The organism is Pelomonas sp. Root1217 (assembly GCF_001425705.1).
Lineage (GTDB): Bacteria > Pseudomonadota > Gammaproteobacteria > Burkholderiales > Burkholderiaceae_C > Pelomonas.
In genome coordinates, this window is record NZ_LMDC01000028.1 from 938,604 (window position 1) to 1,052,071 (window position 113,468).

At 67.1% G+C, this 113,468-nt stretch carries 101 protein-coding genes, 2 tRNA genes and 1 riboswitch (2 of these 104 cut by a window edge); of the genes, 56 read left to right on the top strand and 47 right to left on the bottom strand.

Features of this window, described 5'->3' with window-relative positions; all coding sequences use genetic code 11:
• Positions 1-564: the 5' end (the start) of a LapD/MoxY N-terminal periplasmic domain-containing protein gene (locus tag ASC95_RS24360; protein WP_082568059.1), read on the bottom strand. The gene continues 1,356 nt to the left of window position 1, outside the view; only the first 564 of its 1,920 coding nucleotides appear in the window; the start codon lies at positions 562-564; its stop codon lies beyond the left edge, outside the window.
• Positions 565-577: 13 nt separating this feature from the next.
• Positions 578-1,252, bottom strand: a complete 675-nt coding sequence (locus ASC95_RS24365) for a transglutaminase-like cysteine peptidase (RefSeq protein WP_235538039.1) — start codon at positions 1,250-1,252, stop codon at positions 578-580.
• A 73-nt stretch (positions 1,253-1,325) separates the two neighbouring features.
• Between ASC95_RS24365 and ASC95_RS24370 the strand changes: the two genes are divergently transcribed.
• The gene (locus ASC95_RS24370; protein ID WP_057300236.1) at positions 1,326-2,222 is read left to right on the top strand and encodes an HDOD domain-containing protein; all 897 of its coding nucleotides are present in this window, start codon (positions 1,326-1,328) and stop codon (positions 2,220-2,222) included.
• Positions 2,212-2,784: a hypothetical protein gene (locus tag ASC95_RS24375; RefSeq protein WP_157256483.1), complete on the top strand. Its 573-nt coding sequence runs from the start codon at positions 2,212-2,214 to the stop codon at positions 2,782-2,784. The genes ASC95_RS24370 and ASC95_RS24375 overlap by 11 nt, the downstream gene beginning before the upstream one ends.
• Positions 2,785-2,964: 180 nt before the next feature.
• On the opposite strand, the gene ASC95_RS24380 is transcribed toward ASC95_RS24375, so the two are convergent.
• On the bottom strand, positions 2,965-3,843 hold the full coding sequence (locus tag ASC95_RS24380; RefSeq protein WP_057300238.1) for a LysR family transcriptional regulator: 879 nt from the start codon (positions 3,841-3,843) through the stop codon (positions 2,965-2,967).
• Positions 3,844-3,982: 139 nt separating this feature from the next.
• Between ASC95_RS24380 and ASC95_RS24385 the strand changes: the two genes are divergently transcribed.
• Positions 3,983-4,624: an FMN-binding negative transcriptional regulator gene (locus tag ASC95_RS24385; protein WP_057300239.1), complete on the top strand. Its 642-nt coding sequence runs from the start codon at positions 3,983-3,985 to the stop codon at positions 4,622-4,624.
• On the opposite strand, the gene ASC95_RS24390 is transcribed toward ASC95_RS24385, so the two are convergent.
• The 4 genes from ASC95_RS24390 to aceE are packed head-to-tail and all read right to left on the bottom strand — an operon-like array spanning position 4,621 to position 11,699.
• Positions 4,621-5,487, bottom strand: a complete 867-nt coding sequence (locus ASC95_RS24390) for a hypothetical protein (protein WP_057300240.1) — start codon at positions 5,485-5,487, stop codon at positions 4,621-4,623. The two genes, ASC95_RS24385 and ASC95_RS24390, sit on opposite strands and share 4 nt — an antisense overlap.
• A gap of 6 nt (positions 5,488-5,493) precedes the next feature.
• Complete coding sequence (gene lpdA, locus ASC95_RS24395) at positions 5,494-7,287, bottom strand: dihydrolipoyl dehydrogenase (RefSeq protein ID WP_057300241.1); 1,794 nt, start codon at positions 7,285-7,287, stop codon at positions 5,494-5,496.
• Positions 7,288-7,303: 16 nt separating this feature from the next.
• A complete protein-coding gene (aceF, locus tag ASC95_RS24400; protein WP_057300242.1) occupies positions 7,304-8,974 on the bottom strand; it encodes a dihydrolipoyllysine-residue acetyltransferase in 1,671 nt (556 codons plus the stop codon).
• Positions 8,975-8,990: 16 nt separating this feature from the next.
• Positions 8,991-11,699 carry a pyruvate dehydrogenase (acetyl-transferring), homodimeric type gene (aceE, locus tag ASC95_RS24405; RefSeq protein WP_057300243.1) on the bottom strand — a complete coding sequence of 903 codons (2,709 nt, stop codon included), beginning with the start codon at positions 11,697-11,699 and terminating at the stop codon, positions 8,991-8,993.
• A gap of 183 nt (positions 11,700-11,882) precedes the next feature.
• On the opposite strand from aceE, the gene ASC95_RS24410 reads away from it, so the two are divergent.
• The 5 genes from ASC95_RS24410 (at position 11,883) to ASC95_RS24430 (ending at position 18,702) form a co-directional block, all read left to right on the top strand.
• Positions 11,883-14,474 carry a PAS domain S-box protein gene (locus ASC95_RS24410; protein WP_057300244.1) on the top strand — a complete coding sequence of 864 codons (2,592 nt, stop codon included), beginning with the start codon at positions 11,883-11,885 and terminating at the stop codon, positions 14,472-14,474.
• Complete coding sequence (locus ASC95_RS24415) at positions 14,471-15,094, top strand: response regulator transcription factor (RefSeq protein WP_056195018.1); 624 nt, start codon at positions 14,471-14,473, stop codon at positions 15,092-15,094. Before ASC95_RS24410 ends, ASC95_RS24415 begins: the two co-directional genes overlap by 4 nt.
• Positions 15,095-15,250: 156 nt before the next feature.
• Positions 15,251-16,108 (top strand): bifunctional methylenetetrahydrofolate dehydrogenase/methenyltetrahydrofolate cyclohydrolase FolD, encoded by an 858-nt coding sequence (gene folD / locus ASC95_RS24420; protein ID WP_057300245.1) that lies wholly within the window; start codon positions 15,251-15,253, stop codon positions 16,106-16,108.
• A gap of 1 nt (position 16,109) precedes the next feature.
• A complete protein-coding gene (locus ASC95_RS24425) occupies positions 16,110-18,176 on the top strand; it encodes a M3 family metallopeptidase (protein WP_057300246.1) in 2,067 nt (688 codons plus the stop codon).
• A gap of 10 nt (positions 18,177-18,186) precedes the next feature.
• Positions 18,187-18,702: a DUF1697 domain-containing protein gene (locus ASC95_RS24430; protein WP_057300247.1), complete on the top strand. Its 516-nt coding sequence runs from the start codon at positions 18,187-18,189 to the stop codon at positions 18,700-18,702.
• On the opposite strand, the gene ASC95_RS24435 is transcribed toward ASC95_RS24430, so the two are convergent.
• The 11 genes from ASC95_RS24435 to ASC95_RS24480 form a co-directional block, all read right to left on the bottom strand.
• Positions 18,699-19,814 carry a patatin-like phospholipase family protein gene (locus ASC95_RS24435; RefSeq protein ID WP_057300248.1) on the bottom strand — a complete coding sequence of 372 codons (1,116 nt, stop codon included), beginning with the start codon at positions 19,812-19,814 and terminating at the stop codon, positions 18,699-18,701. The two genes, ASC95_RS24430 and ASC95_RS24435, sit on opposite strands and share 4 nt — an antisense overlap.
• Positions 19,814-20,440 carry a glutathione S-transferase gene (locus tag ASC95_RS24440; protein ID WP_057300249.1) on the bottom strand — a complete coding sequence of 209 codons (627 nt, stop codon included), beginning with the start codon at positions 20,438-20,440 and terminating at the stop codon, positions 19,814-19,816. Before ASC95_RS24440 ends, ASC95_RS24435 begins: the two co-directional genes overlap by 1 nt.
• Positions 20,437-20,877, bottom strand: a complete 441-nt coding sequence (locus ASC95_RS24445; protein WP_057300250.1) for a hypothetical protein — start codon at positions 20,875-20,877, stop codon at positions 20,437-20,439. The genes ASC95_RS24440 and ASC95_RS24445 overlap by 4 nt, the downstream gene beginning before the upstream one ends.
• Before the next feature lie 140 nt (positions 20,878-21,017).
• Positions 21,018-21,545 carry a hypothetical protein gene (locus ASC95_RS24450; RefSeq protein ID WP_235538040.1) on the bottom strand — a complete coding sequence of 176 codons (528 nt, stop codon included), beginning with the start codon at positions 21,543-21,545 and terminating at the stop codon, positions 21,018-21,020.
• Positions 21,545-21,967 (bottom strand): VOC family protein, encoded by a 423-nt coding sequence (locus ASC95_RS24455; protein ID WP_057300252.1) that lies wholly within the window; start codon positions 21,965-21,967, stop codon positions 21,545-21,547. The genes ASC95_RS24450 and ASC95_RS24455 overlap by 1 nt, the downstream gene beginning before the upstream one ends.
• A 32-nt stretch (positions 21,968-21,999) precedes the next feature.
• Positions 22,000-24,804, bottom strand: coding sequence for a pitrilysin family protein (locus ASC95_RS24460; RefSeq protein WP_162250843.1), 2,805 nt, complete (start codon positions 24,802-24,804; stop codon positions 22,000-22,002).
• Positions 24,805-24,951: 147 nt separating this feature from the next.
• On the bottom strand, positions 24,952-25,107 hold the full coding sequence (locus ASC95_RS30930) for a hypothetical protein (protein ID WP_157256485.1): 156 nt from the start codon (positions 25,105-25,107) through the stop codon (positions 24,952-24,954).
• Between the two features lie 43 nt (positions 25,108-25,150).
• Positions 25,151-27,919: an XrtA/PEP-CTERM system TPR-repeat protein PrsT gene (prsT, locus tag ASC95_RS24465; RefSeq protein ID WP_057300254.1), complete on the bottom strand. Its 2,769-nt coding sequence runs from the start codon at positions 27,917-27,919 to the stop codon at positions 25,151-25,153.
• A gap of 135 nt (positions 27,920-28,054) precedes the next feature.
• Entirely contained in the window at positions 28,055-29,074 is a 1,020-nt protein-coding gene (locus ASC95_RS24470) for a PEP-CTERM sorting domain-containing protein (RefSeq protein ID WP_082568061.1), read from the bottom strand.
• 406 nt (positions 29,075-29,480) lie between these two features.
• Positions 29,481-31,043, bottom strand: a complete 1,563-nt coding sequence (locus ASC95_RS24475) for an ATP-binding protein (RefSeq protein ID WP_057300256.1) — start codon at positions 31,041-31,043, stop codon at positions 29,481-29,483.
• Complete coding sequence (locus ASC95_RS24480; RefSeq protein ID WP_057300257.1) at positions 31,021-32,523, bottom strand: ATPase domain-containing protein; 1,503 nt, start codon at positions 32,521-32,523, stop codon at positions 31,021-31,023. The genes ASC95_RS24475 and ASC95_RS24480 overlap by 23 nt, the downstream gene beginning before the upstream one ends.
• Before the next feature lie 452 nt (positions 32,524-32,975).
• On the opposite strand from ASC95_RS24480, the gene ASC95_RS24485 reads away from it, so the two are divergent.
• From ASC95_RS24485 to ASC95_RS24495, 3 genes are read left to right on the top strand one after another with little or no spacing between them, the layout of a single operon-like run.
• A complete protein-coding gene (locus ASC95_RS24485) occupies positions 32,976-33,221 on the top strand; it encodes a hypothetical protein (protein WP_057300501.1) in 246 nt (81 codons plus the stop codon).
• 25 nt (positions 33,222-33,246) lie between these two features.
• The gene (locus tag ASC95_RS24490) at positions 33,247-34,026 is read left to right on the top strand and encodes a serine protease (protein ID WP_057300258.1); all 780 of its coding nucleotides are present in this window, start codon (positions 33,247-33,249) and stop codon (positions 34,024-34,026) included.
• A complete protein-coding gene (locus ASC95_RS24495) occupies positions 34,023-34,736 on the top strand; it encodes a GGDEF domain-containing protein (RefSeq protein WP_057300259.1) in 714 nt (237 codons plus the stop codon). Before ASC95_RS24490 ends, ASC95_RS24495 begins: the two co-directional genes overlap by 4 nt.
• 11 nt (positions 34,737-34,747) lie before the next feature.
• Here ASC95_RS24495 and ASC95_RS24500 read toward each other — a convergent pair whose 3' ends face one another.
• Positions 34,748-35,680 (bottom strand): HAMP domain-containing sensor histidine kinase, encoded by a 933-nt coding sequence (locus tag ASC95_RS24500; RefSeq protein ID WP_057300260.1) that lies wholly within the window; start codon positions 35,678-35,680, stop codon positions 34,748-34,750.
• 25 nt (positions 35,681-35,705) lie between these two features.
• Here ASC95_RS24500 and ASC95_RS30935 point away from each other — a divergent pair, with 25 nt between their 5' ends.
• Positions 35,706-36,053 (top strand): hypothetical protein, encoded by a 348-nt coding sequence (locus ASC95_RS30935; protein WP_157256487.1) that lies wholly within the window; start codon positions 35,706-35,708, stop codon positions 36,051-36,053.
• Positions 36,054-36,193: 140 nt separating this feature from the next.
• Here the strand turns inward: ASC95_RS30935 and ASC95_RS24510 are convergent, their stop codons facing one another.
• From ASC95_RS24510 to ASC95_RS24525, 4 genes are all read right to left on the bottom strand, one after another.
• On the bottom strand, positions 36,194-36,691 hold the full coding sequence (locus tag ASC95_RS24510; protein ID WP_057300262.1) for a hypothetical protein: 498 nt from the start codon (positions 36,689-36,691) through the stop codon (positions 36,194-36,196).
• 74 nt (positions 36,692-36,765) lie between these two features.
• The gene (locus ASC95_RS24515; protein WP_057300263.1) at positions 36,766-39,729 is read right to left on the bottom strand and encodes an EAL domain-containing protein; all 2,964 of its coding nucleotides are present in this window, start codon (positions 39,727-39,729) and stop codon (positions 36,766-36,768) included.
• Complete coding sequence (locus tag ASC95_RS24520; RefSeq protein ID WP_057300264.1) at positions 39,726-40,313, bottom strand: FecR domain-containing protein; 588 nt, start codon at positions 40,311-40,313, stop codon at positions 39,726-39,728. The genes ASC95_RS24515 and ASC95_RS24520 overlap by 4 nt, the downstream gene beginning before the upstream one ends.
• Before the next feature lie 115 nt (positions 40,314-40,428).
• Complete coding sequence (locus ASC95_RS24525; RefSeq protein WP_162250845.1) at positions 40,429-43,437, bottom strand: CHAT domain-containing protein; 3,009 nt, start codon at positions 43,435-43,437, stop codon at positions 40,429-40,431.
• A 277-nt stretch (positions 43,438-43,714) separates the two neighbouring features.
• Here ASC95_RS24525 and ASC95_RS24530 point away from each other — a divergent pair, with 277 nt between their 5' ends.
• On the top strand, positions 43,715-45,700 hold the full coding sequence (locus ASC95_RS24530) for a GGDEF domain-containing protein (protein WP_162250846.1): 1,986 nt from the start codon (positions 43,715-43,717) through the stop codon (positions 45,698-45,700).
• A gap of 27 nt (positions 45,701-45,727) precedes the next feature.
• On the opposite strand, the gene ASC95_RS24535 is transcribed toward ASC95_RS24530, so the two are convergent.
• Genes ASC95_RS24535 through ASC95_RS24565 form a run of 7 tightly spaced genes read right to left on the bottom strand, consistent with a single transcriptional unit; the run spans position 45,728 to position 52,580 of the window.
• Positions 45,728-46,912, bottom strand: a complete 1,185-nt coding sequence (locus ASC95_RS24535) for an MFS transporter (RefSeq protein ID WP_057300267.1) — start codon at positions 46,910-46,912, stop codon at positions 45,728-45,730.
• Positions 46,909-48,288 (bottom strand): DNA recombination protein RmuC, encoded by a 1,380-nt coding sequence (locus ASC95_RS24540; protein ID WP_057300268.1) that lies wholly within the window; start codon positions 48,286-48,288, stop codon positions 46,909-46,911. Before ASC95_RS24540 ends, ASC95_RS24535 begins: the two co-directional genes overlap by 4 nt.
• Positions 48,289-48,324: 36 nt before the next feature.
• Positions 48,325-49,116: a hypothetical protein gene (locus ASC95_RS24545; RefSeq protein WP_057300269.1), complete on the bottom strand. Its 792-nt coding sequence runs from the start codon at positions 49,114-49,116 to the stop codon at positions 48,325-48,327.
• The gene (locus ASC95_RS24550; protein ID WP_057300270.1) at positions 49,113-50,090 is read right to left on the bottom strand and encodes a D-glycerate dehydrogenase; all 978 of its coding nucleotides are present in this window, start codon (positions 50,088-50,090) and stop codon (positions 49,113-49,115) included. Before ASC95_RS24550 ends, ASC95_RS24545 begins: the two co-directional genes overlap by 4 nt.
• On the bottom strand, positions 50,087-51,430 hold the full coding sequence (locus ASC95_RS24555; protein ID WP_057300271.1) for a sodium:proton antiporter: 1,344 nt from the start codon (positions 51,428-51,430) through the stop codon (positions 50,087-50,089). Before ASC95_RS24555 ends, ASC95_RS24550 begins: the two co-directional genes overlap by 4 nt.
• Positions 51,430-52,143 (bottom strand): nitroreductase, encoded by a 714-nt coding sequence (locus ASC95_RS24560; protein WP_057300272.1) that lies wholly within the window; start codon positions 52,141-52,143, stop codon positions 51,430-51,432. The genes ASC95_RS24555 and ASC95_RS24560 overlap by 1 nt, the downstream gene beginning before the upstream one ends.
• A complete protein-coding gene (locus ASC95_RS24565) occupies positions 52,140-52,580 on the bottom strand; it encodes a thioesterase family protein (protein ID WP_057300273.1) in 441 nt (146 codons plus the stop codon). The genes ASC95_RS24560 and ASC95_RS24565 overlap by 4 nt, the downstream gene beginning before the upstream one ends.
• A 137-nt stretch (positions 52,581-52,717) precedes the next feature.
• Here ASC95_RS24565 and ASC95_RS24570 point away from each other — a divergent pair, with 137 nt between their 5' ends.
• Complete coding sequence (locus tag ASC95_RS24570) at positions 52,718-53,179, top strand: cache domain-containing protein (protein ID WP_057300274.1); 462 nt, start codon at positions 52,718-52,720, stop codon at positions 53,177-53,179.
• Between the two features lie 74 nt (positions 53,180-53,253).
• Positions 53,254-54,789 (top strand): methyl-accepting chemotaxis protein, encoded by a 1,536-nt coding sequence (locus tag ASC95_RS24575; RefSeq protein ID WP_057300275.1) that lies wholly within the window; start codon positions 53,254-53,256, stop codon positions 54,787-54,789.
• Between the two features lie 4 nt (positions 54,790-54,793).
• Here the strand turns inward: ASC95_RS24575 and ASC95_RS24580 are convergent, their stop codons facing one another.
• A complete protein-coding gene (locus ASC95_RS24580) occupies positions 54,794-55,714 on the bottom strand; it encodes a histone deacetylase (protein WP_057300276.1) in 921 nt (306 codons plus the stop codon).
• A 170-nt stretch (positions 55,715-55,884) separates the two neighbouring features.
• On the opposite strand from ASC95_RS24580, the gene ASC95_RS24585 reads away from it, so the two are divergent.
• A complete protein-coding gene (locus ASC95_RS24585; RefSeq protein ID WP_057300277.1) occupies positions 55,885-56,439 on the top strand; it encodes a phasin family protein in 555 nt (184 codons plus the stop codon).
• Between the two features lie 59 nt (positions 56,440-56,498).
• Here the strand turns inward: ASC95_RS24585 and ASC95_RS24590 are convergent, their stop codons facing one another.
• Positions 56,499-57,134 carry a TetR/AcrR family transcriptional regulator gene (locus ASC95_RS24590; RefSeq protein WP_057300278.1) on the bottom strand — a complete coding sequence of 212 codons (636 nt, stop codon included), beginning with the start codon at positions 57,132-57,134 and terminating at the stop codon, positions 56,499-56,501.
• 122 nt (positions 57,135-57,256) lie between these two features.
• Here ASC95_RS24590 and ASC95_RS24595 point away from each other — a divergent pair, with 122 nt between their 5' ends.
• The 8 genes from ASC95_RS24595 to ASC95_RS24630 are packed head-to-tail and all read left to right on the top strand — an operon-like array spanning position 57,257 to position 64,216.
• Complete coding sequence (locus ASC95_RS24595; RefSeq protein ID WP_057300279.1) at positions 57,257-58,576, top strand: NAD(P)/FAD-dependent oxidoreductase; 1,320 nt, start codon at positions 57,257-57,259, stop codon at positions 58,574-58,576.
• Positions 58,573-59,349, top strand: a complete 777-nt coding sequence (locus tag ASC95_RS24600; RefSeq protein WP_082568066.1) for a DUF1365 domain-containing protein — start codon at positions 58,573-58,575, stop codon at positions 59,347-59,349. Before ASC95_RS24595 ends, ASC95_RS24600 begins: the two co-directional genes overlap by 4 nt.
• A 2-nt stretch (positions 59,350-59,351) precedes the next feature.
• Entirely contained in the window at positions 59,352-60,608 is a 1,257-nt protein-coding gene (locus tag ASC95_RS24605) for a cyclopropane-fatty-acyl-phospholipid synthase family protein (protein ID WP_057300280.1), read from the top strand.
• A gap of 56 nt (positions 60,609-60,664) precedes the next feature.
• On the top strand, positions 60,665-61,162 hold the full coding sequence (locus ASC95_RS24610; RefSeq protein WP_235538053.1) for a chalcone isomerase family protein: 498 nt from the start codon (positions 60,665-60,667) through the stop codon (positions 61,160-61,162).
• A gap of 11 nt (positions 61,163-61,173) precedes the next feature.
• Positions 61,174-62,451: an MFS transporter gene (locus ASC95_RS24615; RefSeq protein ID WP_057300282.1), complete on the top strand. Its 1,278-nt coding sequence runs from the start codon at positions 61,174-61,176 to the stop codon at positions 62,449-62,451.
• Complete coding sequence (locus tag ASC95_RS24620) at positions 62,448-62,984, top strand: DUF3833 domain-containing protein (protein WP_057300283.1); 537 nt, start codon at positions 62,448-62,450, stop codon at positions 62,982-62,984. The genes ASC95_RS24615 and ASC95_RS24620 overlap by 4 nt, the downstream gene beginning before the upstream one ends.
• 3 nt (positions 62,985-62,987) lie before the next feature.
• A complete protein-coding gene (locus tag ASC95_RS24625) occupies positions 62,988-63,764 on the top strand; it encodes an SDR family oxidoreductase (protein ID WP_057300284.1) in 777 nt (258 codons plus the stop codon).
• Positions 63,764-64,216 (top strand): nuclear transport factor 2 family protein, encoded by a 453-nt coding sequence (locus ASC95_RS24630; protein WP_369820638.1) that lies wholly within the window; start codon positions 63,764-63,766, stop codon positions 64,214-64,216. Before ASC95_RS24625 ends, ASC95_RS24630 begins: the two co-directional genes overlap by 1 nt.
• A gap of 16 nt (positions 64,217-64,232) precedes the next feature.
• On the opposite strand, the gene ASC95_RS24635 is transcribed toward ASC95_RS24630, so the two are convergent.
• Together ASC95_RS24635 and ASC95_RS24640 are read right to left on the bottom strand one after the other, a co-directional pair.
• Positions 64,233-65,114: an NAD(P)/FAD-dependent oxidoreductase gene (locus tag ASC95_RS24635; protein WP_057300285.1), complete on the bottom strand. Its 882-nt coding sequence runs from the start codon at positions 65,112-65,114 to the stop codon at positions 64,233-64,235.
• On the bottom strand, positions 65,104-65,565 hold the full coding sequence (locus ASC95_RS24640; protein ID WP_057300286.1) for an Rrf2 family transcriptional regulator: 462 nt from the start codon (positions 65,563-65,565) through the stop codon (positions 65,104-65,106). The genes ASC95_RS24635 and ASC95_RS24640 overlap by 11 nt, the downstream gene beginning before the upstream one ends.
• Positions 65,566-65,763: 198 nt before the next feature.
• Here ASC95_RS24640 and ASC95_RS24645 point away from each other — a divergent pair, with 198 nt between their 5' ends.
• The 6 genes from ASC95_RS24645 to ASC95_RS24670 all read left to right on the top strand — a co-directional run bounded on the left by ASC95_RS24645 (position 65,764) and on the right by ASC95_RS24670 (position 72,597).
• A complete protein-coding gene (locus tag ASC95_RS24645) occupies positions 65,764-66,492 on the top strand; it encodes a LiaI-LiaF-like domain-containing protein (protein ID WP_057300287.1) in 729 nt (242 codons plus the stop codon).
• 1 nt (position 66,493) lies between these two features.
• Positions 66,494-67,558 carry a sensor histidine kinase gene (locus ASC95_RS24650; protein WP_057300288.1) on the top strand — a complete coding sequence of 355 codons (1,065 nt, stop codon included), beginning with the start codon at positions 66,494-66,496 and terminating at the stop codon, positions 67,556-67,558.
• Positions 67,555-68,295: a LytTR family DNA-binding domain-containing protein gene (locus ASC95_RS24655; RefSeq protein ID WP_235538041.1), complete on the top strand. Its 741-nt coding sequence runs from the start codon at positions 67,555-67,557 to the stop codon at positions 68,293-68,295. Before ASC95_RS24650 ends, ASC95_RS24655 begins: the two co-directional genes overlap by 4 nt.
• Before the next feature lie 107 nt (positions 68,296-68,402).
• Positions 68,403-68,909, top strand: a complete 507-nt coding sequence (locus tag ASC95_RS24660; protein ID WP_235538042.1) for a gluconokinase — start codon at positions 68,403-68,405, stop codon at positions 68,907-68,909.
• Positions 68,906-70,261 carry an MFS transporter gene (locus ASC95_RS24665; protein ID WP_057300289.1) on the top strand — a complete coding sequence of 452 codons (1,356 nt, stop codon included), beginning with the start codon at positions 68,906-68,908 and terminating at the stop codon, positions 70,259-70,261. The genes ASC95_RS24660 and ASC95_RS24665 overlap by 4 nt, the downstream gene beginning before the upstream one ends.
• Before the next feature lie 5 nt (positions 70,262-70,266).
• On the top strand, positions 70,267-72,597 hold the full coding sequence (locus tag ASC95_RS24670; protein ID WP_057300506.1) for a GH36-type glycosyl hydrolase domain-containing protein: 2,331 nt from the start codon (positions 70,267-70,269) through the stop codon (positions 72,595-72,597).
• On the opposite strand, the gene ASC95_RS24675 is transcribed toward ASC95_RS24670, so the two are convergent.
• Positions 72,589-73,629: a LacI family DNA-binding transcriptional regulator gene (locus tag ASC95_RS24675; protein WP_057300290.1), complete on the bottom strand. Its 1,041-nt coding sequence runs from the start codon at positions 73,627-73,629 to the stop codon at positions 72,589-72,591. The genes ASC95_RS24670 and ASC95_RS24675 overlap by 9 nt on opposite strands.
• A 246-nt stretch (positions 73,630-73,875) precedes the next feature.
• Between ASC95_RS24675 and ASC95_RS24680 the strand changes: the two genes are divergently transcribed.
• Genes ASC95_RS24680 through ASC95_RS24690 form a run of 3 tightly spaced genes read left to right on the top strand, consistent with a single transcriptional unit; the run spans position 73,876 to position 78,617 of the window.
• The gene (locus ASC95_RS24680; protein WP_057300291.1) at positions 73,876-76,830 is read left to right on the top strand and encodes a TonB-dependent siderophore receptor; all 2,955 of its coding nucleotides are present in this window, start codon (positions 73,876-73,878) and stop codon (positions 76,828-76,830) included.
• Between the two features lie 51 nt (positions 76,831-76,881).
• On the top strand, positions 76,882-77,793 hold the full coding sequence (locus tag ASC95_RS24685) for a YihY/virulence factor BrkB family protein (protein WP_057300292.1): 912 nt from the start codon (positions 76,882-76,884) through the stop codon (positions 77,791-77,793).
• A complete protein-coding gene (locus ASC95_RS24690) occupies positions 77,790-78,617 on the top strand; it encodes an alpha/beta hydrolase (RefSeq protein ID WP_057300293.1) in 828 nt (275 codons plus the stop codon). Before ASC95_RS24685 ends, ASC95_RS24690 begins: the two co-directional genes overlap by 4 nt.
• Here ASC95_RS24690 and ASC95_RS24695 read toward each other — a convergent pair.
• The 3 genes from ASC95_RS24695 to ASC95_RS24705 all read right to left on the bottom strand — a co-directional run bounded on the left by ASC95_RS24695 (position 78,595) and on the right by ASC95_RS24705 (position 80,799).
• Positions 78,595-79,230: an LON peptidase substrate-binding domain-containing protein gene (locus tag ASC95_RS24695; RefSeq protein WP_057300294.1), complete on the bottom strand. Its 636-nt coding sequence runs from the start codon at positions 79,228-79,230 to the stop codon at positions 78,595-78,597. The two genes, ASC95_RS24690 and ASC95_RS24695, sit on opposite strands and share 23 nt — an antisense overlap.
• A gap of 159 nt (positions 79,231-79,389) precedes the next feature.
• A complete protein-coding gene (locus ASC95_RS24700) occupies positions 79,390-80,319 on the bottom strand; it encodes a patatin-like phospholipase family protein (protein ID WP_057300295.1) in 930 nt (309 codons plus the stop codon).
• Between the two features lie 54 nt (positions 80,320-80,373).
• Positions 80,374-80,799, bottom strand: coding sequence for an Lrp/AsnC family transcriptional regulator (locus tag ASC95_RS24705; protein WP_057300296.1), 426 nt, complete (start codon positions 80,797-80,799; stop codon positions 80,374-80,376).
• 124 nt (positions 80,800-80,923) lie between these two features.
• Between ASC95_RS24705 and ASC95_RS24710 the strand changes: the two genes are divergently transcribed.
• Entirely contained in the window at positions 80,924-81,961 is a 1,038-nt protein-coding gene (locus tag ASC95_RS24710) for an ornithine cyclodeaminase (RefSeq protein WP_057300297.1), read from the top strand.
• A gap of 15 nt (positions 81,962-81,976) precedes the next feature.
• Here ASC95_RS24710 and ASC95_RS24715 read toward each other — a convergent pair whose 3' ends face one another.
• From ASC95_RS24715 to ASC95_RS24735, 5 genes are all read right to left on the bottom strand, one after another.
• Positions 81,977-83,467: a hypothetical protein gene (locus tag ASC95_RS24715; protein ID WP_057300298.1), complete on the bottom strand. Its 1,491-nt coding sequence runs from the start codon at positions 83,465-83,467 to the stop codon at positions 81,977-81,979.
• Positions 83,464-83,886: a biopolymer transporter ExbD gene (locus ASC95_RS24720; protein ID WP_057300299.1), complete on the bottom strand. Its 423-nt coding sequence runs from the start codon at positions 83,884-83,886 to the stop codon at positions 83,464-83,466. Before ASC95_RS24720 ends, ASC95_RS24715 begins: the two co-directional genes overlap by 4 nt.
• The gene (locus ASC95_RS24725; RefSeq protein WP_162250847.1) at positions 83,876-84,592 is read right to left on the bottom strand and encodes a MotA/TolQ/ExbB proton channel family protein; all 717 of its coding nucleotides are present in this window, start codon (positions 84,590-84,592) and stop codon (positions 83,876-83,878) included. Before ASC95_RS24725 ends, ASC95_RS24720 begins: the two co-directional genes overlap by 11 nt.
• Positions 84,593-84,655: 63 nt before the next feature.
• Entirely contained in the window at positions 84,656-85,675 is a 1,020-nt protein-coding gene (locus ASC95_RS24730; protein ID WP_157256489.1) for a hypothetical protein, read from the bottom strand.
• An 82-nt stretch (positions 85,676-85,757) separates the two neighbouring features.
• On the bottom strand, positions 85,758-88,682 hold the full coding sequence (locus tag ASC95_RS24735) for a pitrilysin family protein (protein ID WP_162250848.1): 2,925 nt from the start codon (positions 88,680-88,682) through the stop codon (positions 85,758-85,760).
• 243 nt (positions 88,683-88,925) lie between these two features.
• Between ASC95_RS24735 and ASC95_RS24740 the strand changes: the two genes are divergently transcribed.
• On the top strand, positions 88,926-89,849 hold the full coding sequence (locus ASC95_RS24740) for a DUF4399 domain-containing protein (RefSeq protein ID WP_057300303.1): 924 nt from the start codon (positions 88,926-88,928) through the stop codon (positions 89,847-89,849).
• Here the strand turns inward: ASC95_RS24740 and ASC95_RS24745 are convergent.
• Positions 89,837-92,770: an HD domain-containing phosphohydrolase gene (locus tag ASC95_RS24745; RefSeq protein ID WP_057300304.1), complete on the bottom strand. Its 2,934-nt coding sequence runs from the start codon at positions 92,768-92,770 to the stop codon at positions 89,837-89,839. The genes ASC95_RS24740 and ASC95_RS24745 overlap by 13 nt on opposite strands.
• A gap of 210 nt (positions 92,771-92,980) precedes the next feature.
• On the opposite strand from ASC95_RS24745, the gene ASC95_RS24750 reads away from it, so the two are divergent.
• The 12 genes from ASC95_RS24750 (at position 92,981) to ASC95_RS24805 (ending at position 103,758) form a co-directional block, all read left to right on the top strand.
• Positions 92,981-93,556, top strand: a complete 576-nt coding sequence (locus tag ASC95_RS24750; RefSeq protein ID WP_057300305.1) for an outer membrane beta-barrel protein — start codon at positions 92,981-92,983, stop codon at positions 93,554-93,556.
• Positions 93,557-93,786: 230 nt separating this feature from the next.
• The gene (locus ASC95_RS24755) at positions 93,787-94,344 is read left to right on the top strand and encodes an outer membrane beta-barrel protein (RefSeq protein WP_057300306.1); all 558 of its coding nucleotides are present in this window, start codon (positions 93,787-93,789) and stop codon (positions 94,342-94,344) included.
• A 70-nt stretch (positions 94,345-94,414) separates the two neighbouring features.
• Positions 94,415-95,338, top strand: a complete 924-nt coding sequence (ybiB, locus tag ASC95_RS24760; RefSeq protein WP_057300307.1) for a DNA-binding protein YbiB — start codon at positions 94,415-94,417, stop codon at positions 95,336-95,338.
• Positions 95,339-95,452: 114 nt separating this feature from the next.
• Positions 95,453-96,220, top strand: coding sequence for a sulfite exporter TauE/SafE family protein (locus tag ASC95_RS24765; protein ID WP_057300507.1), 768 nt, complete (start codon positions 95,453-95,455; stop codon positions 96,218-96,220).
• Between the two features lie 2 nt (positions 96,221-96,222).
• A complete protein-coding gene (locus ASC95_RS24770; protein ID WP_057300308.1) occupies positions 96,223-97,938 on the top strand; it encodes a nitrite/sulfite reductase in 1,716 nt (571 codons plus the stop codon).
• Positions 97,939-97,943: 5 nt separating this feature from the next.
• A complete protein-coding gene (locus ASC95_RS24775) occupies positions 97,944-98,438 on the top strand; it encodes a DUF934 domain-containing protein (RefSeq protein ID WP_057300508.1) in 495 nt (164 codons plus the stop codon).
• Positions 98,435-99,193: a phosphoadenylyl-sulfate reductase gene (locus ASC95_RS24780; protein WP_235538043.1), complete on the top strand. Its 759-nt coding sequence runs from the start codon at positions 98,435-98,437 to the stop codon at positions 99,191-99,193. Before ASC95_RS24775 ends, ASC95_RS24780 begins: the two co-directional genes overlap by 4 nt.
• Before the next feature lie 88 nt (positions 99,194-99,281).
• Complete coding sequence (gene cysD / locus ASC95_RS24785; protein ID WP_057300309.1) at positions 99,282-100,247, top strand: sulfate adenylyltransferase subunit CysD; 966 nt, start codon at positions 99,282-99,284, stop codon at positions 100,245-100,247.
• The gene (locus tag ASC95_RS24790; protein WP_057300310.1) at positions 100,247-101,536 is read left to right on the top strand and encodes a sulfate adenylyltransferase subunit 1; all 1,290 of its coding nucleotides are present in this window, start codon (positions 100,247-100,249) and stop codon (positions 101,534-101,536) included. Before cysD ends, ASC95_RS24790 begins: the two co-directional genes overlap by 1 nt.
• A gap of 2 nt (positions 101,537-101,538) precedes the next feature.
• Positions 101,539-102,324, top strand: coding sequence for a uroporphyrinogen-III C-methyltransferase (gene cobA / locus ASC95_RS24795; protein WP_082568071.1), 786 nt, complete (start codon positions 101,539-101,541; stop codon positions 102,322-102,324).
• Positions 102,321-102,644: a ferredoxin FdxA gene (gene fdxA, locus ASC95_RS24800; protein WP_057300311.1), complete on the top strand. Its 324-nt coding sequence runs from the start codon at positions 102,321-102,323 to the stop codon at positions 102,642-102,644. The genes cobA and fdxA overlap by 4 nt, the downstream gene beginning before the upstream one ends.
• Positions 102,645-102,669: 25 nt before the next feature.
• The gene (locus tag ASC95_RS24805) at positions 102,670-103,758 is read left to right on the top strand and encodes an NAD(P)/FAD-dependent oxidoreductase (protein ID WP_057300312.1); all 1,089 of its coding nucleotides are present in this window, start codon (positions 102,670-102,672) and stop codon (positions 103,756-103,758) included.
• 24 nt (positions 103,759-103,782) lie between these two features.
• On the opposite strand, the gene ASC95_RS24810 is transcribed toward ASC95_RS24805, so the two are convergent.
• Positions 103,783-104,175 (bottom strand): DUF2845 domain-containing protein, encoded by a 393-nt coding sequence (locus ASC95_RS24810; protein ID WP_057300313.1) that lies wholly within the window; start codon positions 104,173-104,175, stop codon positions 103,783-103,785.
• 293 nt (positions 104,176-104,468) lie between these two features.
• Here ASC95_RS24810 and ASC95_RS24815 point away from each other — a divergent pair, with 293 nt between their 5' ends.
• From ASC95_RS24815 to ASC95_RS30185, 8 genes are all read left to right on the top strand, one after another.
• Entirely contained in the window at positions 104,469-104,900 is a 432-nt protein-coding gene (locus ASC95_RS24815; protein ID WP_057300314.1) for a YciI family protein, read from the top strand.
• A 155-nt stretch (positions 104,901-105,055) separates the two neighbouring features.
• A riboswitch (TPP riboswitch) is annotated at positions 105,056-105,161 on the top strand.
• A 66-nt stretch (positions 105,162-105,227) separates the two neighbouring features.
• On the top strand, positions 105,228-107,366 hold the full coding sequence (locus tag ASC95_RS24820; protein ID WP_057300315.1) for a TonB-dependent siderophore receptor: 2,139 nt from the start codon (positions 105,228-105,230) through the stop codon (positions 107,364-107,366).
• Between the two features lie 36 nt (positions 107,367-107,402).
• A tRNA-Asn gene (locus ASC95_RS24825) sits at positions 107,403-107,478 on the top strand.
• An 86-nt stretch (positions 107,479-107,564) separates the two neighbouring features.
• A tRNA-Asn gene (locus tag ASC95_RS24830) sits at positions 107,565-107,640 on the top strand.
• Positions 107,641-107,759: 119 nt separating this feature from the next.
• On the top strand, positions 107,760-108,515 hold the full coding sequence (locus ASC95_RS24835; protein WP_157256491.1) for a hypothetical protein: 756 nt from the start codon (positions 107,760-107,762) through the stop codon (positions 108,513-108,515).
• A 287-nt stretch (positions 108,516-108,802) separates the two neighbouring features.
• Positions 108,803-109,471: a hypothetical protein gene (locus ASC95_RS24840; RefSeq protein ID WP_057300317.1), complete on the top strand. Its 669-nt coding sequence runs from the start codon at positions 108,803-108,805 to the stop codon at positions 109,469-109,471.
• A gap of 232 nt (positions 109,472-109,703) precedes the next feature.
• Positions 109,704-111,377, top strand: coding sequence for an AAA family ATPase (locus ASC95_RS30180; protein WP_082568072.1), 1,674 nt, complete (start codon positions 109,704-109,706; stop codon positions 111,375-111,377).
• Positions 111,378-111,397: 20 nt separating this feature from the next.
• Positions 111,398-112,273: a DNA adenine methylase gene (locus ASC95_RS30185; RefSeq protein ID WP_082568073.1), complete on the top strand. Its 876-nt coding sequence runs from the start codon at positions 111,398-111,400 to the stop codon at positions 112,271-112,273.
• A gap of 70 nt (positions 112,274-112,343) precedes the next feature.
• Here ASC95_RS30185 and ASC95_RS24850 read toward each other — a convergent pair whose 3' ends face one another.
• Positions 112,344-112,640, bottom strand: coding sequence for a helix-turn-helix domain-containing protein (locus ASC95_RS24850; protein ID WP_255355280.1), 297 nt, complete (start codon positions 112,638-112,640; stop codon positions 112,344-112,346).
• 163 nt (positions 112,641-112,803) lie between these two features.
• Here ASC95_RS24850 and ASC95_RS24855 point away from each other — a divergent pair, with 163 nt between their 5' ends.
• A complete protein-coding gene (locus ASC95_RS24855; protein WP_056194822.1) occupies positions 112,804-113,145 on the top strand; it encodes a zinc ribbon domain-containing protein YjdM in 342 nt (113 codons plus the stop codon).
• Positions 113,146-113,226: 81 nt separating this feature from the next.
• Here ASC95_RS24855 and ASC95_RS24860 read toward each other — a convergent pair whose 3' ends face one another.
• On the bottom strand, positions 113,227-113,468 hold the final stretch of the coding sequence (locus tag ASC95_RS24860; protein ID WP_082568074.1) for a PEP-CTERM sorting domain-containing protein. Its footprint extends 787 nt past the window's final position; the window shows 242 of its 1,029 coding nt (coding positions 788-1,029); its start codon lies beyond the right edge, outside the window; the stop codon is at positions 113,227-113,229.

The window sequence follows — 113,468 nt, forward strand, 5'->3', positions numbered from 1 at the left end:
GGCCAGCACACCCTCGGCCTGGGCGACGGCGGCGTCCAGCGGTCGGCGGATGCGCCTGAGCCCCGCCCAGGCCAGCACCGCGGCAGCGATGCCGACGATGAGCAGCCAGGCCAGCAGGCGGCGGGAGGTGAGCCACAGCACGTCATGGGCGTAGCTCGAATGGCTCTTCAATTCGACCGAGCCGATCGCATTCCAGCCATTGGACAGCTGGGCCACGCCGGGTGCGGCCTGGATCGGCAGCAGGGCACGGAACCAGGCCGGCGCCTGGCCCGGCCGCGGTGCCTCGGAACGCTCGAACAGGGTCTCGCCATTGGCGCCACGCCAGCGCACGAACTCGTAGGCGCCGGTGTCGAACTGGGCCGACACCAGCAGCTTGATGAGCTCGCGGTCGCCCTGCTGCTGCGACAGGGCCAGGGCCAGCGCCTGGGCGTTGTCCGCATTCTTCAGCTGGAGCTGCGTGCGCATCAGCTCGCGCGCGGAAACGGCGGACAGGCCCACCGCGCCCACCAGCGCGGCCAGCACCACGCCCAGCACCAGCCAGGCGATCTGCCGCATCAACGACATGTCTCACTCCCGTTCACAAGAATCCCTCCGCCCTCGCCTTGGCCACCAGTTCGCGCCACAGCGACAACCGCGCCAGCGGGTCGCCCGCGGTCACCTGGCCCACGCCCTGCCAAAGGCCTTCGGTGTTGAAGCTGAACACCGGGGTCAGGTCGCTGCGCTGCGACGCGGGCAGCACCTCGGGGCGCAGGTTGTCCAGGATCAGCGGCTCGGCGCCCGGTTGGGCATAGTAGGCCAGCACCATGTGTGCCAGCGACTGGCCCTGCAGCCGCGCCCGCACATAGACCATCCTCAGCTTGGCCGTCGGCACGCCGGTGGCGACCAGGCCGAAGTATTTGGCAATGGCGTAGTCCTCGCAGTCGCCGGCGCGCTTTTCCAGGCTTTCCAGCGGCGAAGCCCAATAGTCCGGCAGGTTCCAGGTGACGCTGTCGTCCCTGAAAGCCAGGCGGTGGTTGAAGAAATCGTTGATGTCCTTGAGCCGCTGCGGCTCCTCGCTCACGCCACTGCGCTCGATCTGCTGCACCAGGGCCTGGGCCTGCTCGACGACGCGAGGGCCGCGGGCGGTGGCAGCCTCCAGCACGCGCGCTGCGTCATACGCCGCGAAGGCCAGCACCGGCCCCATCACCAGCAAGGCCAGCCACCACCGGTGCAGGTGGAGGGCGAAAGCGACGCGAGGCGGGGAAGTGGGCAAGATTGACGGCGGGCTGCAGGTGAATTCACTGTACCCGGGCGGCAGCCGCCCGAAGGGCCTCTAAGATTTTTGAATGCAGAACACGGCACCTTCCCACGCCAACCGGCCTCGCTCGCAGCAGATCCGCGATGACCTCGACCAATCGCGCCGCCGCGGCCCGCTGCAGCAGATCCAGATCCCGCCCTGCCCCGAGTTGCTGGCCCAACTGCAGCAGGCCATCAACCAGCCAGAGCCCGACCTGAATCTCGTTTCCCGCATCGCTTCCAGCGATGTGGCCATGGCTGCCACGTTGCTGCGCATCGCCAACGGCCCGCTGTTCAAGCCGGTGGGCCTACCCTGCAGCACCGTCGGCCAGGCCATGACGCGCATCGGCCTGCGCGAGAGCGTGGCCGTCATGACCGGCTTCCTGGCCCAGCACGCCGTCCCCGTCAACTCGCCGCAGCTGGCGCGCTTCTGGGAGCGCAGCACCATGCGCGCCATCGCGATGGCCACCATCGCCCAGCAGTTGCCGGGCCTGTCGCCTGACCTGGCGCACAGCTTCGGCCTCTTCTTGCACGTCGGCATGCCGGTGCTGATGCAGAGCGTGCGCGGCTATGCAGCCACCATGGTGGAGGCCGGCGCACGCATCGACCGGCCCTATATCGCTACCGAGAACGCCAACCACAAGACCGACCACGCCGTCGTCGGCGCCCTGGTCGTGCGGGTGTGGAACCTGCCGGCGCCGCTGATGGCGGCCATTCGTCTGCACCATGACTTCGCGGCCCTGGGCCATGACGGGATCGAGCCGGAGATCCACACGCTGATCGCCGCCGGGCTCATCGCCGAGCACCTGATGCGCCGCCATGAGGGCCTGCCGGAAGATGCCGACTGGGCCGCCCACCATGCCGCCGCGATGGATTGGCTGCATATCGGTTGGGACGAGCTGGCCCAGTGGGAAGAAGCCGTCACCGCACAGTTCGATGCGGCTTAGGTTCCCACGCCTGCGTGTCCTCGTGCTGGTCGCCATGGTGGTGGCGGCATTGGCCATCGTCGGCTGGTGGGCGTTCGGCCCGTCCGGCGTCGCCGTCGAGTTGACCAAACGCAGCTGGCGCATGGAGATCATCGTCGAGCGGCTGCGTTCCGAGTCGGGCTCGGACTGGTGCGACGAGCTGCCCGAGGGTGCCTTCGACATCAGCCGCCGCACCATCGCCGACCCGACCGGCAAGCGCGCCGAGCCGAGCGAGCATTGCCGCTACAACGTCCTGGCCTGGCGCCGCAGCTGGATCGTCAAGAACGAAGGCGGCCCCGAGGACCGCCCTGACTGGCCGCGCCCGCCGCTGCGCGTGGCCCCACCCGGCCAGCCCGGCAGCGAGCGCCTGAGCAAGCGCGAAGCCTATTTCGAGATCGAGCTGCGCGACCGCGAGGACCATGCCTGGGTCTGCCGCGTCGACCCCGAGCACTGGAAACAGCTTCGCGTGGGCATGCGCTTTCGCATGCCGGTGGACCGCTTCGGCACGGCGAACTGCCCGGCGATGTATCCGTCCAACATCTAGCCGGCCTTGGCCGCCTCGCAGGCGGCCTTGAGCCCGCCGTAGTTGGCAAAGCCCTTGCCCATCTCCTCCACCTTGGGGTCGGCCAGCACGACCAGCGGCGTGTCCTCGTCGCCGGTGATGAGGCTGGGCTCCGCGGCGCCAGCAGTTGTGCCGAAGCGCTCACCTGACGCGTGGCATGGGTCAGCGCTTGTCCGGCTGCGGGCTGCGCCCTTCGATCAGCGGCAGCAGGCCTCGCGTCCCTTCGTACAGATGCTCGAACAGCCGCTTGACGCGTGGCACCTGGCGCAGCTCCACGCGAGTCAGCAGCCACAGCTCGCTGCGCCAGTCGCGCGGCGGATCGAACACGCGACGCAGCTCGGGGTCGGCATCGCCGAGATAGCAGGGCAAGGCAGCAAGGCCCATGCCGGCGCGCACCAGCTGGCGAACATGGGTCAGGCTGTTGGTGCGCACCGCCACCTGGCGGCCCAGTCCCTGGCCCTCCAGCCAGCGGGCCGATGCCAGGTGGGCCAGGTCCTCGTCGACACCCACCCAGGGTTGCAGGTCCAGGGTCTCGGCGCTGACGCCGCCCAGCTTCCGGGACGCATAGACCGTCGCCTCGACACGCGCCAGGCGGCGCCCCACCAGCGACTCCGGCGGCGGGCCGCCGGAGCGCAGCGCGACATCGGTCTCGCCCTGCTGCACGTCCAGTAGCGCGTTGCCGCTGCGCACCTGCAGCTGGACCTGATGCCGGGCCTGGTAGCTGGCCAGCAGCGGCGGCAGCAGGGCCTGCATCCAGGTATCGGCCGCGCTGAACCTCAGCAGGCCGCCAGGCCAAGCCTGCCGCCCCCGCAGGCTCTCGGTCACGACATGCAGCTCACGCCCCATGCGGCGCGACAGCTCGACCAGCTCGGCCCCGGCGCGCGTGGCCACATAGCCGCCACGCAGGCGCTCGAACAGCCGCAGGTCCAGCTTCTGCTCCAACGCCCGCAGCCGCCGGAACAGCGTCGCATGGCTCAAGCCGCCCGCGCCGGCCGCCTTGGCCAGGCCGCCATGCTGGGCGATCAGTTGCAGCAGGCGCAAATCGTCTCAGTTCAGGTCGTTGAGGGTGGCTGCTGTCATGACCAGCAATTTTGCAATGACAAATTGCAAATTCGCACACGCAGGAGGCTCAGCGCGTTCCTAGACTGCAGGCCTTCCCAGCACAACAAGAAACCATGCCATGTCGATGTACGAACAGCTTCCCTTCCAGCCCGCCAACCGTGGCGAGATCGACCGCGTGGTGGCCGACTTCCCGCTGGCCACCCTCGTCAGCGCCGACGAGGGCCGGATGCTGGCCACGCCGCTGCCGTTGATCCTGGAGCGCGATGCGGCCAGCGGCGAAGCGCGGCTGATCGGCCATCTGTCGCGCCGCAACCCGCAGTTCGCCATGCTGCAGCGCCAACCGCGCGCCCTGGCCACCTTCACCGGTGCGCAGGGCTATATCGCCAGCAGTTGGATGGGCAACCGCCACTACGCACCGACCTGGAACTACGAGTTCGTCCAGTTCGAACTGGACGTCAGCATCGAGGACAGCCCGGAGCAGCTGCTGCGTGCGCTGGAGCTGCTGAGCGCCCATGTCGAAGCACCCTACCCTAATGCTTGGCGGCCGGCCGAGATGGGGCCGCGGCTGGAGCAACTGGCGCAGTACATCGTGCCCTTCAGTGCCCGCATCCTGGAGACCCGCGCCCAGTTCAAGCTGGGCCAGGGCGACCCAGCCGATGCGCGGGCCGACGCCTACGCCGGCCTGTCCCGCTACGGCGGCCATCAACTGGCCGCCGCGATGCGGCGGCATGAAGAGCTGGTGCGGGAGGCCGCGCGCTAGGGCTCGGGTCTCACCGCCCTCAGCATCTGCTGCCACAGCGGCGCATAGGCCGCGTTGGCAATGCCTTCGCCATGCGGCTGGCCGCCCGGGCGCAACGGCAGGTCCAACGCATGAACCTGGGCCGGCGGGATCCCCAACAGGCGATAGCTTTGCGCCAGCAGGTCGGCGGCCGTCTCCTGCACGTGGTAGGTCGCATGCCAGCGTTCGGGCGGCGTGACGCTGGCACGGCGATACCAGCGGGCCAGTTCGCCGCCGGCCTCGCGGTCCCAACCGCCGGAGAAGTCCAGCACGCCGGCCACCGCGCGCGTTTTGGCGATGAAGGCGGCCATGCCGCCGCCTTGGGACTGGCCAGCCAGCACGATGCGGCTCCAGCGTGGCTCATCGCCATCAAGGTAGCCGGCCCATTGGCCCGCCGGATCCTGCTCGGCCAGATGGCGCAGCAGCCGGGTGAGCCGCGGCACGATGGCATCCTCGGGCCGGTCGTCAATGGGCGCCGCGGTCGCGTCGCCCCAGACGCGTTGTTGGCGGAAGGCCGCGGCACAGGTCGGATGGGCCTGCAGCCGCGGTCCCTTGCAGACCTGCGATACGGCCACATCGTCCAGATAGGACAGGCCGACCAACCGGAAGCCGGCGGATCGCACCGCCTGGAAGAGGCCCTTCGGCCCACTGGCCGGATGACCGTTGGTACCCGGCAACCAGACAAGCAGGGGCTCGGTCACCGCCGGGTCGTAGACCACCCAATGCGGCGGCTCATCGGCCTTGAGCCGCGCATCGGTGGCCTGCGGCGCGACCCGCAGTGACCGTTCTTCGGCCTGTGCCGAGAGCGCCAGCAGCAACGCCGTCCCCAGCAACAGACGACGCATCGCTGCTTACTTCTTGCGCACCGGCGGCACGTCCGTGCAGGAGCCGTGCGCCACTTCCGCGGCCATGCCGAGCGATTCGCCCAGCGTCGGGTGCGGGTGGATGGTCTTGCCGATGTCCACCGCATCCGCGCCCATCTCGATGGCCAGGGCAATCTCGCCGATCATGTCGCCGGCATGCGTGCCGACAATGCCGCCGCCGATGATGCGGTGGCTTTCCTCGTCGAAGAGCAGCTTGGTGAAGCCCTCGTCGCGGCCGTTGGCGATGGCGCGACCCGAGGCCGTCCACGGGAACAGGCCCTTGGTGACCTTGATGCCCTTGGCCTTGGCCTCGTCCTCGGTGATGCCCACCCAGGCCACTTCGGGGTCGGTGTAGGCCACGCTCGGGATCACGCGGGCGTCGAACTGGCTCTTCTTGAGCTTCTCGTCGCCCAGCAACTCACCAGCGATGACTTCCGCCGCGACATGGCCCTCGTGCACCGCCTTGTGGGCCAGCATGGGCTGGCCGACGATGTCGCCGATGGCGAAGACGCTCGGGACGTTGGTGCGCATCTGCACGTCGACCGGGATGAAACCGCGGTCACCGACGATGACGCCCGCGTTCTCGGCGCCGATCTTCTTGCCATTGGGCGTGCGGCCCACGGCCTGCAATACCAGGTCGTAGCGCTGCGGCTCCTTCGGCGCGCCCTCGCCTTCGAAGGTGACCCAGATGCCATCGGGCTTGGCCTCGGCACCGACCGTCTTCGTGTTCAACATGATGTTGTCGAAGCGGTGAGCGTTGAACTTCTGCCAGACCTTGACGAGGTCGCGGTCGGCGCCGGTCATCAGCGTGGGCAGCATCTCGACGACGTCCAGGCGTGAGCCCAGCGTGGAGTACACCGTGCCCATTTCCAGGCCGATGATGCCGCCGCCGACGATGAGCATCTTCTCGGCCTCGACCTGCATCTCCAGCGCGCCGGTCGAGTCGACGATGCGCGGGTCGTCGGGCAGGAAGGGCAGGCGCACGGCCTGCGAACCGGCCGCGATGATGAGGCGCTTGAAGGCCACGGTCTGGGCCGCGCCAGTCTTGGCCTGGCCCACGGCGCCTTCGGTCGCTTCGACCTTGAGGTGTTGCGCGTCGATCAGCGAGCCGACGCCGCGCAGCACGGTTACCTTGCGCATCTTGGCCATCGCCGCGAGACCGCCGGTCAGCTTGCCCGTCACCTTGTTCTTGTGCGCGCGCAGCTTGTCGATGTCGACTTCCGGCTCGCCGAAGGCCACGCCGAGGTCGGCCATGTGGCTGACCTCGTCCATGACGGCCGCGACGTGCAGCAGCGCCTTGGACGGGATGCAACCGACGTTCAGGCAGACGCCGCCGAGCGTCGCATAACGCTCGACGAGGGCGACCTTGAGGCCCAGGTCGGCGGCGCGGAAAGCGGCCGAGTAACCACCGGGGCCGCCGCCAAGGACGACGAGGTCGAAGGCCTGGTCGGCGCTGCCCGAGTAGGTCGCGGCGACCGGTGCCGGTGCCGCAGCAACGGGTGCCTGTGCAGGCGCAGCGGGAGCCGGCGCGGGGGCCGCGGCTCCAGCCGACTCCAGCGTCAGCACGACCGAACCCTTCTTGACCTTGTCGCCGATCTTGACGCGCAGCTCCTTCACCACGCCAGCGGCGGACGACGGAATCTCCATCGAGGCCTTGTCGCTCTCGACGGTGATGAGGCTTTGCTCGACCTTGACGGTGTCGCCGGCCTTGACCAGCACCTCGATGACGCCGACTTCGTCGAAGTCGCCGATGTCAGGAACTTGAACTTCCACGATTGCCATGTGTTCAGCTCCCGACTTAGAGCGCGATCCGACGGAAGTCGGAGAGCAGCGAAGCAAAGTACACGTTGAAGCGAGCAGCCGCAGCGCCGTCGATGACGCGGTGGTCCCAGCTCAGCGACAGCGGCAGGATCAGGCGCGGCTGGAAGGCCTTGCCGTCCCACACGGGCTCGATCGAGCTCTTGCAGACGCCCATGATGGACACCTCGGGCGCATTGATGATGGGCGTGAAGTACTTGCCGCCGATGCCGCCGAGCGACGAAATCGAGAAGCAGCCGCCGCTCATGTCGGCCGGGCCCAGCTTGCCGTCGCGAGCCTTCTTGGCCAGATCGCCCATTTCCTGGGTGATCTGGAAGATGCCCTTCTTGTCGGCGTCCTTGATGACGGGCACCACGAGTCCGTTGGGCGTGTCCGCCGCGAAGCCGATGTGGAAGTAGTTCTTCAGCACCAGCGTGTCGCAGTCGAGCGAGGCGTTGAACTCGGGAAACTTCTTCAGCGCCGCGACGGCGGCCTTGATCATGAAGGCGAGCATCGTGACCTTGATGCCGGCCTTCTCGTTCTCCTTGTTCAGCTGGACGCGGAAGGCTTCGAGATCGGTGATGTCCGCGTCGTCATGGTTGGTGACGTGCGGGATGACGACCCAGTTGCGGTGCAGGTTGGCGCCCGAGATCTTCTTGATGCGGGACAGTTCCTTGCGCTCGACGGGGCCGAACTTCTCGAAGTCGACCTTGGGCCAGGCCAGCACGTTCAGGCCGGAACCGCTGCCACCACCGCTTGCGGGCGCGGCGGCTTTCTGCGCGGCAGTCTGGAGCTGACCGGACATGACCGCCTTGACGAAGCCCTGCACGTCGCTCTCGACGATGCGGCCCTTGGCGCCCGTGCCCTTCACTTCGGCCAGCGGCACGCCCAGCTCACGGGCAAGCTTGCGGATGCTGGGCGAGGCGTGGGGCAGCTTGCCAGTCGGAGCAACAGGCTCGTGCGGCGGCAACGCCGCCGTCGGTACGGTCTTGGTCTCCGCCGGAGCGGCAGCTGGGGCTGCTGCGGCAGGCGCCGACGTGGCCACGGGCGCTGCTGTGGCCGGCGCAGGCGCAGGCGCACCACCGGTTGCGGCCACGCGTGCCAGCGGCGAGCCCTTCTTGACCTTGTCGCCTACCTTGACGAGCAGTTCCTCGACCACGCCGGCATGCGACGACGGGATCTCCATTGAGGCCTTGTCGCTCTCGACGGTGACGAGGCTTTGCTCGACCTTGACGGTATCGCCGACCTTCACCAGCAGCTCGATGACGGCCACTTCGTCGAAGTCGCCGATGTCCGGCACTTCGATGGTGACCGGGCCGCTGCTTTGCGCAGGGGCCGCCGGTGCGGATGCGGCCTGAGCCGGTGCGGGTGCGGGTGCGGGTGCGGGGGCCGTAGCAGCAGGCGCCGGAGCAGCGGCCGCCGGCGCGGCAGCGCCCTCACCCTCGACGATCACCAGCACGCTGCCTTCCTTGACCTTGTCGCCCACGGCGACCTTGATCTCCTTGACGACGCCGCCCTGCGACGACGGAATCTCCATCGATGCCTTGTCGCTTTCGACGGTGATCAGGCTCTGCTCGACCTTGACGGTGTCGCCCACCTTGACGAGCACCTCGATGACGCCGACCTCATCGAAATCGCCGATGTCGGGAACCTTGACTTCAACCAATGCCATGTTCTTTGCTCCCGGCTTAGGCGTAGAGAGGATTGATCTTGTCGGCCTTGATGCCGTACTTCGCAATGGCCTCGGCCACCTTGGCGACCGGCACCGCGCCGTCATCGGCCAGCGCCTTCAGCGCGGCCACGACGATGTAGTGACGGTTGACCTCGAAGTGCTCGCGCAGCTTGGAGCGGAAGTCCGAACGTCCGAAGCCATCGGTGCCCAGCACCTTGTACGAGCGGCCGCGCGGGATGAAGGCGCGGATCTGCTCGGCGTAGTTCTTCATGTAGTCGGTCGACGCGATGACCGGGCCCTTGGTGTGGCCCAGCTGCTGGGTCACGAAAGGCACGCAGGCCAGCTCGGTCGGGTGCAGCAGGTTCCAGCGCTCGGCGTTCTGGCCGTCGCGGGCCAGCTCGTTGAAGCTCGGGCAGCTCCACACATTGGCGCCCACTCCCCACTCTTCTTCCAGCAGCATCTTGGCGACCTGGCTTTCGCGCAGGATGGTGCCCGAACCCAGCAGGTTGACGCTGACCGGCTTGGATGCGTCCGCCTCTTCCAGCAGGTACATGCCCTTGAGAATCTGCTCCTCGGTGCCGGCCTTCAGGCCCGGCATCGGGTAGTTCTCGTTCAGCAGGGTGATGTAGTAGTAGACGTTTTCCTGGTCTTCCACCATGCGCTTCAAGCCGCGCTGCATGATGACGGCGACTTCATGGGCGAAGGTCGGGTCATAGGACACGCAGTTCGGGATGGTGCCGGCCAGGATGTGGCTGTGGCCGTCCTCGTGCTGCAGACCTTCGCCGTTCAGCGTCGTACGGCCGGACGTGCCGCCCAGCAGGAAGCCACGCGCCTGCATGTCGCCGGCCGCCCAGGCCAGATCGCCGATGCGCTGGAAGCCGAACATCGAGTAGTAGACGTAGAACGGGATCATGACGCGGTTGTTCGTCGAGTACGACGTCGCCGCGGCGATCCAGGAGGCCATGCCGCCGGCCTCGTTGATGCCTTCCTGCAGCACCTGGCCGGCCTTGTCCTCGCGGTAGTACATGACCTGGTCGCGGTCGACCGGGGTGTACTGCTGGCCCGCGGGGTTGTAGATACCGATCTGGCGGAATAGGCCTTCCATGCCAAAGGTACGTGCCTCGTCAACGAGGATGGGCACCGTGCGCGGGCCCAGTTCCTTGTCGCGCAGCAGCGTGGTCAGGAAGCGCACATAGGCCTGGGTCGTCGAGATCTCGCGGCCTTCGGCGGTGGGGTCCAGCACGGCCTGGAAGGTGGCCAGGTCGGGCACCTTCAGCGCCTCGTCGGACTTGGCGCGGCGCTTGGGCAGGTAGCCGCCCAGCGCCTGGCGGCGCTCGTGCAGGTACTTGAGTTCCTGCGAGCCTTCCGGCGGTTGGTAGAACGGGATCTTGGGCAGGTCTTCGTCCGACACCGGGATGTTGAAGCGGTCGCGCATGGCGCGGATGTCGTCGTCCTGCAGCTTCTTGGTCTGGTGGGCGGTGTTCTTGCCTTCGCCGATCTTGCCCATGCCGAAGCCCTTGACGGTCTTCACGAGCAGCACTGTCGGCTGGCCGACGGTGTTGACGGCCTTGTGATACGCCGCGTAGACCTTCTGCGGGTCATGGCCGCCGCGCTGCAGGCGCCAGATGTCCTCGTCGCTCATCTTGGAGACCATCTCCAGCAGCTTGGGGTGCTTGCCGAAGAAGTTCTTGCGCACGAAGGCGCCGTCGTTGGCCTTCATGGCCTGGTAGTCACCGTCGACGGTGTCCATCATGACCTTGCGCAACAGCTCGTCCTTGTCGCGCGCCAGCAGCGGGTCCCAGTAGCCGCCCCAGATCAGCTTGATGACGTTCCAGCCCGCACCGCGGAACTCGCCTTCCAGCTCCTGGATGATCTTGCCGTTGCCACGCACTGGGCCATCCAGGCGCTGCAGGTTGCAGTTGACGACGAAGATCAGGTTGTCCAGCTTCTCCCGTGCGGCCAGGCCGATGGCGCCCAGCGATTCCGGCTCGTCCATCTCGCCGTCGCCCAAGAAGACCCAGACCTTGCGCTTGCTCGTATCGGCGATGCCGCGGGCGTGCAGGTACTTCAGGAAGCGCGCCTGGTAGATGGCCATCAAGGGGCCCAGGCCCATCGAGACGGTCGGGAACTGCCAGAACTCGGGCATCAGCTTCGGGTGCGGGTAGCTGGACAGACCCTTGCCGTCGACTTCCTGGCGGAAGTTGATCAGCTGCTCCTCGGTGATGCGGCCTTCCATGAAGGCGCGGGCATAGATGCCGGGCGCGCTGTGGCCCTGGATGTAGAGCAGGTCGCCGCCGTGCACGCCGTCGTCGGCATGCCAGAAGTGGTTGAAACCGCAGCCCAGCATGGTCGCCAGCGATGCGAACGAGCTGATGTGACCGCCCAGGTCACCGCCGTCTTCCGGGTTGTGCTTGTTGGCGCGCACCACCATCGCCATGGCGTTCCAGCGCATGTAGGCGCGCAGGCGTTCTTCGATCTCGATGTTGCCGGGGAAGCGCTCTTCCTGGTCGGTCGGGATGGTGTTGACGTAGGCCGTGTTGGCCGAGAACGGCACCTCGATGCCGGCCTGGCGGGCGTGGTCGATCAGGGTCTCGAGCAGGAAGTGGGCGCGGTCGCCACCTTCCTCGCCGATGACGGCCGAAAGGGCATCCAGCCACTCACGGGTTTCCTGCGGATCTTGGTCGTTCGCGGCGGCGCCGAGAAAGTCTTGCGGCTGGGCTGACATGGCCGTGTCTCCTAGTAATTCCGCCTCTGCGGGCGAAAGTGGCAGTTCTAACAGGTGCGAGGTGCGGACCCAGGCCCGCGAGCGGGGCGGAGTGTCTCACAGGCTCGAGTATTTTCCCAAATGGTGCGAGGTGATTTCTTATTGTGAAATCAGCAGGACCGACATCGCCCCGGATAATTGCGCATGCCTCCTGTCTCCGCCTCGCCCAACCGCAGCCAACGCTGGCTCGCCACGATGCGCCGCCTGGTCGCCACCTGGTGGTTCAAGCAGTCGCCGTCGCGCCAGGACCGCCTGGCCACGCTGGGTCCCCTGATCTCGGTGCTGCTCTTCCTGGCGGCCATCATTTCGGCCTTCTGGTACCTGCGCAACGAAGAAATCGAGCGCGAGACCGAGTCGGTCAAGCGCGACACCGAGATCGCCCAGCAGCAGATCCGCCTGCGCCTGATCGAGAACCAGGAGCAGCTCGTGCGCATCGCGCGGGAGGTCGTCACCCGCCAGATCGACGCCCACGAGTTCTCGGCCCAGGCCCAGGCCTTTGCGCGCGAACGGCCCGAGCTGACGCATGTGACCTGGCTCAGCGCCAAGCGCGAGCGGCGCAGCAGCGTCGGCGCGGCGGGCTTCCAGGCTGACGGCCTGATGTCGGCGGACGGCGATGACCCGTCCATGCCCATGGCCAACCAGTCCAATGCCGCGGCCATCGCTTTCGAAGCGGCCAAGGACCGCCGCCAGCCGGTCTATTCGCCGCCCTTCGCCGACGCCAACGGCGTCACCGTCTTCCAGTTGCACATCCCGTTGATCGACCGTGGCGGCTTCGCCGGCGTGCTGATCGCCGAGTACACGGTCGAGTCCCTGCTGCGCTACTACGTGCCCAGCGAGGTCGCCACCCGCCACAGCATCGCCGTGCTGGATTCGCGCGACCAGGTCGTCAGCAGTACCGTGACGCCCATGCCGGGCCAGGTGCTGCGCCGCGCCTCGCTGCTGCACGACGTGCCGCTCGCGCCGGCACTCAATGGCCTGGTGCTGCGCGGCCAGGGCTGGCGCACCTCCATCGGCCTGATCAACAACGCATTGTTCTGGCTGGTGCTGGCGCTGGCGGGCATGACGGTGTGGATGTTGCTGGGCACCTGGCGCCACATGCGCCGGCGAACCCAGATCCAGAACGCACTGACGCTGGAAACCAACTTCCGCCGCGCCATGGAGAACTCCATGCTGACCGGCATGCGCGCCATGGACATGGACACGCGCATCACCTACGTCAACCCGGCCTTCTGCGCGATGACCGGCTTCTCTGAAGCCGACCTCGTCGGCCGCACACCACCCTACCCGTTCTGGCCCGTGGACCGCCGCGAGGAGAACGCCCGCCTGCTGCAGCAGGAGCTGCAGGGCCGAAGCCCGTCGGGTGGGGTGGAGGTCAAGATCCAGCGCAAGGACGGCAGCCAGTTCGATGCCCGCGTCTACGTGTCGCCGCTGGTGGACACCAAGGGCAAGCAGACCGGCTGGATGACCTCGATGACCAACATCACCGAGGCCAAGCGCGTGCGTGACCAGCTCTCGGCTTCACACGAGCGCTTCACCACCGTACTGGAAGGGCTGGACGCCGCCGTGTCCGTGCTGTCGGTGCAGCCACCCGAGCTGCTGTTCGCCAACCGCAGCTACCGGCTCTGGTTCGGCGCCGACCCGGCCGGCCACGCGCTGCTGGCCGGCGGCCATCTGCTGGGCACGACCAGCCGCCGCGGCAGCCTGGATGATGGCGCCGACGAAGTCGACGACTATTCCGGCCTGCCCGCCGAGGCACTGACCGAGACCGGCTCCGACCCGCGCGAGGTCTATGTCGAGTCCCTGGCCATGTGGTTTGACGTGCGTGCGCGCTATCTGCAGTGGACGGACGGCCGTCTGGCGCAGATGCTGATCGCCACCGACATCACGATGCGCCGCCACGCCGAGGCGCAAGCCGCGCTGCAGGCGGACAAGGCGCAGGTGACAAGCCGGCTGATGACCATGGGCGAGATGGCCTCCAGCGTCGCCCACGAGCTGAACCAGCCGCTGACTGCCATCACCAACTACTGCAACGGCATGGTCAGTCGCGTGCGCAACGACAGCATCGACAAGGATGCGCTGATGGCCGCGCTGACCAAGACGGCCAAGCAGGCCGAGCGCGCTGGCCAGATCATTCACCGCATCCGCAACTTCGTGAAGCGCAGCGAGCCGCAACGCCAGCCCGCCAACGCCGCCGACATCGTCGAGGACGCGGTTGAGCTCGCCGGCATTGAGCTGCGCCGGCGCAACGTGGCCATCCACACCTATGTCGCCCAGCGCCTGCCGCAGCTGATGGTGGACCCCATCCTCATCGAGCAGGTGCTGATGAACCTGCTGAAGAACGCCGCCGAGGCGATCGACAACGCCTCGCTGCCCACCTCGCGCCGCCACATCGAGCTGCGCGTCATCCCCAAGCACAGCGCGGAGCTTGGCGGCCAGATCGAGTTCTCGGTCACCGACATGGGGCCGGGTTTGCCCGACGAAGTGCTGGCCCGCATGTATGAGGCCTTTTTCTCGACAAAAGCCGACGGATTGGGCATCGGCTTAGGGTTATGCCGGTCTATCGTCGAGTCCCACCAGGGCCGGATAAAAGCCGAGAACCTCTACAATGGTTCCTTGGTCGTCGGCTGCCGATTTGCATTCACGATTCCGGTCACCATCACCTCAGAACAACTGCGTCAGGAAGCCTCACCAGGCACTCCCGGCAGCGCTCAGAGAACAGAACCCACAGCACCATGAGCTTGATCCCCAAGAAGGGCAACGTCTACGTTGTCGATGACGACGAAGCGGTCCGCGACTCCCTGCAGTGGCTTCTCGAAGGCAAGGATTACCGGGTCAAGTGCTTTGACTCGGCCGAATCCTTCCTCGCCCGCTACGACCCCCGCGAGGTCGCCTGCCTGATTGCCGACATCCGCATGGATGGCATGACCGGCCTGGAACTCCAGGACCGCCTCATCGAACGCAAGAGCCCCCTGCCCATCGTCTTCATCACCGGCCACGGCGACGTGCCGATGGCGGTGCAGACGATGAAGAAGGGCGCGATGGACTTCATCGAGAAGCCCTTCAAGGAAGAAGAGCTGCTGGCCCTGGTGGAGCGCATGCTCGACCAGGCCCGTGAGGCCTTCTCCAGCCACCAGGAAGCCGCCAGCCGCGACGCCCTGCTGGCGCGGCTCACGACGCGCGAGGCCCAGGTGCTGGAGCGCATCGTCGCCGGCCGCCTGAACAAGCAGATCGCCGACGACCTCGGCATCAGCATCAAGACGGTTGAGGCGCACCGCGCCAACATCATGGAAAAGCTCAACGCCAACACGGTGGCGGACCTGCTCAAGATTGCCTTGGGCGCGACCGCCAAGGCTTGATCCTCACTGATACCGAAAGGCCGCTGAACCTTCAGCGGCTTTTTGCTTTCTGACCCTTCAATTGCAACCACAGAGGCACGGAGACTCAGAGGAAATCAAAGGCTGTTTCTCAGTGCCTCTGTGCCTCTGTGGTTGCATTTCTCCTCGGAACCCAAAATGCCCGCCCAACTGATCGACGGCCTCGCCCTCTCCAAGTCCATCCGCGCCGAGGTCGCCACGCGCGCCGCAGCCTTGACCGCCAAGGGTGTCCAACCTGGCCTGGCCGTCGTCATCGTCGGCGACGACCCGGCCAGCCACGTCTACGTGCGCAACAAGGTCAAGGCCTGTGCCGACGCCGGCCTGCATTCGGTGCTGGAGAAGTACGAAGCCGGCCTGACTGAAGCGGAGCTCGTGGCCCGCATCGATGCGCTCAACAACGACCCCAGCATCCACGGCATCCTGGTGCAGATGCCCCTGCCCAAGCACATCGACCCGCACAAGGTCATCGAGGCCATCGCCACCCACAAGGACGTCGACGGCTATTCGACGCTGAGCGCCGGTGAGCTGATGACCCAGCTGCCGGGCTTTCGGCCCTGCACGCCCTATGGCTGCATGAAGCTGATCGAGAGCACCGGGCTCGACCTGCGCGGCAAGCACGCCGTCGTCATCGGCCGCAGCAACACCGTGGGCAAGCCCATGGCCCTGCTGCTGTTGCAGGCCAATGCCACGGTCACCGTCTGTCACAGCGCCACGACCGACATTGGCCACCATACCCGCCAGGCCGATGTCGTCGTCGCCGCGGTCGGCCGCCGCAACATGCTGACCGCCGACATGGTCAAGCCCGGCGCGGTCGTCATCGACGTGGGCATCAATCGCAACGACGAGGGCAAGCTCTGCGGTGACGTGGACTTCGACGGCGTCAAGGAAGTGGCTGGCTTTATCACGCCCGTGCCCGGCGGCGTGGGTCCTATGACCATTGCCATGTTGCTGGTCAACACGCTTGAATCCGCTGAGCGAAGCCTCAAGTCGAACTGATATGACGAATCCCCTGCTCTCCACCGCCGCCCTGCCCGACTTTGCGGCCATCCATCCGGAACACGTGCAGCCGGCCATCACCGAGCTCCTCGTGGCCGCTCAGGCCGCGCTGGATGAGGCCACCAAGCCCGAGACGCCGGCTGACTACGACACGCTGTCGCGCATCCTCGACACCAGCACCGAGCACCTGGGCGCCGCCTGGGGTGCGGTGGGCCACCTGAACGCCGTAGCCGACACGCCGGCCTTGCGCGAGGCCTACAACGCGATGCTGCCGGCCGTCACTGAGTTCAGCACGGCGATGGGCGCCAACGAGGCGCTGTTCGCCAAATACAAGGCTGTCGTGGCGGCCCAAGGTTCGACCCTGAGCGCGCCGCGCCAGCAGGTGCTCAAGCACGCCATCCGCAACTTCGTGCTGTCCGGCGCCGAACTGCAGGGTGCGGCGCGCGAGCGCTACGCCGCGATCCAGGAGCGCAGTGCCGAGCTGCAGCAGCAGTTCAGCGAACATGTGCTGGACGCGACCGACGGCTGGAGCTACATCGCCAACGCCGAAGAACTGGCCGGCGTGCCGCAGGACGTGCTGGATGCCACGAAGCTCGACGACGGCGGCCACAAGTTGACGCTGCACTTCCCAGTCTACCTGCCAGTGATGCAGTACGCCGAGAACCGCGAGCTGCGCGAGAAGCTCTACCGCGCTTACGTGACCCGCGCCAGCGAGCAGGGCAAGCCGGAGTGGGACAACAGCGCCGCCATGCGCGAGATCGTTGCGCTGCGCCAGGAAGAAGCCCAGCTGCTGGGCTACGCCAGCTTTGCCGAGGTGTCGCTGGCGCCCAAGATGGCCTCGACGCCGGATGAGGTGAAGACCTTCCTGCGCGACCTTGCCAAGCGCGCCCGCCCTTTCGCCGAGAAGGACCTGGCCGAGTTGCGGGAATTCGCCAAGGGCGCGCCGCTGGAAAGCTGGGATGTCTCCTACTGGAGCGAGAAGCTCAAGGAAGCCCGCTACGCCTTCAGCGACCAGACCGTGAAGCAGTACTTCACGGCGCCCAAGGTCGTGGCCGGCCTGTTCTCCATCATCGAGCGCCTGTTCGACGTGTCCATCAGCGAAGCGAAAGCCTCTGTCTGGCATGAGACCGTCAAGTTCTACGAGATGCGCCGCAAGCCCTCTAGCCCCTCGCCGACGGTTACGTCGGCGGTCCCCCAAGGGGACGCCGCCGCCCTAGGGAGCGGCCCGGCGGGCGGCGAGCTCATCGCCCAGTTCTACCTCGACCTCTACGCGCGCAATGGCAAGCGCCCCGGCGCCTGGATGGACGAGGTGCGCAGCCGCTGGCTCAAGCCCACCGGTGAACAGCAGACCCCCGTCGCGCTGCTGACCTGCAACTTCGCCAGTCCCGTCGGCGACAAGCCGGCGCTGCTGACCCACGACGACGTCATCACCCTCTTCCACGAGTTCGGCCACGGGCTGCACCACATGCTGACCCAGGTCAACGACCTCGGCGTGTCCGGCATCTCCGGCGTCGAGTGGGATGCCGTCGAGTTGCCCAGCCAGTTCATGGAGAACTTCTGCTGGGAATGGGACGTGCTGCAGCAGCTCAGCGGCCACGTCGACAGCGGTGAGCCGCTGCCGCGCGAGCTGTTCGACAAGATGACCGCGGCCAAGAACTTCCAGAGCGGGCTGATGACGCTGCGCCAGATCGAGTTCGCACTGTTCGACATGCGCCTGCACGGCGAGCCGGGCGCTGAAGGCCATGTGCAGAAGGTGCTGGACGAGGTGCGCGCCGAGGTCGCCGTGCTGATTCCGCCGGCCTTCAATCGCTTCCAGCACAGCTTCTCCCACGTCTTCGCGGGTGGCTACGCGGCGGGCTACTACAGCTACAAGTGGGCCGAGTTGCTCAGCGCCGACGCCTGGAGCGCATTCGAAGAGGAAGGCGTGTTCAACGCCGCCACCGGCAAGCGCTTCCTGAATGAAGTGCTGGAGCAAGGCGGGGCGCGCGACGCCATCGACAACTTCAAGGCCTTCCGCGGCCGCGAGCCCAAGATCGACGCGCTGCTGCGTCACCAGGGCATGAGCTGAAAGGCTTCTGATGCGTTACGTGGCGCTGTGGCGCGGCATCAATGTCGGCAAGGCCAAGCGCCTGGCGATGGCCGACCTCAAAGCCCTGCTGACCGAACTCGGCGCCACCGAGGTCAAGACGCTGCTGAACAGCGGCAATGCCGTCTTCGACATCAAGAAGAAGCTCAGCGCGGACAAAATCCGCAGCACCGTGCTCGACAGGCTCGGCGTCGATGCCGCCGTCATTCTGAAGACGGCGGCGGAATGGGCCGCTATCGCGGCGGCGCATGGCATCGCCGGTGCCGACGACCCCAGCCGCCTGCTCGTCGCCGTGACGGCCGATGCAGCCGCCCTGCAGGCCGCCGCGGCCATCACCGCCCAGGGTGACGAGCGCTTTGTCGTCACCGGGCACGCGGCCTATCTCTGGTGCGCCCACGGCATCCTGGAAAGCAAGGCCGCCGTGCAATTGCTGAAAAAGCTCGGCGAAGCCGGCACGACGCGCAACTGGGCGACCGTCGAGAAGCTGAACGCGCTGGCGCAGGCCTAGTCGGCGCCGTCCAGCGTGTGCACGCGCATGCCGACGCGGTCGCGCATGGGCTCCTGCCAGGCGGCGCGTTCCAACACGCGGCGGCCGTCCTTCAGGCCAGCGGCCCAGCGCGCGTGCAGGCGGTCGTCGCTGAAGTCGATGTCACGCCACGAGTCTTCGCCGGGCAGCGCCCGCATGACGAGATGCACGATGTCGACGCGCGAATCGCAGCCCATCGCCAGCAGCTCCTTCACGGCAGGCTCGGCAGCGGTCTTGGCATCGAGCTTGCGGCCGACCAGGCGCAGCGCCCGGCGCAGGTTCTGCAGCCGCTCATGGTCGTCCAGGTGCTCGAAGATGCGGCTGGCGTACTGGATGTCCTTGTAGCGCGCCAGCGTCTGCGCCATGGTCTGCGGCGCCGCCTCGCTGGCGTCCCACAGGTCGACCATGAAGCACAGCGTGTCGCGGCGCTCGGCGTCGTCAAGCACCACGTCCAGCGGCGTGTTGGAGTAGATGCCGCCGTCCCAATAGGCCTCGCGGCCGATGACGACAGGCGCGAATCCGGGCGGCAGCGCGCCACTGGCCATCACGTGTTCGGGGCCGATGCGGGTATGGCCGTCGCGGTTGTCGAACAGGGCCAGGGTGCCGCTGCGCACATTGACGGCGCACAGCGTCAGCCGCGTCTCGGCGGCCGCGATGCGCTCGAAATCCACCAGCTCGCGCAGTGTGGCGGCCAGCGGTGCGGTGTCGTAGAAGCCGAGCTCGGCCAGCGGGGCGCGGCGGTTCATGTCCCAGGACTGGGGGCCACGCGGCTTGAAGAAGCCCGGCACGCCGGTGGTCAGCGTCTGCCAGGTCTGCAAGCCCTGCCGCCACAGGGCCACGAAGGGATTGGGCGGCAGATGCGCCGACACACCCGGGCGGGTCACGCGGCTCCAGAAGGTGCGCAGGGCATTCAGCCGGTCGGCCGGCGCATTGCCCGCGATCAGCGTCGCATTGATGGCGCCGATGGAGGTACCGACCAACCAGTCCGGCGGCAGGCTGGCGTCCTCCAGCGCCTCGACGAAGCCGGCCTGGTAGGCGCCCAGGGCGCCGCCGCCCTGGAAGACGTAGACGGTTTGCGAGGGGCGCTTGGCCATCAGCTGAGTTGTACCGCGTCGTCGCAGGGAATGGCGCGGAAGACCGGCAGGGCCTCGGTGGCTGCCGCATGCGCGACGAGATGCGGGAAGCCATCCGCTGCCACCACCTCGGGCAGCAGGAACTGCGTGAAGGTCCAGGCGACGCCGACCGTGATGCCCGCCTGGCGGATGCCGCCTTCGCTGGCATCCAGCGGCTGGTAGCTCAGTTCTTTCTCCAGCTCGCCATAGGCTGCCAGCAGCTGGCCAGTGACGCGCTCGATCCAGGGCTCATGCCGCTTCTCGGCCGGGCGCAGGCCGCGCTCGTAGACGATCTGGGCCGTCTTCTCGCAGGCCGCCAGCGCCAGGCCGGTGAGGCGCAGCTCGCGCAGCAGCTCGGCCGGTTCGCTCGATTGCAGACTGCGGCCGGCCAGAGCCTGGACGTACTCGAGCATCAGCGTCGAATCCATCAAGCGCGTGCCGTCGTCGCAGATCAGCGTCGGCGCCTTGACGACCGGGTTGATCTGCCGGAAGGCGTCGAAGCCGCGGAACACCGAGATGGCCGCATGCTCGAAGGGCAGGCCGAGCAGCCGCATCGAAATGGCAACACGGCGCACATACGGGGAGTCCAGCATGCCGATGAGCTTCATGGGCCTTCCTTCTGCTTCGGAGATTCAACGCCATGCTCGCGCATCAGCTGCTCCAGGGCTTCGCCGCCGTGACTGCGTTCAATCTCGGCTCGCATCACGCCGTTGTAGCCGTCGGCGAAGGCACGTGCGAGCAGCGAGCCCTCCTCACCCTTGTAGACCCAGCCGACGCCGTAGCGTTTCTCCAGCCGCTGGGCCTTGGCCGCTTCAGCTTTGGTCTTCGGGGGCCCGAATATCTGCAATTGCAGAACGCCTGCCTTGATGTCCGCACGTGCTTTGGCCTCGCCACGCTCCATTGCGCCGGCGGGATTGCCGACGCGCAAGTCGACGGACGCGACCAACTGCCGTTCTGCCTTGATCACGTCGCCATCGGAGGCGCCGAACTGGTTGAACATGCCGAGCAGGCTCAAGGCCGCCAGCAACGCGGCCAGCACGGCCACGACTTGAACGGTGCGAACGCCCCGACGCCGGCGCCACTGCGGCTCCACCCAATCAGAAAGCATGGTCACTCGTCGCACCGGTTTCAGTCAGCAGCCGGCCTTCGGCAGCCCCAAAGCCGCCTATCAATCCATACATTGCATCAGCTCCTTGAACGCCGATTTTCAGCCAACGGCGCCAGAGCCGCCTGCACACGGCCTTGCCAGCCGGTTTGCTCGGCCGCCGTCCAGTCTGGCCAGCGCTGCGCGTCGGCCTCCAACTCCGTGGCCAGGGCCTGCAACGACACATCCTTGGTCAGCAGCGCGGCCAGGCTCAACCGGGCCAGCCACTCCTGGGTCTGTCGCAAGCGTGGATAGACCTCGAACAGCCAGCGCGCCACTTCGGGCCGCGCGCGCCAGTCAGCGCTGCCGAAGCGTTCGGTGGCCAAGGCCGTCAGCCGCTGACCAGCGCCCAGGCAGTCAAACGCCACGCAACCCTCGAAGCCGCGCGGGATCAGCGCGTCGTGGATGCCGCAGCGGTGGTCAGCGCAGAGGTGGTGGCAGGGCGACTCGGCCGGCTTGTCAAATCCAAAGCCTTGCCTCGCGTCGAAGGGCGGAACCACGCAGCACAGCGCCACACAGGCCGAGCAATCGGCTTTGAGATGTGCAGGGAGCTGTACGGGTGTGGTCACTACGCCGCATTGTCCGACACGCCCACCATCCAGCCCACGCCGAAGCGGTCATCGACCATGCCGAACAGCGGCGCCCAGAAGGTCTTGGCCAGCGGCATCTTGACCTGGCCGCCGTCGGCGAGCGCAGCGAAGGCTTCACGCGCGGCGTCAGCGTCGGGGCAGTCCAGCGACAACGAAAAACCCTTGAAGGCCATGTTCCCGTCGCACATGCCGTCGGACATCATGACCAGGGCGCCGCCAATGTGCACCGAGGCATGCATGATCTTGTTCTCCGAGCCGGCCGGCAGCGTGCCCGGCGGCGGCGGCTCGGGGCTCTCGGAGTTGCGCATCATGAAGTCCACCTTGGCTCCCAAGGCCTTCTTGTAGAACTCGATGGCCTCTTCGCAGCGGCCGTTGAAGAACAGGTAGGGATCGATCTTCATCGCAGTCTCCGGTGACGGTCAGTCAGGCAACTCTAGGGATTTTTGAAGTCGCCAGCTGTCGAAATGATGAAACTCTCGGCCTTGATGTGTTTGCGCCAGGCCGCATTGGCCTGCTCGACGCTGACTGCTGCCAGCGCCTCATCGCGCTTTTGCGCTGCCGCCCAAGTTTCGCCGCGCTCGGCCAGGCTGGTCAGCCCGCCGGCCAGGGCGCCGGGATCGGCGCGGCCCTGCTTGCGGCCTTCCAGGATGTCCTTCTTGGCGCGCTCCAACTCGGCCGCCGTGACGCCTTCCTTGGCCATGCGGGCCACTTCCTCCTGCACGACGGCGATGACGCGCTCGCGCTTGTCCGGCGCATAGCTGGCCTGGATGGCGAAACTGCCGGCATCGCCCCAGTAGCTGGCGTTCAAGGACGCGCCGATGCCATAGGTCAGGCCTTCCTTCTGGCGCACGCGCTCGGACAGCCGGCTTTCCAGCCCGCCGCCACCGAAGATGTGCACGGCCAGCTCCAGCGCGGGGTAGTCGGGCTCCTCGGCGTTCAGTGGCAGGGTCTGGTGCAGGCGCACGATGGCATTGGCCTTGTCGCGCGCGATGGCGTCAAAACGTGCCGGCGGCACGGCCAGGTGCTGGGGAATGTGGCGCACGAACTTGGGCGCCGCGGCCTTCTTCCAGTCGCCGAAAAGCTTGTCGATCTCGGCACCCAAGCCATCCGGCAAGGCCCCCACGACGCTGACCTGGGCGTCGTTGGTGCTCCAGTAGTCGGCATAGAAGCGCTTCACCTCGTCCAGCGTCGTGGCCTTCAGGTTGGCGATGCGCTCGTCCACGCCCATCACATAGTCGGGGTGGCCCAGCGTGACGCCGCGGGCCTTGTTGTAGTGGGCGCGCGTGGCTTCCTGGCGCAGCACACTGGGCTCCTGGCGCGAGGCCTCGATGCTGGCAATGTTGGCCTTGATGTCGCGATCGAAGGCATCCTGGGGGAACAGCGGCTTGCGCAGCGCATCGGCTGCCACCCGCAGGGCCGGCAGCAGCGTGTCGCGCTCGGCGCTGATGAAGATGCTCGCGCCCTGGTCATAGCTGGTGATGTTGAGGTTGGCGCGCAGCTTGATCAGCGCGTCCTGCAGCTGCTGCTTGGTGTAGCCGGCACTGCCCTCGTCCATCAGTGCGCCGACCATGCCGGTGCCGTTGCGCGCGAAGGTCGCGTCGCGTTCGCCCCAGCGCAACTGCATCTGCAGCACGACGGTATTGCCGCGCGTCTGCTTCTTCAGCGTGTGCAGTGCGATGCCGCTGGGCAAGGCCGTGCGCGACATGCGCGTCTCCAGTACCGCCGGCACAGGCTCGAGCTGTTCGCCCTCCTCCACCTTGGGCGGGCCCTTGAGGTCGGCCAGGCGCTGCGCCAGCGACGGCGCGGCGGGGATGTCCACGCGCTCGACGGCGCTGGCCGGCAGATAACGGCCCAACGTGCGGTTGGCCGGCTTGAAATAGGCGGCGCGCACGCGCTCGACGTCGGCCAGCGTGACCTTGGGAATGTCTTCCATCAGCTGGAAGAGCAGCCGCCAGTCGCCTGCCGCGACCAGCCCGGAGATCTGCTGGATCAGGGCCTCGGGGTTCTTCATCTGCTGGCGGTAGCTGTTGACGGCAATGTCGCGCACACGCACGAGCTCGCTCTCCTCGAAGGGCTTGGCCGCACGGCCCTCGGCAAGATCCAGCAGCAAGGTTTCGATCTTGTCGACATCGGCTCCCGGCGGCAGCACCGCGTAGGCGCCCACGGTGCCTGGCTCCGCTCCGCCTGCGCCGCCGATACCCGCGGCGACCGCCAGCTTGGGCTCGACCAGTTGCTTGTAGAGCTGGCCGCTGGGCTGCAGGCTCATCAACAGGCCGTAAACGACCAGCGCCGGCGTGTCGGGATGGGTGATGGCCGGCACGTGATAGGCCGCCAGCAGGATGGGCTGGCCGCCGACACGGCGCACGACGACGGTGCGCTCGCCGTCCTGGGCAGGCTCCACCGTGTAGGGCTGCGGGATGGGCGCGGCGGGTTTCGCGATCACACCGAAGCGCTTGGCAATCAAGGCCAGCGTCGCGGCCTTGTCGAACTGGCCGGCGATCAGCAGCGTCGCGTTGTCGGGCCGGTAATAGCGCCTATAGAAGGCCTGCAACTTCTCGATGGGCACGTTCTCGATGTCGCTCTTGGGGCCGATGGTGGCGTGGCCATAGGGATGCCAGGCAAAGGCCGCCGCGTTGACGCGCTGGTTCAACACCGCAAACGGCTGGTTCTCGCCGCGCTCGAACTCATTGCGCACCACGCTCATCTCGGTGTCCAGGTCGACCTTGGCGACGCGGCTGTTCACCATGCGATCGGCTTCCAGGTCGAGCAGGAAGGCCAGGGTGTCGGCATTCGCGTTGAAGCTCGCGAAGTAGTTGGTGCGGTCCACCGTCGTCGTGCCGTTGAACTTGACGCCGCGCAGCGCCATCGCGCCGGGGATGTCCTTCTGCCTCTCGGTGCCCTTGAACAGCATGTGCTCCAGCAGGTGGGCCATGCCGTATTCACCGGGCGCCTCATGGCGGCTGCCGACGCGGTAGGTGATGTTGACGGTGGTGGTGGTCTGCGTCGCGTCGGGGAAGAGCAGCAGCTGCAGGCCGTTGGGCAGGCGGTATTCCTCGATGCCGCCCAGCTCGCGCACCCGCTCGGGCAGAGCAACCACGGCGGCGGGCGACGCCACTGCGGGCTTGGCCTTGGCCTTATCGGGTACCGGCTGAGGCTGGGCCTGCGCCGCCCCCAGGGCCAGGCTCATCAGGGCGACGCCCAGGGCTCGCGGCATCCACCCATCCAGCACTCTCATCATCTGTCTCTCTCCAGGCAGCCGCATCTTCGGCTTGGCGGGCATTCTGCGCGGTTTTCCTGCCCCGGCCCTTGGTCAGGGTTCGTCAGATTCCAATGCAGACGTGACGCCCCCGGGCCGAGTTTTGGCGCACGCCTTTCCATCAACAGGTCAACCGGCTTGCAAACGGGCCAACAGGGCGGAAACCGCACCCACGCTGGCCGGCTTGGTCAGGTGCTCGTCAAAGCCGGCGGCGCGCGAGCGCTTCTTGTCTTCCTCCGAGCCCCAGCCCGTCAGTGGCGCCAGCAGGGTGCCGGCAAAGCTCAATGGGGAAAGTGCAGCCCTGGCCCAGCCCGGCTGGTGCCACGCGCTACAACCCCTGCAGCAGCTTGGTCACCTCGGCCTGTCGCGGGTAGGCCGGGCCCAGCTTCTTGAGCTCCTGCAGTTCCTTGCGCGCGCCCGCCTCGTCGCGGGACGCGAGCTGGAGCTTGGCCAGGTTGAGTCGGTAATCAGGCACCTGCGGCGCCCGCTCCACGACCTTGCGCTGCAAGTCGATGGCCTTGGCGAAGTCCTTATCGCCGGCATAGGTCTGGGCCAGGGTGTCGGCGAAGTCGGTCTGCTGCGGGCTCAGCTCCACGGCGCGCTGCGCGAACGCGACCGCACCGGGCTTGTGCTGCTCCAGCAGCATGATGGCCAGGTTGTTGAGCGCCACCGCATGTCGCGGCTGCTTCTCGATGAGCTGCCGGTACACGCGCTCGGCGCCAGCGAAGTCGCGGTTGGCGATCGCCCCCTCGGCCGCCTTGAGCTGGAAGCCGACGTCTTCCGGATGCTTGGCCGCCCACGATTCGGCGAAGGCTTGCGCGTCTGCATTGCGCTTGGCCCCGAGCAGAGCCCGGTGCAGGCCTGCGGCGGCGTCCGGGTTGTCGGCCAGCGTGAGTACCGCGCTGAAGGCCCGCGCCGCCGCGGGGTAGCCGCCGCGCAGCAGTTCGGCCTGGCCTTCCATCAGGAAGCCTGCGGGCTCCTGCGGACGCAGCTCCTGGACGCGCCGCGCGTACTGCACCACCTTGCCGTACTGCTTTGCGCGAAGGGCCAGGTTGGCACCGGCGCGCAGCGCCTCGGCCGATCGCGGTGCGTCCGCGATGGCGCGCTCCACGGCCTCCGTTGCGCCGGCAGTGTTGCCGATGCCTAGCAGCGCGTCGGCCATGCCCAGGCGGGCCGGCAGGTTCTTCGCATCGAGCGACAACACGGCGCCGAATGCCGACCGCGCCGGCTCGTTCTGGCCGCGCATCAGGTGCAGCCGCCCGATGCGCTCGAGGATGGGGATGGAATTTGGCAGCGCCGAGTTCGCCGCCTGCGCGGCCTCGAGGGCGGCATTGGCATCGCCCTGGCGCACATCATGGTCCACAAGTGCCAGGCGCGCCTCGATGGAGCCAGGGTTTGCCTTGACGGCTGCGGCAATGCGCTCGCGGATCTGGGCAGCCGGTTGGCCGGCCATGCGGTCCAGGTCGGCCAGCGTGAGCAGTGCCTCCACGTGGCCGGGGTCAGCCAGCAGCAGGCCGTCTAAGCGCCGACGCGCGTCGCCCAGTTTGCGGTCCTCGACGTCCATGGCCGCGAGGTTGGCCAGCGCGGGAAAGTGGTTCGCGTCCCGGCCCAGAGCCTCAGCGAAGGACTGGCGCGCGGCGTCTCGCTGGCCGCTGAGCCACTGCACGCGGCCCTTGAGCGTCGGGGGCACCGCCGACTTGGGCGACTTCTTTTCCAGCGCAGCCACCGCCTGCAGCGCCTGCGGGTATTGCTTGCGCTGCAGCAGGGCCTCGATGAGCTTGACGTCGGGCAGCACCGTGGGGTCTTGCGAGGCGATGCGCGAAAGTTTGTCCACGTCCATCGCCCCGCCGCCCTTGGCCAGCGCCGCGACCACTTCGGCCTCGATCCGCAGGGCCGGGCTGGCGTCGGGCCTTTGCGCGGCCTGCGACAACTGCTGGGCAGCACGACCGGTGTCGCCCAGCGCCTGATTGGCACGCGCGGCCAGGGCCAAGGTCTTGCCATCGGCCGGGCCGGTGGAGTTGAGCGGCTCCAGCACCTTCAGGGCTTGCGCGGCGTGGTCGTCTTCAATGAGCACCTGGGCGAGGATCTGCCGGACCGCGACGTTTTCGGGCGTGGTGCGCAGGGCCTTGGTCAGGTAGCCCACGGCTTCCGATCGGCGGCCGGCTGCAAAGGCGACAGCACCCGCAGCCTGCAGGAAGCGCACGTCGTTGGGACTGACCTTCAACAGGCCTTCGAGAATCTGATGCGCACGCTCGTAGTCCTTATGTGCACCGGCCAGGCGCGACTCATAGAGCATCGTCGTGGGGCGGTTGGGGGCCACCTTCATGAGTTGGGCCACCTGGCGCTCTACGCCCGCCAGGTCACCGCGGTCGAAATTGACCTCGATCAGCGCCGACAAGGCGTCCGCGTTTGTCGCGTCGAGGTTGAGGGCCTTTTCATAGGCGGCGGCGGCTTCGGCGGTCTTGCCGTCCTGGGCGCGCAGCAGGTCGCCCAGCAGCTTCCAAGCCTCGGCGTTGCCGGGCAATTGGGCGGTCAACTGCTGCGCCTGCGCCAACGAGGCGTCGAGCCGGCCCTGCGCGGCGTCGATGCGCACGGCCAGCACGCGCGCTGGCTCATGGCCCGGCACTCGGCTCAACGCCCGGCGGACATGTTCACCCGCGGCATCCCACTGGCGCAGGCCGACCTGCGCGGTGGCCAGCAGCACCTCCATGGCTGCGCTGCCCTGCGCGTCGTTGAGCGGGTTGACGCCAAACTCCTGGACGGTTGCGGAATAACGGCCCTGGGCGTTCCACAACTTGGCCCGCAGCAGGGCCACCTGATCGGGGTCGTAGGCCTGATCGATTGCCTTGGTCAGCTCGATCTCGGCACCCGCCGGGTCCTCCTGCTCGAACAGCGTCCGCGCCATCAGGAAGCGAGCTCGCGCGGAATCGGGCCTGAGCTGCAGGGCATTCTTGATCTCGATGGCGGCCGATGCGGTGTCACGCTTGGCCAGGAAGGCCTCCGCCGCTGCCAAGCTGGCTTGCTCGTCGCGCGGCCCTGAGCAGGCCGACAGGAGCATCAGCGCCGCAGCACTGGCGAACGGGGTGAGACGAAACATTGGATTCAAGGACGCCCCCTGGCGTGGAGTCGAGCCGGCACGGCACAGCCCAAAAGAATAAGCCCGCCACGGAGGTGGCGGGCTTGATCAGTGGCGACTCAGTCTCGGGCAGCAGGCCACCCGAGGCACAAAGTCTCAGGCAGCGCGACGGCGGCGGGCGAAGCCTACGCCGGCCAGGGCCAAGCCGGTCAGGGCCAGCGTTGCGGGCTCAGGCAGTTCGGTACCGAAGCCGCCGCCACCGGTCAGCGAGATGCGAACCACGGCCCAACCGTTGTCCACGGCGCCATTGGGATACTTGAAGCCCAGGCCGGTGATGTAGAAGGCGTTGTCCGGACCGACCGTGGCGAGGTCACCGTAGGTATAGCCCGAGGCGATCACCGTCTCGGTCACGGTACCGGAGTAGTTCGGGCCCGAGAAGGACAGCTTGGTCAGCGTGCCGTTGGTGTTGTTCTTGAAGATGCTGCCCTGGCCGTACGCCATGCCGTCGGCGCAGTTGGAGGAGGACTGTTGGTTCACCAGCACACCAGCCTGCGTGATGATGTCGGTGCGGCAACCACCCAGTACGGCGACGACAACGTGACCGTCTGGCGTCACGGCCAGGTCGTCGTTGAACTGGCCCGAGTTGTATATGGCCGTGTCGGTCCCGCCGGTCGGGTCGTACAGATGCACCCAGCCGTCATTGCCGTTGTAGGCGATCTTGCCGTTGGATAGGGTCTTGATACCGTAGGTGCCGCTCGTGGTACCAGGGACTGCCGAACCGACGAAGGTCGCGGGGTTGATCTTGAACAGCCCAGCACTGGATTGCTGGTACATGAAGCCATCCTGGCCCAGCGTGATGCCGTAGCCGCCGCCTAGGCCACCAGAGACGTTCTGGAAGGTCGAGCTGTGGATGGTGTTGGCGCCATTGACCGTGGTGTCAGCGGTCGTGGAGTGGACATACCAGCCCGCGCCACCGTCTGTGCGGATCAGTTGACCGCCCGGGTTGAAGCCGAGGCCGACGATACCCTGGTTGCTCGTCGAGTAAATCGAGGCCGTGAAGGCGTCATCGAGCATGCCGAACGGACCGCTGGGCGTCGCCACGAGCGTCGCCTGGGCAGCCCCGGAAACCAGCCCCAGCGCTGCACAGGCAGCGAAAAGCTTTGCATTCATTTTCATAGGAATCTCCAGTTTATTGACCTGCCAGCGCGCCCACCATCGCAGTGGCGGCGTTCAGCAAATGATGTAAAGCACACGTCGTGCCACCAGAAACCATCCTTTACAAATCAACGGCTTGGTTACATGGGCAGCGATTGAACCGCGCCATATGTAAACACCTCCGACACGGTGTGGACCCCTACTCCGCCAGGGGCCGCACTGGGCGATGCCAGGCAGGACCCGATGCCGAACGTACCCGCGGCTTCCGGCAAATACCTCGGCAAGGAGCCATCCCGGCCCCACCAGCACGACGACTTTTGCAGGTTAAGTCCTCCGCCTGCCAGCATCCGCGATACGAACGTGGCGGGCGCTTTCAAGGGCGCTGCCAAGCGCGCCTTACCAAGGCTTGCGAGGCTCGCCAAACTGGCTACAGCCGGGCCAGCAGCGCAGTCACCGCATCCACGCTGGCCGGCTTGGTCAGGTGCTCGTCAAAGCCGGCGGCGCGCGAGCGCTTCTTGTCTTCCTCCGAGCCCCAGCCCGTCAGCGCTACCAGCAGCGTGGTCGCGAAGCGCGGATCCTGGCGCAACCGGGTCGCGAACTCGTGGCCGTCCATGCCGGGCATGCCGACGTCGCAGAACACGGCCTGGGGCAGGAAGCTGGCGGCCGTCTGCAACGCGGCCGGGCCGCTGTTCGCGACCTCGACCTCATGGCCCGACAGCGACAGCAACATGGCCAGCGACGTGGCCGCATCGTCGTTGTCGTCCACCACCAGGATGCGCGCCGGATGGGCCGGCTCGGGCTCGACGGCCGGCAGCGGCGCCGGCGCAGACTCCTCGGCTGCCAGCGGCAACTCGATGGTGAAGGTGCTGCCCAGGCCCGGCCCGGCGCTCGCGGCGCTGACCCGGCCACCATGCAATGTCACCAGGCTCCTGACCAGGGCCAGGCCGATGCCCAGCCCGCCCTGGGCGCGCTCGAGAGACCGGTTCACCTGGGCAAACATGTCAAAGACCCGTCCGATCATGTCCTGGGGCACGCCCACGCCGCTGTCGCGCACGGTCAGAACGGCCTGGGCGCCCGCGCGAGTCAGCGTGACCCAGATGCTGCCGCCATCGGGCGTGTACTTGGCCGCGTTGTTCAGCAGGTTGCTCAGCGACTGCGCCAGCCGGGTCAGGTCGCCGTCCACCCAAAGCTCCTCGTCCGGCAGCGTGACGCTGAGCTGATGGCCCCCCCGTTCGATCAACGGCTGGCAGGACTCCAGCGCCATCTCAACGACGCGGCGCATGTCCAGCGGCTCGCGCTGCAGGATGAGCTTGCCGGTCGAAATGCGCGACACCTCGAGCAGGTCGTCGATGAGGCGCAGCAACTGGCTCATTTGCCGGTCCATCATCTCCGTGACGCCCTTGTACTGGCCCTCGTCCCGCGGTGGGTTGGAGGCCAGCAGCTGCAAGCCGGTCCGGATGGGTGCCAGCGGGTTGCGCAGCTCGTGGGCCAGCGTGGCCAGGAATTCGTCCTTGCGCTGGTCGGCCTGGCGCAGCGAGCGGTCCGCGCGCAGCAGCGAGTCGATCTGGTCGCGGATCTGGTACTGCCAGCGCCGCCCGCGCAGGGCTGTTCGCACCGCACTGACCATGACGCGCGCCGACGTCGGCCGGTCCAGCACCGTGAGGTTGCGCAGCCTAGCCTCGCGCAGCCCCGGCGCCTCCAGGCCGTGGCGGCACAGGGCCAGCACGGGCAGGTTGGACCACGCGGGCTGGCGCTCCAGCACGTTCAGCAGCACCGCGAAGCCCGCGTCGGCAAGGGCGGCGTCTGTGACCATCAGCGCGCCTGCGCCCTCGTGCATCAGCTCCTCGGCATGGCGCCAGCCCTGGCAGACGGCGACATCGATGCCCGCCTCGGCCAGCAGCCTGCGCGTGACGTCGCCGTCACGCATCGTTGGCGCCAGCACGATGACGCGCTCGCTGTAGGAGCGGTCAGCGTCGTCCCGCTCGATCATCGCCAGATTCATCCTCGTGCTGCACTGCCACTTCAACCGGAACGCCTGCCAGCACGCCGCGAAGATGCACCAACGGCGGGCCCAGGTGCACACCCTGGTCGTCAAACCAGAGCTGGCGGATGGTGTCCTCGTGCCGGCCGCTGCGCTTCTTGATGACCGAGACGGCCTTGCGCACCGCACCGGCATGCTCGTACATCCTGAACAGCATGACGGCATCGGCCAGATAGCTCATGTCGACCGGGCTGCGCATGTTCATGCCCATCATGCCGGACTGCGTCGCTACCAGGAAGGTCGCCACGCCATGGTTGTTCAGATAGGTCAACAGCTCGTGCAGCTGGACGACCAGCGCGCGCTCCTCGGGCATCGCGTTCAGGTAGCCGTTCAGGCTGTCGATGACGACGACGCGGGCCCCATCGGTTTCGACGGCCCGGCGCACGAGGTTGGCAAACTGGCTGGGCAGCACCTCGGCAGCATCGAGCTGGCGCACATGGAGCTTGCCGGGGCCAACGCCCTCTTCGACGCTCAACCCCAGGCTCGCCAGGCGGTCCAACAGCAGCGTGCGGCCTTCCTCGAAGGTGAAGATGGCGGCATGGCCGCCGCGCTTGGCCGCCATGACGGCATATTGCGACGCGATGGTGGACTTGCCCGAGCCCGCCGGGCCAACCAGCAGCGTCGCCGTGCCGCGGTCGATACCGCCGCCGAGCAGCGCGTCCAGGGACACGACACCGCTGGGCACGACTTCACGCTGGTAGGGCACGCCATGCTGGCTGGGTTTCAGGCGTGGGAACACCTCCAGGCCGCCTTGCCGGATGACCATGTCCTGCTGGCCACTGATGAAATCGCTGCCGCGGAACTTGGTGATGCGCAGCTGGCGCTGCGCGGGCCCGTAGGCGGGCACATGGCGCTCCAGCGCAATGACGCCGTGCGCGATGCTGTGCAACTGGGTGTCGACGCGGTCGCTCGAACGGTCGTCCAGGAAGAGCACCGTGCAGCCGCGGCCGACGAAGAACTGCTTGAGCGCCAGGATCTGGCGCCGGTAGCGCAGCGACGACTGTGCCAGCAGGCGAAGTTCCGACAGCGAATCCAGCACCATGCGGCGCGGCTTGCAGCGCTCGACGGCCTCCAGCACGCGCTTGGTCGTCTCGCTCAACTCCACCTCCGACGGGTGGTACATGGTCAGCTCCGCGTCGCCGAACAGGTCGAGCTCATCGGCAACCAACTCCACGATCTCGATGCCGTCGAGCACCCAGCCGTGCGAGGCGGCCCCGGCGCGCAATTCGGCAGCCGTCTCGCCCAGCGTCACGTACAGGCAGGGCTCGCCCTCACGCACGCCCTGCATCAGGTATTGCAGCGCCAGCGTCGTCTTGCCGGCGCCAGGTTCGCCGTCGACCAAATAGAGCTGCCCGGCAATCAGCCCGCCATGCAGGACTTCATCCAGGCCGGGCACGCCGCTTGCGGAACGCGATCTGTTCCCAGTCATCGCCAATCTCCAGTCAGGAAATGCGGCCTCATGCCAGGCCGCCATGCACAGGTGCCAGCCAGTGTATGTCCGCCAAACCGCCGGGTTTGGGTCGGCTTCGGATCGGGTTCGCGCGTGCGAACTGGCGGTCAGGGGCATCGTGCCCAGGCGTACACTGTCCCGGCTGTCGCGCGTCTGCTCACTGCCGCGGCGGCCCCAGCAGACCGGGCGCCACGCATCACTTCTGCGTTCCCATGCTCGCCGGCTCCCGCCGTCGGCTTTGGTCGTCATCTGCTTGCAGCGGCGAGCCCCACTTCCACTCCTCGAAGTCTTTTCGAGGCGCCCCTCCCGGCACCGCCGGCCCGCCCCTTCCAGGAGCGCGCCAAACGCGGCACCGCCCCCATTGACGACCTGCGTGACAGGGCCGCCGCGCGCACCGACGGCGCCTCAATGCTCACGCGCTGGAGATGCTGATGAAGCCGGTCCCCCTTGCTCCCGATACCAAACGTGACGCGCTGCGCGATGGATTGCTCGCCACCGTCGACCTGCTCAAGCGCCGCCGCGCCGCCGAGATCGCCGAAAAAACCATCGACGAGTACGTCGCCCTGCACTGGCTCGAGTGGCATGGCGGCTCACTGCGCCTGACGACGACGGGCGAGAACATGTGCCGGCACCTGACTTCGCAGCTGGACCGCATCACCCCGCGCCCGGCGTACTGACGCGCGGCGCCCACCCGGCCCTACGATGTCGGCACCCGACCCCCTGCTGCTGGCCATCGCGCGCATCGGCACCTTCGACGGCAAGCGCGCGCTGACCGGCGCCAGCGGCTTCTTCTTCCGGCGCGACGCCCGCCTCTACCTGGTCACCAGCCGGCACGTCTTCATCGACGAAGAGGCCGACCACCATCCCGACCGCGTCGAACTCGAGTTGCATGCCGACGCCGACAACCTGACCGATGCCATCGTGCTGTCGGTGCTGCTCTACCGTGACGGCCGCGCCAACTGGCGCCAGGGCCGGGACGACGCCGGGGGCATCGACGTGGCGGTGCTGGAAATCGACGCCGCTGCCCTGCCCGAGACAGTCCAGCTCACCGCCTTCACGCTCGAGAGCCTGCCCGGCGCGGACGACGACGTGCCGCTGGGTCAGCCCATCCTGATCACCGGCTTCCCGCTTGGCTTTCACGATGACCTGCACCATCTCCCGGTCGTGCGCCAGGGCGCCATCGCTTCGCCCTACGGCTGGCGCTTCCAGGGTCAGGGCTGGTTCCTGACCGATGCGCGCACTCATCGCGGCATCAGCGGCGCGCCGGTCGTCATGCGGGCGCCTGGCCGCAAGCCGCTGCCCTGGCTGCTGGTGGGCATCCACTCGACGCGCTTTGACATTGGCAACCGCGACCTCGAAGCCGACGAGTCGCTGGGCCTGAATGCGGCCTGGTATCCCGACATCCTCGCCACCCTGACCGAACCCTCGCCGCGCCGCGAACCCCCATCCAAACCCGAGCCGGCGGCCAAGGCCTCGCCTTGAACTCAGGGAACGACGGTGCGCAAAGCCGGCTCGCGGCGCTGGAGCGGCAGATCGCCGCCGCCGAGGCGACGCTGCTGGAGCTGCACGCCGCCATCCTCGAAGCCCGCAGCGAGCGCGGCCTGTCGGCTGCTCATGACGCCCGCCTGGAGAACGAACGCCTGCAGGTGGAAAACCAGCTGGCGACGCAGGAAGTGCAGACCGCCCATGCGGCGCTGGAAGTGGCCGTCAAGGCCTCCCAGACCGACTCGTTGACCGGGCTGAAGAACCGCGAGGTGCTGTGGGACCGGTTGAGCCACGACATTGCCCTCGCGCGCCGGCATGGTGAGCGCCTGATCATCTATTTCCTCGACATCGACGGCTTCAAGCAGGTCAATGACGAGTTTGGCCACGCCGTCGGCGACCTGCTGCTACAGCGTGCGGCGCGCGTGCTGCAGGCCACGGTTCGCGACAGCGACACGGTCTGCCGCATGGGTGGCGACGAGTTCGTCGTGCTGGTTGCAGCGGCGCGGCGCGAGGACGCCGCGCAAGTGGCCGGCAAGATCGCCGCCGCGCTGGCCGAACCCTGCCTGCTCGCCGGCCATCCCATGTGCATCTCGGCCAGCATCGGCTTCAGCGTCTTCCCCGACGACGGCGAGTCGCCCGGCGTGCTGATGCGCAAGGCGGACGAGGCCATGTACCGCATCAAGCGCGCTGCACTGCACCCGCGCTAGCGCCAGGACGCTCACCCGGCGAAGCGCGCGGGCTTCGCGGGAACAGGCTGTGGCAAGGAAAGCTCCCGCATCGGGCCGGCTTGCAATGCGGCGGGAGCCCATGGACCCGCAACCGGGACGCCCCTGCGCGCGACCGAAGCAATCACCAGCTCCTGAAGCGCGCCGACATAGCGCTGGGGCAGCTTGATGCGTGTGATACGGCCGGCCCCGGCAGCACTCCTGATCTCCATCGTTCCGCCCAACAGCCTGCACAGGCGGCCGACGATGGACAGGCCGATGCCCTCGCCCGAAGCCGCGGCTGCCGGCGCGGCCGCAGTTCGGATGAGCCCGATGGGTCCACCGCTGCACAGCTCGCGACCGGCGTCTCCGACATCGAAGTACCAGTGGCCAGCTTCCCCAACGCCACAGTGGCCATAGGTCAGCACCACGCCGGCTGCGCGCGTGTACTGGATCGCGTTGAGCATCAGGTTCTGCGCAATACGCGCCACCATCAGCGGGTCGCTCTCCGCGACGAGGCTCGCTGGGCCGCTGATCTCCAGGCTCAGCCCGCGCGAATTCGCCACGATGCGCAGGTTGTTGCACATGTCGTCGAGCGCCTTGGCGACGTCCACCGTGCGAATCACCGGTCGTTCCTGCTGGGTGTCGAGCCGGGCCAGGTCGGCCACGCCGTTCAGCAGCTCTCGCAGGCCGGCAACGTTGCGATCCAGCACGGCCATCAATTCCAAACGGCGCAAGTCGCCGCGCGGCTTCTGCAACAGCGCAGTGACCGCCGTGACCACGCTGAGCTTGCCGCGCAGGTCATGGACGGCTTGCTGCCACAGCTCGGAGGCCTGCGCGTGGGGGTCGGGCCCCGGATCACCGGTCACATCCCGCCAACCGGTGTGCGAGCCAAATGAGCCGTGCGTGCCGGTCAGGATCGCCGCGCCCTGGGGCGCGACCGTCATGCCGAATGGAGGGTGTTGCGAGTTCATGGTGAGCAGCCGCTATATCGACGGCTCAAGCATTCCCGAAGCCCCAGCGGCGTTCCGTGCGCTGCCGCACCAACGGTGCGTTTCCAACCCAGCCTCGGTCATCACCCGCGTCGACCGGATTGCTGACGACAAGGACGATGCCCGCAAAGCCCGTCAGCTGGCGGCCGAAGGCCGTCGTCACCTGCAGGTTCTCCTGCCCGGTGCGGGACCGGCCAGTTGCCAAGCCTATTTCTTGCGCGGAGCGACAGAAATCGCCTCCGCAGCCTTCTCAGCCGAGGTGGCGGGAATCACAGGCGCAGGCGCATGGGCCTTCTTCGCTTTCTTCTGTTCCTTGTTGCCGCGTTGACCTTTGGACATGGGATCTTTCGTTGAGGGAGCGAGCACAGGGCGCCGCACGCCCTTCTTTTAGACCTTTGGGTCGCTGGCATCGGTGCGGCGGAGCACAGACGCCAGTAAGCCATCTGCGAAATTCAGCTGATGGCTCGCTCAGCCGTCACCATGAGTCTCGGCATAAGCACGCTCCAACTCGACGTACACCGCAGGCCAAGCACTGTTCATGCGAGAAATCAGGCCGTTCGCATCCTTCACGGCATAGTGATCGCCATGCTGAAGGTAGTAGGCCGCAATCGCCTCCGCCCCACTGCGCAAATCCACGACCGCTACGAACAGTTTCTTGGAGCCTGAAAGCAAAGCCAGAGACTTGGCAGAACCAAATCCGTTCAGGGCATCGACCAGCTTCTTCTCGGCGTCACGGCGTGACTCTGGTTCGTGCTCATACGCATAGGTGGCAAGGTTCATTGTTGACGTTGCCTCCTCTAGCGTCTTCGCGATACTGCGAAGCAATTCCCGTTTGTCTTCCCTCGCCGCCTTTCTTATCTCGTGGGCATGGTTTTTCGTCGTCACAAAGTGGGTCGCGACCGCACTGATGAGTGCGCCGAGTCCAATCTTTACGGCGGAGTCGACGATTTCAAGCGCAGTTGGCATGGGCTACGCCTTTGTGAAGTCCAACGGAAATTCGCCCACGGATGTAGCTAGGCAAAACCGGCCAAGAGCATGCCCTACCGCCGCCACGGCGCGCTCCTGATCGCCTCCGTCGCCTGCGCCTCCGGCAGCGCCTTCGCAAACAGCCAACCCTGCCCCACCTGCACACCCAGTTGCTCCAGCAGCGCCGCCTGCTTTTCGTCCTCGACGCCCTCGGCCAACGTTTGCTTGCCCAGGGCCAGGGCCAGGCCGACGATGGTGCGGACGATCTCCTGGGCCTCGCGGCCGGCGGCCAAGCGGATGACGAAGCTGCGATCCACCTTGAGCGTGTCGAACGGGAAGCGGTGCAGATAGGCCAGTGACGAGTAGCCGGTGCCGAAGTCGTCGATGGACAGCTTGAAGCCCATGCGCGCCAGCTCCTGCAGCACTTCGGCACTGCGCTGCGGGTTGGCCATGGCCATGCTCTCGGTGACTTCGAGCTTCAAGCGATGCGTCGGCACATCGCCCAGTGCGGCCAAAGTTGCGCGCGCATCCGCCAGCAGCTCCAGGTCGCGCTCCAGCTGCACGCCGGAGAGGTTCACGGCCACTTCGCCCGTGAAGCCCAGCGCCTGCCAGCGTCGCAGCTGGCCCGCGGCCTCCAGCAGGGCCCAGCGGCCGATGGCGCAGATCTGGCCGCTGGCCTCGGCCACGGGGATGAAGTCGCCCGGCATGATCAGCCCGCGCTCGGGATGGCGCCAGCGGATCAGCGCTTCGAAGCCGAGCAGGGCGCGGTCCGACAGCCGCACAAAGGGCTGGTAGTGCAGCTCGAACTGCGTGTCGCTGGCCAGGGCTGCGTCGATGGCGTCGCGCAGCCAGCGGCGCGATTGCTCGACGAGCTGCTCGGCGGGGTCGAACTCATGCGTCTGGCCGGGGCCGCCGGCTTTGGCGCGAGCGAGCGCCCCTTCGGCCGCCGTCAGCAGCTCGTCGGCCGTGGCGGGGCCATGGCGACGCTGGGCCCAGGCGATGCCTGCGGTGAGCTGCAGCATGGGTGTCGCGACATTGAAGGGGGACTGCAGCAGGGCCTGCACGCGGCGGCCCAAGTCGGCCGCGCTGTCGCCTCCGGCAAGCAGCAGCGCGAACTGATCGGGGCCCATGCGGGCCACCAAATGACGCGCGCCGAAATTCGATTTGAGGCGGCTGGCCAGCTCGGTCAGCACCGTATCGCCGACCACGGGGCCGTGGGTCTCGTTCAAGGCCCGAAAGCCATCCAGGCCGAGCAGCAGCAGGCCGGTCTCGGGCGCCAGCACGCCGGACAGCAGCTGCGTCAGCTGCTCGCGGAACAGCACGCGGTTGGCCAGGCCGGTGAGGCGGTCGTGCAGGGCATCGAAGCTGATCTGCTGCTGCAGGCGCTGGCTCTCGGAGATGTCGGTCAGCGAGCCGGCCATGCGCACCGGCTTGCCGCTCTTTCCTTCACCCTCGCGCACGGCCAGGCCGCGCGCCAGCAGCCAGCGCTCCTGGCCACCCTGATGGAAATGCAGCACCTGGTGGAACTGCAGGCTCTGCCCGTCCAGATGCGCCTGCAGCTCGGCCTCGAAGGCGTGGCGCATGGCAGGCTCCAGGGGCTGCATCCACGCCTGGATGGCATGGCCGGCCTCGGCGGCAGACAGGCCCATCAGCGCCAGCCAGCGCGGTGAGTAATAGACCTCGCCCGTCGTCAGGTCCCAGTCCCACAGGCCGTCGTTGGCGCCCTGGGCCGCCAAGGCGTAGCGCTGCTCGCTCGCGGCGAGCTGGCGCGCGGCCACCCGGCGCCGGCCCTGCTCGATGCCGGCACGCAGTGCGCTGCCGCCCAGCGTCGCGATGGCCAGGGCCAGCAGCGGCGGCGCCACTGCGAAGACGAAGTAGTGGCTCTCGAAGGCCCACTGCACGCCGGCGAGCAGGGCCAGCGTGCCCAGCACGATGGCGGCCAAGGCGACACCCAGGGAGCGGCGGGCGAGCAGCGCCACGGCGGCAAAGGGCAGCAGGAAGACGGCGGCCAGTTCGGCCGCGCCGCCCCAGGCCGGACGCACCAGGCTGCGGCCCGTCAGCAGGTTGTCGGTGACGGTGGCGATCCTCTCCATGCCCGGCAGGCGGGCGTCGAAGGGCGTGGGCACGTGGTCGCCGGCGGCCAGGGCCGACACGCCCAAGACCACCACGCGCCCTTGCAGCCGCGCCGGCTCGACGCGGCCGGCCAGCAGGTCGGCAAAACCCACGCTGTCAAAACTGCTGGCCGGGCCGCCGGGGCCGTAGTAGTTCACCCCGAGGCGCGACAGCTCGTCCAGGCGGAACTGCAGCCCCTTGCCGGCGCTGAATTCCGCGCCGAAGCGAGCGCGGGCCGAAGCCCAGTCGACACCGCGCGCGAAAGCGGCCAGACGCAGCGGCAGGGAGGGATAGACCTCGCCGTTCAGGCGCAGCAGCGGCAGGTCGCGGCGCATGCTGCCATCGGGCTCCGGCCGCACGCTGATGTGGCCCAGGGCCGCAGCAGCCTCAGCCAGGCCGAGTTCCGGTGCGACCAGACGGCGCGGCCGGTAGTAGCCCTCGCTGCGCGCCAGCGCGGCCTCATCGTCATAGCGCAGCAGGGCCTGGGCCAGCACGGGCGCGGGCGCCGAGGAGGCGTCGGGCTTGCCGTCGTCGGGCAGGGAGAAGGGAATGAGGGCGCAGGCGCAGGCCTTCATCGCACTGGCCAGGGCTGCGCTGCCCTCGGGTGTGCCGCCGCCGGGCAGCAGCAGGATGTCCAGCGCCACGGCGCGCGCGCCGCCGGCCTGCAGGGCCTGCACGGCACGCGCCATCTCGGCGCGGTCGGGCACGCGCCCGCCCAGCGCCTCCAGCGCGGCGTCGTCCACGCGCACCAGCAGCAGCGGCAATTCGGTGCCCGGCGCCAGTTCGCCGCGCCAGCGCGTCTGCCAATCCAGCGCCCATTGGTCGGGGCGCTCCAGCACAGGCACGTCGGCCCGCCAGGCCAGCATCGCCAGGCCCAGCAGGGCCGCCGCCAGGCCGATCAGCACATAGCCGATGCGGGATCTCAATCCAGCGACCCCAGCCGCTGTTCGACGCGAGCGACCTTGTCGGCCGTCCAGGCCATGGCCGCCGCGCACTGGCTGCCATCGCAATGCGTGCCGTTGAGCTTCTTCTGCAGGCGCACCGGGTAGCGTGGCTTGATGCCGCGGGTCTGCGGGCCGGCAGGCTCGACGTCGACCTCGCCGGTCTTCACCAGCACGGCGGTGGCGCGATCGTCGCCGACCTCGACGCTGAACTCGGTGCCGCGCACGGCGGTCACGGCGGTGGGCGTGCGCACGCGCCAGCTGCCGCCACTCGACGGCGTCACGCGCTGGCCGATCAGGCCCGTTTCCAACAGCAGCTCGGCGGCCCGCGGTTGGGCAGGCGCCACGCTGAAGGCCTCGATGCGCAGCTGGCTCTTGTCGGCCAGCACAACGACGGAACCGTCGACGAACTTCAGCCTCACGCGGCCGGCCGCGCCGGTGCGCAGCGTCGTGCCGACGTCGAGCTTGTCGCCCACCGCCAGCGCCTTGCCATCGACGCGCTGGGCCTCGCCGCTGACGGCCATGACCTCACAGGCCTGCTGGGCAAAGGCGGCTGAACTGAACCCCAACAAAACACAGCCACAGAGCCACAGAGGCACAGAGAAAAGCCTGAAAACCCGCCACAGACCTCTGTGTCTCTGTGCCTCTGTGGCTGTGTTCATCGGCTTGATCACGTCCCTGCTCCTATCTCGATGGATCACCAAACAATGCATATCCGGCCCAGTAGAACGGATGCGCCCAGCGCCCGCCACCGAGAGTTCCCTCGATCATCCCCACTTGAGCCAGGCGCAGCGCCTCGGCCCGCGGCGCCTTGGCCGAGAAGGTGGCGGCCGTCAGCGCCGCGGCGGACGAGGTCTCCACCGCCCAATGCGTGGCCAGCACCGAGCGGCTGCCGGCGAAGAAGAAACCCCGCACCAGGCCCGACATGGCCGCCCCGCCCTGCTCGCCCGCAGCCGTGTTGCAGGCCGACAGCAGCACGGCCTGGGCGTTAAGGCGCAAGGTCAGTATGTCGTCGAGTTCGAGCAACGGAGACACGCTGGCGTCTGCGCCAGGCGCCAAGGCGAGCGCGGGCTTGGACACACCCGGCAGTTCGCCGGGCATCAGCCCATGGGTGGCGAAGGCGACGACGCGCCGGTCCTGCAGCGGCGCGGCCAGCACAGCCTCGCGCGTGGCGGCCGCGCCGAGCAGTAGGTCGGTGTGCGGGTTGGCTCCAAGCGCCTTGGCCAGGGCGGTCAGCTCAACACGGGTCTCGGGCAGCGGAGGGATGTCGCCATAGCTGAAGCCCCAGGCCGCGTCGTATTTGGTAGCGCTGGCGCCCAGCGCGGCGCGGCCAGCCTTGGAGGCGGATTTGAACTGCGGGTCGCCCACGCCGAACAGCGGCTTCGTGGCAGGCGCCGGGGCAGCCGAGCGGCGCAGCGCGAACAGCGCGCCGGCCGAGGGCAGTTGGGTGACGGCCATGCGCCGGGCGACAAAGGCATCGGACTCCGGCGTGGTCAGTACTGCGGCGAACGGCAGGGCCGCCAGCGCACCGTCAGCGGCGACAAGCAGGCTTTTCACGTCGGCGCCCGGCTGCAGCGGCGCGACGAGCTCGCGCCAGACTTCATGCAGGGCCGTAGCCGGCACCACGGGCGGGCGGCCGGTGCTCAGGTCCAGCGCGACGCGGATCTGCGCGACCTTGTCGGCCCAGCCCGCCGCGCCGATGCTGGACGCGGCAAAGCGCGTCGGCGCGCCGGGTGTGATCCACCAGGTCAGCGTCGCGCCTTCCAGCGGCTGCACGACGAGCAGGGCCTCGCCGGGCGACATCAGCTTTTGCAGTGCGCTCGGCGGCGGCAGCGCGGGCGTGACGAGATCGGCATAGGCCGGATAAGCCTTGGCGACGCGTTCGCGCTGAGCATTCAAGGCTTCACGCGCGGCCTGGGCCTGCTCACGGCCCGCACGCACCTGCTCGCGCACGGCGGCTAGTTCATCGGCCAGGGCCTTTTGCTTCTTCTTGCGCTCGGCGTCGGGCAGGGCCTTGAGTTCGGCCTTGGTCTCCTCGCTGCTGTTGCGCCGGCGCAGGCGGTCCTCTTCGTTGAGCTGGGTGGCCAGAGCCCCATTGCGCGAGCTGGCGGCGGCGCGCAGGTTGGCCTCCTCCTCCAGCAAAGTGCGCAGGGCTGGCGTGGCGGCCAGCAGGCGGGCCGTGGCATCGGTCAGCGCGCGATGGGCCGCGCCGGCCTGCAGCCGGTCGGCGACCTGCATGGCGCGGTCGGTCCAGGCCGGCTCCAGCGCCTCCCCGCGCAGGGCTCGGGCGCCGATCTCGCGCAGGAATTCATCGAAAGCCAGGCCCAGCACGAAGCCACGGGCGCCGTTGAGGTCCAGGTCCTGCCAGCCGCCGGGGTTGTCCAGCAGGGCCGTGAACAGCGGCTGGTAGTCGCTCCAGGCGCCGGTCATGTCGCCCTTCAGCAGGCGCACCAGCGCGCGCACGCCGCTGGCCTCCTGCGTCTGCGGATGGGTCTCGCCGTAGAGGCGCTGGCGATAGCGCAATACGCGCTCGACAGCGTCCAGCGCCTCGTCAAAGCGGCCGTTCTTGGCGGCCAGCAACGCGCGCAGCCGCCAGTCGCTGGCGCGGTCCTTGGCCAGGCTGTCGGCGGGCAGGCTGGCGAGGAAATCGCGGTAGAAGGCATCGGCCTCAGGCCAGCGACGCAGGCCGATCAACGCCCTCACCTGCTCCTGGCGCGCCAGCCAGCGTGTGTGGCTGGCGGCACTCGCGCCGGAACGCTGCAACATGTCGTCGGCGCGCTGGGCGTTCTCCAGCGCAGCGGCGTACTGGCGCGCCGCCACCTGGGCCTGGCCAAGGCGGTAGCTCCAGCGCGCACCCAAAGCGTCGCTCAATTGGCCGCTCCGCCACAGCGCCAGATTGCCCTGGGCCACCTGGATGGCCTCGGGGGCGCGGCCGTGCCGCACCAGGGCATAGACCAGCATGCCTTGCGAACCGTCATACCAACCGTAAGCGTCCTGCACGGCGGGGTCGCGCGAACTTTTACTGGTGTCCTTGGCCGCGCGGCGCGCGTCCTCGACACCTTTGTGCGCCAGCCGCACGGCTTCGCGCATCGTCGCCACCGCATCGGCCAGGCGCCCGTCCCAGCGCTCGATCTCGGAGCGCACCTGCAGATGCTGTACACGCAGCCGCAGCGTCGCCGCGGGGTCGCGGTTGCTGAGCGCCTCCTGCGCCTGCCTGACGAGGCCCTGGGCGCGCGACCACATGCGCTCCAGCATGGAGCGGTCGCGCGCCTGGGCCAGTGCATACACCTGTCGCAGCGCAGCCTCGGCGCGGGCGGTCGGCGACAGCGTGGTGTCACTGGCGAAGGCATCGGCCGCGGCCATGGACTGGCCCGAGCTGCCCCAGATGAATTCGGCGCTGAGGTACTGGCGGATCCAGGCCTCGCCGCCGGGCTGGCTGCGACCCAATGTGGCCAGTTCGCGCAGCAGCTCGACGTACTTGCCGCGCTGCTCCAATGCCTGGGCCGCGCGGGCCTGACGCTGCAGCAGCGCGTAGCGGGCCCCGGGCTCGGCCGGCAGCGCTTCAGCCAGCAGCGCATGGGCCTCGCGCTCCGCCATGACGACGGGGGTCTCGCCGTCTTCCTCGTCAACCTGGGCGCTGGCCGTGCCGACCGCCAGCGCAAGCAACCAAGCCCAGGGTCCATGCCTTCGCATCTCCGCCTCCATGGTCCTGCCCTCCCTGGTCGATGCCGGAAGGTGCGAACGACTATCGCACGTGCCACAGGGCACTGGCGCCATCGACAGGACGGCCGCACGCGGCTGCCGGTGAGCCAGAGTCTCCAGCCACGCTAAAAGCCGATGAGAAGCAGGCTGGCGATCACGCCGCGCGCCCAGCGCAGGTGCGATCGCGTGACCAATGTCGTGCATCAGCGCATCGCCGCACCTCGGGCCGGCCGCGCTGCCTGGAGGTGGGCGCCACAATGCTTTGTCCATGTTTCGACTGCCTCATTCCTCTGCGATCCGGCCCTTGTGGGAGATCAGGGCGGGCGCGGTTGCGCTGGCAATCTGCCTGGGCTTGGCGACGCCGGGCGGCGCCTGCCGTGCCGATGCGCCCCCCGCCCGCCTGGACGAGCAGATCCGGGAGTTGAAACTCTTCGCCCCCAAAGCGGCGCTTTTGGCATTCCTTGAGCAGACGCGAGACAGGGAGAAAGCCACAGGGGATTCGGTAGCCGCCGCCATCGCGACGATGGAGCTGAGCAAGCAACTGCGCGGTTCCGATCTCGCCCGCTCCGCCGAGATGCTCGACCAGGTTGCCGCCCAGCTCAAGCGCTCACCCGATGCAGAACTGGAGTTTCGCTACCGCTTGCTGCGTATCGGGCAGCTCAAGGCCCAACGCGATCTCGACAAAGCCGTCCTGGAAGGCATGAAGCTGCTGGCCGAAGCCCGCGCTCGCAAGGCCTGGCGCGATGAGCTGAAGGTGCTGCTGGCCCTGGAGGAAGACTGGGAGCACTTCCACAGTTTCGGCCGCTTTACCCAGGACGCCATGGAGCTGGCCATGACCCACCCCGGCGACGAGCTGACCTGGTGGGCTCGCAGCGAGTGGGCGGATCGGCTGCGGACCGATGGCAAGGTGGAAGAGGCCGAGCGCATCCTTCTCGCCATCCTTCAAGAGCAGGCCGCGGCGAATGCGGGCGTTGATCAGATCCGGACCCTGATCACGCTGGGACTGATGTACCGCGACGCCAGCCAATGGGACAAGCTGCTCCCGCTGGGGCCGCGTGCGCTGAAAGTCGTCAAGGGGATGGGGCGCACACCCAACATACTGGCCCACTTCCTGTGCAACCAGTCGGATGCGCTGCTGAAGGCCAACCTACCCGGTCCCGCGCTGGAAATGGCGGACGCCGCCATTCCGGCTGCCGGCGGTATGCCGGGCCTGCTGCACGCCGCCCGATTCAATCGGGGCAAGGCACTCAACCGGCTGGGCAGGCACGAGGAGGGGCTGGCGATCCTGGAAGCCGAGTCCCGGGGCGACGACCGCTGGGAAGCCCTGGACGAAGTGGCGGAGGAATACGCCTTCGCCGGCCTCCCCGACAAGGCCTACGGCGCGCTGGTCGAGCACCTTCAAGGCCTGAGAAAGAGCAACGACGAAGCCCACCGTGCGAGGCTCAGCCTGGACCAGGCCCTGACCGATGCGGACCGCGAGCGGGCACAGCGCCTCGCCAGCGAGCGTCGGACGAGCCGGGTCATCACGGTAGCGTCCATCATCGCTGCAGCCGCGCTTGCGGGTGCTGCCTTCCTGGTGGTGCGGACCACACGCAAGCATGCGCGCGCGCTCGCGACCGTCAATGACCAGCTTCAGGAAATGGCCGTCACCGATGCGTTGACCGGGCTGCACAACCGCCGGCACTTCATGGATCAGATCGACTCGCATGCCGCGGCGGCCTACCGGTCCCACCAGGGCCACGGTCGATCGAAGGCCGAACCCGTCGATCTCATCTTCTTCCTCATCGACCTGGACCACTTCAAGCAGGTCAACGACACCTACGGTCATCCGGCCGGCGATGCCGTGCTGCAGCAGGCCGCGACGCGACTCAAGGGCGTGGTGCGGGGAGAGGACGAGCTCATCCGGTGGGGCGGCGAGGAGTTCATGTTGCTGACGAGAGGCACGCCACGGGACCATGCCGCCCTGCTGGCGGAAAGGCTGCGCCGCGCCATCGAGGAACGGCCGCTCGAACTGCCGGGTGGCCAGGCGCTCCAGGTCTCCTGCAGCATTGGCTTCGCCCCGTATCCGTTGGTACCCGACAGTCCTTGGCAGCGCTCGATGGAGCTGGCCGATCAGGCCATGTACCTGGCCAAGGCGCGTGGACGCAACGGCTGGTTTGGCTTGAGCCGCCTGAATCCTTCAGCCACCAGGCTGCCGCCCGGCGGCCTCGAGGAGGCCATTGCAGAAGGGGTGCTGGAGCCCCTGCACTCCTGATCCGCCCATCCGCCGAAACATTGGTGTTCAGGCCGCCGCACCGCTGCGCAGCCGCCGCGCTGGCCACTGCGCCACCAGCAGCAGCGAGGCCATCAGCCACATCGGCGCCACCAGCGTCGTGGCCGCCGCCAGGATGCCGAAGCCCGCCGGCATGGCGACCGTTGCGCCGTTGACCGTCAACATGCGCAGGCCCAACGCCTGGCCGTGGCGGCCGGGCGGCGTCACGTGGTGCAGCATGGCCATGATCATGGGCTGAACCGAGCCCAGCGCCACGCCCAGCAACGCGGACCCGCACATCAGGCCAACGGTGCCCGGCAGCCAGGCATAGGCCATGAAGGTCAGCATGGCGACCACCATGGCCGTGCGCAGGGCCTTGACCTCGTCCAGTTCGTCGGCGAAGCGCACGATGGCCAGACGCACGCAGGTGGCCGCAGCGGCGAAGCTGCCCAGCACGATGCCGATGCTGACTGCCGATAGGCCGCGCGCATGGCCCACCACGGGCACGACGAAGCTGTGCGCATCCCAGCAGGCCGACAGCACCAGGTTGACGAGGATGAGGCGGCGAAAGGCCGGCAGCCGGAACAACTGCCAGGCGGCGCGCTCGCGAAAGCTCTTGGTCAGTGGCTCGGGCTGATGGCGCGGTACCTTCTGCGCAAAACCCCAGGCCAGCAGCGGCAGCAGCGTCGCGAAGCCGAAGGCAGCCGTCATGCCGAACTGATCGATGAGGATCCCGGCAATCACCGGCGCCAGCGCGTTGGACAGGGCCGGGCCTAGGGCCATCCAGCTGAAAATGCGCTTGAGCTCGCCCGGCTCGTCGGCCATCAACCCGGCCTCGCGCTGCAGCGCCACGGCCGCGATGGCGACCGCACCGCCGCACAGCAGGCAGCCGACGGCGATGGCCCAGAGCTGCTGCACGGCCAAGGCCAGCAGCGCGCCGCAGCCGGCCATCAGCACACCCACACCCACGGGCCGATGAAAGCCATGCCGGTCCGCCAGCCGCCCGGCCCACAGCGACAGCACGATGGGCGCGACGGCAAACAAGCTGAGGAGCATGCCGACCGAGGCTTCACCATAGCCGCGGTTCAACACCCACAGGCTGGCGGTCACCCGCGTGGTGGCCATACAGGCATGCACGCAGATCATCGTGGCGATCAGCCACACAAAGGCGTGGCGCAGGTTGGCCTTCTTCCCCCCTGGGGCGGTGTCGGTCACTCGGCGTCCTCGCCGAGCTCAGCGAGCTTGTCGAGCTGCAACATGCGCTGGGCTGCATCGTCGGGCAGCGCCTCGACGCTCTTGAGCTTGCGCGTCATCTGGCGCGTGCGGGTCTCGGCCAGATCGATGGTGTTGCTGGCCTCTTCGAGTTTCTTCTTTGTCTTGGCCAGCACGTCGCCGAACTTGCCGAACTCGGTCTTGACCGCTCCCAGCACCTCCCAGACCTCGGCCGAACGCTTCTCCAGCGCCAGCGTGCGAAAGCCCATCTGCAGGCTGGTGAGCGTGGCCAGCAAGGTGGTGGGGCCGCAGAGCATGACCTTGTGCTCGCGCTGCAGGCTCTCCACCAGGCCGGGGCGGCGCAGCGCCTCGGCGTAAAGCCCCTCGGTGGGCACGAAAAGGATGCCGAAATCGGTCGTGTGCGGCGGCGCGATGTATTTCTCGCGGATGGTGCGCGCCTCCATCCGCAGGCGCATCTCGATGGCCTTGCCGGCGGACTCGGCGCCCACGGGATCGCCCTTTTCCTGCGCGTCCAGCAGGCGCTCGTAGTCCTCGCGCGGGAACTTGGCGTCGATAGGTAGCCACAGTGGCTGGCCATCGTCGCGCTGGCCGGGCAACTTGATCGCGAACTCCACGCGCTCGTTGGAACCCGGCAGCGTCGCAACATTGGCGGCGAACTGCTCGGCCGTGAACACCTGGTCCAGCAGGCCCGCCAGTTGCACTTCGCCGAAGACGCCGCGCGTCTTCACATTGGTCAGCACGCGGTTCAGCGAGCCCACGTCGCGCGCCAGGTTCTGCATTTCACCCAGGCCCTTGTGCACCTGCTCCAGGCGCTCAGCCACCTGCTTGAAGCTTTCGCCCAGGCGTTGCTCCAGCGTCGCGTGCAGCTTCTCGTCCACCGTCGCGCGCATCTGCTCGAGCTTCTTCTCGTTGTCCTGCTGGATGCTGGTGAGGCGCAGTTCAACGGTATGCCTCAGCTCGGCAAAGCGCTGCTCGTTGCCCAGCGACATGGCCTGCAGCTGCTCGCGCATGCCGTCGGCCAGGCGCTGCATGGACTCGGCCTGGCCCTGCGCGCTGCGCAGCGCGGCGGCGTCCTGGGCTTCACGGGCGGCCAGCGCCTGTTGAGCCAACGAGTTGTTGTTGCCCTGCAGGCCCTGCGCCAGCACCTGCTGGAACTGGGCCAGGCCCTGTACCAACTCCTGGCGCGTACCGCTGGCGCTGCGGCCGAGCTCGTCGCGCAGCTCACGCTCCAGCCTCTCGTTGCTCAGCAGCAGCTCCGGCGCCACGCCGGTTTGCGGTTTCTGGCGAGCCCAGATCAACACCAGCAGAACAAGGATCAGGGCCAGCAGGCCCAGCAGCAACACGTCGATCAGGCTCATGCGGGCCATTGTCGCCCGCGGAGGCAGGGCCTGCAGTCAGGGGGCGACGAGACCTGCCACGGCCTTCGGCAGTTCGGCCTCGATGAGGGCCTCCAGCGCCTTCACGCGCTGTTCGGCCGTCGTTGCGGCCCAGGGGTTGGCAGCGGCCTCTCGGTCCACCGGCAGGCGCGCCGCCACGGCGAGCGACTGCTCACGCTTGAGCTTGAGATCGCTGAGGTCGATCAGCGCGACGCGGATGGACACATAGGACGCGAACACCGGCATGCCGCCCTGCCCATCAAAGCTGATCTGGCCACTGGGTCGCTGGTCCAGCACGAAGCCCGGGCCTTCCAACGTCGCGAGGATGCGGCCCGGCAAGGCCGCGGCCAGGGCCGGCTCCTGGCGGCTGCGCGTGACCAGCAACAGCTGGGCCGCGCCGCTCTGGCGCACCGCTTCGCCGAGCTTGCCGGGCAGGCTGAGCCTGCCGTCAACGAACAGGTGAGCCGGGTCGCCGAACAGGCTGCGCGTGCTCGAGGTGTAGAGCTTGACCTCGCGACCTTTCGCCGAGGCCTTGATGGCGCCGTTCAAGGCCTGCAGCACCGCGTTGTCCAGGCCACCAGCGGGCGTGGACGTCCAGTCGCCCGACTGCACCGTGTCGCCACGCGCCGGGCTCAGGGAGATGAGCTGCACGTTGTCGCCCAACAGGGACAGGACCGCGAACTTGTTGGCGTCACGGGGCGTCTTGTCCTCGACGACGGGCGGTGGCGGCGGCGCGCCCTTGTTCTTCATGGACTGGCCGAAGGCCAGCGCGGGCAGCAAGGAAAGCAGGCAGATCAGGCGGCGGTTCATGCGGGAATGACTTCAGGGTTCAGCGGCGTGAGTGGCTTGGCACCGGTCAGCGCGGCGACGAGGTTGTCGGCGGCGAGATGGGCCATGGCCAGGCGGGTGGGCATGGTGGCGCTGGCGATGTGCGGCGTGAGGACGACATTGGGCAGCGTCAACAGCACCGGATTCACACGCGGTTCACCCTCGAAGACATCGAGGCCGGCAGCGGCAATGCGGTTCTCGCGCAGCGCGTCAGCCAGCGCCTCTTCGTCGACGATGCCGCCGCGGGCGATGTTGACGAGGGTGGCCGTCGGCTTCATCAGCGCGAGCTCGGGTGCGCCGATGCAGTGGTGGGACTCGGCCGAATAAGGCAGCACGAGGATGAGGTGATCGGCCTGGCGCAGCAGCGCTTCCTTGGTCAGATAGCTTGCGCCAAGTTCAGCCTCGGTGTCGACCGGCAGCCGCGAACGGTTGTGATAGACCACCTTCATGCCAAAGCCGAAGCGGCCGCGCCGCGCGATGGCCTGGCCGATGCGGCCCATGCCGAGGATGCCAAGCGTCGCGCCATGCACCTCGGAGCCGGCCAGGAAGTCCCATGCCCAGCTCTTCCAGCGGCCGTCTCGCAGCAGCCGCTCTCCCTCGCTCATGCGCCTGGCCGTGGCCATCAGCAGCGCAAAGCCGAAGTCGGCTGTCGATTCGGTCAGCACATCGGGCGTGTTGGTGACCAGCACGCGCCGCGCGGTGCAGGCGGCCAGGTCGATGTGGTTGTAGCCCACGCTCATCGTGCAGACGGCGCGCAGGTCCGGGCAGGCGTCGAGCAGCTCGGCGGTGATGCGCTCGGTGCCGGTGATGTAGGCGCCGGCCATGCCTTGCAGGCGCGCACGCAGCTCGCCCGCGGCCAGCGGCACCTCGCCCTGGTGCAGGTCCACGTCGAAATGAGACGCGAGCTTCTCCACGACGGCCGCTGGCGCCCGGCGCGCGACCAGCACTTTCTTCATCGCATCCATATCCAGCTCATCAAGAAAAGCAGGGGCAGCAGCACCGCGCAGGACCAGAGCAGGTAGCCACCGAAGCTCGGCATCTTCACACCTCGCTCCTCGGCGATGGCCTTGACCATGAAATTGGGCGCGTTGCCGATATAGGTCATCGCGCCCATGAAGACCGAGCCGCCGGAGATGGCGGCCAGCACCAGGGCACCCTCGCCCATCAGCTGCTGCGCATTGCCGCCGGCGAGGTTGAAGAAGGCGAGGTAGGTGGGCGCGTTGTCCAGCACCGAGGACAGGCCGCCCGTCAGCCAGAAATAGGCCCACGGCGAGGCATGGCCATCGGCGGTGGACAGCATCGCCGCCAGCGGCGCGAAAACACCGGCTGAGCCGGCCTTGAGCATGGCGATGACGGGCACCATGGTCAGGAAGATGGCGATGAAGAGTTTGGCGACCTCCTGCATGGGTGCCCAGCTGAAGCGGTTCTTCTCGCGCACGCCGGCCGGCGTCAGCCACAGCGAGGCGGCAGCCACGGCGACGAGGCCGACGTCACGGACGAGGGCCTGCAGCGGCAGCGGTGTGCCCCCGAGGTCAAAGACGATGCCGGGCTTCCAGGTGCCGCTCATCAGCACCAGACCGATGGCGACGGCCAGCGGCAACAGGTTGATGGCGCCCTCCAAACCGAGCGTTGGCGCATCGGGCGTCGGGTCGTCGGGCGTGATGCCCTCCTTGCGGTAGAGCCAGGCGTCGATGACCCAGAACACGGCCAGCAGGCCCGCAAGCATGAAGGCGGTCTCTGGCAGCAGATGGCTAACCGTCCAGAAGAAGCTGACGCCCTGCAGGAAGCCCAGGAAAAGCGGCGGATCGCCCAGCGGCGTCAGGGAGCCCCCGACGTTGCTGACAACGAAGATGAAGAAAACCACCACGTGGGCGTTGTGGCGGCGGTTGTCGTTGGCGCGGATCAACGGGCGGATCAGCAGCATGGAAGCGCCCGTCGTGCCCATCAAGCTGGCCAGCACCGCGCCCAGCAGCATCAGGCCCGAGTTCAGCGCCGGGCTGCCGTGCAGATTGCCGCGGATGTAGATGCCGCCGGCGGTCGTGTACAGCGCGCCGAGCAGGATGGTGAAGGGCAGGTATTCCTCGACCAGCGTGTGCACCAGCACGCCACCGGTCTCTGCCGCCCCGAATGCGAGCGCGAACGGAATCAGCAACGCCAGCGTCCACGCCGCGGCGATCTTGCCGAAGTGGTGGTGCCAGAAGGCCGGCGCGGCCAGCGGCATGACGGCGATGGAGACCAGCAGGCCCGCGAAAGGCGCGGCCCAGGCAACGCCGAGTTCGGCACCGTGCAGCGCCATCAGTCCTCCAGGAACCGGGTGAATTCAGCTACCGGCGCGCGCTCGGTGATGAGGCTGTTCTCGACGGCATCCGGATCGGCATAACCCATGGACATGCCGCAGACCACCATCTGCTCATCGCTCAGCTGCAGCTCCTCGGCGATGACGCGGTGGAACTGCGTGAATGCGGCCTGAGGGCAGGTGTGCAGGCCGCGCGCGCGGGCAGCGACCATGATGTTCTGCAGGAACATGCCGTAGTCCAGCCAGGAGCCCTGCTGCATGACGCGGTCAATGGTGAACATCAGGCCCACGGGCGCGTCGAAAAAGATGAAGTTGCGCCCGTGCTGGTGCTGCATGCGCGCCTTGTCGGTCTTGGCGATGCCCAGCAGCCCGTACAGGTCCCAGCCCACCTTGCGACGGCGGTCGATGTAGGGGCTGCGCCATTCGGTGGGGTAGTAGGCGTACTCCTCCTTGTGGCTGGCGTTCTGCTCGGGGTCGAGGTAGGCGGCCTGGATGCGGCCGGCCACGCGCCTGAGCGCCGCACCCGTCATCACATGCACCTGCCAGGGCTGGGTGTTGGTGCCCGAGGGCGCCCAGGAGGCGACTTCGAGGATGTCCTCGATGGTTGCGCGCGGCACCGGCGTGGGCAGGAAGGCGCGCAGCGAGTGCCGGGTCTTGATGGCTGCGTCGACCGCGGCGGTCTGCTCGGGCGTCGGCGTGGCGAAACGACTCATGGCGTCAGGGCTTTCAAGGCTTGGAGATAGACGGCCGGCAGTTCGGCCACGGGCCGGCGGCTGTCGCGGTCGACGTAGACATGCACAAAATGCCCCCGCGCAGCGCAGGTGGCGGCGCCTTCAGCGAACAGGCCGATCTCGTAGCGCACGCTGGATCGACCTTGGCTGGCCACGCGCACGCCGGCCTCGATGCGCTGCGGAAAGGCCAGCGACTCGAAGAAGTTGCAATGCGTCTCGACGACCAGGCCAATGACCTCGCCGCCATGGATGTCGAGCGCGCCGGCCTCGATGAGCAGGCTGTTCACCGCCGTGTCGAAGAGGCTGTAGTAGACGACGTTGTTCAGGTGGCCATAGACGTCGTTGTCCATCCACCGGGTGGTCAGCGGCACGAAGCGGGGATAGGCGTCGCGCGCGTCGGGCTGGGGGCGGGTCGTCATGCCGGCATTCTTCCATGCAGGTCCGCTGGGCCTGAATTACAGGGCTGATTGCGGCTTATGCACTTGCACGATCCGATTTTTGAGAGCGACACTGGGCCGTTGGACAACGATTTCACAACGGCTGGCAAGGAGCTCGCATGAACCGATTCCGAGTGGTGGGTTTTGCATTTGCATTGGCGGCCGTCTTCGGCGCCCAATCCGCACTGGCCGACAACGCGACCAAGGACGACGCGGTCGCCACCGTCAAGAAGGCCGTGACCTTCATCAAGGCCAACGGCAAGGACAAGGCCTATGCCGCGATCACGGCCAAGGACCCGCAGTTCGTCAAGGCCGACCTCTACATCGTCGTGTACGGCATGGATGGCAAATGCCTGGCGCATGGCGCCAACGAGAAGCAGGTCGGCCGCGACCTGATCGACCTCAAGGACATCGACGGCAAGCCCTTCATCCGCGAGCGCGTCGAGCTCGGCAAGTCCAGCCCCAAGGGCTTCTGGCAGGATTACAAGTTCACCAACCCGGCGAGCAAGAAGATCGAGCCCAAGCAGATGTACTGCGAGCGGCTGGACGAGACCATCGTCTGCGGCGGCATCTACAAGTAAAGCAGCAGGGATGGCTCGCCATCTCCCCTTCCCTGCCGCCGGCCCGCGCCGGTTGCGACTCTTGAAGGTTGACGATGAAGCTGGCTTCAAAGATGTTGCTGCCACCGATGGTGGCATTGGTCGTCGTGCTCGCCATCGGTCTTGGCAGCACGCTGCTGTCGCTGCGCGAAGTGGTCGCGGCCAACGACGCCGGCCAGCAGCGCAACGAGGTCTTCATGACCACAGTGGCCGTGCAGACCCAAGTGGGCGAGATGCATGGTGGCGTGTTCCGCACGATTGCGCTGATCGCCTCGCTGGATGACGCCAAGGTCAAGGCGTTGCGCGGTCAGTTGAAGACCCAGGTGGAAGGGCTGACGCGCACGCTCACCTCGTTGGCCGACATGGACAGCACGCCCCCCGAAACCGACGTGCACATCAAGGCGACCCTGCCGCTGCTGCAGGCCTATCTGGCCAAGGCCGACGGCGCTATCGACCTGGCCTCGGTCGACCCCAATACCGGCGTCGCCGCGATGCAGGACGCCGAAGCCCGCTACAAGGAAGTGGCGACGCTGATCGGCAAGGTCGTGCAGAGCATGGACGCCGAGCAGCAAGCCGCCGCCGAGTCGCAGCAGGCGAACGCCCGCCGGCGCGCCTGGATCTTTGCCTTGATTTCGCTGTTGGCCGCCGCGGCCGGCATGGGCGTGCTGCTGGTCAACCAGCGCAAGATCGCGGCCGACGTCAACGCCTCGCTGTCGTTGGCCGAATCAGTCGCTGCGGGTGATTTGACCCAGCGCGCCAATCCTCAGGGTCAGGACGAACTGGCCGGCCTGATGCGGGCGCTGAACCAGATGTGCGAGCAACTCGGCCAGACGGTGGGCGAGGTCATGACGGTGGCTGACTCCATCCGCACCGCGTCGTCCGAGATCGCCTCGGGCAATCAGGATCTGAGCCAGCGTACCGAGCAGACGGCCTCCAGCCTGGAGATCACCAGTTCGTCCATGGCGCAGCTGACCGGCATCGTGCGCCAGAGCGCCGACAGCGCACAGACGGCCAACCAGCTCGCCACCAGCGCCGCCACCGTGGCCCATCGCGGCGGCAGCGTCGTGCAGCAGGTGGTGGACACGATGAACGACATCACCGCGTCCAGCAAGCGCATCGCCGACATCATCGGCGTCATCGACGACATCGCCTTCCAGACCAACATCCTGGCGCTGAACGCCGCCGTGGAAGCGGCCCGTGCCGGTGAGCAGGGCCGCGGCTTTGCCGTGGTGGCCGGTGAAGTGCGCAGCCTCGCGGGGAGAAGCGCGGCGGCGGCCAAGGAGATCAAGACGCTGATCGGCGCCAGCGTCGAGCGTGTGCAATCCGGCGCCCGCCTGGTGCAGGACGCCGGGTCGACGATGACCGACATCGTCGGCGCCGTGCAGCGCGTGAGCGACATCATTGGCGAGATCAGCACCAGCGCCGCCGCCCAGAGCCGCGGCATCGACGACGTCACGGGCGCCGTCACCAAGGTCGACGACATGACGCAGCAGAACGCCGCCCTTGTCGAGGAAAGTGCCGCGGCCGCCGAATCGCTGCGCGAGCAGGCGCAGCGACTGGCCCAGGTGGTCAGCCAGTTCCGCGTGCGATAGCGGCTCAGGCGGCCCAGGCGGCCCAGGACTGGGCGGCCAGGTTCAGCGTGTTGATCTGCACCGCGACCGTCGTTGCCAGGTCGTGCCCATAGCCACCTGCCATGCTCAGCGCCACGGGGATGCGGCGTTTGCTCAAACCCGCCAGCACGCGCCGGTCGCGCTCGGCCAGGCCTTCACAAGTCAGCTTCAGCCGACCCAGGCGATCGCCCTCGTGCGGGTCAGCACCGGCCAGATAGAACACCAGGCCCGGATCGATGCGGCGCCAGACCTCCTCGAATGCCACGCCCATCGCCTCCAGATATTGCGCATCGCCACAACCATCGGGCAGTTCCACATCCAGGTCGCTCGCCTCCTTGCGAAAAGGAAAGTTGCGCGCGCCGTGCATGGAGAAGGTAAATACCGTGTCGTCGTCGCGGAAGATAGCCGCTGTGCCGTTGCCCTGGTGCACGTCCAGGTCGATGACCAGCACGCGCAACAGCCTGCGGTGGCTGCGCGCCCACTCGGCCTGCATCAACCGGGCAGCGACGGCCACGTCATTGAACACGCAATAGCCCGAGCCTTTGTCGGCGTAGGCATGATGCGTGCCGCCAGCCATGTTGGCCGCCACGCCCTCGGTCAGCGCCGCCCGGGCGGCCGCGATGCTGGCACCGACCGAACGCCGCGACCGCTCGGCCATGGACGGTGACCACGGAAAGCCGATTTCGCGCTGATGGGCGGCGCTGAGGTGGCCCAGCAGCACCGCTTCTACATAGTCCGGCGTGTGAGCCAGCGCCAGTTCGCCCTCGGTCGCCGCCGGCGCGGGTTGCATGCGCAGCAACCCCGGCTCACGCTCGAAATGCTCCCGCAGCAACCTGTATTTGGATTGTGGAAAACGATGCCCCGGCGGCAAGGCCAGGCTATGGGCGTCGGAATGGAAGGCCAACATGGCATGCACGATAGCGGCGGCGCTTTGTCACATCCCAACACCCCTAGTTTGCTGCAGTGCACAAAATAGTGCTTGCAATCTGGGATCTGACCTCTATCATTCAGTCCATGTTGCAGTGCAGCAAAAGAAGCACAGCAAACGGTTCAACCACCTGAAATCGGAGTCCTACCATGCTGACCGCTGAACAAGTCCTCGCCGCCCACAAGGCCAATGTCGAAACCCTCTTTGGCCTGACAAACAAGGCTTTCGAAGGCGTCGAAAAGCTCGTCGAGCTGAACCTGCAAGTCGCTCGCACCGCGCTGAGCGAAGCCGCCGACACCACCGCCGCCGCCCTGTCCGTCAAGGACGCACAAGAGCTGCTGGCCCTGCAAGCCGCCCTGCTGCAGCCGACCGCCGAGAAGGCCGCTTCCTACAGCCGCCACATCTACGACATCGCCTCCGCCACTGGCGCCGAAGTCGCCAAGGCTGCTGAAGCCCAGTTCGCCGATGTGCAAAAGAGCTTCACCGCCGTTGTCGACAACGCCGCCAAGAACGCGCCGGCCGGCACCGAGAACGCCGTCGCCCTGGTGAAGTCGGCCGTCGCCGCCGCCAACAACGCTTTCGAGTCGGTCCAGAAGGCCACCAAGCAAGCAGTTGAAGTGGCCGAGTCCAACTTCCAGGCCGCGACCAGCCAAGCCGTCAAGGCCACGCAGACCGCGACCCGCGCCAGCAAGCGCGCCGCCTGATCCTCAGGCTCTCGCCTCCCGAAAGCCCGGTGCACCCGCACCGGGCTTTTTTGCGCCTGCTATCGGCAAGCCAGGCCGCCAAAGGTCGTGGACGTGACCCAGTCGAGAATCTGCTCGTGGGTGTACTGGCCCGATTCCTTCAGCAGCGCCACGACCGGATCGCAGGCGCGCGCGAACAGCGTGTAGAGCACGAGTTCGGGCGGCAGTTGCGGATTGAGCTGGCCGCTGGTCTGGGCCTCGGTGATCCAGATGCTGAGGCGGTTGCTCAGGGCGAGCAGCCTGTCCATATAGGCCTCGTTGGACTGCAGCGAAGCACTCAGGCTGGAGTTGTGCGCCGGCAGCGAGGGCATCTCGCCTTCCAGTTGTGTCGCCATCGCCCAGCGCGCCACGGCCTTGAGCTGCTCGATGGCCGGCACGGGCGCACTGCTCTCGGCGACCACCTCGGCCCGGCCGCGCAAGGCGTCCACGAAGGCTAACGCTCGGTCAAGGGCGCCCACCATGGCGGCCCCCGCCAGCTCTTCCTTCGACGGGAAGAGCTTGTACAGGCTGGCCTTGGCCAGCCCTGCCTCCGCGGCCACTTCGTCCACCGTCATCGCGTCATAGCCCTTTGTGGCCAGCAGACGGTTGACCGCACCCACGATGGCGTCCTGCCGCACACGCTGGAGCTGGTCTTTGATGGACGGACGGGTGTTCATGGCCTCATTCTAGACCGACAAGGCTATCGGAAGAACCCTATGGTGCAATTTTCATACTGATAAGTTATTCTGTGAACTGATCAGTTCACATTATGACCTACAAAGTTCATCCGGAGCCTGCTATGCATCGCATCGCCGTCATTGGATCCGGCGTTGCCGGCTTGGCCGCCGCCCACCGCATCGCCACGACCCAGGGGGGCCATCGCGTCACCCTGTTCGAGGCCGGCGGCCATTTCGGCGGCCATGCCAACACCGTCGACCTTGAGCTAGAAGGCGTGGTGCATGGCGTGGACACCGGCTTCCTGGTGTTCAACCGCCGCACCTATCCGCTGCTGATCCAGCTCTTTGCCGACCTCGGCATCACGCCGGCCGAATCGGACATGTCCTTTTCGGTGCAAGTGCCGCGCGAGGACGGCCGTGCCGGCCTGGAGTGGAGCGGCAGCTCGTTGCGCAGCGTCTTCGCCCAGCGGCGCAATCTGCTGAGGCCGCGCTTCTTGCGCATGCTGACGGAGATCCTGCGCTTCAACCGCCTGGCGACTGCCCTGGCAGAAACCGCCCCGGACGCGACGCTTCAGGGCTCCATCGGCGACTTCCTCGACGCCCGGGGCTTCACCGCGACCTTTCGCGAACACTATCTGCTGCCGATGATCGGCTGCATCTGGTCCTGCCCGACCGACCAGGTGTTGAAGTTCCCGCTCGCCACCCTGATCCGCTTCTGCCACAACCATGGCCTGCTCCAGGTCCGCGACCGGCCGCAGTGGTACACGGTGCGCGGCGGCTCCCGCGAATACGTGCGCCGCTTGGTGGCCCGCCTCAGCGACGCCCGACTGCACACCCCCGTGCTGGGCATCCAGCGCTCCGGCCACCAGGTGCGCCTGCAGACCCGTCAAGGCAGCGAGTCCTTCGACGCCGTCGTGCTGGCCTGCCACAGCGACCAGGCCCTGGCCCTGCTGGGCGAAGGTGCCCGTCCCGACGAGCGCGCCGTGCTCGGCGCCATCCGCTACCAGCCCAACACGGCGGTGCTGCATGGCGACGTGGCGATGCTGCCGCAGCGCCGTGCGGCCTGGGCCTCCTGGAATTACGAGCGCGCGGGCGACACGGCTCGCGAGCAGGCCCAGGTCTGCCTGCACTACCTCCTCAACCGCCTGCAGCCCCTTCCATGGCAGCAGCCGGTCATCGTGTCCCTGAACCCGGCGCGGCCGATTGCGGACCACCTCGTGCACCGCCGCATCGAATACAGCCATCCGGTGTTCGACCTCGCCGCGCTGCAGGCGCAGGGGCGCGTGGCCGAGCTGCAGGGCCAGCGGCGCACCTGGTTCGCGGGTGCCTGGTGCGGCTATGGCTTCCATGAGGACGGTCTGCGCGCGGGGTTGCAGGCGGCCGATGGTGTCCTGCACGCCCTGAGCGCCTGGGCGCCGAGGCAAGAAAGGAGCGCGGCGTGAGCGCTGTGGCGTCGCCCTGGATCGGCTTCGGCGCCATCTGGCATCGGCGCCTGCGCCCGGTGGAACATGCCTTTCGCTACCGCAGCTATTTCCTGCTGCTGCCGCTGCGCAGCCTGCGCCAGCAGCCCTGCGCCGCGCTGAACCGCAACCGCTGGGGTCCGCTGAGCTTCCAGGACCGCGACCACGGCGATGGGGGCGACGACGCCCTGGCCTGGTTCGAGCAACTGCTGCAGAGCGAAGGGATAGCCGACGCCGACGGCGAGGTCTGGCTGCAGACCTTCCCGCGCGTGTTCGGCCATGTCTTCAAGCCCGTGAGCTTCTGGTACGCCCACCGCGCCGACGGCTCGCTGGCCGCCGTGGTTGCCGAGGTCAACAACACCTTCGGCGAGCGCCATGCCTATCTGCTCGCAGGGCCCGAGCTGGGCTGGGGCCGGCCCAGCCAGGCCCGCAAGGTCTTCCATGTCTCGCCCTTCTGCGGGGTCAGCGGCGAATACCGCTTCCGCTTCGAGCGCCTGACCACGGCCGAGGGCCAACCTGCGCGCATGGTCGCGCGCGTCGACCTGCATGACACCCTCGGGCCGCTGCTGCAGACCAGTGTCGGCGGCGCGTTGGCCGCGCTGACGCCGGCCAATGTGCGCCGCGCCCTGTTCGGCATGCCCTTCATGACCCTGGGCGTCGTCCTGCGCATCCATTGGCAGGCCGCCCGCCTGTGGATCAAACGCGTGCCCTACTTCACCAAGCCCACCGCGCCACAGAACTTCGTGAGCCGATAAGCATGAGCATCCCGACCGCCCTCGCGACCACCACCCACCCCACCCAGCCGCCCCTGGCGGCGCGCCGCCTGCTGCGGCTGCTGCAGGGCCTGCCTCTGGGCCAGTTGGAACTGCGCCTGCCTGATGGCGCAGAGGTGCTGCGGCTGCCCAATCCAGCCACGGCGCCCGGCCCACGCGGCGTGCTGCAGCTGCGCAACTGGGCGGTCTTCGAGCGCACGCTGAAGTCCGGCGACATCGGCTTCGCCGAGAGCTTCATCGATGGCGACTGGGATAGTCCCGACCTGACTGAGCTGCTGCGTCTGTGCATCGCGAACCGCGACCACGTCGAGGGCCTGATCTATGGCAGCTGGTGGGGCCGCCTGGCATACCGCGTGCGCCATCTGCTGCGACGCAATTCCCGCTCGGGCAGCGCCAAGAACATCCATGCCCACTACGACCTGGGCAACGACTTCTACCGGCTCTGGCTGGACCCGAGCATGAGCTACAGCGCAGCCTGGTTCGAAGGCCGCGATCCGAGAGGTGCGGACCTGCTCGCCGCCCAGCACGCCAAGTACCGCCGCGCGCTGCGCGAAGCGCGGGTCGAGCCGGGCCAGCGCGTGCTGGAGATCGGCTGCGGCTGGGGCGGCCTGGCGGAGATCGCGGTGCGCGAGTTCGGCGCGAAGCTGACCGGCGTCACGCTGTCGGCCGAACAACTGCGCTGGGCCGAGCAGCGCATGCACGGCGCCAGGCTCCAAGCGCAGGCCGAGCTGCTTTACCTCGACTACCGCGACCTGCCGGCGCGCCATGGCCACGAGCCCTTCGACGCCATCGTGTCCATCGAGATGTTCGAGGCCGTCGGCCACGAATACTGGTCCGGCTACTTCAAGACGCTGAACGCCTGCCTGAAGCCCGGCGGCCGCGCCTGCATCCAGTCCATCACCCTCCGCGACGACCTGTTCCCGCGCTATCTGCGCTCGACGGACTTCATCCAGCAATACATCTTTCCTGGCGGCCTGCTGCCCAGCCCGTCGGCCTTCGAGGCCGAAGCACGCCGCGCCGGCTTCGTCGTCGAGAACCGGCTGGCCTTCGGACGCGACTACGCCGAGACCCTGCGGCGCTGGCGCGACGCCTTCGTAGCGAACCTCGACGCCGTGCAGCGCCAGGGCTTCGACAGCCGCTTCCAGCGCATCTGGGCCTTCTATCTGGCTTACTGCGAAGCTGCCTTCGACACCGGCAACACCGACGTCATCCAGTTCACGCTGAGGAAAACCGGCCCATGATCCGGCGCCGCCTTTGGGTTCGCTTCGCGGCGGCCGCCACTGCCTCCCCCTTCACCATGCTTCCAGCCATCGCCGACGCCTCCATCCCCGCCGAACTGCGCAGCACCCTGCCCCAGGTGCGCCTGCAGGGCACCGGCGTGCTGCGCTTCTTCGGCTTGCGCGTCTACGAGGCCCGGCTGTGGACGACGCCCGGCTTCGTGGCCGAGGACTACGCCCGCCAGCCTTTTGCTCTGGAGCTGATCTACGACCGCCGCCTCGAGGGCCAGGCCATCGCCGAGCGCTCGGTGGCGGAGATGCGGCGCGTGGGCAGTTTCGACGAAGCCCAGGCCAAGCGCTGGCTGGCCCTGATGGTCAAGGCCTTTCCCGACGTAGCCGCCACCGACCGCCTGCTCGGCCTGCACGACGGCCAGGGCGATGTGAGCTTCTTCCACAACGGCAAGCTCACCGCTCAGGTGGTGGATGCCGACTACGCCCGCCTGTTCTTCGGCATCTGGCTGGCTCGCCCATCATCCGCGCCGGCCCTGCGCGAGGCCCTGCTCGGCCCGGCGCGCTGACCGCTCAAGCCATGTCCACGACCGCCCTCGGCGCCCCGTCCATCGCCTTCGGCTGGCGACGCGGCCTGGCCTATGCGAGCCTGAGCGTGCCGCTGGCCTTCGTCTCCCTGCCCCTTTACGTCAACCTGCCCTTTCACTACGCCTCGGTGCTCGGCCTGCCGCTGTCGGTGCTTGGGGCGGTGATGCTGGCCGTGCGCTTGTTCGACGCCGTCGTCGACCCGGCTCTGGGGCGCGTCGCCGACGCCTTGTTCCGGCGCGGCGCCAACACTGCGCGGTGTGCCGCGGCCCTTGGCAGTGCGGTGCTGGCCGTGGCCTTCGCGGCCCTGTGGCGGCCGCCATCCAGCGGGGTGACGGCATGGCTCGCGGGGGCGCTGCTGTTGTGCACCGTGGCCTACAGCGGCGTCAGCATCTTGCACCAGAGTTGGGGCACGCGCTGGGGTGGCGGGCCGGCGCTGCGCGCCCGCGTCACCGGCTGGCGCGAGGCCGGCACCGTGGTCGGCGTGCTGCTGGCCAGCGCCCTGCCCGCGTTGGCGGGCTGGAACGCCACCAGCCTCGCCCTCTCCGCCCTGCTGGTCGCCGGCCTGGTCGGCTTGAACCGCCTGCCCGCCGCAGTCTCTCCGCGGCCCGAGCCTCAAGCGCGTTCCGAACCCTCGCCGTGGCGGCATGCGGCCTTTCGCCAGTTGCTGGCCGTCTTCATGCTGAACGGCATCGCCAGCGCCATCCCGGCCACGCTGCTGCCCTTCTTCATCGCCGACCGGCTGCAGCTGCCGCACTGGCAGGCGCCGCTGCTTTTGGGCTACTTTGGCGCCGCCGTGCTGGGCCTGCCGCTGTGGGTGCGCGCCGCCGCGCGCTGGGGCGTGTCGCCGGCCTGGCGGCTGGGCATGATGGCCAGCGTACTGGCCTTCGCCGCCACGCCGTGGCTTTCGGCGGGAGACGGCGCGGCCTTCGCTCTCGTCTGCCTGTGCAGCGGCCTGGCGCTGGGCGCCGACCTGGCTCTGCCCGGCGCGCTGCTGACCGGCGTTATCCACCAAGACGGCGCGGGCGGGCGCGGTGAGGGCGCCTACCTCGGCTGGTGGGCCTGCGCAACCAAGCTCAATCTCGCCCTGGCCGCAGGCCTGGCCCTGCCGCTGCTGGCGGTAGCCGGCTATCAGAGCGGCGGTGGTACCTCCGCGGGCCTGCAGGCCCTCGGTTGGGCCTATGGCGGGCTGCCCTGCCTGCTGAAGCTGCTGGCCGCCGCCGCGCTGCTGCGCGCCGAGCGTCTCAATCCGAACTGGAAGGACCGCGCATGAACACGCTGCACCGCCGGGCCCTACTGGGCGCTGGCGCTGCCATCGCACTGACAGGCTGCGCCTCGCCGCAAGTCCAGGACTACGCCCAGGAAGCACCCAAGCTGGATCTGCGCAGCTTCTTCACCGGCTCGCTCAGCGCCAAGGGCATGTTCACCGATCGCTCCGGCCGTGTCGTCAAGCGCTTCACCGTCAGGATGGAGGCGCGCTGGGACGGCGACAACGGCGTCCTCGATGAACATTTCCAGTACAGCGATGGGAGCACGCAGCGCCGTGTCTGGCGGCTGCGTGCCCTCGGCCAGGGGCGCTTCAGCGGCGCGGCGGACGACGTCGTCGGCGAGGCCGGCGGCGAGAGCGCGGGCAATGCCTTGCGTTGGAACTACACCCTGGCCCTGCCGGTGGATGGCCGCGTCTGGAACGTCGCGCTGGACGACTGGATGTTCCTCATCGACGAGCGCACCATCCTCAACCGCTCGGCCATGAGCAAGTTCGGCCTGCACCTGGGCGACGTGACCCTGGTCATCACCAAGGACTGATGCATGCCGCTGAACCCTCCGCTGGCAGACTGGCAAGGCCGTTGGGTCTGGGTCATCGGCGCGTCATCGGGCATCGGCCGCGCGGCCGCCGCGGCCCTGAGCCGGCGCGGGGCCAGGGTCATCGTGTCGGCCCGCCAGGCCGAGTCGCTGCAGGCCTTTGTGGGAGAGCACCCGGGCAGCGTGGCCCTGCCGCTGGACGTGACGCGACCGGAGGAGTTCCAGGCCGTGGCCCGGTCGGTCCAGGCCCATGCACACGGAGCGCCGGCCCTGGTGCTGTACTGCGCCGGCCACTACAAGGCCCAGCAGGCCACGCAGTTCAATCGGCAGGAGATGGAGAGGCATCTGGCCGTCAACTACGCCGGCGTGCTGCATCTGCTGGAGGCCATGCTGCCGCTGATGCTCGCGGCGCGCAGCGGCCACCTCTGCCTCGTCGGCAGTGTGGCGGGCTACCGCGGGCTGCCGCTGTCCCTGGCCTACGGCCCCACCAAGGCGGCGCTGAACAACCTGGCCGAGAACCTCTACCTGGACCTGCATCCGCAGGGTCTGGGCGTGTCCATCGTCAACCCCGGCTTTGTCCAGACGCCGCTGACGGCCCAGAACCGCTTCCACATGCCGGCCCTGATCTCGCCGGAAGAGGCCGCCGAGCACATGATCAAGGGTTGGGCGCGCGGCCGCTTCGAGATGAATTTCCCGCGCCGCTTCACGGCCTGGATGCGCCTGCTGCGCTGCCTGCCTGATGCCTGGTATTTCGCAGCCGTGCGCCGCGCCACGAGAGCCTGATGACCATGCCCGCCCATTCCTGCGACGCACGCACCAGCGCCCTGATCGACGCCTATGTCGACTTGACCCGCGACAGGCTCGCCGCGCTGATGGCGCTGTACGACGAGCAGGCCGCCTTCAAGGATCCCTTCAACGACGTCATCGGCCGCGCGGCCATCACGCACATCTTCAGCGACATGTTCGAGCAGCTGCGCGAGCCGCGCTTCGACGTGCTGCATGCGGCGACCGAAGGTGACGATGCCTTCCTGACCTGGGAGCTTCACTTCCGGCGCCAGTCGGGCGGTAGTCCCATGACCATCCGCGGCGCCAGCCATCTGCGCTACTCGCCCGCCGGCCTCGTGGTCCTGCACCGGGACTATTGGGATGCTGCCGAGGAGCTGTACGCCAAGCTGCCGGTTCTGGGTGGCCTGATGCGCATGCTGAGGCGGCGGCTGTCAGCATCGCGGAGGTAGACGGTGCCCCTGGCCCCTAGAGGCCAGAAATCAAGGAACGGTGGGCGGCCGCACCTGTCATCGCACCGTCGCCCACGGCCGTCGCCACATTGCCGAAGGGCGAAGCCGCATCCCCGCAGGCGAACACGCCGCGCACAGAGGTTTCCATCATCGAGCGACGCAGATAGGGTCCTGCCGCCCCCTGCTCGAACTCGCAGTCCAGTTGCTCGGCCAGTGGGCTGGCCATGCGCGTGCGCGTCGCCGTGAACAATCCCGCCAGTGGCAGGCGGCGGCCATCCACCAGTTCCACGGTCATCGCCTCGGTGATGCGTGCGATCGGCACGGGCTCTACCGCCACGCCGCGCGCCGCCAGGGCGTTCGCCTGCTCGGCGTCGGGCTCGAAGGCGCCGTTGAGGAAGAAAGTCGTCGGCCCCCAGTCGGGCAGCATCAACGCGTGGTGCATGGACAGCGCGCTGCTGGCCAGCACGCCGATGGCGCCCTGCTCCAGCTCGTAGCCGTGGCAATAGGGGCAGTGGAAGACCGTTGTGCCCCAACGCTCGGCCAGGCCTTCGACAGCCGGCAGTTCATCGACGACGCCGGTCGCCAGCACCAGGCGGCGCGCTCGCAGCGTTTCGCCGCTCACTTCGACCTCGAAGGCCTCGCCTTGCTTACGCGCGGCAGCGGCCAGGCCGTCACGCCAGCTCACGTTCGGATAGGCCAGCAACTGCGCCTTCGCCTCGGCCACGATGTCGCCGGGCGACCGCCCATCCTGGCCGAGAAAGCCGTGGGAGGCCTCGACAAAGCGATTGCGTCGCTGGCCCGCGTCGACGACAACGATGCGCCGCCGCGCTCGGGCAAGCTGCAATGCAGCGGACAGGCCGGCAAAGCTGCCGCCGACGATGAGCGCGTCAAACATCATGGTGAAGGTCCTTGAATGACAGGCCGCGGGCCTGCATGCGTTGCCGAAAGTCCTCGGCCAACACGGACAGCTTCACGCCGTGCAGCCGCGACACGAGCAGGGCTTCAGCTTCGGCATAGGCTGTCCCAAGTGCCGTATTGACAGCCTGCTCGACGAGGCAGCTCGATTGCTCATCGCGCAACCCTGCAGCCAAGAATGGCGGCGCTCCCAGCGCCGCATGCACGTCGCCCAGCGTCATGGCCGACAACGGGCAGCCCAGCACCCAACCGCCGCCATGCCCCTTGGCCGAGGCGACGAAACCGGCCTTGCGCAAGCCCGCCATGAGCCGCCGCACGACGACGGGATTCGTGCTCATCGCCCGCGCCAGCGTCTCGGAGGTCACCGGAGTCTGGCTCTCGGCCATGTGCAGCAGCATGTGTAAAACGCCGGATAGCTTGCCATCTCTTTTCATGCAACTATATTAGTTTCATGAAAAACTGACGCAAGCCGATGCCTTACATGCCCTTGCGATCGGCAGGGATTCGCCGCACTGCCGCTGGCGAAGGTGGCCGTCGATTCGTCGGCCATTGGCGGCGATTCGCCGATTTGCGGCCACGCCGCCTGCCACGAGCATGTCTACTCACGCCATCGCAAGTCGAGAACCGCATCCATGAGATCCAACCGCACCCGCTATCGCCCGCCCTACCACCCGGCACACCGCGTCGTTTTCGGGCTGGGCGTCATCGGCATCGGCACGCTGGCTCTGCTGGACAACCTCCATGTCTTCGGCATGCCGCTGCTGCGCACCTTTTGGCCGCTGGCCCTGGTGCTGTTCGGCCTGAGCCGCATCGTCTGGCCGCGCCACGCGGGCAACTGGCTGTTCGGCATCGCTCTGGTCATCGTCGGCGCCGTGATGACCGCGCAGAACCTGGATCTCGTCAGCATCCGACTGCGCGACTGGTGGCCGGTCTTCATCATCCTGGGTGGCCTGTCCATCCTGGCGCGTGGCCTGTTCCCGCGCTACCGCGGAGCAGGGGCTTGCGCCGACACGCCCTCGACGCTCGAGCACGGTGACCGCATTGCTATCGATGCCAGCTTCAGCGCCATTCGCCAGCAAAACGATTCGCGCGCCTTCAAGGGCGGGCGCATCGACGTGACCTTCGGCGGCGTCGAGCTGGACTTGCGCCAGGCCGCGATCGATGGCCCCGAGGCCGTGCTCGAGATTTCGGCCCGCTTCAGCGGTGTCGAGCTACGCGTGCCGCGCGACTGGCAAGTCGTGGTCGACATCGCGCCGACGCTGGGCGGCGTGGAGGACCGCACCGTGCCGCCCATGAACCCGACGCAGCGCCTCGTGCTGCGGGGCGACGCGATGTTCGGCGGCGTCGAAGTCAAGAACTGAAGTGCACCCGCTGCTGGCGCACCGGCGCGGCTTGGCCGCCTGCCTGCTGGCCGCCGCGTTGGCCGGCACGGCGCTGGCCGCGCTGCTGGGCAAGCAAGGTCCGGTCGACTTCGCCTGGGCCTTGGCCTGGGCGCTGCCACTGAGCACGGTGCTGAGCTTTGTCGCGCTGTCGCTCTATCACGTCTGCCGCAGCCAGCCCTTCGGGGCCGGCCGCTGGCCGCGCGCACTGGCTGCACGGGTCTCCGCCGTGCTGCTGCTTGGCGGCGGCGCCCTTGCGCTTGCGTCGGGTTGGAATGCGGTCGGCCTTGCCCTGGGCCGCCCGGCAGGCCTTGTTGCGACGACGCCAGCGATCTGGAGCGTCCTCCTGCTGGCCAACCTCATCCTGCTGACACTGTCGGTGCTGGCCCACGACCTGCTGCTGGCCGTCGAAGCCGCGCAGGCCTCAGCCACGCGCGAGGCCGAAGCGCGGCTGTTGGCCCGCGACATGGAGCTGCAGCTGCTGCGCCAGCAGATCGACCCCCATTTCCTTTTCAACAGCCTGAACTCCATCAGCGCGCTGACCAGCTTCGACCCCGCCGGCGCGCGGCAGATGAGCATCGACCTGGCGCAGTTCTTCCGCCAGACGCTGGCCTTGGGCAGCCGCGAGCGTATCCGCCTGGAGGAGGAGCTTGAACTCATCGGTCACTACCTCGCCATCGAGCGCCAACGCCTGGGCGACAAGCTGCGCAGCGCCTTCGACACACCGCCCGAAACGCTGGCCGCCCTGCTGCCGCCGCTGACGCTGCAGCCCCTGGTCGAAAACGCCCTCAAGCACGGCCTGCGCGCGCTGGACGAGGGTGGCCTCGTGCAGATCCAAGCCTTGGTGCGCGACGGCTGGCTGCACTTGGCCGTGCGTAACCCCGTGCCCGCAGAACCCACGCGCGAGACTGGTTTGGGCCAGGGCCTGCGCCATCTGCGCGAGCGCCTGGCCGCGCAGTACCGCGACCGCGCCCGTGTGAGCTGGGGCGCGACGCCCGAGGGCTTCGCGGTCGAGATCAGCATTTCATTCGAAACCGAAACGCCATGACGCTGCAAGCCCCTTTGCGTGCATTGATCGCCGACGACGAACCCCTGGCCCGTCGCTTGCTGCGCGAGTTCCTGAAGATCCACGCCGACATCACCGTCGCCGCCGAGGCCGAGAACGGCCTGGACGCCGCACGCGCCATCACCGAGATCAAACCCGACCTTGTCTTTCTCGACATCCAGATGCCGCGCCTGACGGGCCTCGAAGTGCTGGAGCTGACCGGCCGCCGCGACGGCGTCATCTTCACGACGGCGCATGACCAGCACGCCATGCGCGCTTTCGAGCTGCATGCCGTGGACTATCTGCTCAAGCCCTTCAATCAGGCCCGCTTTGACACCGCGCTGACGCGAGCGCGCCGGTTGCTTGGCCAGGCCCAGCCCGGGTTGGACAAGCTCGTCGCACCCCAGGGGCTCAGTCGCGTCCTTGTGCGCGACGCTGATCGCAACGGCGGCATGCAGGTGCTGGCCATCGACGCCATCGACTACATCGAGGCCCAAGCCGACAACGTCGCCTTCCACAGCGGCGGGCGGGACCACCTGAAGGCCCAGCGCATCTCCGACCTGGAGGCCCAGCTCGACCCTGGCCGCTTCGTGCGCGTGCATCGCTCCTTCATCATCAATCTCGCGGCCCTGCAGGCTCTGGAGAAGACGGACAGCGACGCCCACGTCGCGCGCATGAAGAACGGCAAGCGCATTCCCGTCAGCCGCAGCGGCTACGACAGGCTGCGCGCGGTACTCTGACGCGCGCCGCGAAGGCTGCGGCGGGAAAACACGGAGCCACAGGGCGGCCGCGATCGTTAGGATAGCGCTATCCAACGGTCCCCTTTTGTCCCTCGCCAGCCGTCCCCATGATCCACTTTGCGCCCGAATCCCTCGTTTTTATGGGCGTTGCCGGGAGTGGCAAATCGACGTTGGGCGCCGCTGCTGCCGCGCAACTGGGCCGTGTGTGGTTGGAGGGTGACGATTTCCACGGTGAGGCCAACCGGCGCAAGATGGCCGAGGGCCGCCCCCTTACAGACGAAGACCGCGCCGGCTGGCTCGCCGCGCTATGCGAACAATTGCGCCAGCACCCCGGCGGCTTCGCCGCCTGCTCTGCCCTGAAGCGCGCCTACCGTGACCAGCTCCGCCGGTCATCGCCCGGCTTGCGCTTCGCCTTTCTAGATATCGACAAGGCCGAAGTCGCACGGCGGATAGCGATGCGGGAGACCCACTTCTTCGCCCCCAGCCTCATTGACAGCCAGTTCGAGACGCTGGAGTCGCCCGTTGGCGAACCGGGGGTGCTGCACCTGGATGCGCTGGCGCCGTTGGACCTGCTGCAAACCCGGCTGCGTGAGTGGCTGCAGAGCACAGCATGAGCGCGCGCCCGCTCACTCGCCGCGAAATCGTCGGTTACGGCCTGGGCGACATGGGGTTCAACTTCTACTGGACCAATGTCTCCACCTTCCTGCTGATCTTCTACACCGACGTATTCGGCATCACCGCCGCCGCTGCCGCGACGATGTTGTTCGTCATCAAGATCTTCAACGCCTTCACCGACCCCATGATCGGCGCCTTTGCCGACCGCACGCAGACACGCTGGGGCAAGTTCCGGCCCTATCTGCTGTTCATGCCGCTGCCGCTGGCCGTGATCGGTGTGCTGACCTATTCCACGCCCGACTTCGGCCCAACGGGCAAGCTGGTGTGGGCCTATGTGACCTACCTGCTGCTGATGACGGTCTACACCAGCGTCAACCTGCCCTACAGCGCCTTGTCGGGGGTGATCTCGGGCGACGCGCGGGAACGTAATGCGATCAACGCTTCGCGCTTCGTCTGTGGCTTCGCGGGCGGCACCATCGTCACGGCCGTGTCGCCCCGGCTGGTGAGCTGGTTCGGCGGTGGCGACCCGGCCCTGGGCTGGACGCTGACCATGGTGTTCTGGGGCATCGCCGCTGCGCTGATCTTTGCCTTCACGTTCAGTGCAACGACCGAGCGCGTCCAGCCGGTACAGGCTGAACCGTCCACCGTGCGCCAGGATGTGGCCGACCTGCGCAGCAACCTGCCATGGATCCTGCTGTTCTTCCTCTCGCTGATCATCATGCTCAGCATCACGCTGCGCATGACCAGCGCGGCCTATTACTTCAAGTACGTCGTCATCCGTCCCGACCTGCTGGCGACCTTCATGCCGGCCTATCTGCTGGCCGCGGCCGCGGGCACGGCCTGCACGCCGCTGCTCACGCGCATCATCGACAAGCGCAAGCTGCTGATCGGGCTGATGCTGGCGTCCACCGTGCTGTCGACGGCCTTCCTGTTCGTGCCCAGCGACCAGATCGTGCTGATGTATGCGCTGCAGATCGCGCTGGGCCTGTGCCTGGGCCCCAAGTCGCCGCTGTCCTTTGCCATGCTGGCCGACTCGGCCGACTACAACGAATGGCGCAACGGACGGCGTGCAACCGGCATGACGTTCGCGGCCAGTTCCTTCGCTCAGAAGCTCGGCACGGCCGTGGCGGTCGGCGTCATCGGCACCTTGTTCACGACGCTGGGTTACGTGCCCAACGTTGCGCAGTCGGCCGATTCACAGGCCGGCATCGTCTGGTTGATGTCCGTGATCCCGGCCGGCTTCACGCTGCTGGCAGCGGTGATCATGTGCTTCTACACCCTCGACAACCCGACGATGGCGCGCATCCAGGCCGACCTGGCCGCGCGCAAGTCCGCCACTTTACCGATCTGATGTCCATGCTGCGACACCTCGATGGCGGCGAGCGCTGTGAGCTCACCAGCCCCACTGCCCTGCCCCAATCCGGCGGCTTCCTGTGGAACCACCGCATGATGATCCAGGTCACCTGCCGCGGCTACGCCACCGCGCAGTTCATGCAGCCCGAACCGGCCAAGTACGCGCATGCGCCCAACCTGGAGGCCAAGACCTTCATGCAGCCGGAGCAGGCCTACTACGCCCACCACCCCGGCCGCTTCGTCTACGTGAAGGACGAGGACACCGGCGAGCTGTTCTCGGCGCCCTACGAGCCGGTGCGCGCGCCGGTCGACAGCTTCAGCTTCGTCGTCGGCCGGTATGACCTGAGCTGGACAGTGGAGCACCTCGGTCTGCGCGTGGAGATGACGTTGGGACTGCCGACCGACGATGTCGTCGAGCTGTGGGAAGTTCGCGTCATCAATCTGTCGGGCCGGGCCCGGCGCATCAGCGTCGTGCCCTACTTTCCCATCGGCTACATGTCGTGGATGAACCAGTCGGCCGAATGGCGCGCCGACCTGGGCGGCATCGTGGCCAGCAGCGTGACGCCTTACCAGAAGGTGGCGGACTACTTCAAGAATCTGGACCTCAAGGACAAGACCTACTTCCTCTGCGAGTGCCCGCCCGATGCCTGGGAGGCCAGCCAGGGCGCGTTTGAAGGCGAAGGCGGCCTGCACCGACCCAGCGCGCTGCAGGCTGAGCAATTGGCCGGCGGCGACGCTCGCTACGAGACGCCCGCCGCCGCCGTGCAGTACCGGCTGGCGCTGCAGCCCAACGAGAGCCAGGCCTGGCGCTTCCTCTTCGGCCCCGCGCTGAACGACGCCGAGATCGCCGGCGTGCGCGAGACCTACCTCAGCGAAGCCGGCTTCGCCCGCGCCCGCTCCGCCTATGCCGACTACATCGACAGCGGCCGCGGCTGCCTGCGCATTGAGTCGCCCGACGCCGACTTCGACCGCTTCGTGAACCACTGGCTGCCGCGCCAGGTTTTCTATCACGGCGATGTGAACCGGCTCAGCACCGACCCGCAGACGCGCAACTACCTGCAGGACAACCTGGGCATGGCCTATATCGCGCCGGGCATCACGCGCGGGGCGTTGCTGCACTCCTTGAGCCAGCAGGCCGCCAACGGCTCGATGCCAGACGGCATCCTGCTGATCGAAGGCGCCGAGCTGAAATACATCAACCAGGTGCCGCACACCGACCATTGCGTGTGGCTGCCGGTCTGCCTGCAGGCCTATCTCGACGAGACGGGTGACTTCTCGCTGCTGGACGTCGTCGTGGGCGAACTCACAGTGGCGCAACGCCTGGACCGCGCCATGGCTTGGCTGCAGCAGGACCGCGATGCACGCGGCCTGAGCTATATCGCCCAGGGCGACTGGTGCGACCCGATGAACATGGTGGGCTACAAGGGCCGTGGCGTGTCGGGCTGGCTCACTGTGGCGGCCGCCTATGCGATGCGGTTGTGGGGCGGCATCTGCGCCGACGCTGGCCGCGCCGAGCAGGCCGCGCGCTGGCAGGCAGCGGCCGATGAACTGAATGCCGCCGCCAACCGCCATCTGTGGGACGGCGACTGGTTCGCCCGCGGCATCACGGACGACGGCGTCGTCTTCGGCGTCAGCGCCGACAACGAGGGCCGCATCTACTTGAACCCGCAGTCCTGGGCCATGCTCAGCGGCGCAGCGAGCAAGGAGCAGCGCGTGAAGATGCTCGCCGCCATCGACGCCCAGCTCGACACGCCGCACGGCGTGGCGATGTTCAACCCGCCCTACTCCGGCATGCGCGACGACGTGGGGCGCGTGACGCAGAAGCACCCCGGCTCGGCCGAGAACGGCGCCGTCTACAACCACGCCGCCAGCTTCTACGTTCACGCGCTGTACGACGCCGGCGAGAGCGACCGCGCCTTCAGCGCGCTGCGCCGCATGATTCCGGGACCGGACGAGGCCGACTATCTGCAGCGCGGCCAGTTGCCTGTTTTCATTCCCAACTACTACCGCGGCGCGCACCAGCAGTTCCCGCGCACGGCCGGCCGCTCCAGCCAGCTGTTCAACACCGGCACCGCGGCCTGGGCCTATCGTTGCATCATCGAAGGCCTGTGCGGCCTGCGCGGGCATGCCCAAGGGTTGCTCGTGAAGCCGCAACTGCCATCGGGCTGGGATGAGTTCAGCGCTGAACGCGAGTTCCGCGGTGCGCGCTTCCACCTGCAGGTTCGCCGCACCGGCCAAAACCGCGTACTTCTGGACGGCCAGCCATTGCCAGATGGCCTGGTGCGCGACATCGAACCCGGTCGTGAATACCGGCTGGACGTCGAGCTACGTTGACGCCCGCCGCACGACCTGGAAGCCCAGGTCCACGTTCGGCTGCTCCACCGGCTGGCCGCGCATCAGTTTCATCAACATCTGCGCCGCCTGCTCGCCGATCTGACGGCGCGGCGTGGCCACGGTGGTGAGTGGCGGCACCATCTGGTCGCTGCCCGGCAGGTCGTTGAAGCCGACGACCGCCACGCGGCCAGGCACGGCCACCCCCAGGCGCAAGGCCGCCAGCAGCGCGCCTTGCGCAAGGTCGTCGTTGCAGAAGAAGATCGCGTCGGTCTCAGGCGCCTCGCGCAGCACACGCTCCAACATCGCGCCACCGAGCGCCATGGACGAGGGCTCGGCGATCAGCACCTTGTTCACGCTCTCGCCCAGGCCGGCTTGCACCAGCGCCGCCTCGTAGCCCTCACCGCGTTCCAAGGTGCGTGGGTCGAGCTGGGCGGCAACGTAGACGACGCGGCGCCGACCCGAATCGAGCAGATGCTGCGTGATGGCCCGCCCGGCATCGCGTTGCGAGAAGCCCACGCTGTGGCTGCCCGGCTCCACCTCCATCACATGCACGCAGGGAACGCCGCTGCCCTCGATGAGAGCGGCCGCCGCCGGGCTGCGATCGCGGCCGGTGACGATGAGACCGGCCGGCCGGTGTGCCAGAAAGCTGCGCAGCACGGCCTCCTCTTCGCTGGCGTCGTAATGGGTGACGCCGATCAGCGTCTGGTAGCCAGCCGGCACGAGGCTGTTCTGCACCGCGTCCAGCAGCTCTACGAACAGCGTGTTGCTCAGCTTGGGGATCAGCACCGCCACATGGGAGCTGCGGCTGGAGGCCAGCGCCCGGGCGGCCGGATCGGGCACGTAGCCCAGCGCAGTGGCGGCGGCCTGGACGCGCTCGCACAGCTCCTGCGCCACCGCCCGCTCGCCACGCAGGGCCCGCGACACGGTGATGGGGCTGACGCCGGCGGCCTGCGCCACGTCCGCCAGCGTCACCCGGCCGGTGGCCCTGGTGCGTCTGGGGGAGGCGGCTGATGTCGTCTTGCTGCTCGGCATTTCTACATGGTATCCCCCATATCGGAGGGGGAATTCGATGCCTAGGATAGCGCAATCCCGAAATGCGATAGCCCTCGGCGCAGCTGTTCAAACCTTGGGGATCGCATGTTCGGGCGAGTTTCAACCTAAGCCATCCAGTTTTTTTAAGCTCTTCGGACAGCGCTATCCAATAACCAAGTTTGTTTACCGAATACCGGCTCAACGACCACAAGGCAGCGGCCCACCGTGCCACCTCAGGAGACTCCCATGCGAAATCCCGGTTCCAAGACCCTGATCCATCTGGCGGCCCTCACGGCTTGCGCCGTGCTGGCGCTTCCCGCCCTGGCTCAAAGCGCGGATACACCGGCCACAACGCCTGACGCCGCACCAGAGGCCAATCCTGGCGCCAGCGTGCTGAGCACCGTGGTCATTACGGGCTCGCGCATCTCGGCGCGCGGCTTCACGCAACCGACGCCGACCACGCGCCTCACCGCCTCGGATCTCGAGAAGGCGGCTCACCCGAACATTTTCCAGAGCCTCGTTGAGTTGCCCGCGCTCCAGGGCAGCACGGGTCGCACCACCTTCACCAACAGCACCAGCAGCGGCTTGCAGGGCCTCAGCTCCCTGAGCTTGCGCGGCCTGACCCCGATCCGCACGCTGACCCTGCTCGATGGCCAACGCGTGGTGCCGGCCAACGTGACCGGCGTGGCTGACATCAGTCAGTTCCCACAGCTCCTCGTCACACAAGTCGACGTGGTGACCGGCGGTGCCGGCGCCTCTTACGGCTCCGACGCCGTGGGCGGCGTGGTGAACTTCATCACCGACAAGCGCTTCAAGGGCTTCAAGGCCAACATCGAAGCTGGCCAGACCAACTACGGCGACGACAAGAACGGCGCACTGCAAGCCGCCTGGGGCCGGAGCTTCCTCAACGACCGTGCGCACATTGCCGTGAGCGTGGAACTCGTCCGTGAAAAGGGGGTGCCCTCACCTCGCTTTGGTGGCCAGGGCGCCAACGGCCGCACCTGGTTCAACAACCCGGCCTGGCAACAGCGCCCTACCGGCCAGACCACGGACGGCAGGCCGCAGCTGTTCGACATCCGCAACGCCCAACAGTTCCAGTACTCCAAGTACGGCTTGATCACGCAGGGTCCGCTGCAGGGCACCGCCTTCGGCAAGGACGGCGTGCCCTACAAGTTCGAGTACGGCTCCAACGGCGTGCCCACCGGCACGGGTGCAGTGACAGGCTGCATCACACCCTTCTGCGTGGGTGGCGACCTCTCCGGCACCATCGGCGGCGGCACCACCATGGGCATGAACCTGCAGCGTCAAGTCTTCTACACCCGCGGTAGCTATGAGCTGGACGATGACAACGAGGTCTACTTCACGGTCAACCTGGCCAGGACCAACGCCCGCAACACGCCCAACCCCGGTTCGCCCAAGCTGGACAACTTGACCATCCAGTGCGAGAACCCCTACGTGCCGGCCTCCATCAAGCAGGCTTGCGTGGACAAGGGCATCACCAGCTTCAAGTTCGGCACGGCCTACGGCAACCAGCCCAAGGACATCGAGGTCAACCCGATCCGCGAACAGAAGCGGTTCGTGCTGGGTGCGACCGGCAAGGCTAGCGCGCTAGGCCAGACTTGGTCGTATGACGGCTACTTCGAGCACGGCGAAAACAGCATCGACCTGAAGGTCAGCAACATCATGCTGAACCCGCGCTTCAACCAGGCCATCGATGCCATCCGCCTGCCTGATGGCAGCATCGTTTGCCGCAACCCGGTGGCGCGCGGCTCTGGATGCGCGCCGCTCAACATCATCGGCGATGTGCAGCAGGATCCGGCTGCGCTGGCCTATGTGTTCCCGGCCGTCGGTCCACATCAGTTGTCGGTGCAGCGTCAGACGGTGGCCAGCTTCAACCTCAACGGCCAGCCGTTCTCGAACTGGGCAGGGCCGGTGGCCGTCGCCTTCGGAGCGGAAGCTCGCAAGGAAGGTTACTGGGTGACGGGCGACCCCTACGGCAATGGCGTCTACCCCGCAACGCCCAATACGGCCGACTACCCGGCTGACCCGGTCCTCAACACCACCGTGGGCAACAACTGGTTTGCCGGCAATTACCACGCTGCGGTGGGCGCCTACAACGTGAAGGAAGCCTTCGTCGAAGTGAACGCTCCGATGTTCAAGTCCGACAGCCTGGGCGAGGCCAACCTCAACGCGGCCGTGCGTCGCACGATCTATAGCACCGCCGGCGGCATCAACAGCTGGAAGATCGGCTCGACCTGGAAGACCGGTATCGATGGCCTGCGCGTCCGCTACGTCGCCTCGCGTGATGTGCGTGCGCCGAATCTCTCCGAGTTGTTTGCCGCGCCGGTGGTCATCAACCAGGCCGTCAACTTCCAGGGCAACACCTACAACGTGCAGCAGCGCACCATCGGCAACGTCAACCTTCGGCCCGAGCTGGCCAACAACCGCATCCTCGGCCTGGTGTTGTCGCAGCCCAAGTGGGCGCCAGGCTTCAGTGCGTCGATCGACTACTTCGACATCAAGTTGAAGGACGTGATCTCCACCCTCGGAGCCCAGCAGGAAGTGGACCTCTGCGCTGCCGGCAACCAAGAGATCTGCGCCGCGATGGATCTTGTCAGCCCCGTGAAGTACGTGACGCTGCAGGCCTTCAATCTGTCCAAGATGCGCAACAAGGGCTTCGACATGGAAGCTCTCTACCGATTCAACCTGGCCAGCGTCAATCTGCCCGGCAAGGTCACGCTGCGCGCCCTGGCCACCCACACGAAGAGCTTCCTGCAGGAATCCGGCATCGTCGGCACCATCCCGGCCGAGCGCGCGGGCGTCAACCTCGGCGACACGCCGAAGTGGAAGGCCCAGTTCTCGCAATCCTGGGAAGGCGAAAAGGCCAGCTTCACGGTGGGCCAGCGCTGGGTCAGCGATGGCGTCTACAGCAACGAGTTCATCGAGTGCCAGACCAACTGCCCAGTCTCCACCGCCCAGCACCAGACCATCGACAACAACCAGATGAAGGGCGCTTTCTATTGGGATCTCGCCGGCAACTACAAGATCAACAAAAACATCACCGCCTACTTCAAGATCGACAACGTCACCGACGTCGCGCCGCCCAACGCCCCGGGCACCAACACCGGCTATGGCGTGAACCCCTCGCTGTTCGACGTGCTGGGCCGCCAGTACCGCGTGGGCGCCCGCATGACGTTCTGACGCCGGTCGCGTCCTACAGCGGCGGCCGACGCATGCCGCGAGACTTCGCGGATGCGCTGGCTTGATCAGATCCGACCGCTGGGGCGCGTGCTGAAGCTGACCTTCGATGGCTTCCTCGACGACCGCGGCCCGCGCATGGGCGCGGCCCTGGCCTACTACACGCTGTTCTCGCTGGCGCCGCTGCTCCTGATCGTCGTATCGGTGGCCGGCCTGGTCTGGGGCGGCGAGGCAGTGCGTGGCGAACTGTTCGACCAGCTCGCCACGCTGCTCGGCGCGACGGCCGCCTCGACCGTCGAAAGCATGCTGAAGTCGGTCTCGTGGCCGGCCGGCGGCTGGTTGAGCACCGTGATTGGCCTGGGCCTGATGCTGGTTGGCGCGACGACGATGTTCGCGGAGCTGCAGGACGCGCTGGACACCATCTGGCGCGTGCCGGCCCGCCCCGTGCAGGGCTGGCTCAACTGGCTGCGCGCACGGCTGCTGAGCTTCGGGCTCATCTTCGGCCTGAGCTTCCTGCTCCTCGTATCGCTGCTGCTGGACGCCATGATGTCGGCCGCCCAGACCTGGTGGCAGCCCTGGTTCGGCGACTGGCTGCGTGTCGCCGCTCTGGCAAACACCGTGTTCAGCCAGGGCCTGGTGGTGGCCGTGTTCGCGCTGATCTTCAAGTGGATGCCGCGCGTTCACGTCGCGTGGCGCGACGTTCTGCTCGGCGCCTTCGTCACAGCCGGCCTCTTTGCCTTGGGCCGCTACGGCATCGGCGCCTACCTGCAGCGCAGCGGCGTCGCCTCGGGCTTTGGCGCCGCGGCCTCTGTCGTGGCCATGCTGGTGTGGGTGTACTTCTCGGCGCAGATCCTGCTGATCGGCGCCGAGTTCACCTGGGCCTACGCAAGAGTGCTGGGTTCGCGACGGGAAACGGAAGAAGCTCGTGCAAACTTGCGCACCGAATCCCAGCCCGCGATGCGATGACGACAACCACCACCGACGACGGCCTCCAGCTCCACTTGCGCCACTGGGCCGCCACGGCACCGACCCGCGGCCAGTTGCTGATCTGCCATGGCCTGGGCGAGCACATCGAACGCTACGCCCATGTCGCCGCGGCACTGAACGCGGCCGGTTGGGATGTGCACGGCTGGGACCACCGCGGCCACGGCCACAGCGAAGGCCCCAAGGGCGACATTCCCGAGCCTGATTCGCTGCTGCGCGACACGGCGCGCGTCATCGACGCCGTGCGTCAGCCGGGCAAGCGTTTCGTGCTGCTCGGCCACAGCATGGGCGGGCTGATCGCCGCGCGCTTTGCAGCGGAGGCGCTGACAGGCAAGCCCGCGGCCTGGAGCCGGCCGCTGGATGGCCTGGTGCTGTCTTCCCCCGCACTGGATGCAGGCCTGTCCGGCTTTCAGAAGCTGCTGTTGGCCGTCGCTGGGTCGCTAGCGCCCGGCCTGGCCGTCAGCAACGGCCTCAAGCCCGAGTGGATCAGCCGCGACACCGCCGTCGTCAAGGCGTACGCGACCGACCCGCTGGTGCATGACCGCATCACCGCGCGGCTGACGCGCTTCATCGTCGACAGCGGCACCCGCGCCATCGGCGATGCACCGCGCTGGCAACAGCGCACGCTGCTGATGTGGGCCGGCGCAGACCGCTGCGTTTCGCCGCGCGGCAGCGAGGCCTTTGCATCAGCGGCGCCCGCCAATGTCCTTGCGACCCGGCCGTGGCCCGGTCTCTTCCATGAGATCTTCAACGAGCCGGAGAAAGCAGAAGTGCTGAAGACGCTCACCGATTGGCTGAACGCGTGATGGCGTCAAGACGGTCCACGACAAGCTCCAGACGCAGCAGCGGGTTGTCCATCGCCATCAGGCGCTGACGCGCCGCCACCGGCATCGGCAACAGCTCGGCCCAGCGGTTGGCCAGCCAGCCGGCGTCATCCCATTGATAGGGCGGCTGCACAGGCAGGTCGTCCGCAGGACCGCGGGCCTTCCAACCGGCCAGCAGGTCCTGCAACTGCTTCGCGGCCTGACGCAGATCATCGGGCACCGGCACTGGGACATCGTCGGGCAGCAACTCCAGCTGGCCGACCCACAGGCCATGACTGAGGCGGCGCGGGCCCAACGCCCTGAAGCGCTGCACACCGCGCGTTCGGATGCTGATGAGGCCGGCCTGTGCATGCTCGAAATGCTCGATACGGGCCAAGGTGCCAATGTCATGGAAGGCCTCGGCCTGGAAACCCTCGCCTTCGCGCCGGCGCACTTCGTCGCCGGAGGTCAGCGCCACGATGCCAAAGGACTCGCCGCGCGCATGGCAGCGCTGCACCATGTCAAGGTAGCGCGGCTCGAAGATGCGCAGTGCCAGATGCCCGCCGGGAAAGAACACCGAGCGCAGCGGGAACAGCGGCGTCTCGGTCGTGTTCATGGCTTCAGATGCCCAATCCGAGACAGGACCCCGCGGGTCGAGCGCCGGGCCGCTCCCTAGCCGGCCCGCTCTGGCGATGCGCTTGCCGGTCACGCCGGCAAGCATCGCCGTCCCCGCGGGGGACTGGCCAAGGTACTCCTTGGGCGAGGGGTTTCATTTTCAGCGCGTCTTCTCGGCGATGCGCTGGCGCAGGATCGGCAAGACGGCTTGCGCCGCCTCGCGACCCGCCTGCACCGCACGGCGCCGCGCCGTGAAGTCGGCACTGCCCACGCCATCGAGCCGGGGCCGGATGACGACGTCGGCGTCGCGCAGCTCGAACATGTTGATGCTGCGCCCCATGATCGAGAAGGTCTGCATCAGCATGCGAAAGGCGTCGCCCGGCGGATCCTTCTCGGGCGGCGAGGTGATGTCCACCGCAACGACGAGTTGCGCGCCCATCTCCCTGGCAAAGCGCACCGGCACCGGCGACACCAGGCCGCCGTCAACGAATTCACGCTGGCCGATACGCACCGGCTGGAACACGGCCGGCACCGCGCTGGAGGCGCGCACGGCCGTGCCGGTGTCGCCACTGCGGAACAGGATAGAAGAGCCGTCGGAGAGGTCCGTGGCGACGATGCCCAGCGGCACCACCATCTGCTCAATGTTCTTGCCGCCGGTCTTGTCGCGGATGAAGCGCGCCAGCGCCTCGCCGCGGATCAGGCCGCGCAGCGGGAAGGACCAGTCGGTGATCGCGCCTTCGTCCATGGTCTCGGCCAGGGTCTGCATCTCCTTGCCGCTCTTGCCCGAGGCGTAGAGCGATGCGACGAGGCTGCCGGCCGAGGTGCCGGCGACCATGTCGACCTTGATGCCGTTTTCCTCGAACACCTGGATGACGCCGATGTGGGCAAAGCCGCGCGCGGCACCGCCGCCCAGGGCCAGGCCGATGCGCGGTGGCTTGGGAGCCGGCTTGATGATGGGCGGCTGCTCAGGCGGCGGCGTCGGGACGACAACGACCGGCGGCTGGGGCGGCTGGCTGGGCAGCACGGAGCAACCGGCCAGCGCGACAAGGGAGGCCAAGAGCCAGGCGCGGCGGATCAGGAAAGGATTCATTTCAAGGCAGAGGGAGCGCGGCGCACGATAACCGAGAGCGGGCAACGCGAACGATCAGGCCAGCTTGTAGCTTTGCAGATGGATGGAGGTCTCGGTGCCGGCGATGCCCTTGATGAGGCGCACCCGCTCCAGCACGTCGGCCAGTTCCTGCAGGCTGGAGCTGCGGATCTCGGCCAGCAGGTCCCAGCGGCCGTTGGTGTCGAAGAGGCCCGTGATACCGGGCTCGCCGAGCAGCATGGCCACCACCTCGCGCGTGCGGTTGCCTTCCACTGTGATGCTCATCCAGGCCGTGATCTGGTCGGGCACCGAGTCGGGCCGCAGGCGCACCGTGTAGCCGGTGATGACGCCGCTGTCCTCGAGGCGCGCGATGCGGTTGGTGACGGTGCCGCGCGAGACCTTGAGCTTGCCCGCGAGCTTGGCGACGCTGGCCCGGGCATCGGTGCGCAGCAGGGCGAGGAGTTGCTGATCGAGAGCGTCCATTTGAGCAATTTGGCAATTTCCGTTGCCATTTTGCCAAATTGCCATGCATTACTGAGCAAGAGTTGCACTTCTGTTTGGCGGGCTGCCTCGGAAGAATCGCCCCAACAGCTTCATAGAGACCGCCATGACCACCGTCCTCACCACCCAAGACGTCGCCCGCCTTGTCCAACGCGTCGGACTTCCCGATTTACTTCGCCGCCTCGTCAGCTACCTCGAATCCGACTACCTGCGCTGGGCCGAGTTCGACAAGACGCCCCGCGTCGCCGCCCATTCGCAAGACGGCGTCATCGAGCTGATGCCCATCGCCGACGCCAGCCTCTACAGCTTCAAATACGTCAACGGCCACCCCAAAAACCACCGCTTCGGCCTACCGACCGTGATGGCTTTCGGCGTGCTCGCCGACGTGGCGACCGGCGCCCCGGCCCTGCTCTCCGAGCTGACCCTCACGACCGCGATGCGCACCGCCGCCACCTCGGTCATGGTCGCCAAACGCCTGGCCCGCCCTGACAGCCGTGTCATGGCGCTCATCGGCAACGGTGCCCAGAGCGAGTTCCAGGCCCTGGCTTTCCACCACCTGCTCGGCATCCGCGAGCTGCGCCTGTACGACATCGATCCCGCCGCCACGGCCAAGCTGGTGGGTCATCTGGGCAGCACGGCCGGCCTGACGCTGACGGTCTGCGCCTCGACTGCAGAGGCGGTCAAGGGAGCCGACATCGTCACCACCGTGACCGCGGACAAGACCAACGCCACCATCCTGACGCCCGACATGATCGAGCCGGGCATGCACATCAATGGCGTCGGCGGCGATTGCCCGGGCAAGACCGAGTTGCACCGCGGCGTGCTGGAGGTGGCCCGCGTGATCTGCGAGTTCGAACCGCAGAGCCGCATCGAAGGCGACATGCAGCAGATGCCGGCCGAATTCCCCGTCACCGAGTTCTGGCGCGTGCTGGCCGGCGAGGCCCCGGGCCGCCAGAACGACGCCCAGGTCACCGTGTTCGACTCCGTCGGCTTCGCGCTCGAGGACTTCTCGGCCCTGCGCCTGCTGAGCGACATGAGCCAGCAACTGGGCCTGGGTTCACCACTGGACCTGATCCCACAGATGGCGGACCCCAAGGATCTGTTCGGTGAACTGCACTTGAGCCACCAACTCCAGGCAGCCTGAGCGCCTTGGGTCTAGCTAGCGTGTCAGCACCATCGACAGGAACGCGTCGTTGGGGCCGTTCGACAGCTTGAAGAAGAGCTTGTTGCGGCCCTTGTTGAAGTGCAGGACGCGCTTGCCTTCGGTGCGGTTGTAGTCGCGCACATAGCCCGCGTCGCGCAGGAAGATGTCGTCGAAGTAGGACTGCTTGTTGACGTTGCCACCCTTCCACACCATGCGCCCGTTCAGGTAGACCTGGACGTCGTCATCGGCGCCGATCCAGGCCGTCAGGTCGCAGGCCTCGTCGACGAACACCTCGGTGTAGCCGTAGTAGACCGAATCCTGCGCCTGTTCGGGTGGCAGAAACGGATAGCTCTGCGCCGTCACATAGCGCCACTTGAGCAGCCGCTTGTCCTTGCCGTAGTACACGGCGTCCAGCAGCACCGCCTGCTCGGGCGGATACGCCGGGTTGTCGAACATGCCGGCCCCATGCCGCCCGGGGAAGGGCCCGATGAAGTACCAGCTGTTCAAGTAGACGCGGTTGGCGTACTCGCCGCCCGCGCCGAACATGCGGCCGTGCCCGCGCACCAGGTGCGTGGCATCGACCGGCGGAATCTGGCCCTTGCCGCGGTCGAAGATCTGGCCGTCCTGACCGAAGTAGCCCCATGACCGTGTCGTCTGCTCAACGCGCTCGCCAGCACTGATGAAGTCGGTGATCTCGGCGAGCACCGGCCGGTCAGTCCCGCGGCCTGCGGCGGGCGATCCTGACCGGTCGCCGCCGGTGCCCTCCCCGCCAGCGCCGGACTTGCCCGCCTCGACCTGCACACCGTTGGTCTTGGCCTCCAGGCGCTGCTGCCGCTTGACGAGGGTGGCGCGGGCCTTGGCTTCCAGCGCGGCGACTTCACTGGCCGCCGTCTCCGGCGTCATTGGTGCCTGCATATTGGCGGCCGCACCGTCCGTGCCAGGCTTGGTCGCATCGCCCTGCCCTGCCTTCGCCTGGGCGTCGTGCGGCTCCCGGGCCTCGGCCTGCGTGCCGGCCTCCTTGGGTTCGAGCGCCGCGCTGTCGTCGCCCGCCGCCACCGTTTCAGCGACGGGCGGCGGCGTCTTGGGCAAACCGGTCAGCTTGGCCAACTCCTCGGCTCGGATGTCCTTGTCGAGCGCGTCAATCTCCTTGGCCAGCTCACGCGCCCGCTCCACCATGCGGTCCGGCGTCTCGGGCGCCGCCGCTGCGGCCGGCCCCGGTTGCGCCTCGGCCGGAACACGGTCGGCCGATTTCTGCAGCAACTCCTTGATGGTCTGCAGATCCTGCAAGCGCTTGGCCGTGCTGGCCACGCTGGTGGCGCGCAGACTGGACGCGACCTCGACCTCCTGCTCGCGCAGCTCCAGCTGGTAGCTGCCGAAGTAGTACAGCAGCGCCAGCAGGGCGGCATGCGCGGCCACCGAGACCGACAGGTACGGCCGGCGCGCAATCTGCGTGAGTGCCGCCACGACCAGGAACAGCAGCGGAGAACGGCGCGCGTCCGGCTTCATTGGCGCGTGTGCATCGAGATCTTGGTGAAGCCCTCGAACTGGCACAGGTCCAGCACGTGCACGATGTCCTGGTAGCGCGCCATCTCGTCGCCATCAATGCGGACGGGCCGGCCCGGGCTGGCCGCAGCCTCCTGCTTGAGGCGGTCGTGCAGTTCCTGCACCGATACCCGGCTGCCGTCGATGTAGAGCTTGCCCTGCTTGTCGACGCCGATGGTCAGCGGCGGGGCGCCGGCGCCCACGCGGTCCAGGCTCATCTGCGCCGCCGGCAGCGTGACCGGCAGTTCCTTCTGCGGCTTCTCGCCCACCGGCTGCTTGAACGAGGTGGCCACCATGAAGAACATCAGCAGGAAGAAGATGCAGTCGATCAGGGCGATCAGGCCGATCTCAGGCTGCTCGTCCTCGCCCAGATCAATGCGCATGCTGCACCACCCGCAGGGCCGGGGCCTCAGGCTGAGGCAGGAAGCGTTGGTTGAGCAGCGCATTGATCTGCTGCTCCAGCGCCAGGCCCAGCGTCGCCAGGCGATGCTTGAAATAGTGGTGCATGCCCAGCGCCGGCAGGGCCACCGTCAAGCCCGCGGCGGTGTTGACCAACGCCTTCGAGATGCCGCCCGCCAGCAAGGCCGGGTTGCCCATGCCTTCAGAGAAGGCGATCACGTGGAAGGCGTCGATCATGCCCAGCACCGTGCCGAGCAGGCCGACGATGGGCGCCACGGTGGCCACGATGGCCAGCGCATAGGCCTTGTGCTGGTGTTTGCGCAGCTCCATGGACGCAATGTCCCCCGCGGCGCTGCTGGCGACCGCGTAGGGCTGCTGGCGATGGACGACCAGGAAGGCGATCACCCGCGCCAGCGTGCTGCCGTCCTCGGCCAGCAGCCGCTCGATCTCGTCGAAGCGATGCGCGGTCCACAGCGGCTGAATGCGCTCCACCAGGCCGGCCGGTACCACGGCGCGGGCGCGCAGATGGATGAAGCGCTCGATCGTTACCGCGAGGAACAGGACCGAAAGGCCCAGCGTGACCAGCACCGCAGCGCCGCCCTCGGCCACCTGCTCGACCAGGTTCATCTCGGCCGCCAAGGCCAGGCCGGGGAGGCTGGCGGCGCCCAGCGCGATTGCGATTCGTCTCATGGTGATCATCTGTCGTAGGTAGTCAGGTTGTGCGAGCAGTCGTCTCGTCGTGCTTTGCGTTCGTCACCCGCCCTTGCGCTTGCGCCGCCAGGTGTCCACCACCTGCTGCGCCAGCGCGTCCGCCGCGGCTTGTTCTGCGGCGCTCAGGGGCGTGGGGGACTTGGCCTGATCGAAGGCAAACGCCATCGCTTTTTCCATGATCGCGCCCATGCCGACGCCTGGCAATTTCTCATCCTCTATGGTCTTCCAGGCCGCCTTGTAGCCCGCACGCTGCACCGGCGTGACACCCAGATCACGGGCGCTGTCGCCGGTGGCCAGGGCCAGGTGCAGCAGCGCATCAGCGTCGCCACCCGCCGCAGCGTTGCGAACTTCGGCTTGCAGTTTTGCGATCAACGCGGGATCGGCTTTTTCCTTCTGCAGCGGGTTCTGCAGCGCGCTCAGGTAGGCCGCAGCCCCGCCCTCCGCCCCGCCTTCATAGGCGCGCTGGAACAGCTCCTTGCTACGCGCCATCGTGGCGCTGTCGAAGACCTGGCAACGCCGGACCTCACTCTGCACGCGTTCGATCATCTCGTTGGTGACGCCACCGACGTCGTCCATCATCTTCTTGATGGGCGCAGGCACATCCCCTGGCCGGTCGCGCATGGCATGCAGCCCCTCGGGCGCGCCGGCCATCGTCGAGCACATCTGCAGCGTCTGCGCCGCCTCCAGCATCTCCTTGGGCGTGCCGCCGCCGAGCGCCACCTGCACCTTGCGCAGCGCCTCAGCCGGCGAGTTGGCCTGCTCCATCGCCTTCTTGGCCATGGCGCTGTAGTCGGGCGCCGACGCCGAAGCCGGGGCGGCTGCGGCCTGGACCGGCGCAGCGGAGGCCGCCGTCGATGCGCCCTGGGGCGGCTCGGCCGGCGCAAAGCCGCTGGCCGCCTGACTGGCTTGCGCCTGCGGGCTCGGCAGCGGCGCCTCGGCAACGGGCGGGCGCTTGTACAGCCAGGTCCCCGTGCCTATCACCGCGAACGCGATGACGATTGCGAGGACGCGGCGGGGCTGAGCGGGCACGGAGGCCCCCGTGTGTTGCGGCTGTTCTGTCATGGTTCCTGCTCCTTGTTCGACACAGTCCGGACGGCGTGGCGCCGAAGCGCCCGCGCCAACGTGCAGACCGGATGACTGCTGCTTACTTGGCCCTTTCCGGCGTGGCCGCATGCCCGGCCGCCTCACCGGCCCGCGCCACCACCTCGATGGGCTGGCGCGCCGCGATGCGGTCGCGGAAGAAGGCCTGCACCTGCTCGGCCGTCACGGCTTCGAGGTTGGCCGTCTCGCCCAGCATCATGGCCCTCATGCGCGGCTCGATGAGGATGCGCTGCAGCCAGTAGCCCCAGTGGCCGTTGTACTCGGGCGCCTTGCGGCTTTGCTCGACCATGGGCTGCTTGGCGCGCTGCAGCTCGTCGGCGCCGACCGGCTCTGCGGCCAGAACCTTGAGCTGGGCGCGCAGCACCTCGCGGAAGGCGTCGAACTTCTCGGGCGGCGTCTCGATCTCAGCGCTGAAGCGCCCCTGGCCGGCGATGTCCAGGCTGCCGCCGCCGCTGGCGCGCGGCGAGTAGGTGATGCCAAGCTTCTCGCGCACGATGTCGACCAGCCGCGTCTGCAGCAGCGTGGCCGCCACGCGGCCGGTGTTGGACAGCGCCGTGTCGGCCCACTGGTCGGGCATGGACCAGTGCCAGCCCAGCATGCCCTGGTCAACGCGGCCCTTGTGCAGCGCCACATGAGGCGCGCCGCCATCGGCGGGCGGCGTGGCTTTCAGCGGCACGGCCGGCAGGCGCGCGCGGGCCGGCCCGGCGCCAAAGGTGGCCTGCACGGCGGCAATGGCGGCCTCCTCGCTCACGTCGCCGATGATGACCACATCAGCCGCCCCGGCCAGGGCCGGGCGCAGGATGGCCGCCGCGTCGTCGGCCTTGGCCGCCAGCAGCTCGGCCGCCGTCGGCACGCCGCCGAGCCGGAGCTCGCCGTTGTTCATCACCCGGGACAGCTCGCGGCCGTAGACGATGCCTGGCAGGGTCTCGAACTGGTTGGCCATCATCGGCGCCACACCGGCCAGCTTCTCCCCCATCTCGGGGCGGAAGCCCGGGTCGCGCACGAAGGCGGCCAGCAGCTGGAGCTGGGGCTTGAGGTCGGTCGGGCGGGTGTCGCCCACCAGCAGCACGCGTCGGCTGTCCATTTGCAGATTCAGGCCGGCCAGCACGCCGCTGGCCTGCTGCCACTGCGCCACCTCGGCCAGCGAAAGCTTGCCGGTGCCGCCCAGCGGGAACATGTTCAGCGTCCAGGTGGCCGAGACCTGCTCGGGCTTGAGCCCGGCCATGCCCTGGCCCACCAGCACCTGCACGATGACCTTGTCCTTCTCCTGCGCCGTGGGCTTGACGACCAGGCGCGTGCCGTTGGCAAAGGCCAGCGTGGTGCTGCCCAGCTCGGCGTCGACCGTCTTGCTGACGATGGCGCCAGCGGCGCCGAAGTCGGCATACGGCCAGGTCACCGCCGTGAGCGCGGCCTGGGCCTGCAAGGGCTTGGCCAGGCTTTGGGCCAGCTGGGCCGACAGCGCCGGCACGCCGGCCGCGCCGGCCTTGGCGCTGCGGAAGATGAGCGGCTGGCCACCGAAGTCGCGGCGCAGCACGGCGGTCAGTTCCTCGGGCTTGATGGACGCCAGCATGGGCTCCCCCTCGGCCACGCCCTGTTCGGCGCTCTGGTAGACGCCCTCGTAGTGGGCAGCGTTGACCAGCGCATCGGCGATGGCCGCGCTCTGGCGCGTGGGGGCCTGGGCCACCATGGTCTGCATGAAGCTGCGGATCCCCGGCAGCAGGCGCTGCAGGTCGGCCGGCTGCACGCCCTGGGCCTGCAGCTGGCGCAGCTCGGTGGTCGCGGCGTCCAGCGCCTCGGCCCATTTCTCCGGTGCCGACATCACGGTCAGCTGGGCCTGACCCGTCACGTTGTGGATCCGCGGCAAGTCCATGCCAAAGGCGCCGAGGAACGGGCTGCCCGGCTTGAGCGCCCGGTCACTCAGACGCAGGTTGAGCACGCCGGCCGCCATTTGCTGCACCAGCACGTCGCGACCGACTGCCAGCGTCGGCGGGCGCATGTCGGGCGGCGTCAGCCAGGTCAGCGAGAGCTTGTCGGGCGCGCCGTCGGCGATGAACTCGGCTGCAGGCTGCGTCGGCTTGGTCGCACCCAGGTCCAGCGCGTCCGGCTTGGCCGTAGCCTTCCAGTCGGCAAAACGCTCACGGATCTGCTTCTCCACCGCGTCGACGTCGATGTTGCCGACGACGATGAGGGTCGCGTTGTCCGGCCGGTAGTTGGCCCGGTAGTAGCGGCGCAGCTTGTCGGCCGTGGCGGCCTGGACGGTGTCGATGCGGCCGATGGGCAGGCGCTGGGCCACGCGCGTGCCGGCCAGCGTCAGGGCCTGCTCGGCGATGAAGGCGCGCATGCCGGGCACGTCGCGCGTGCGCTCCTCGGACAGCACGACGCCCTTCTCCTGCTCGACGAGCTGGGCGTCGAGCTTGAGGTGCGAGCCGATCTCGCGGAACAGCATCAGGCCGGTGTCCAGCGCCGCGGCGTCGGCTTTGGGGAAGTTGAAGTGGTAGACGGTCTGCTCGAAGTCGGTGAAGGCATTGGTGTCCGCACCGAAGCTCAGCCCCTGGCGCTGCAGCATGTGCACGACCTCCCCGTCAGCCACCTTGGCGCTGCCGCGGAAGGCCATGTGCTCCAGGAAGTGGGCCAGGCCCTGCTCACCGTCGCGCTCCTGCAGGGAGCCGGCGCCGATGCGCATGCGCATGGCCACGCCGTCCTTGGGCGTCTCGTTGTGCTGGATGGCATAGCGCAGGCCATTGGGCAGGCGGCCGAAGCGCACGGCGGGATCCGGCGCGCGCTGGGTCAGCTCGTGGCCCCAGAGCGGGCCCGCCGGCGCCTGGACAGTAGCGGCCTGGGGCTGTTCGGCCCAGGCAACAGGGGCCCACACCGCCATGCCGGCACTAAGCGCGAGGGCCGCAGCTATGGTGGTGGCACGCCAATGCGGTGCGCGGCGATGGGCTTGGGTTTGCAGGCGTGAGTGCAAGCGGTGTCTCCTGGAATTTGGCTGGAGTGGGCCACAACTTGGTATTGGTAAGTCCAATTGCCGTTGTGTTTGGCTATAAATAGCGGGTGACGGTGAATAATTACGATTTGGTAATACCAAAATGAACGATGCGCGGACTGCTTGACCACCCGCTTCGGGCTGCCCAGGCATCAGCAACATTCACGACGCCCCTGGCCTTCACGCGCCTCCAGAATCAGCCGCATACGCCGACGGAGGGCTCGCATGGCATGGAATGCTCATCTCACTCCCCCTCGCAGGCCGCTGTGGCCACTTTGGTCGCTCCCACTGCTGCCCGCGCTGGCCCTGGCTGAGCCACTGCCCGCTGACCCGCTTGAGCGCCAGTGCTGGCTGGCCCACACCAGCCAGCGCACGGCGCTGGACCTGCGCGAGCCGGTCTCCGTGCACTTCAGCAACTTGAAGACCGGCTACCGGGTGCGCACACCTTTTTGGGTGGAGTTCGGCATCCGCGGCATGGGCGTCATCCCGGCCGGCAATGCCAACGAGAAAGCCGGCCACCACCACATCCTCGTGGACACGCCGCTGCCGCGCGATCACACCGCGCCCATTCCCTTCTCCAGCACGCACAAGCATTTCGGCAAGGCCCAGACCGGCACCGAGATCGACCTGCCGCCGGGCCGCCACACCCTGCGGCTGCTTTTCGCCGACCACGCCCACAAGCCCTATTTCGTCTTCAGCAATGAGATTGCCATTGTTGTCGTGGGCAAGCGCACCGAAGCTCCTGCGCCGAAGGTCATTGCGGGCGACCGCGGCAGCTGCGACGCCTGGTACGAGGATCTGCGCGCTGCGCCACGCGCTCCGTCAGGCCGCGAGGTCTACGTGAAGAACCTGCGCGACGACGAGGCGGTGTCGAGCCCCTTCACGTTGTCCCTGGGCGTGCTCGGTGCCGGCCTGGGCGTGGCGCCGGCCGGCACCACCATCAAGGACACGGGGCATTTCCGCCTCAGCTTTGCGCCCAAGGGCGGCGGCAATACGGTGCGCCAGAACCTCGTCGACGGCCGCACCGAGGCCATCGTCGACCTGCCCCTGGGCGAGTACGAGGCGGTTGTCAGTCTGCACGACGGCGCGGGTGAGCCCCTGCTCAAGGCCGCGCCGCTGAAGTTCAGCGTCACCCGTCACGACAGGTAGGCGCTAGCGTCCTCCACGTCGATCTGCACCGCCGGCATGAAGCGCCGCGCATAGTCGCGCCAGACGCCCGAGCGCAGGAAGAGCGCGAACAGATCCGGGTCGAGGTGACCCTCGGCCACCATGCGGCGCATGATGGCCAGCGCCTCGGACAGGCGCTTGCCCGGCTTGTAGGGCCGGTCATCGGCCGTCAATGCCTCGAAGACGTCGGCAATGGCCATCATGCGGGCCTGCGGGCTCATCTGCGCGCCGGTGAGGCCACGCGGGTAGCCCTTGCCGTCCATGCGTTCGTGATGGCCACCCGCGATTTCGGGCACGTCTTTCAAATGCTTGGGGAAAGGCAGCTCGTGCAGCATCTTCAGCGTCTGCACGATGTGGTCGTTGATCTTGTAGCGCTCCTCCTCCGTCAGCGTGCCACGCGAGATCGTGAGGTTGTACAGCTCCCCCCGGTGGTAGAGGTGTTCGGGCTGCTTGAGCTTGAATCCCCAGCGGTTGTCGCCGGCCAGTTGGTCGGCGGCGGGGCGCGGCAGGATGTGCTCGGGCCGGTCCTGCAGCAGGCGCTCAGGTGCGGGCAGCGGCGGGCGCGGCCTGGGCTGGCGGCGCAGCTCCTCGATGGACAGGCCGAGCGTGTCGTCCAGCGTGCGCGACCAACGCCTCTCGCCGATGCGGCGCAGCCGGGCAACGGCTTCGGGGTCCAGCGTTTCGCCGCCCACATTGCTGGCCGCGACAAAGGCGTAATCGGCATCCAGTTCGTCTTGGACCGGCGCCGCCGCAGCACGGGCGCGCTGCACGCCCGCGTCGCCCAGCTCGGCCTCCAGCTTCTCGATCAGCGCGTCGCGCTTGAGCACCTCGAAGCGCGTACGGATCTCATGAACGCGGTTGTAGATGGTTTCCAGCTTGGTAGCCTTGTCGACAACATATTCCGGCGTGGTGACCTTGCCGCAGTCGTGCAACCAGGCGGCGATGTGCAGCGCCTCCCACTGGTCAGCGTCCATCGTGAAACCGGCGTACGGTCCTTCGGTCGCCTCGCACGCTGCCTGGGCCAGCATCTTGGTCAGTTCGGGCACGCGCTGGCAATGGCCGCCGGTATAGGGGCTCTTGGCATCGATGGCGCCGGCGACAAGCTGGATGAAGCTCTCCAGCAGCGCTTTGCGGGCGCGCAGCAGCAACTGGTTGTCGATCGCCACGGCGGCTGTGCCAGACAGTGCGCTGACGAAGGCCACGCGTGCGGCGCCCAGCGGTGCAGACGGCCCGTCGGCCATCAACGGGAAGGTCAGCGTCAGCGTGCCGATGGTCTCGTGCTGGCTGTTCTTCAGCGGCAGGGCCAGCAGGCGCATCCTGGCGACGCCCAGGACGGCGAACAAGCGCCCGTAGGCGGACAGGTGGGTCGGGTTGTCCCAGCTCAGGTCGATCTCGACCGGTGCGTTCGTCTGCAGGGCACGCACCGGCGCGGCGACGCTGTCGGGCACGTTCACCTGCCAGGTCAGCCCGCGGCGCGACGCGGTCTCGCCACGCACGCGCGAAGCCGCAGGTTCCAGCGTCTGGCCATCGGCCGACAGCAGGTGGACCGAGCCGCCGCTCGCGCCCGCCACGGCGATGGTCTCGCGCAGGATGAGGTCGAGCAGGGTGTCGAAATCGCGCTCGGCGCTCAGCGCGCTGCTGATGTCGAGAAAGCGCCGCAGCGAATGCTTCATCGCCGTCATCGCGATGGCCAGGCGATCGACCTCGCGGATCAGGCTGCGCTGGGGATCGGGCCCGTCGAACTCGAAACGCTCGATCGCCTCGGCCTGGCGGGCCAGGTTGCGCAGCGGCCGCGACACGCGGTCGGCCAGCAGGTGAACCAGGGGCAGCAACAGCAGCATCAATCCCAGCGAGATGTACAAGCTGTGGCGGCGGCTCTCGATCTGGAAGGCCTGCAGCTCCTCCCGCGGCGCGGCCATCAGCAGCACCAGCGGCGCGCCGGCCTCCACGGCACCCTGCAGCGGCAAGGCGTGGCTGACCCATTCGTGCCCGTCGATCAGCTGCACGGGTGCGAGATGACCCTCGCCATCGCGGCGCTGCCACAGCGCGCGCATCAGCGGCGACGCACGCTCGGCCACGCGCGGCAGCGCCTGGCCGTCCTTAGGCGGCGTGCGCCGCTCGGGCCGGGCCTCGGCCAGCATCTCCCCGCCTTGGGTGGCGATGAGCAGCTCGGCTGAACGGCTGATCTGCGGGCGCGTCAGCATTTCGCTCAAGGCCTTGAGGCTGACGTCGGCGCCGACGATGGCGCCGCCATGGGCCTGGGCCAGCGTCACGCCGGGTTCGCCCGTCGTGAAGAACAGATAGGGTGCCGACTGCACGAGCCTGCCTTCGCCGGCCTCGCTGGCCAATGCGAACCAGGGCCGGGTGCGCGGGTCAAAGTCGTAGTCGGGCCGGTCACGGCGCTGCAGCTCGCGCAGGGCCGCGTCATAGAAGCGGTAGGCGCCCCGCGGGGCTGCGCCGCCATCACGGTTCACGCTCTGCAGGCCGAATGCAGCCTCAGCCGGTGCATCCATGCGCTTGCGTGTTGCCGCATCGCCCAGGCGGCGCAACAGGACGAAGGATCCGCCCGAGGTGCCGACATAGACGGCCGACACAGAGGCATTGGCGCGCAGGGCCGCGGCCATCTGCGGCAGCGCAGTCAGACGCTCGGCCTCGTTGCCGGCCCGGCTCAGGGCGCCGGTCGCCAGCAGGGCGACGCTGACCCGCGCCGGGCGCAGCTCGGTCTCGACGGCCGCGGCGGCCTCACGGCCGATGCGCCGGGCCGCGGCGCCAGCCTGCTGCAGCATCAATGCGTCACTGCGTGAGCGCTCGTACAGCAGCAGCACGCTGTACACCAGGGCGACCAGGCCCACCATCAGCAAGCTCAGCGTGATGTAAAGCGTCTTGGGCTTGAGATGCGGCATGGAACCTGACGGGCAGCAGCGTTGCAGCAGTATCTCCGTGCCGCCACCACTTTGCCTGTGGTTACCAGACCAGCCGGCAAGGGTGCCCAAGTCCTACAAGTCAAGCCCCCCAGCGGCCTTCAGGATGGCGTGGCGACGACCGGTCGCGTATCGCCGCAGGCCCGACCCGGCGCCTGCGCTGCTATGGATGAAGTAGGAGAGAAGTTCCCCATGAAAAAGATCGCAATCAGCCTTGCCGCCCTCGCCCTGGCCGCCAGCGCCCAGGCTCAGTCCAACAGCCCCGGCAGCAATGCCGCGCACAACTACGGCCTGTTGTCCCTGGGCCAAGGCCATCTCAATGCCGACTGCACCGGCGTGCAGACCTGTGACAGGAACGCATTCGGTGGCAAGGCCATGTTCGGCCACGCCTTTGGCAATGGCTTTGCCCTCGAAGGCGGCTACACCAATTTCGGCAAGTTCCGCGCGTCACAAGGCACCGTGGGGTTGAGCGGCCGGCCCGAAGCCCTGTCGCTGAGCGGCGCCTACACGGCCAACCTGAGCCCCGACTGGGGTCTGGTCGGCCGGCTGGGCGTGGCCCGCGTGCGCACCAAGGTGAACGCCGAGGTCGGCGCGCTGACGGGATCGAGCAGCGAGAGCAAGACCCAGCCCATCGCCGGCTTGGCCGTCAACTACGCGCTGACACCGTCGGCCCGTATCGAGCTGGGCGTGGACGCAACGCGGGCCCAGATCCAGGGTGAGCGCCAGAACGTTCGGATGGTGTCACTGGGCGCGCGCATGGCCTTCTGACGGCCCAAGCACGCCACTGCGAGACCACCCGAGCCGCCTGGCCGCTGAAAGCGCGGTCAGGCGGTTTTTTTCACAACGCCCCCGAGCCCAGGGGCATGGCCGTCTCATCGGCGCGACAACTTCATCAAGGGCCTACAGGCGCCGCGAATAGCATGCGCGCCGCCCCGAAGGGCATCGAGGTGCCGGCCACGCCGGTCGGCCCATCCATCAAGAGAAAAGGGAGTGTTCTCATGAAAAAACAAGCCATCGTCCTGGCCGCACTGCTGGCCGCCACCGCTGTCCACGCCGAATCGCCGGCCCAGGGCTATATCGGCGTCGCCGGTGGTGTCTCGCACGTCAATATGGACTGCACGGGCACCACCAGCTGCGACACGAGCGACACCGGCGCCAAGCTGGTGGGCGGCTACAACTTCGGCAACGGCTTCAGCCTGGAAGCCGGCTACGTCACTTTTGGCAAGTTCAAGGGCGCAGACGGCACGATGTCCGTCACCATCAAGCCGACCGCCCTCACGCTGGGCGCTGCTTTCGCGCTGCCGCTGAGCACCGACTGGGGGATGAACGTCCGCCTGGGCATCGCGCAGGTGAAGACCAAGGCCAGCGCCACCGTCGGCACGCTGAGCGGCTCCGACTCCGAGAGCAAGGCCAAGGTCTACGCCGGGCTGGGCCTGACCTATGCCATCGCCAAGAGCGTCAAGCTGGAGCTGGGCGTCGATTCGACCCAGGCCCAATTCGCTGGCGAAAAGGCGACGCTGCGCCTGGTCTCCCTGGGCGCGACCTTCGCGTTCTGATCAACAACGCGTCCCACTCGACGGGCCGCCTCGTGCGGCCCTTTTCCATGGCTCTTCCTACACTGCGGCCATGGACTACGCCTCGTTGATCAAGGAAATGGGCCGTGGCGCCCGGGGTGCGCGCGATCTGAATCGCGAGCAGGCTGAAGCGCTCTTCGGCGAGATGCTCGACGGCAAGGTGCCCGACATGGAGCTGGGCGCCATGCTGATCGCGCTGCGCGTGAAGGGCGAGAGCGCCGACGAGGTGGCGGGATTCCTTGCTGCAATGCAGGTACGAACGGCCAAACTGACCGCCCCCGACGGCCCACGAACCGTGCTGCTGCCCAGCTTCAACGGTGCCCGCAAGCAGGCCAATCTGATGCCGCTGGTCGCGCTGCTGCTGGCCCGCGAGGGCGTGCCGGTGCTGATCTTCGGGCGGCACGACTTCGACAGCCGCCACAGCCCCTTCGAGCTGCTGGGCGCACTGGGGCTGCACGCCAGCCCGTCCCTGGCTGACGCCGAAACGCGGCTGGCAGGCGACAAATTGGCCGTCCTGCCTTTGCAGATGCTCAACCCTGGGTTGAACAGCTTGATGGCCCTGCGCCCGAGGCTGGGCGTGCGCAACAGCTCCCACAGCCTGGCCAAGCTGCTCGACCCCTTCCCGGTCGGCCGCGGCGTGCGTGTCGTCGCGGTGACTCATCCGGAGTACCTGGACAGCATGGCCGCGGCCCTGCCCGGCCTGACGGTGGACGGCGGGCGGGCGATGCTGATGCGCGCCAGCGAGGGCGAGGCCTATGCCCATCTGCGCCGCAAGGCCCATCTGATCGGCTTCCAGAACGGTGACACCGCACCTTTGCATCCGGCCGACACGGCGGATCTGGACTGGCTGCTGTCGCCGGCCTGCGCACCGGCCGAGAACGCAGCCCTCATCAAGGCCATGCTGGAGGGCCGCGAAACCGTGCCGCCGCGCATCCTGGAGCAGGTCGCCGCACTGCGGTTTCTCGCCACAAACTGAAGTTGCTTATTCGGCTTGGGCATATAGCCCCAAAAATTCTGTAGTTCTTCCGCACCGCAACATTACTTAGAGTCGCGCCCTCGGGTGGCATGGGCCGCCTCAGGGGACAGCGTGCTGGACGGAATTGCGATTGCAAGCGGATTGGGAGTCGGCCTCATCGTCGGGATCACCGGCGTGGGCGGCGGCTCGCTGATGACGCCGCTGCTGCTGTCCGTCTTCAAGCTCAACCCAGCGGTCGCCATTGGCACCGACCTGTGGTTTGCCTCGTTGACCAAGATGAGCGGCTCGGTGGCGCATGCCCGTCACGGCCATGTGAACTGGGCCATCGTGCGCCGCATGCTGATGGGCTCGATCCCCGCCTCCATCGCCACCATTGCGCTGATGCACCTGACCGGCGTCACCAAGGGCTGGGCCGCGACGCTGACGTTTTCGCTGGGCATCGCCCTGCTGCTGACGGCCGCCGTCGTGGCCTTCAAGCAGAGCTGGCAGCCGCTGGGCCTGAAGCTGGAGCGCTGGATTCCCGAATCGCGCAAGCCGATGCTGATGGTGGCCCTGGGCCTGCTGCTGGGCGTGCTGGTGTCGCTGTCGTCCATCGGCGCCGGCGCCATCGGTGCAACGCTGATCCTGCTGATCTACCCGCGCATGAAGGCCCGCGACATCGTCGGCACCGACATTGCCCATGCCGTGCCTTTGACCCTGGTGGCCGGCATCGGCCATGCCAGCCTTGGCAATGTGAATTGGGAGCTGCTCGTGTCCCTGCTGATCGGCTCTTTACCTGGCATCTGGCTGGGCGCCCAATTGACCCGTCGGCTGCCCGACGGTGTCGTGCGCAGCCTGCTCTGCGTTTCTCTTCTGATGGCCGGCTGGAAGGTCATCCACTAACCATGTATCAGTACACCGACTTCGACCGCCGCTTCGTCCACGCCCGCGCCGCGCAGTACCGCGACCAGCTCGAGCGCCACCTCGCCGGCACCCTCGGCACCGACGAGTTCCGGGCGCTGCGCCTGCAAAACGGCTGGTACATCCAGCGCCATGCACCCATGCTGCGCGTGGCCGTGCCCTATGGCGAGCTGTCCTCGCGCCAGCTGCGCCAACTCGCCCGCATCGCCCGCGAGTACGACCGCCAGCCCGACGGCCCCTTTGCCGGCCAGGGCGGTTACGGCCACTTCACGACGCGCCAGAACCTGCAATACAACTGGATCCCGCTGGTGGACAGCGCCACGGTGATGGAGCTGCTGGCCGAGGTCGACATGCACGGCATCCAGACCAGCGGCAATTGCATCCGCAACATCACCAGCGACGCCTTCGTCGGCATCGCGCCGGATGACATCGTCGACGCCCGTCCCTACTGCGAGATCCTGCGCCAGTGGAGCACGCTGCACCCCGAGTTCGCCCACCTGCCGCGCAAGTTCAAGATCGCCGTCAGCGGCGCTGCCGAAGACCGCGCGGCCATCGGTTGGCATGACATCGGCCTACAGCTGAAGAAGAACGCGGCCGGCGAGGTCGGCTTCCAGGTCTTCGTTGGTGGCGGCATGGGCCGCACGCCAATTCCCGGTGTCGAGATCAACGCCTTCGTGCCCTGGCAGCACATCCTCGTCTACATCGAGGCCATCGTGCGCTGCTACAACCTGGCCGGCCGGCGCGACAACCTCTACAAGGCCCGCATCAAGATCCTCGTCAAGGCCGAAGGCCGGAAGTTCTTCGACGCCGTCAACGAGGAATACCGCCGCATCCTGGCCGACGACAACGGCGGCCATGAGCACATCATCCCCCAGGCCGAGCTGGACCGCGTGGCGGCCTGCTTTGTCGACCCGGCCGGCGTCGCGCCCGTCGCCGAGCCCGTGCTCGACACCAGCGACCCGGCTTTCGCACGCTGGCTGGCACGCAATGTCGATGGCCACCGCGTCGCCGGCTACCGCGCTGTCACGCTCAGCCTCAAGCGCGTCGGCATCGCCCCGGGCGACACCAGCGCCGACGTGATGGACACCGCCGCGGCCCTGGCCGACCAGTTCAGCCACGGCGAGCTGCGCGTCACGCACCGCCAGAACCTCGTGTTGCCCTGGGTGAAGGCCAGTGACCTGCCCGAACTCTTCCAGGCCGCCCGGGCCGCAGGCTTCGCCACGCCCAACGCCCGCCTGTTGACCGACCAGATCGCCTGCCCCGGCGGCGACTTCTGCGCGCTGGCCAATGCCCGGTCGCTGCCGCTGGCTGCCACGATCGCCGAGCGCTATCAAGACCAGGACGAGCTCGAAGACCTCGGCGAGATCGACCTGCACATCAGCGGCTGCATCAACAGCTGCGGCCACCACCACAGCGGCCACATCGGCATCCTCGGCGTCGACAAGGACGGCACCGAGTGGTACCAGCTGACGCTGGGCGGCAGCGACGGCACGAAGCTGTCCGGCGCGACGACAGCCGGCAAGGTCATCGGCCCGAGCTTTGCCGCCGACGAGATCGCCGACGCCATCGACGCCGTCATCGACACCTTCAAGCGCGAGCGCCTGGCCGGCGAGCACTTCGTCGACGCCGTGAAGCGCCTCGGCCTCGACCCCTTCAAGACCGCCGCGAATGCCGTTCGCGTCTCGACCGCGAAGGCTTGATCACCATGAAGTTCATCAACGCCACCACCTGCCAATGGAAGCACGCCATCGGCGAAGACGGCCCCAAGCCCGATCCCGATCCGGCGCCCAACCGCCTGCTGTCGCTCGAGCAATGGCATGCCGTGCGCGCCCACTGGCCCAAGGATGTGCCGGTCGCCATCGAGTTCCCGAACGACGCCGACATCCACCAGCTCGCGCCCGACCTGGAGCGCATCGCCCTCATCGTGCTCGACTTCCCCAAGTGGACCGACGGCCGCGCCTACAGCCAGGCCCACATCCTGCGCAGCCGCTTCAAGTTCACCGGCGCCATCCGCGCCCGCGGCGAAGTGCTGGTCGACATGATGCAACTGCTGGCCCGCACCGGCTTTGACGAGGCCGTCATGCGCGGCGACCAGTCCCAGGCTGCCGCGCAGAAGGCGCTGGACCTGTTCGCACCGGTGGGCTTCTACCAGGGCGACGTCGGCGAGACGCGACCCTGGTTCCAACGGAGCGCAGCGTGAGCACCGAAGTCAGCAGCCTGCCCTGGGCCGCCGCGCCTGCGGCTGGCAACGCCATCGGCCTCTACGCCAAGTGGACGCCGGCCCTGGACGCCAAGATCGAGGCTGCCCTGCAGCGCCTGCGCGACGCCAGCATCGAGCATGGCGACGGCCTTGTGCAGAGCAGCAGCCTGGGTGTGGAGGACATGGTCATCACCGACCTGATCGCCCGAGCCAAATTGCCCATCGCCATCGCCACGCTGGACACAGGCAAGCTGCATCCCGAGACGCTGGCCCTGCTGCCGCGCATCCAGGCCCGCTACGGCCGCGAGGTCGAGGTCTTCAAGCCGGTGGCGGACGCCGTCATCCAGTTCGTCCGCAAGGAGGGCGAGGAGGCGATGTACAAGAGCATCGAGCTGCGCAAGGCCTGCTGCGGTCTGCGCAAGATGGAGCCGCTGGGCCGCATGCTGAAGGGCCGCTCGGCCTGGATCACCGGCCTGCGCCGTGAGCAAAGCGGCGCGCGCGGCGACGTGGCCTTCGACGAAGACGACGGCAACAACCGCCGCAAGATCAGCCCCATCGCCGACTGGACCTGGGCCGAGGTCTGGGCCTATGTTGAAAAATATGCAGTTCCCTACAACCCGCTGCATGACCAGTTCATGCCCTCGATCGGCTGCGCACCCTGCACGCGGGCCATTGCGGTGGGAGAGGATTTCCGCGCCGGTCGGTGGTGGTGGGAGGATTCCTCAAAGGAATGTGGTCTGCATGCGAAAAGCTGAGGAACACAGCCACAGAGACACGGAGGCACAGAGAAGGCCTTTGAGTTCCTCTGTGTCTCTGTGCCTCTGTGGCGGAAATTGAATTGACATGAATGCTGCTGTGAAACCCGAACAACTCATCGCTGACGTCGACCACGCGCATCTGGATGCGCTGGAAGAGGAAGCCATCTTCATCCTGCGCGAGGTGGCCGCGAGCTTCGAGCGCCCCGCCCTGCTGTTCTCCGGCGGCAAGGACAGCTGCGTCGTGCTGCGCCTGGCCGAGAAGGCCTTCAAGATGAAGAACGCGGCCCACCCGAGCGGCTACTCGGGCCACCTGCCCTTCCCGCTGGTGCACATCGACACGGGCCACAACTTCCCCGAGGTCATCACCTTCCGTGACCAGCGCGTGGCGGACATGGGTGAGCGCCTGGTGGTGGGTCACCTCGAAGACTCGATGGCCAAGGGCACGATCCGGCTCTCCCACCCGCTGGAAAGCCGCAACGGCCACCAGACGGTGACGCTGCTGGAGACCATCGAGGAGCACAAGTTCGACTGCCTCATCGGCGGCGCCCGGCGCGACGAGGAGAAGGCGCGCGCCAAGGAGCGCATCTTCAGCCACCGCGACAGCTTCGGCCAATGGCAGCCCAAGGAGCAGCGCCCCGAGCTGTGGACGCTGTTCAACACGCGCATCCGCCCGGGCGAGCATTTCCGCTGCTTCCCCATCAGCAACTGGACCGAGCTGGACGTGTGGCTCTACATCGCCCGCGAGAACATCCCGCTGCCGCAGATGTACTTTGCCCACGAGCGCCAGGTCATCCGCCGCAAGGGCCTGCTGGTGCCGCTGACCGAGGTGACGCCGCCGGAAGAAGGCGAGACCGTCGAGACCGCCACCGTGCGCTTCCGCACCGTCGGCGACATGACCTGCACCTGCCCGGTCGAGAGCCCCGCCGCCAACGCGAGCGAGGTCGTGGCCGAGACGCTGACCGTGACGGTGAGCGAACGCGGCGCCACGCGCATGGACGACCGCACGAGTGAAGCTTCCATGGAGAAGCGCAAGAAGGAAGGGTATTTCTGATGAAGGCGCTCCGATTCCTGACGGCCGGGTCCGTGGACGACGGCAAGAGCACGCTGATCGGCCGCCTGCTGTTCGACGGCCAGGCCATCCTGGCCGACCAGCTCGACACGCTGGAGCGCCGCGCCGCCGGCCGCCCCATCGACCTGAGCCTGCTGACCGATGGCCTTGAAGCCGAGCGCGAGCAGGGCATCACCATCGATGTGGCCTACCGCTACTTCGCCACCAAGACGCGCAAGTTCATCATTGCCGACGCGCCCGGCCATGAGCAGTACACGCGCAACATGGTCACTGCCGCGGCCGGCAGCGATGCCGCCGTCGTGCTGGTGGACATCACCAAGCTCGATCTGAACGAAGCCGAAGTGACGCTGCTGCCGCAGACGCGCCGCCATTCGCTGCTGGCCCAATTGCTGCGCGTGCCGAGCATCGTTTTCGCGATCAACAAGATTGACGCGCTGGCCGACCCGGCCGAGGGCTTCGCCAAGGTCAAGACCGCGCTGGAGAAGTTCGCCACCGCGGCCGGCCTGGACGTGGCTGCCACCGTGCCCGTCAGCGCCTTGCGCGGCGACAACGTCACCCAGCCGCTGGACGCGCCCTGGTGGAATGGCGAGAGCCTGCTGCAGGTGCTGGAGCGCCTGCCCACGTTGAGCGAGCGCGCCGACGCGCCGCTGAGCCTGCCCGTGCAGTTCGTGCAGAAGGACGCCTACCAATCGGCAGGCACTGGCTTCCAGCCGCGCGTGCTGTGGGGCCGCATTGCCCACGGCGCCGTGAAGGCGGGTGACACCATTGAGGTGCTGCCGTCGAAGCAGACCGCCGTCGTCGCCGAAGTGCGCCTGGCCGGCGAGACCGTGTCGAGCGCCGAAGCCGGCGACTCGGCCGGCCTGGTGCTGGACCGCCAGCTCGACGTCAGCCGTGGCGACTGGATCGTCACGCCGGGCTCGGCCACGGCGACCAAGACCTTTCCGGCGACGCTCGCCTGGCTGGACACCGAAGCCGCCAAACCCGGCCGCAAGTACTGGGTGCGCCATGGCAACCGCTGGGTGCAGGCGCGCATCGCCGCCATCGACTCGGTGCTGGATATCAACACCCTGCAGCCCCAGGACGCCCACGAGCTGCCCGTCAACACCATCGGCCGCGTGCAGATGGAAGTGCAGCACGAGCTGCCCGTCGAGCCCTTCATGGACAACCGTGTCGGCGGCGCACTGATCGTCGTTGACCCCGCCAGCCACCGCACCAGCGGCGCACTGCTGGTGGACGTGCAAGCCGCTGCGTCGGCGGAAGAGGCTTGGTAATCATGGGCAAAGTGATCTTCGTCAGCGCCGGCCCCGGCGCCGCCGACCTGATCACGCTGCGCGGCGCCCGTGCGCTGTCGCAGGCCGACGTCGTGCTCGCCGACGCCCTGGCCGACCCGGCCCTGCGCGACCTTGCGCCGCAAGCCAAGTGGATCTCGGTCGGAAAGCGCGGCTTCGAGCATTCGGCCAAGCAGACCGAGATCAATGCACTGCTCGTCAAGGCGGCGCAGGAGCACGCCCTCGTCGTGCGGCTGAAGGGCGGCGACGCCAGCATCTTTGGCCGCCTGGAAGAAGAGCTCATCGCGCTGGCCGAGGCCGGCATCGCCAGTGAAGTCGTGCCCGGCGTGACTGCGGCTCTTGCCGCCGCCGCCCAGGCGCAACGCCCGCTGACCCGCCGCGGCCGCGGTCGCAGCGTCTCGCTGACCACCGCGATGACCGAAGCCGGCGAACTGAAAGCCGCGCGCTCGGCCGACACCGAAGTGTTCTACATGGCCGGCCGCCAATTGGCCGCCTTGAGCCGCCAGTTGCTAGCCGCTGGCTGGGCGCCCGACACCCCCACGCTGGTCGTCAGCCGCGCCGGCTGCGCCGATGCGCTGACCAGCGAACACGCGCTGGTCGACCTCGCCCACGCGGCCCTGCTCCATCGCGGCCGCCCCACGGTCGTCACGGTCGGGACAGGAGCCAGCCGCGTCCGCGCGCAGGATCAAAACCACGCCGACCTTAAAATCGTCGTTTCGCCCGAATCATTGCCCATCGGGGCGCCCCTTACTTCCCAGAGCCGCTCATGACCCACGTCGTCACCGAAGCCTGCATCCGCTGCAAATACACCGACTGCGTCGACGTCTGCCCGGTCGATTGCTTCCGCGAAGGCCCCAACTTCCTGACCATCGACCCGGATGAATGCATCGACTGTGCCGTCTGCATCCCCGAGTGCCCGGTCAACGCCATCCTGCCGGAGGAAGACGTGCCCGGCGATCAGATCCACATGATCAAGATCAATGCGGACTTGGCCAAGAACTGGCCCAGTATCACCAAGCGCAAGCCCGCGCTGCCCGATGCGGACGAGTGGAAAGACAAGACGGGCAAGCTGCCCGAGCTGATCCGCTGATCAAGGCGCCTCGGCGCCACCGTCCATGCAAACCCACGACCCTGCCCGCACCGACCTCATCGAGACCGACGCCGTCATCGTCGGTGCCGGCCCTGTCGGCCTGTTCCAAGTCTTCGAGCTGGGCCTGCTCGAGATCAAGGCCCACATCATCGACAGCCTGGCCTACCCCGGCGGCCAGTGCATCGAGCTCTATCCCGACAAGCCCATCTACGACATCCCGGCCGTGCCCATGTGCACCGGCAAGGAACTGACGGACAACCTGCTCAAGCAGATCCAACCCTTTGGCGCGACCTTCCACCTGGGCCAGGAAGTCACCGTTGTGCAGAAGCAGGACGATGGCCGCTTTCTGATCGAGACCAGCAAAGGCACGCAGCTGCTGGCCAAGACCGTCTTCATCGCCGGCGGCGTCGGCAGTTTCCAGCCGCGCACGCTGAAGGTCGACGGCGTTGAGCCCTACGAGGGCACGCAGGTCCACTACCGGGTCAAGGCACCGGCCCAGTTCGCGGGCAAGAACCTGCTCATCATCGGCGGCGGCGATTCGGCGCTGGACTGGGCGCTGAACTTCTGCGCCGCCAACCCCGACGGCAACCCGCACAAGGCCGAGAGCGTCATCCTCGTGCACCGCCGCGACGAGTTCCGCGCCGCACCGGCCAGCGTGGCCAAGATGCGCGAACTCTGCGACGCGATGGAGATGCAGTTCATCGTCGGCCAGGCCACCGGCATCGACGAAGCGAATGGGCAACTGACCGGCGTCAAGATCACCGGCAACGATGGCATCACGCGCGTCGTGCCCTGCGACCAGGTGCTGGCCTTCTTTGGCCTGTCACCGAAGCTCGGGCCGATCGCCGAATGGGGCCTCGCGCTGGAGCGTAAGCAGATCGTTGTCGACACTGAAAAGTTCGAGACCAGCGTGCCGGGCATCTTTGCCGTCGGCGACGTGAACACCTATCCGGGCAAGAAGAAGCTGATCCTCTCCGGCTTCCACGAGACCGCCCTGGCCGCCTTCGGTGCCGCGCCGTATGTGTTCCCGGACAAGCGCATCCATCTGCAGTACACGACGACCAGCCCCAAGCTCCACAAGGTGCTGGGCGTGGAGTCGCCAGTGTTTGACTGAGGCCTTGCTTCGCCAGCGGGCTGGCTAACGGGGCTCGGACCGCCCTTGCTCCCCGTAGCGGATCGAGATGATCTTGCCCTCGCGGATCCGCACCACCGCGACGAGATTTCCCGGCCCGCGGTCGTACAGCCACTCTTCCGTCACCACGCACACCGGTTGAACCTGTTGAACCGGCTGAACCTGCTGATAGGCCGGATAGCCGTATTGCGCGGGAACCGGCTGCGGGACCCTGGCGCAGTACGAGTCCGAGACAGTGGGCTGCCCGCAGGTACGGACCAACCAGACCTTGGCATCGCCTTCATTGACGCTGGTGTCGTTGCATCGCAAGGGATCGGCATGAACGGCACCTCCGGCGCCCACCAGCGCGGCCATCATGCAGGCCGTCAAGCCCAAGCGCAGTGCGTGAATCACTCCCATAGCTTCCTCCTTCGACGGCCGTGCGTCGCTCGCTGATCCGGGCAGAACGCCGCAGGGACGCTCACGTTGACAGGCTCAACCACTAGCGAACCTGCCTTTGAGACGAGATGGACGTATCGGCGAGCACGCCACGGATCACGATGGCGATACGCCCGATGCCCCCCGCAATTGCTCCGCCGTTTCAAAACCACCTGCCGAACCGCCCACGGGCGGCTTTCCTACAGCCGATGCCGTCAAGACCGGGCATGCTAGCTCGTCGATCCTGCCCCAACGACCCCGTCAAGGAGACTGAAATGCGCGTCATGGTGATCGTGAAAGCAACTGCCGATTCCGAAGCGGGCCGCCTGCCCAGCACCGAAGATTTCGCCGCCATGGGCGCGTTCAACGAAGAGCTGGTGAAGGCCGGCGTCATGCAAAGCGGTGATGGTTTGAAGCCGACGTCCGCCGGCAAGCGCGTGCGGTTCTCCGGCACGGACCGCGCCGTCATCGACGGTCCCTTCGGTGCGCCCAACGACCAGATTGCGGGCTTCTGGATCTGGAATGTCGCATCGATGGACGCGGCCGTCGACTGGGTCAAGCGTTGTCCCAACCCGATGGCGGGCGACAGCGAGATCGAGATCCGCCCGTTCTACGAGGCAGAAGATTTCGGCGAGACGTTCACGCCAGAATTGCAGGCAAAGGAAGACAAGCTGCGCGCCAAGATGGACGCGCAACAGCGCAGCTGAGACGAGGCGATCCCGCCAGCCAGCATCGCGTCCCCGGGCCGAGCCTCGCAGGCCCTGCGTCCGCTGTTGGGCCTGCGCACACTCGCGCGGCAAGCCCATCGACATCATCTGAAACAGGCCCGCGACTAGAATCCGGGCCGCGCCTGGGCAACCAGGCGTTTCGCTAGGGGTGTTGCGCCTGCCAAGGCGGCGCGCGACTGAGACAGTCCCTTTGAACCTGACTGAGGTAATCCTCGCGCAGGGAAGCACGCTGAAAGCCCAGGCCGAATCTTCGTCTCCCGCCCCTGGGCCCTGTCGTTTGCCGACCTGCCATCGCTTTGCATTCCGATGGCACGACTCTTTTCCCTTTCCGTTCTCGGCGCCGCCTCTGCGCTGCTCGCCACCAGCCTCGCTTCGGCGCAGACCCTGCCCCAGGTCAGCGTCTCGGGCAAGGCCACCGAGGCCGTGCCCAGCCTGTCGGGCTTCAACGACCCGCCGGCCAAGCTGCCAATGCAGGCGTTGAGCCTGTCGGCCGAACGGCTGGACGAACTCGGCATCACGCAGCTCTCGGGCATCACCAAGCTCGACGCCTCCATCTCCGACGCCTACAACGCCGTCGGCTACTGGTCGCAGCTCAAGATCCGCGGCTTCGACCTCGACAACCGTTTCAACCTGCGCCGCGACGGCCTGCCCATCACCGGTGAGACGGCGCTGTCGCTGGTCAACAAGTCGGGCATCGAGGTGCTGAAGGGCAGCTCCGGCATGCAGGCGGGCACCAGTTCGCCGGCCGGCATCGTCAACTTCGTCGTCAAGCGCCCGCTCGCCGAGGACGGCACGGCGCTGATGCTGGAAGCCATCCAGGGCGGCACTGTGCAGGCGAGCGTTGACCATTCGCAGCGCTTCGGCGCCAACCGCGAGTTCGGCGTTCGCGTCAACCTCGCTGCGGCCCACCTGGACCCGACGCTGCGTGACAGCAAGGGCCGCTCGCACGCCGCCGCGCTGGCCACTGACTGGCGCATCAGCGCCGACACCCTCGTCGAGGCCGAGGTCGAGTTCAACCGCCAGAGCCAGCCCAGCCAGCAAGGTTTCAGCCTGCTTGGCAACCGCCTGCCCGACGCCAAGAGCGTCGACCCCAACCTGAACCTGAACAACCAGCCCTGGAGCCTGCCCGTCGTCTTCGACAACACGCACGCCTCGCTGCGCGTGCAGCAGAAGCTGGCCGGTGAATGGCGCGCCCAGGCGGCGCTGGGCATCCAACGCCTGCGCACCGACGACCGCCTGGCCTATGCCTACGGCTGCAGCGACGCCAATGGCGACTACTACGCCGACCGCTTCTGCCCGGACGGCAGCTACGACCTCTACGACTTCCGCAGCGAGAACGAGCACCGCGACACCACGGCGCTGGACGTCTCCGCCAGCGGCCCCGTGCAGCTTGCCGGCCTGCACCATGACGTCACCGTCGGTGGACTGACCAGCCGGTTCAAGAGCCGCTTCCAGCGCCAGGCCTACAACTACGCGGGCACCGGCAACATCGACGGCAGCGCCGTGACGCCCGCCGCGCCGGATCTGACGGACGAGAACACCAACCGCGACGAGCGCAGCAACGAGCTCTACCTGCGCGACCGCGTCGCCCTGAGCGCCGACACCAGCGCCTGGCTGGGCCTGCGCCACACCCGCCTGCACCGCGAGAGCGTGCGCACGGACGGCTCGCGTGCAACGGATTACTCGCAGGGCGTCACCACGCCCTGGGTCGCGCTCAGCCATGCGATCGCCAGCGACTGGCTGCTCTACGCGAGCTGGGGCCAGGGCATCGAAAGCGAAGTGGCCCCCAACCGCAAGCGCTTCGTCAATGCCGGCCAGGCGCTGCCCGCGCTGAAGAGCCGCCAGACGGAGATCGGCCTGAAAACCGGCACCCAGCGCGTCGAAGGCTCGCTGACCGTCTTCGACATCCGCCGCCCCGCGTGGCGCGACGTCGTGCTGCCCGGCTTCACGGAATGCAGCGCCGACAACAGCTGCGAGCGCCGCGCCGACGGCTATGCCCGCCATCGCGGCATTGAAGCCAGCGCCGACCTGAAGTGGAGCGGCGGCGGCCTGTTCGCCAGCGCCATGCGCCTGCAGGCGCGCCGCCAAGGCAGCGCCGACGCCAGCCTCAACGGCCTGCAGCCGCCCAATGTGCCGGAGACAACGCTCAAGGCCCATGTGCGCCAGGACCTGCTGCCCGGCCTGCAAGCCCAGCTCGGTATCCGCCACGAGGGCAGCCGCTTCGCCACGCCCGACAACAGCATCGCGGTGCCGGCATGGACTGTGGCCGACGCGGGCCTGCGCTACATGCAGGGCGTGGGCAACCAGACCTGGATCTGGCGCGTGGCCGTCGACAACCTGACCAACCGCCGTGCCTGGCGCGAGTCGCCGTGGCAGTTCGAGCACAGCTACCTCTACCCGCTTGCACCGCGGACTTTCCGCACGAGTCTCGAGGTCCGGCTCTGAGGCCCCCGAAAGAACTGCTATAGTCACGGGCTCTGTTCCTCGATAGCTCAGTCGGTAGAGCGCCGGACTGTTAATCCGTAGGTCCCTGGTTCGAGCCCAGGTCGGGGAGCCACAGAAAACCCGCAAAGGCTGGCCCATCGCCAGCCTTTGCAACAACAGCGAGCCGCAACCGCACGGCAAGCAAAAATACCGATCAATTCCTCGATAGCTCAGTCGGTAGAGCGCCGGACTGTTAATCCGTAGGTCCCTGGTTCGAGCCCAGGTCGGGGAGCCATTCAAGAAGCCTCACATGCAAGCGCGTGTGGGGCTTTTTTTCTTGGCCGAACTGCCGATGGTCGGCATGCCGAACTCTTGATGGTCAGCTACCCTTCCCCGCCACCAAGAGGAGGGTCCATGTCAAAGCAAGTTGCCTATCCACTGGCGCGAACGATGAATCGCTGGCTGCGCTGGCTGCTACTCATCGGAGCTCTGGCCGCAGTCATCACACAATTCATGTACTGGTGGAAGTTCTCGCACGGCTTCTTGAACCTGTCTGATAGCCAAGAGGTCTGGGGACAGTTCGGGGACTACGTCGGCGGAGTACTGAACCCGATTTTCTCGTCGCTAGCATTTAGCGGACTAGTTGTGACCATCGTCCTGCAAGCTCGGCAGATCGACATGATGAACCGACAGTCAGACATGGCGAAGCAGCAGTCTGAGTTGGAGATTCAACGGGTCCAATCCACTGTTGCAGACCGAATTGACGGACTGCTGGCTGCGAAGGTCCATGTGGACTCAGTCCAGCACCAACAACTGGCCTTCTTCGCGGGTTCGCCGATGTCAGTTTCAGAAATGGTTTCGGCACTTGGAACAGCAGCTACAGCAAAGCCCGAACCGGGAGAAACGAACTGGCTGCAATGGTTGTGGAACGACACAGCGGCTGAGGGACTTAGGAACTCGCTGGAAGCCCAGACAATTCCGGTCAGACTGGAATTCGAATCGTTGGCCTGGATGCTGTCCCAGTACGAAACTCTCGGCGGCTCGCCAATCGTTACTGCCTTCTACAGACGACGGTACAACGCACAGTTGGTATGGCTAGATGCACTCGGCCTCTTGAAACAAAACGTCGAAGTGCTAGCCTTCTTCCGACGATCTTCGGTCAGTGAATGATCTACACGGTTTAACCGAACGGGAGCGCTGACTTCCGGGCAGGAGCGGAGAGCAACTCTCCCCGCACGGTGACTTGGAATCCCTGATGCGCCGGGGCAAGCTCCGAGGCTGTCATTGCATTCAGCAATGCTGATGCTGCACGGAAGTGCAACGGGGATGACGGGTTGGTATGTCATTAGCGCAGCCAGGTTTGAACTTCGTCGATCGCCGATCGACGGTGCCTGACTGCGGGGAAATTTGCTCCGTTCAGGGAGCAATGCTACGTCGATGGCGCAAGGGAGGTATGCATGAAACCAAAAGATCAAGACCGCCTGCTGATCGTCGCCATTTGCCTCATCTCGCTCGCTGGGCTGGCTTACGGCGGCATAGCGATGCTGGCCTTCTTGGCATCGAAGGGCACGACCTTCAAGGAATTCGATGGCCCTGCGTGGACGCAAGCGGTGGGCTCGGTTGGCGCGATTCTGGTGGCCGTATGGGTGTTTCAAAGGCAAGCCCAGCATGCCGAATCCAGCAGCCGTCGCCAAGATGCCGCCGGTGTCAGGCTTCGCGGGGATCTGCTGAGGTCTATGTCGAAGTTGGGCTATGAAGTAGACGAGCTTGTGTTCGCAAAGTGCATTGATCCAGTCATGGCACGCTCTGTGGACAAGATCAACTGGTCCAGAGTCCGGGAAATCGAAGTGGTGCTGCTCGAGGCGCGCAACGGTATGAACAGCTTCCAGCCGGCGCAGATGACCTGTGGCGCCGAGTTGATCCTGTGGAACCTTGCGAAAGCCAGGGCGGCAGCTCTCTGCGACGAGGTCGCCCTGCTCAAGGGGAACGTATTCAGCCGCCGCGAGCAGCTCCAAAGCGCCGCCTTCATGCTGAAGTTCCAAGCTAACGACTGCGAAAGCATGGCCGTGTGGGTTGAGGCGGGCGACAGGGATGCCCTTCAGCGATTCAGGCACGGGCACATTTAGTTCACTGCAGGCCATAGACCTGCTAATCCGTAGGTCCCTGGTTCGAGCCCAGGTCGGGGAGCCAAATCTAAGCCTCATTCGCGTAAGCGGGTGGGGCTTTTTCTTTGTGGCGCAGGGTTCTTCGATAGCTTAATGCTATCAAAAATGCGACCACTTGGATGTTGTTACCAATGTTGGCCAAGTGCTCACATGCAACAATCCTTGTCATAAGAGGCATCACGGGAGACGGCAAATGGCAAAGACCCTACTCAAAAAGCTTAGCATTCGGAAGTTTCGCGCTCTTACTGATGTCGATATCGAATTCGGCACACATGTCACTGTTATTTGTGGCAAGAATGGCACTTCAAAGTCGTCCATTCTCGGAATAGCAGCGCAGATATTTAGTTTTGAAACGGACTACACCCAAAGTAGCCCTTTGCAGTTTCAGACTATTGCGGGAGGGAAGTTCAAGTCTTTGCCCGCAGAACACTTCCGATTCTCTGATCAGTTCGATACACCGGGTTCAATGACCGTGGGGGTCGAGCTTTTTGACGGCTACACCGCCGCGTCTGCTACAGCTGAGCTTGAGCTTTCAAAGCGTGGGAAGATTGCCAGACCTGTTGTGCGAAAGAACAGCACGGTGGTCACTACGGGAAATACCAGCCGAAACTTTACCCATCCCGTCATTTTCTTAAGCTTGAAGCGATTGCTACCGATTGCGTCGCGCGACTATCAAGTACATAGTTTCGCGTATCTCAACGCAAATAAGCAACAATTCCTCAACCTTACGAATGAACTGCTGAACAAGACTTCATCGGCTGCCACAAGTACGGCCGGGTCCATCAATTCCGCTGTTGCGCATGCAGACAATTACGATCAGGACTCCGTTTCAGCTGGCGAAGATAACGCCGGGCAGATAATGCTCGCACTTATGTCTTTCAGAAAACTAAAAGAAGAGTATACGGATTACAAAGGCGGTCTGCTCTTGATTGACGAGGCCGATGCCGGTCTCTTTCCTGCAGCGCAAATCAAGCTCATTGAGATCTTAAATAGAGAGTGTCACGATCTGGATCTGCAGGTCGTCATGACGTCTCACTCTCCATCGCTTATTGAGTACACCTTTGAGCAAAGTCAGAAATTTCGCCGTAGATTCAAGACAATCTATCTCAGTGATACATACGGTAGCGTGCAGGCAATGCACGACATGTCCTGGGCTGACATCAGTGCAGATTTACATACTCGAACAGTCACCGCGAATGCTGATGTCTCATTGCCATCAATAAATGTGTATTTTGAAGACAGAGAGGGGTTTGACCTTTTCAATGCGGCTCTCTATCGCAAGCCCATTAAAAAGTTCACCAATCCGCTTGAGAACATCACCCTCGGCTGCAGCAACTATATCCAGCTAATACAAAAGGGAATTCCTGAATTCGCGTCAAAGAGTATCGTCTGCTTAGACGCGGACGTCGCAAATGCTGCCCAGTACTCCTCGATTGTTCTGCTACCCGGCAGTCTGCCCCCAGATCAGCTAATTTTCGAGTTTCTGTATAATCTGCCTGCGAATCACTCGCTGTGGACAAATCCGCTACGATTCAACCGCCCAGTGTTAACGCGAATCGCTGCGCCAATCATCGCCGCGTTGTCGATCTCCGGCCCGACCGCTAATGTTGCAGCGTTGGTGACCGCATACCGGGCGGCGGATCCCAGCGGAAAGAAATTGCGCGAACTCTTCAAGTCTTTTTATAAGGATGCAGAATTTCAAGCTTTCTTAAACCAACGAAAATCAGCCCTGAATCCCTGGCGCACCTGGGTGCAAGCTAACAAGACGGAATGTGATGCGTTCACCGCACGGTTCGTGGCACAGATGATAAGCACCATGGCGGATGGGTATAACGTTGACAGGGGTAAGTTGGTGGCGTTGAATTAGCGCAAACCAAACCGATTCATATGTATTCTAACAAGCTATACACCCCACTTCGCTATCCAGGCGGAAAGGCTCAATTTGCGCCCTTTATCGCCAGGCTGATGGAGGAAAACGGCTTGGCAGGCGGGCACTATCTGGAGCCGTATGCCGGTGGCGCTGGCGTCGCTCTAGAACTTTTATTTCACGGGCACGCCGAGCATATTCACATTAATGACCTAGATCCTGCAGTCCACGCATTTTGGGTCGCGGTAACACAAGAATCAGACGCACTCCTCGATCTGCTTCACCAAACCCCAGTTGATATGGAGCAGTGGTTTAGGTGGCGTTCAGTTCTGAGAGGTGAATCGACTGGAACCGTTGTCGAAAGAGGGTTTGCGACCCTATTCCTGAATCGAACGAATCGCTCTGGAATTCTTAAGGGTGGTGTGATTGGTGGGCTCGCGCAATCGGGGACCTATAAGCTAGATGCACGCTTCAAGAAGGATGTGCTTGCCGCGCGCATAAAGAAGATTGCTCAACATGCTGACCACATCACCGTTCATTGCGAAGATGCACTAGCGCTACTGTCTAGAGCCACTCGTCTGCTACCCGTTCGCTCTCTTGTGTACCTGGATCCTCCATATTTCGTTAAAGGGCGCGGCCTATATCGAAATTACTACGAACATCAGGATCATCTCGCGATTGCTCGTCTTCTTCAGTCAAGGCAATTCAGGCGACCATGGCTAGTCTCATACGACAACGTCAATGAAATCCGGCAAATGTACGAACTGAGCAGGGGCTTAAGCTACGGCTTAAGCTATACCGCCCAGCAGCGGTATATTGGTAGTGAAGTAATGTTCTTTAGCCAGCGACTGTCAGTCCCCGACGGAGCGATTCCACAGTCGCAACTGGTCGCCTAGTCCGAAGTACGTTTAGTAGCCTGATACATCGCCACCCGCGACGGTGGCGTCCTTTTACTGGCCGGGAGGCCTATGGCAACTCTTCGAGAGATTTGAGCAGTTGGCCCCGCCTGGCCTCGGAGAGCGAGTGCCACAAGAGCAATAGCTTGGCCGTCTGGTCGTCCGGCGAGTAGAAGTACTCCACAGGCACGTCCAACGCCCTCGCCAAGTTCTCCGCAATGTTGAACCTCGGGGTGTGCACGCCCCGCTGGTACTGGCTCATCCTCACGCTGGCAGCGTCTTCGATTTCGGCCGCAACGGCCACCTGCTCCAGCGTCATCCCAGCGCGCTCCCGCGCCTGAACAAACCTTCGAGCGAATACCGGCAAGCCCTCACTGCTTGAAGGGCGCTTCGTCGCGGGTTTTCAAGGGAAGCCAATCACAAGGGAACACGCTAAAGCATGTGAGGCGGTTCATGCGATGCCTCAAGGGCAGAGCAAATCCCTCCCATGACAATGCCGACTTCCCATTCATTTCCCATCGAACCCCTGCATGTCCGCCCTGCCCGCCTGCCCCAAGTGCCAATCCGCCTACACCTACGAGGACGGCGCGCAGTTGGTCTGCCCCGAATGCGGCCATGAGTGGTCTGTCGAGGCAGCTGCTCCGGCCGCCGACGAAGTGCGTGTGATCCGCGACGCGGTGGGCAATGTGCTGCAGGACGGCGACACCGTGACGGTCATCAAGGACCTCAAAATCAAGGGCTCGTCCCTGGTCGTCAAGGTCGGCACCAAGGTCAAGAACATCCGGCTGACGGATGGCGATCACGACATCGACTGCAAGATCGATGGGATCGGCGCCATGGGGCTGAAATCGGAGTTCGTGAAGAAGGTGTGATCTGGCGTTTACGCCGACCGACCTTCGGATTCATTGATCGAGCATCGACCCGTTCATCCGTAGGTCCCTGGTTCCGGCCGATCAACGCCGCACGCGGCGCACCCGAAGCATCAGCACGACCAGCCCGAATGCCAGCAGACCCACGCTACCCGGCTCAGGAACCGGGCTGGCAAAGGACTTGGCGAAATCGGCGCCGCTGCCTTCGCTCAGCGCAGTAAAGGCGACGGCATTGCCGTTGGCATCCGTCAGGCCCGATATGCCACCCCAGGCCACGGTGTGAGACAAATCGGTGCGGAAAGCGGCGTCACTGGCCGAGCTGGCGC

Coding starts and splice junctions, on each gene's coding strand:
- ASC95_RS24370 (WP_057300236.1), top strand. CDS start 1,326: ATGCAGAACACGGCACCTTCCCACGCCAACCGGCCTCGCTCGCAGCAG.
- ASC95_RS24375 (WP_157256483.1), top strand. CDS start 2,212: ATGCGGCTTAGGTTCCCACGCCTGCGTGTCCTCGTGCTGGTCGCCATG.
- ASC95_RS24385 (WP_057300239.1), top strand. CDS start 3,983: ATGTCGATGTACGAACAGCTTCCCTTCCAGCCCGCCAACCGTGGCGAG.
- ASC95_RS24390 (WP_057300240.1), bottom strand. CDS start 5,487: ATGCGTCGTCTGTTGCTGGGGACGGCGTTGCTGCTGGCGCTCTCGGCA.
- lpdA (WP_057300241.1), bottom strand. CDS start 7,287: ATGGCAATCGTGGAAGTTCAAGTTCCTGACATCGGCGACTTCGACGAA.
- aceF (WP_057300242.1), bottom strand. CDS start 8,974: ATGGCATTGGTTGAAGTCAAGGTTCCCGACATCGGCGATTTCGATGAG.
- aceE (WP_057300243.1), bottom strand. CDS start 11,699: ATGTCAGCCCAGCCGCAAGACTTTCTCGGCGCCGCCGCGAACGACCAA.
- ASC95_RS24410 (WP_057300244.1), top strand. CDS start 11,883: ATGCCTCCTGTCTCCGCCTCGCCCAACCGCAGCCAACGCTGGCTCGCC.
- ASC95_RS24415 (WP_056195018.1), top strand. CDS start 14,471: ATGAGCTTGATCCCCAAGAAGGGCAACGTCTACGTTGTCGATGACGAC.
- folD (WP_057300245.1), top strand. CDS start 15,251: ATGCCCGCCCAACTGATCGACGGCCTCGCCCTCTCCAAGTCCATCCGC.
- ASC95_RS24425 (WP_057300246.1), top strand. CDS start 16,110: ATGACGAATCCCCTGCTCTCCACCGCCGCCCTGCCCGACTTTGCGGCC.
- ASC95_RS24430 (WP_057300247.1), top strand. CDS start 18,187: ATGCGTTACGTGGCGCTGTGGCGCGGCATCAATGTCGGCAAGGCCAAG.
- ASC95_RS24435 (WP_057300248.1), bottom strand. CDS start 19,814: ATGGCCAAGCGCCCCTCGCAAACCGTCTACGTCTTCCAGGGCGGCGGC.
- ASC95_RS24440 (WP_057300249.1), bottom strand. CDS start 20,440: ATGAAGCTCATCGGCATGCTGGACTCCCCGTATGTGCGCCGTGTTGCC.
- ASC95_RS24455 (WP_057300252.1), bottom strand. CDS start 21,967: ATGAAGATCGATCCCTACCTGTTCTTCAACGGCCGCTGCGAAGAGGCC.
- ASC95_RS24460 (WP_162250843.1), bottom strand. CDS start 24,804: ATGATGAGAGTGCTGGATGGGTGGATGCCGCGAGCCCTGGGCGTCGCC.
- prsT (WP_057300254.1), bottom strand. CDS start 27,919: ATGTTTCGTCTCACCCCGTTCGCCAGTGCTGCGGCGCTGATGCTCCTG.
- ASC95_RS24470 (WP_082568061.1), bottom strand. CDS start 29,074: ATGAAAATGAATGCAAAGCTTTTCGCTGCCTGTGCAGCGCTGGGGCTG.
- ASC95_RS24475 (WP_057300256.1), bottom strand. CDS start 31,043: ATGATCGAGCGGGACGACGCTGACCGCTCCTACAGCGAGCGCGTCATC.
- ASC95_RS24480 (WP_057300257.1), bottom strand. CDS start 32,523: ATGACTGGGAACAGATCGCGTTCCGCAAGCGGCGTGCCCGGCCTGGAT.
- ASC95_RS24485 (WP_057300501.1), top strand. CDS start 32,976: ATGAAGCCGGTCCCCCTTGCTCCCGATACCAAACGTGACGCGCTGCGC.
- ASC95_RS24490 (WP_057300258.1), top strand. CDS start 33,247: ATGTCGGCACCCGACCCCCTGCTGCTGGCCATCGCGCGCATCGGCACC.
- ASC95_RS24500 (WP_057300260.1), bottom strand. CDS start 35,680: ATGACGGTCGCGCCCCAGGGCGCGGCGATCCTGACCGGCACGCACGGC.
- ASC95_RS30935 (WP_157256487.1), top strand. CDS start 35,706: ATGGTGAGCAGCCGCTATATCGACGGCTCAAGCATTCCCGAAGCCCCA.
- ASC95_RS24510 (WP_057300262.1), bottom strand. CDS start 36,691: ATGCCAACTGCGCTTGAAATCGTCGACTCCGCCGTAAAGATTGGACTC.
- ASC95_RS24525 (WP_162250845.1), bottom strand. CDS start 43,437: ATGCGAAGGCATGGACCCTGGGCTTGGTTGCTTGCGCTGGCGGTCGGC.
- ASC95_RS24530 (WP_162250846.1), top strand. CDS start 43,715: ATGTTTCGACTGCCTCATTCCTCTGCGATCCGGCCCTTGTGGGAGATC.
- ASC95_RS24540 (WP_057300268.1), bottom strand. CDS start 48,288: ATGAGCCTGATCGACGTGTTGCTGCTGGGCCTGCTGGCCCTGATCCTT.
- ASC95_RS24545 (WP_057300269.1), bottom strand. CDS start 49,116: ATGAACCGCCGCCTGATCTGCCTGCTTTCCTTGCTGCCCGCGCTGGCC.
- ASC95_RS24550 (WP_057300270.1), bottom strand. CDS start 50,090: ATGAAGAAAGTGCTGGTCGCGCGCCGGGCGCCAGCGGCCGTCGTGGAG.
- ASC95_RS24555 (WP_057300271.1), bottom strand. CDS start 51,430: ATGGCGCTGCACGGTGCCGAACTCGGCGTTGCCTGGGCCGCGCCTTTC.
- ASC95_RS24560 (WP_057300272.1), bottom strand. CDS start 52,143: ATGAGTCGTTTCGCCACGCCGACGCCCGAGCAGACCGCCGCGGTCGAC.
- ASC95_RS24565 (WP_057300273.1), bottom strand. CDS start 52,580: ATGACGACCCGCCCCCAGCCCGACGCGCGCGACGCCTATCCCCGCTTC.
- ASC95_RS24570 (WP_057300274.1), top strand. CDS start 52,718: ATGAACCGATTCCGAGTGGTGGGTTTTGCATTTGCATTGGCGGCCGTC.
- ASC95_RS24575 (WP_057300275.1), top strand. CDS start 53,254: ATGAAGCTGGCTTCAAAGATGTTGCTGCCACCGATGGTGGCATTGGTC.
- ASC95_RS24580 (WP_057300276.1), bottom strand. CDS start 55,714: ATGTTGGCCTTCCATTCCGACGCCCATAGCCTGGCCTTGCCGCCGGGG.
- ASC95_RS24585 (WP_057300277.1), top strand. CDS start 55,885: ATGCTGACCGCTGAACAAGTCCTCGCCGCCCACAAGGCCAATGTCGAA.
- ASC95_RS24590 (WP_057300278.1), bottom strand. CDS start 57,134: ATGAACACCCGTCCGTCCATCAAAGACCAGCTCCAGCGTGTGCGGCAG.
- ASC95_RS24595 (WP_057300279.1), top strand. CDS start 57,257: ATGCATCGCATCGCCGTCATTGGATCCGGCGTTGCCGGCTTGGCCGCC.
- ASC95_RS24605 (WP_057300280.1), top strand. CDS start 59,352: ATGAGCATCCCGACCGCCCTCGCGACCACCACCCACCCCACCCAGCCG.
- ASC95_RS24610 (WP_235538053.1), top strand. CDS start 60,665: ATGCTTCCAGCCATCGCCGACGCCTCCATCCCCGCCGAACTGCGCAGC.
- ASC95_RS24615 (WP_057300282.1), top strand. CDS start 61,174: ATGTCCACGACCGCCCTCGGCGCCCCGTCCATCGCCTTCGGCTGGCGA.
- ASC95_RS24620 (WP_057300283.1), top strand. CDS start 62,448: ATGAACACGCTGCACCGCCGGGCCCTACTGGGCGCTGGCGCTGCCATC.
- ASC95_RS24625 (WP_057300284.1), top strand. CDS start 62,988: ATGCCGCTGAACCCTCCGCTGGCAGACTGGCAAGGCCGTTGGGTCTGG.
- ASC95_RS24630 (WP_369820638.1), top strand. CDS start 63,764: ATGACCATGCCCGCCCATTCCTGCGACGCACGCACCAGCGCCCTGATC.
- ASC95_RS24635 (WP_057300285.1), bottom strand. CDS start 65,114: ATGATGTTTGACGCGCTCATCGTCGGCGGCAGCTTTGCCGGCCTGTCC.
- ASC95_RS24640 (WP_057300286.1), bottom strand. CDS start 65,565: ATGAAAAGAGATGGCAAGCTATCCGGCGTTTTACACATGCTGCTGCAC.
- ASC95_RS24645 (WP_057300287.1), top strand. CDS start 65,764: ATGAGATCCAACCGCACCCGCTATCGCCCGCCCTACCACCCGGCACAC.
- ASC95_RS24655 (WP_235538041.1), top strand. CDS start 67,555: ATGACGCTGCAAGCCCCTTTGCGTGCATTGATCGCCGACGACGAACCC.
- ASC95_RS24660 (WP_235538042.1), top strand. CDS start 68,403: ATGATCCACTTTGCGCCCGAATCCCTCGTTTTTATGGGCGTTGCCGGG.
- ASC95_RS24665 (WP_057300289.1), top strand. CDS start 68,906: ATGAGCGCGCGCCCGCTCACTCGCCGCGAAATCGTCGGTTACGGCCTG.
- ASC95_RS24670 (WP_057300506.1), top strand. CDS start 70,267: ATGCTGCGACACCTCGATGGCGGCGAGCGCTGTGAGCTCACCAGCCCC.
- ASC95_RS24675 (WP_057300290.1), bottom strand. CDS start 73,629: ATGCCGAGCAGCAAGACGACATCAGCCGCCTCCCCCAGACGCACCAGG.
- ASC95_RS24680 (WP_057300291.1), top strand. CDS start 73,876: ATGCGAAATCCCGGTTCCAAGACCCTGATCCATCTGGCGGCCCTCACG.
- ASC95_RS24685 (WP_057300292.1), top strand. CDS start 76,882: ATGCGCTGGCTTGATCAGATCCGACCGCTGGGGCGCGTGCTGAAGCTG.
- ASC95_RS24690 (WP_057300293.1), top strand. CDS start 77,790: ATGACGACAACCACCACCGACGACGGCCTCCAGCTCCACTTGCGCCAC.
- ASC95_RS24695 (WP_057300294.1), bottom strand. CDS start 79,230: ATGAACACGACCGAGACGCCGCTGTTCCCGCTGCGCTCGGTGTTCTTT.
- ASC95_RS24700 (WP_057300295.1), bottom strand. CDS start 80,319: ATGAATCCTTTCCTGATCCGCCGCGCCTGGCTCTTGGCCTCCCTTGTC.
- ASC95_RS24705 (WP_057300296.1), bottom strand. CDS start 80,799: ATGGACGCTCTCGATCAGCAACTCCTCGCCCTGCTGCGCACCGATGCC.
- ASC95_RS24710 (WP_057300297.1), top strand. CDS start 80,924: ATGACCACCGTCCTCACCACCCAAGACGTCGCCCGCCTTGTCCAACGC.
- ASC95_RS24715 (WP_057300298.1), bottom strand. CDS start 83,467: ATGAAGCCGGACGCGCGCCGTTCTCCGCTGCTGTTCCTGGTCGTGGCG.
- ASC95_RS24720 (WP_057300299.1), bottom strand. CDS start 83,886: ATGCGCATTGATCTGGGCGAGGACGAGCAGCCTGAGATCGGCCTGATC.
- ASC95_RS24725 (WP_162250847.1), bottom strand. CDS start 84,592: ATGAGACGAATCGCAATCGCGCTGGGCGCCGCCAGCCTCCCCGGCCTG.
- ASC95_RS24730 (WP_157256489.1), bottom strand. CDS start 85,675: ATGACAGAACAGCCGCAACACACGGGGGCCTCCGTGCCCGCTCAGCCC.
- ASC95_RS24740 (WP_057300303.1), top strand. CDS start 88,926: ATGGCATGGAATGCTCATCTCACTCCCCCTCGCAGGCCGCTGTGGCCA.
- ASC95_RS24745 (WP_057300304.1), bottom strand. CDS start 92,770: ATGCCGCATCTCAAGCCCAAGACGCTTTACATCACGCTGAGCTTGCTG.
- ASC95_RS24750 (WP_057300305.1), top strand. CDS start 92,981: ATGAAAAAGATCGCAATCAGCCTTGCCGCCCTCGCCCTGGCCGCCAGC.
- ASC95_RS24755 (WP_057300306.1), top strand. CDS start 93,787: ATGAAAAAACAAGCCATCGTCCTGGCCGCACTGCTGGCCGCCACCGCT.
- ybiB (WP_057300307.1), top strand. CDS start 94,415: ATGGACTACGCCTCGTTGATCAAGGAAATGGGCCGTGGCGCCCGGGGT.
- ASC95_RS24770 (WP_057300308.1), top strand. CDS start 96,223: ATGTATCAGTACACCGACTTCGACCGCCGCTTCGTCCACGCCCGCGCC.
- ASC95_RS24775 (WP_057300508.1), top strand. CDS start 97,944: ATGAAGTTCATCAACGCCACCACCTGCCAATGGAAGCACGCCATCGGC.
- cysD (WP_057300309.1), top strand. CDS start 99,282: ATGAATGCTGCTGTGAAACCCGAACAACTCATCGCTGACGTCGACCAC.
- ASC95_RS24790 (WP_057300310.1), top strand. CDS start 100,247: ATGAAGGCGCTCCGATTCCTGACGGCCGGGTCCGTGGACGACGGCAAG.
- cobA (WP_082568071.1), top strand. CDS start 101,539: ATGGGCAAAGTGATCTTCGTCAGCGCCGGCCCCGGCGCCGCCGACCTG.
- fdxA (WP_057300311.1), top strand. CDS start 102,321: ATGACCCACGTCGTCACCGAAGCCTGCATCCGCTGCAAATACACCGAC.
- ASC95_RS24805 (WP_057300312.1), top strand. CDS start 102,670: ATGCAAACCCACGACCCTGCCCGCACCGACCTCATCGAGACCGACGCC.
- ASC95_RS24810 (WP_057300313.1), bottom strand. CDS start 104,175: ATGGGAGTGATTCACGCACTGCGCTTGGGCTTGACGGCCTGCATGATG.
- ASC95_RS24815 (WP_057300314.1), top strand. CDS start 104,469: ATGCGCGTCATGGTGATCGTGAAAGCAACTGCCGATTCCGAAGCGGGC.
- ASC95_RS24820 (WP_057300315.1), top strand. CDS start 105,228: ATGGCACGACTCTTTTCCCTTTCCGTTCTCGGCGCCGCCTCTGCGCTG.
- ASC95_RS24835 (WP_157256491.1), top strand. CDS start 107,760: ATGTCAAAGCAAGTTGCCTATCCACTGGCGCGAACGATGAATCGCTGG.
- ASC95_RS24840 (WP_057300317.1), top strand. CDS start 108,803: ATGAAACCAAAAGATCAAGACCGCCTGCTGATCGTCGCCATTTGCCTC.
- ASC95_RS30180 (WP_082568072.1), top strand. CDS start 109,704: ATGGCAAAGACCCTACTCAAAAAGCTTAGCATTCGGAAGTTTCGCGCT.
- ASC95_RS30185 (WP_082568073.1), top strand. CDS start 111,398: ATGTATTCTAACAAGCTATACACCCCACTTCGCTATCCAGGCGGAAAG.
- ASC95_RS24855 (WP_056194822.1), top strand. CDS start 112,804: ATGTCCGCCCTGCCCGCCTGCCCCAAGTGCCAATCCGCCTACACCTAC.